Source organism: Pseudoalteromonas spongiae UST010723-006, from assembly GCF_000238255.3.
Lineage (GTDB): Bacteria > Pseudomonadota > Gammaproteobacteria > Enterobacterales > Alteromonadaceae > Pseudoalteromonas > Pseudoalteromonas spongiae.
In genome coordinates this window covers 3,059,796-3,154,175 of the sequence record NZ_CP011039.1, presented here as the reverse complement: position 1 = coordinate 3,154,175, position 94,380 = coordinate 3,059,796, and the positions used below count along the sequence as shown (strand labels likewise).

General features: G+C 40.9%; 96 protein-coding genes and 2 tRNA genes (1 of these 98 cut by a window edge). 55 read left to right on the top strand and 43 right to left on the bottom strand.

The window, feature by feature from the left end:
- Positions 1 to 377: 377 nt before the first annotated feature.
- The 5 genes from rpmH (at position 378) to mnmE (ending at position 4,386) form a co-directional block, all read left to right on the top strand.
- Positions 378 to 512: a 50S ribosomal protein L34 gene (gene rpmH, locus PSPO_RS14505; RefSeq protein WP_010376846.1), complete on the top strand. Its 135-nt coding sequence runs from the start codon at positions 378 to 380 to the stop codon at positions 510 to 512.
- Positions 513 to 516: 4 nt separating this feature from the next.
- Positions 517 to 945: a ribonuclease P protein component gene (gene rnpA, locus PSPO_RS14500; RefSeq protein ID WP_010561311.1), complete on the top strand. Its 429-nt coding sequence runs from the start codon at positions 517 to 519 to the stop codon at positions 943 to 945.
- Between the two features lie 79 nt (positions 946 to 1,024).
- A complete protein-coding gene (yidD, locus tag PSPO_RS14495) occupies positions 1,025 to 1,291 on the top strand; it encodes a membrane protein insertion efficiency factor YidD (RefSeq protein ID WP_010561312.1) in 267 nt (88 codons plus the stop codon).
- A gap of 8 nt (positions 1,292 to 1,299) precedes the next feature.
- Positions 1,300 to 2,928: a membrane protein insertase YidC gene (yidC, locus tag PSPO_RS14490; RefSeq protein WP_010561313.1), complete on the top strand. Its 1,629-nt coding sequence runs from the start codon at positions 1,300 to 1,302 to the stop codon at positions 2,926 to 2,928.
- A 93-nt stretch (positions 2,929 to 3,021) separates the two neighbouring features.
- On the top strand, positions 3,022 to 4,386 hold the full coding sequence (gene mnmE, locus PSPO_RS14485) for a tRNA uridine-5-carboxymethylaminomethyl(34) synthesis GTPase MnmE (RefSeq protein ID WP_010561314.1): 1,365 nt from the start codon (positions 3,022 to 3,024) through the stop codon (positions 4,384 to 4,386).
- 50 nt (positions 4,387 to 4,436) lie between these two features.
- On the opposite strand, the gene PSPO_RS14480 is transcribed toward mnmE, so the two are convergent.
- The 8 genes from PSPO_RS14480 to PSPO_RS14445 form a co-directional block, all read right to left on the bottom strand.
- Entirely contained in the window at positions 4,437 to 5,171 is a 735-nt protein-coding gene (locus tag PSPO_RS14480; protein WP_010561315.1) for a siderophore-interacting protein, read from the bottom strand.
- Between the two features lie 13 nt (positions 5,172 to 5,184).
- Entirely contained in the window at positions 5,185 to 6,489 is a 1,305-nt protein-coding gene (locus PSPO_RS14475; protein ID WP_010561316.1) for an NtaA/DmoA family FMN-dependent monooxygenase, read from the bottom strand.
- Positions 6,482 to 7,312 (bottom strand): ABC transporter ATP-binding protein, encoded by an 831-nt coding sequence (locus PSPO_RS14470; protein WP_010561317.1) that lies wholly within the window; start codon positions 7,310 to 7,312, stop codon positions 6,482 to 6,484. The genes PSPO_RS14475 and PSPO_RS14470 overlap by 8 nt, the downstream gene beginning before the upstream one ends.
- Positions 7,313 to 7,332: 20 nt before the next feature.
- Positions 7,333 to 8,373, bottom strand: coding sequence for a FecCD family ABC transporter permease (locus PSPO_RS14465; RefSeq protein ID WP_010561318.1), 1,041 nt, complete (start codon positions 8,371 to 8,373; stop codon positions 7,333 to 7,335).
- Complete coding sequence (locus PSPO_RS14460) at positions 8,370 to 9,362, bottom strand: FecCD family ABC transporter permease (RefSeq protein WP_010561319.1); 993 nt, start codon at positions 9,360 to 9,362, stop codon at positions 8,370 to 8,372. Before PSPO_RS14460 ends, PSPO_RS14465 begins: the two co-directional genes overlap by 4 nt.
- 13 nt (positions 9,363 to 9,375) lie before the next feature.
- Positions 9,376 to 10,332 (bottom strand): Fe2+-enterobactin ABC transporter substrate-binding protein, encoded by a 957-nt coding sequence (gene fepB, locus PSPO_RS14455; protein WP_010561320.1) that lies wholly within the window; start codon positions 10,330 to 10,332, stop codon positions 9,376 to 9,378.
- Between the two features lie 97 nt (positions 10,333 to 10,429).
- Positions 10,430 to 11,320, bottom strand: coding sequence for a helix-turn-helix transcriptional regulator (locus PSPO_RS14450; protein ID WP_010561321.1), 891 nt, complete (start codon positions 11,318 to 11,320; stop codon positions 10,430 to 10,432).
- A 3-nt stretch (positions 11,321 to 11,323) separates the two neighbouring features.
- Positions 11,324 to 11,581 carry a hypothetical protein gene (locus tag PSPO_RS14445; protein WP_010561322.1) on the bottom strand — a complete coding sequence of 86 codons (258 nt, stop codon included), beginning with the start codon at positions 11,579 to 11,581 and terminating at the stop codon, positions 11,324 to 11,326.
- A 449-nt stretch (positions 11,582 to 12,030) separates the two neighbouring features.
- On the opposite strand from PSPO_RS14445, the gene PSPO_RS14440 reads away from it, so the two are divergent.
- The 16 genes from PSPO_RS14440 to nadE all read left to right on the top strand — a co-directional run bounded on the left by PSPO_RS14440 (position 12,031) and on the right by nadE (position 25,889).
- On the top strand, positions 12,031 to 12,465 hold the full coding sequence (locus PSPO_RS14440) for a flavodoxin domain-containing protein (protein ID WP_010561323.1): 435 nt from the start codon (positions 12,031 to 12,033) through the stop codon (positions 12,463 to 12,465).
- A gap of 428 nt (positions 12,466 to 12,893) precedes the next feature.
- Positions 12,894 to 14,783: a tRNA uridine-5-carboxymethylaminomethyl(34) synthesis enzyme MnmG gene (gene mnmG, locus PSPO_RS14435; RefSeq protein ID WP_010561324.1), complete on the top strand. Its 1,890-nt coding sequence runs from the start codon at positions 12,894 to 12,896 to the stop codon at positions 14,781 to 14,783.
- 30 nt (positions 14,784 to 14,813) lie between these two features.
- Positions 14,814 to 15,434 (top strand): 16S rRNA (guanine(527)-N(7))-methyltransferase RsmG, encoded by a 621-nt coding sequence (gene rsmG / locus PSPO_RS14430; RefSeq protein WP_010561325.1) that lies wholly within the window; start codon positions 14,814 to 14,816, stop codon positions 15,432 to 15,434.
- 16 nt (positions 15,435 to 15,450) lie between these two features.
- On the top strand, positions 15,451 to 16,236 hold the full coding sequence (locus PSPO_RS14425; protein WP_010561326.1) for a ParA family protein: 786 nt from the start codon (positions 15,451 to 15,453) through the stop codon (positions 16,234 to 16,236).
- Positions 16,237 to 16,252: 16 nt separating this feature from the next.
- Entirely contained in the window at positions 16,253 to 17,161 is a 909-nt protein-coding gene (locus tag PSPO_RS14420; protein ID WP_010561327.1) for a ParB/RepB/Spo0J family partition protein, read from the top strand.
- A 218-nt stretch (positions 17,162 to 17,379) separates the two neighbouring features.
- Positions 17,380 to 17,757, top strand: coding sequence for an ATP synthase subunit I (locus tag PSPO_RS14415; protein ID WP_010561328.1), 378 nt, complete (start codon positions 17,380 to 17,382; stop codon positions 17,755 to 17,757).
- Between the two features lie 15 nt (positions 17,758 to 17,772).
- Entirely contained in the window at positions 17,773 to 18,627 is an 855-nt protein-coding gene (atpB, locus tag PSPO_RS14410; RefSeq protein ID WP_010561329.1) for a F0F1 ATP synthase subunit A, read from the top strand.
- A gap of 49 nt (positions 18,628 to 18,676) precedes the next feature.
- Positions 18,677 to 18,910, top strand: coding sequence for a F0F1 ATP synthase subunit C (gene atpE / locus PSPO_RS14405; protein ID WP_010561330.1), 234 nt, complete (start codon positions 18,677 to 18,679; stop codon positions 18,908 to 18,910).
- A gap of 44 nt (positions 18,911 to 18,954) precedes the next feature.
- On the top strand, positions 18,955 to 19,425 hold the full coding sequence (gene atpF / locus PSPO_RS14400; RefSeq protein WP_010561331.1) for a F0F1 ATP synthase subunit B: 471 nt from the start codon (positions 18,955 to 18,957) through the stop codon (positions 19,423 to 19,425).
- Positions 19,426 to 19,440: 15 nt separating this feature from the next.
- A complete protein-coding gene (gene atpH, locus PSPO_RS14395) occupies positions 19,441 to 19,974 on the top strand; it encodes a F0F1 ATP synthase subunit delta (RefSeq protein WP_010561332.1) in 534 nt (177 codons plus the stop codon).
- Positions 19,975 to 19,988: 14 nt separating this feature from the next.
- Positions 19,989 to 21,530, top strand: coding sequence for a F0F1 ATP synthase subunit alpha (atpA, locus tag PSPO_RS14390; protein ID WP_010561333.1), 1,542 nt, complete (start codon positions 19,989 to 19,991; stop codon positions 21,528 to 21,530).
- A 44-nt stretch (positions 21,531 to 21,574) separates the two neighbouring features.
- Positions 21,575 to 22,435 (top strand): F0F1 ATP synthase subunit gamma, encoded by an 861-nt coding sequence (gene atpG / locus PSPO_RS14385; protein ID WP_010561334.1) that lies wholly within the window; start codon positions 21,575 to 21,577, stop codon positions 22,433 to 22,435.
- A 30-nt stretch (positions 22,436 to 22,465) separates the two neighbouring features.
- Complete coding sequence (gene atpD, locus PSPO_RS14380) at positions 22,466 to 23,851, top strand: F0F1 ATP synthase subunit beta (RefSeq protein WP_010561335.1); 1,386 nt, start codon at positions 22,466 to 22,468, stop codon at positions 23,849 to 23,851.
- A gap of 13 nt (positions 23,852 to 23,864) precedes the next feature.
- Positions 23,865 to 24,284 (top strand): F0F1 ATP synthase subunit epsilon, encoded by a 420-nt coding sequence (locus PSPO_RS14375; protein ID WP_010561336.1) that lies wholly within the window; start codon positions 23,865 to 23,867, stop codon positions 24,282 to 24,284.
- 111 nt (positions 24,285 to 24,395) lie between these two features.
- Positions 24,396 to 25,043 (top strand): YceH family protein, encoded by a 648-nt coding sequence (locus PSPO_RS14370; protein ID WP_010561337.1) that lies wholly within the window; start codon positions 24,396 to 24,398, stop codon positions 25,041 to 25,043.
- Between the two features lie 15 nt (positions 25,044 to 25,058).
- On the top strand, positions 25,059 to 25,889 hold the full coding sequence (gene nadE / locus PSPO_RS14365) for an ammonia-dependent NAD(+) synthetase (RefSeq protein WP_010561338.1): 831 nt from the start codon (positions 25,059 to 25,061) through the stop codon (positions 25,887 to 25,889).
- 63 nt (positions 25,890 to 25,952) lie between these two features.
- On the opposite strand, the gene PSPO_RS14360 is transcribed toward nadE, so the two are convergent.
- Positions 25,953 to 28,472: a zinc-dependent metalloprotease gene (locus PSPO_RS14360; RefSeq protein ID WP_010561339.1), complete on the bottom strand. Its 2,520-nt coding sequence runs from the start codon at positions 28,470 to 28,472 to the stop codon at positions 25,953 to 25,955.
- A 171-nt stretch (positions 28,473 to 28,643) separates the two neighbouring features.
- Here PSPO_RS14360 and PSPO_RS14355 point away from each other — a divergent pair, with 171 nt between their 5' ends.
- The 4 genes from PSPO_RS14355 (at position 28,644) to PSPO_RS14340 (ending at position 33,957) form a co-directional block, all read left to right on the top strand.
- Positions 28,644 to 30,719, top strand: a complete 2,076-nt coding sequence (locus tag PSPO_RS14355; RefSeq protein WP_010561340.1) for a S9 family peptidase — start codon at positions 28,644 to 28,646, stop codon at positions 30,717 to 30,719.
- 1 nt (position 30,720) lies between these two features.
- The gene (locus PSPO_RS14350; RefSeq protein WP_010561341.1) at positions 30,721 to 31,311 is read left to right on the top strand and encodes a DUF938 domain-containing protein; all 591 of its coding nucleotides are present in this window, start codon (positions 30,721 to 30,723) and stop codon (positions 31,309 to 31,311) included.
- Positions 31,312 to 31,439: 128 nt separating this feature from the next.
- Positions 31,440 to 32,747 (top strand): alpha/beta hydrolase, encoded by a 1,308-nt coding sequence (locus PSPO_RS14345; RefSeq protein ID WP_010561342.1) that lies wholly within the window; start codon positions 31,440 to 31,442, stop codon positions 32,745 to 32,747.
- A gap of 124 nt (positions 32,748 to 32,871) precedes the next feature.
- Positions 32,872 to 33,957: a GGDEF domain-containing protein gene (locus PSPO_RS14340; RefSeq protein WP_010561343.1), complete on the top strand. Its 1,086-nt coding sequence runs from the start codon at positions 32,872 to 32,874 to the stop codon at positions 33,955 to 33,957.
- A gap of 29 nt (positions 33,958 to 33,986) precedes the next feature.
- On the opposite strand, the gene PSPO_RS14335 is transcribed toward PSPO_RS14340, so the two are convergent.
- The 6 genes from PSPO_RS14335 to PSPO_RS14310 all read right to left on the bottom strand — a co-directional run bounded on the left by PSPO_RS14335 (position 33,987) and on the right by PSPO_RS14310 (position 38,801).
- Positions 33,987 to 34,481 carry a YcxB family protein gene (locus tag PSPO_RS14335; protein WP_010561344.1) on the bottom strand — a complete coding sequence of 165 codons (495 nt, stop codon included), beginning with the start codon at positions 34,479 to 34,481 and terminating at the stop codon, positions 33,987 to 33,989.
- A gap of 6 nt (positions 34,482 to 34,487) precedes the next feature.
- Complete coding sequence (locus PSPO_RS14330; protein ID WP_010561345.1) at positions 34,488 to 35,387, bottom strand: prenyltransferase; 900 nt, start codon at positions 35,385 to 35,387, stop codon at positions 34,488 to 34,490.
- A gap of 10 nt (positions 35,388 to 35,397) precedes the next feature.
- A complete protein-coding gene (locus PSPO_RS14325) occupies positions 35,398 to 36,162 on the bottom strand; it encodes a substrate-binding periplasmic protein (protein WP_010561346.1) in 765 nt (254 codons plus the stop codon).
- 92 nt (positions 36,163 to 36,254) lie between these two features.
- Positions 36,255 to 37,526 carry a hypothetical protein gene (locus PSPO_RS14320; RefSeq protein WP_010561347.1) on the bottom strand — a complete coding sequence of 424 codons (1,272 nt, stop codon included), beginning with the start codon at positions 37,524 to 37,526 and terminating at the stop codon, positions 36,255 to 36,257.
- Positions 37,513 to 38,400, bottom strand: a complete 888-nt coding sequence (locus PSPO_RS14315) for an ABC transporter ATP-binding protein (protein WP_010561348.1) — start codon at positions 38,398 to 38,400, stop codon at positions 37,513 to 37,515. The genes PSPO_RS14320 and PSPO_RS14315 overlap by 14 nt, the downstream gene beginning before the upstream one ends.
- A gap of 2 nt (positions 38,401 to 38,402) precedes the next feature.
- Entirely contained in the window at positions 38,403 to 38,801 is a 399-nt protein-coding gene (locus tag PSPO_RS14310; RefSeq protein WP_010561349.1) for a GntR family transcriptional regulator, read from the bottom strand.
- 66 nt (positions 38,802 to 38,867) lie between these two features.
- On the opposite strand from PSPO_RS14310, the gene PSPO_RS14305 reads away from it, so the two are divergent.
- On the top strand, positions 38,868 to 39,185 hold the full coding sequence (locus tag PSPO_RS14305) for a DUF4144 family protein (RefSeq protein ID WP_010561350.1): 318 nt from the start codon (positions 38,868 to 38,870) through the stop codon (positions 39,183 to 39,185).
- Between the two features lie 61 nt (positions 39,186 to 39,246).
- On the opposite strand, the gene PSPO_RS14300 is transcribed toward PSPO_RS14305, so the two are convergent.
- Positions 39,247 to 40,413, bottom strand: a complete 1,167-nt coding sequence (locus PSPO_RS14300) for an EstA family serine hydrolase (RefSeq protein ID WP_010561351.1) — start codon at positions 40,411 to 40,413, stop codon at positions 39,247 to 39,249.
- Positions 40,413 to 42,479 (bottom strand): TonB-dependent receptor, encoded by a 2,067-nt coding sequence (locus tag PSPO_RS14295; RefSeq protein ID WP_010561352.1) that lies wholly within the window; start codon positions 42,477 to 42,479, stop codon positions 40,413 to 40,415. The genes PSPO_RS14300 and PSPO_RS14295 overlap by 1 nt, the downstream gene beginning before the upstream one ends.
- Before the next feature lie 126 nt (positions 42,480 to 42,605).
- Here PSPO_RS14295 and PSPO_RS14290 point away from each other — a divergent pair, with 126 nt between their 5' ends.
- Positions 42,606 to 43,592 carry a helix-turn-helix transcriptional regulator gene (locus PSPO_RS14290; protein WP_010561353.1) on the top strand — a complete coding sequence of 329 codons (987 nt, stop codon included), beginning with the start codon at positions 42,606 to 42,608 and terminating at the stop codon, positions 43,590 to 43,592.
- A gap of 170 nt (positions 43,593 to 43,762) precedes the next feature.
- Here PSPO_RS14290 and PSPO_RS14285 read toward each other — a convergent pair whose 3' ends face one another.
- A complete protein-coding gene (locus tag PSPO_RS14285) occupies positions 43,763 to 45,748 on the bottom strand; it encodes a winged helix-turn-helix domain-containing protein (RefSeq protein ID WP_010561354.1) in 1,986 nt (661 codons plus the stop codon).
- Between the two features lie 164 nt (positions 45,749 to 45,912).
- On the opposite strand from PSPO_RS14285, the gene PSPO_RS14280 reads away from it, so the two are divergent.
- Positions 45,913 to 48,147 (top strand): DUF5916 domain-containing protein, encoded by a 2,235-nt coding sequence (locus tag PSPO_RS14280; RefSeq protein ID WP_010561355.1) that lies wholly within the window; start codon positions 45,913 to 45,915, stop codon positions 48,145 to 48,147.
- Positions 48,148 to 48,175: 28 nt separating this feature from the next.
- On the opposite strand, the gene PSPO_RS21795 is transcribed toward PSPO_RS14280, so the two are convergent.
- From PSPO_RS21795 to PSPO_RS14265, 4 genes are all read right to left on the bottom strand, one after another.
- The gene (locus tag PSPO_RS21795) at positions 48,176 to 48,349 is read right to left on the bottom strand and encodes a hypothetical protein (RefSeq protein ID WP_010561356.1); all 174 of its coding nucleotides are present in this window, start codon (positions 48,347 to 48,349) and stop codon (positions 48,176 to 48,178) included.
- Positions 48,350 to 48,371: 22 nt separating this feature from the next.
- Complete coding sequence (locus tag PSPO_RS14275; RefSeq protein WP_010561357.1) at positions 48,372 to 48,635, bottom strand: hypothetical protein; 264 nt, start codon at positions 48,633 to 48,635, stop codon at positions 48,372 to 48,374.
- Positions 48,636 to 48,742: 107 nt separating this feature from the next.
- The gene (locus PSPO_RS14270; protein ID WP_010561358.1) at positions 48,743 to 50,623 is read right to left on the bottom strand and encodes an ATP-binding protein; all 1,881 of its coding nucleotides are present in this window, start codon (positions 50,621 to 50,623) and stop codon (positions 48,743 to 48,745) included.
- Positions 50,616 to 51,575, bottom strand: coding sequence for an ABC transporter substrate-binding protein (locus tag PSPO_RS14265; RefSeq protein WP_010561359.1), 960 nt, complete (start codon positions 51,573 to 51,575; stop codon positions 50,616 to 50,618). Before PSPO_RS14265 ends, PSPO_RS14270 begins: the two co-directional genes overlap by 8 nt.
- A 187-nt stretch (positions 51,576 to 51,762) precedes the next feature.
- Between PSPO_RS14265 and PSPO_RS14260 the strand changes: the two genes are divergently transcribed.
- On the top strand, positions 51,763 to 52,506 hold the full coding sequence (locus PSPO_RS14260; protein ID WP_010561360.1) for a helix-turn-helix domain-containing protein: 744 nt from the start codon (positions 51,763 to 51,765) through the stop codon (positions 52,504 to 52,506).
- A gap of 66 nt (positions 52,507 to 52,572) precedes the next feature.
- Here the strand turns inward: PSPO_RS14260 and PSPO_RS14255 are convergent, their stop codons facing one another.
- On the bottom strand, positions 52,573 to 52,986 hold the full coding sequence (locus tag PSPO_RS14255) for an MAPEG family protein (protein ID WP_010561361.1): 414 nt from the start codon (positions 52,984 to 52,986) through the stop codon (positions 52,573 to 52,575).
- A gap of 99 nt (positions 52,987 to 53,085) precedes the next feature.
- On the opposite strand from PSPO_RS14255, the gene PSPO_RS14250 reads away from it, so the two are divergent.
- Complete coding sequence (locus PSPO_RS14250; protein WP_010561362.1) at positions 53,086 to 54,078, top strand: GlxA family transcriptional regulator; 993 nt, start codon at positions 53,086 to 53,088, stop codon at positions 54,076 to 54,078.
- A 23-nt stretch (positions 54,079 to 54,101) separates the two neighbouring features.
- Here the strand turns inward: PSPO_RS14250 and PSPO_RS14245 are convergent, their stop codons facing one another.
- Positions 54,102 to 55,376, bottom strand: a complete 1,275-nt coding sequence (locus tag PSPO_RS14245; RefSeq protein ID WP_010561363.1) for a Xaa-Pro dipeptidase — start codon at positions 55,374 to 55,376, stop codon at positions 54,102 to 54,104.
- Positions 55,377 to 55,562: 186 nt separating this feature from the next.
- Between PSPO_RS14245 and PSPO_RS14240 the strand changes: the two genes are divergently transcribed.
- The 4 genes from PSPO_RS14240 (at position 55,563) to PSPO_RS14225 (ending at position 61,257) form a co-directional block, all read left to right on the top strand.
- The gene (locus PSPO_RS14240; RefSeq protein WP_010561364.1) at positions 55,563 to 56,711 is read left to right on the top strand and encodes an efflux RND transporter periplasmic adaptor subunit; all 1,149 of its coding nucleotides are present in this window, start codon (positions 55,563 to 55,565) and stop codon (positions 56,709 to 56,711) included.
- Between the two features lie 9 nt (positions 56,712 to 56,720).
- The gene (locus tag PSPO_RS14235; protein WP_010561365.1) at positions 56,721 to 59,849 is read left to right on the top strand and encodes an efflux RND transporter permease subunit; all 3,129 of its coding nucleotides are present in this window, start codon (positions 56,721 to 56,723) and stop codon (positions 59,847 to 59,849) included.
- A gap of 166 nt (positions 59,850 to 60,015) precedes the next feature.
- Positions 60,016 to 61,047 (top strand): GGDEF domain-containing protein, encoded by a 1,032-nt coding sequence (locus PSPO_RS14230; protein ID WP_010561366.1) that lies wholly within the window; start codon positions 60,016 to 60,018, stop codon positions 61,045 to 61,047.
- Positions 61,048 to 61,056: 9 nt separating this feature from the next.
- Positions 61,057 to 61,257 (top strand): hypothetical protein, encoded by a 201-nt coding sequence (locus tag PSPO_RS14225; RefSeq protein WP_010561367.1) that lies wholly within the window; start codon positions 61,057 to 61,059, stop codon positions 61,255 to 61,257.
- An 11-nt stretch (positions 61,258 to 61,268) separates the two neighbouring features.
- On the opposite strand, the gene PSPO_RS14220 is transcribed toward PSPO_RS14225, so the two are convergent.
- On the bottom strand, positions 61,269 to 62,051 hold the full coding sequence (locus tag PSPO_RS14220; protein ID WP_233430439.1) for a sulfite exporter TauE/SafE family protein: 783 nt from the start codon (positions 62,049 to 62,051) through the stop codon (positions 61,269 to 61,271).
- 453 nt (positions 62,052 to 62,504) lie between these two features.
- Here PSPO_RS14220 and folM point away from each other — a divergent pair, with 453 nt between their 5' ends.
- The 3 genes from folM to folX are packed head-to-tail and all read left to right on the top strand — an operon-like array spanning position 62,505 to position 64,141.
- Positions 62,505 to 63,212, top strand: coding sequence for a dihydromonapterin reductase (gene folM, locus PSPO_RS14215; RefSeq protein WP_010561369.1), 708 nt, complete (start codon positions 62,505 to 62,507; stop codon positions 63,210 to 63,212).
- A gap of 9 nt (positions 63,213 to 63,221) precedes the next feature.
- Complete coding sequence (gene folE / locus PSPO_RS14210; RefSeq protein WP_010561370.1) at positions 63,222 to 63,776, top strand: GTP cyclohydrolase I FolE; 555 nt, start codon at positions 63,222 to 63,224, stop codon at positions 63,774 to 63,776.
- Between the two features lie 2 nt (positions 63,777 to 63,778).
- Positions 63,779 to 64,141 (top strand): dihydroneopterin triphosphate 2'-epimerase, encoded by a 363-nt coding sequence (folX, locus tag PSPO_RS14205; protein WP_010561371.1) that lies wholly within the window; start codon positions 63,779 to 63,781, stop codon positions 64,139 to 64,141.
- Here the strand turns inward: folX and PSPO_RS14200 are convergent.
- Entirely contained in the window at positions 64,138 to 64,560 is a 423-nt protein-coding gene (locus PSPO_RS14200) for a YqaA family protein (RefSeq protein WP_010561372.1), read from the bottom strand. The two genes, folX and PSPO_RS14200, sit on opposite strands and share 4 nt — an antisense overlap.
- A gap of 91 nt (positions 64,561 to 64,651) precedes the next feature.
- On the opposite strand from PSPO_RS14200, the gene PSPO_RS14195 reads away from it, so the two are divergent.
- Both PSPO_RS14195 and PSPO_RS14190 read left to right on the top strand, forming a co-directional pair.
- Entirely contained in the window at positions 64,652 to 65,149 is a 498-nt protein-coding gene (locus PSPO_RS14195; RefSeq protein ID WP_010561373.1) for a TlpA family protein disulfide reductase, read from the top strand.
- 118 nt (positions 65,150 to 65,267) lie between these two features.
- Entirely contained in the window at positions 65,268 to 65,717 is a 450-nt protein-coding gene (locus PSPO_RS14190) for a c-type cytochrome (RefSeq protein WP_010561374.1), read from the top strand.
- Positions 65,718 to 65,787: 70 nt separating this feature from the next.
- Here PSPO_RS14190 and PSPO_RS14185 read toward each other — a convergent pair whose 3' ends face one another.
- Positions 65,788 to 66,441 (bottom strand): cytochrome b/b6 domain-containing protein, encoded by a 654-nt coding sequence (locus tag PSPO_RS14185; protein WP_010561375.1) that lies wholly within the window; start codon positions 66,439 to 66,441, stop codon positions 65,788 to 65,790.
- A 219-nt stretch (positions 66,442 to 66,660) separates the two neighbouring features.
- Here PSPO_RS14185 and PSPO_RS14180 point away from each other — a divergent pair, with 219 nt between their 5' ends.
- From PSPO_RS14180 to PSPO_RS14170, 3 genes are read left to right on the top strand one after another with little or no spacing between them, the layout of a single operon-like run.
- A complete protein-coding gene (locus tag PSPO_RS14180; protein ID WP_010561376.1) occupies positions 66,661 to 67,485 on the top strand; it encodes an AraC family transcriptional regulator in 825 nt (274 codons plus the stop codon).
- Between the two features lie 26 nt (positions 67,486 to 67,511).
- Entirely contained in the window at positions 67,512 to 68,198 is a 687-nt protein-coding gene (locus PSPO_RS14175; RefSeq protein ID WP_010561377.1) for an AzlC family ABC transporter permease, read from the top strand.
- Positions 68,192 to 68,494 (top strand): AzlD domain-containing protein, encoded by a 303-nt coding sequence (locus PSPO_RS14170; RefSeq protein WP_010561378.1) that lies wholly within the window; start codon positions 68,192 to 68,194, stop codon positions 68,492 to 68,494. Before PSPO_RS14175 ends, PSPO_RS14170 begins: the two co-directional genes overlap by 7 nt.
- Positions 68,495 to 68,529: 35 nt before the next feature.
- On the opposite strand, the gene PSPO_RS14165 is transcribed toward PSPO_RS14170, so the two are convergent.
- Positions 68,530 to 69,681 (bottom strand): iron-containing alcohol dehydrogenase, encoded by a 1,152-nt coding sequence (locus tag PSPO_RS14165; protein WP_010561379.1) that lies wholly within the window; start codon positions 69,679 to 69,681, stop codon positions 68,530 to 68,532.
- Positions 69,682 to 69,823: 142 nt separating this feature from the next.
- Here PSPO_RS14165 and PSPO_RS14160 point away from each other — a divergent pair, with 142 nt between their 5' ends.
- From PSPO_RS14160 to PSPO_RS14150, 3 genes are all read left to right on the top strand, one after another.
- Complete coding sequence (locus tag PSPO_RS14160) at positions 69,824 to 70,696, top strand: LysR family transcriptional regulator (protein ID WP_010561380.1); 873 nt, start codon at positions 69,824 to 69,826, stop codon at positions 70,694 to 70,696.
- An 83-nt stretch (positions 70,697 to 70,779) separates the two neighbouring features.
- Entirely contained in the window at positions 70,780 to 71,262 is a 483-nt protein-coding gene (locus tag PSPO_RS14155) for a glutathione peroxidase (RefSeq protein ID WP_010561381.1), read from the top strand.
- A gap of 1 nt (position 71,263) precedes the next feature.
- A complete protein-coding gene (locus tag PSPO_RS14150; protein WP_010561382.1) occupies positions 71,264 to 71,704 on the top strand; it encodes a MarR family winged helix-turn-helix transcriptional regulator in 441 nt (146 codons plus the stop codon).
- A gap of 289 nt (positions 71,705 to 71,993) precedes the next feature.
- Here PSPO_RS14150 and PSPO_RS14145 read toward each other — a convergent pair whose 3' ends face one another.
- Positions 71,994 to 72,173 carry a PA3496 family putative envelope integrity protein gene (locus PSPO_RS14145; protein ID WP_040641207.1) on the bottom strand — a complete coding sequence of 60 codons (180 nt, stop codon included), beginning with the start codon at positions 72,171 to 72,173 and terminating at the stop codon, positions 71,994 to 71,996.
- 278 nt (positions 72,174 to 72,451) lie between these two features.
- Between PSPO_RS14145 and PSPO_RS14140 the strand changes: the two genes are divergently transcribed.
- Positions 72,452 to 73,270, top strand: a complete 819-nt coding sequence (locus PSPO_RS14140; RefSeq protein WP_010561383.1) for a YggN family protein — start codon at positions 72,452 to 72,454, stop codon at positions 73,268 to 73,270.
- Between the two features lie 58 nt (positions 73,271 to 73,328).
- Here PSPO_RS14140 and PSPO_RS14135 read toward each other — a convergent pair whose 3' ends face one another.
- The gene (locus tag PSPO_RS14135) at positions 73,329 to 76,091 is read right to left on the bottom strand and encodes an HD domain-containing phosphohydrolase (protein ID WP_010561384.1); all 2,763 of its coding nucleotides are present in this window, start codon (positions 76,089 to 76,091) and stop codon (positions 73,329 to 73,331) included.
- 16 nt (positions 76,092 to 76,107) lie between these two features.
- Positions 76,108 to 76,971 carry a diacylglycerol/lipid kinase family protein gene (locus tag PSPO_RS14130; RefSeq protein WP_010561385.1) on the bottom strand — a complete coding sequence of 288 codons (864 nt, stop codon included), beginning with the start codon at positions 76,969 to 76,971 and terminating at the stop codon, positions 76,108 to 76,110.
- A gap of 221 nt (positions 76,972 to 77,192) precedes the next feature.
- On the opposite strand from PSPO_RS14130, the gene PSPO_RS21680 reads away from it, so the two are divergent.
- The 3 genes from PSPO_RS21680 (at position 77,193) to PSPO_RS14120 (ending at position 80,022) form a co-directional block, all read left to right on the top strand.
- Entirely contained in the window at positions 77,193 to 77,333 is a 141-nt protein-coding gene (locus PSPO_RS21680; protein ID WP_158523452.1) for a hypothetical protein, read from the top strand.
- 399 nt (positions 77,334 to 77,732) lie between these two features.
- A complete protein-coding gene (locus PSPO_RS14125; protein ID WP_010561386.1) occupies positions 77,733 to 79,361 on the top strand; it encodes a sensor histidine kinase in 1,629 nt (542 codons plus the stop codon).
- Complete coding sequence (locus tag PSPO_RS14120; protein ID WP_010561387.1) at positions 79,342 to 80,022, top strand: response regulator transcription factor; 681 nt, start codon at positions 79,342 to 79,344, stop codon at positions 80,020 to 80,022. The genes PSPO_RS14125 and PSPO_RS14120 overlap by 20 nt, the downstream gene beginning before the upstream one ends.
- Before the next feature lie 85 nt (positions 80,023 to 80,107).
- Here PSPO_RS14120 and PSPO_RS14115 read toward each other — a convergent pair whose 3' ends face one another.
- Together PSPO_RS14115 and PSPO_RS14110 are read right to left on the bottom strand one after the other, a co-directional pair.
- Positions 80,108 to 80,401 (bottom strand): DUF3718 domain-containing protein, encoded by a 294-nt coding sequence (locus PSPO_RS14115; protein WP_010561388.1) that lies wholly within the window; start codon positions 80,399 to 80,401, stop codon positions 80,108 to 80,110.
- Positions 80,402 to 80,693: 292 nt separating this feature from the next.
- Positions 80,694 to 80,987: a DUF3718 domain-containing protein gene (locus PSPO_RS14110; protein WP_096035297.1), complete on the bottom strand. Its 294-nt coding sequence runs from the start codon at positions 80,985 to 80,987 to the stop codon at positions 80,694 to 80,696.
- Between the two features lie 240 nt (positions 80,988 to 81,227).
- Here PSPO_RS14110 and PSPO_RS14105 point away from each other — a divergent pair.
- Positions 81,228 to 81,318 (top strand) — tRNA-Ser (locus PSPO_RS14105).
- Between the two features lie 19 nt (positions 81,319 to 81,337).
- Positions 81,338 to 81,430 (top strand) — tRNA-Ser (locus PSPO_RS14100).
- A gap of 487 nt (positions 81,431 to 81,917) precedes the next feature.
- On the opposite strand, the gene rraA is transcribed toward PSPO_RS14100, so the two are convergent.
- The 4 genes from rraA to PSPO_RS14080 all read right to left on the bottom strand — a co-directional run bounded on the left by rraA (position 81,918) and on the right by PSPO_RS14080 (position 84,628).
- Complete coding sequence (rraA, locus tag PSPO_RS14095; RefSeq protein WP_010561390.1) at positions 81,918 to 82,409, bottom strand: ribonuclease E activity regulator RraA; 492 nt, start codon at positions 82,407 to 82,409, stop codon at positions 81,918 to 81,920.
- Between the two features lie 102 nt (positions 82,410 to 82,511).
- Entirely contained in the window at positions 82,512 to 82,829 is a 318-nt protein-coding gene (locus tag PSPO_RS14090) for a YbjQ family protein (protein WP_010561391.1), read from the bottom strand.
- 144 nt (positions 82,830 to 82,973) lie between these two features.
- Positions 82,974 to 83,651, bottom strand: a complete 678-nt coding sequence (locus PSPO_RS14085) for a LipL32 family surface lipoprotein (RefSeq protein WP_010561392.1) — start codon at positions 83,649 to 83,651, stop codon at positions 82,974 to 82,976.
- Positions 83,652 to 83,749: 98 nt separating this feature from the next.
- A complete protein-coding gene (locus tag PSPO_RS14080) occupies positions 83,750 to 84,628 on the bottom strand; it encodes a helix-turn-helix domain-containing protein (protein WP_010561393.1) in 879 nt (292 codons plus the stop codon).
- Positions 84,629 to 84,795: 167 nt separating this feature from the next.
- Between PSPO_RS14080 and exaC the strand changes: the two genes are divergently transcribed.
- A complete protein-coding gene (gene exaC / locus PSPO_RS14075; protein WP_010561394.1) occupies positions 84,796 to 86,316 on the top strand; it encodes an acetaldehyde dehydrogenase ExaC in 1,521 nt (506 codons plus the stop codon).
- 211 nt (positions 86,317 to 86,527) lie between these two features.
- Positions 86,528 to 87,460 (top strand): tetratricopeptide repeat protein, encoded by a 933-nt coding sequence (locus PSPO_RS14070; RefSeq protein ID WP_010561395.1) that lies wholly within the window; start codon positions 86,528 to 86,530, stop codon positions 87,458 to 87,460.
- Between the two features lie 9 nt (positions 87,461 to 87,469).
- Here PSPO_RS14070 and PSPO_RS14065 read toward each other — a convergent pair whose 3' ends face one another.
- From PSPO_RS14065 to PSPO_RS14045, 5 genes are all read right to left on the bottom strand, one after another.
- A complete protein-coding gene (locus tag PSPO_RS14065) occupies positions 87,470 to 87,955 on the bottom strand; it encodes a hypothetical protein (protein ID WP_010561396.1) in 486 nt (161 codons plus the stop codon).
- 86 nt (positions 87,956 to 88,041) lie between these two features.
- Complete coding sequence (locus tag PSPO_RS14060) at positions 88,042 to 90,216, bottom strand: cation:dicarboxylate symporter family transporter (RefSeq protein ID WP_010561397.1); 2,175 nt, start codon at positions 90,214 to 90,216, stop codon at positions 88,042 to 88,044.
- A 58-nt stretch (positions 90,217 to 90,274) separates the two neighbouring features.
- Positions 90,275 to 91,012, bottom strand: a complete 738-nt coding sequence (gene deoD, locus PSPO_RS14055) for a purine-nucleoside phosphorylase (protein ID WP_010561398.1) — start codon at positions 91,010 to 91,012, stop codon at positions 90,275 to 90,277.
- Positions 91,012 to 91,791 (bottom strand): deoxyribose-phosphate aldolase, encoded by a 780-nt coding sequence (gene deoC, locus PSPO_RS14050; RefSeq protein WP_010561399.1) that lies wholly within the window; start codon positions 91,789 to 91,791, stop codon positions 91,012 to 91,014. Before deoC ends, deoD begins: the two co-directional genes overlap by 1 nt.
- A gap of 407 nt (positions 91,792 to 92,198) precedes the next feature.
- Entirely contained in the window at positions 92,199 to 93,107 is a 909-nt protein-coding gene (locus PSPO_RS14045; RefSeq protein ID WP_010561400.1) for a DUF808 domain-containing protein, read from the bottom strand.
- 107 nt (positions 93,108 to 93,214) lie between these two features.
- Here PSPO_RS14045 and PSPO_RS14040 point away from each other — a divergent pair, with 107 nt between their 5' ends.
- Positions 93,215 to 93,877, top strand: coding sequence for an MliC family protein (locus PSPO_RS14040; protein ID WP_010561401.1), 663 nt, complete (start codon positions 93,215 to 93,217; stop codon positions 93,875 to 93,877).
- Here the strand turns inward: PSPO_RS14040 and PSPO_RS14035 are convergent.
- Positions 93,874 to 94,221: a thiol-disulfide oxidoreductase DCC family protein gene (locus PSPO_RS14035; RefSeq protein ID WP_010561402.1), complete on the bottom strand. Its 348-nt coding sequence runs from the start codon at positions 94,219 to 94,221 to the stop codon at positions 93,874 to 93,876. The two genes, PSPO_RS14040 and PSPO_RS14035, sit on opposite strands and share 4 nt — an antisense overlap.
- A 105-nt stretch (positions 94,222 to 94,326) precedes the next feature.
- Between PSPO_RS14035 and PSPO_RS14030 the strand changes: the two genes are divergently transcribed.
- On the top strand, positions 94,327 to 94,380 hold the beginning of the coding sequence (locus tag PSPO_RS14030; protein ID WP_010561403.1) for a DUF6482 family protein. Its footprint extends 246 nt past the window's final position; 54 of the gene's 300 nt are visible here — the first part of the coding sequence; its start codon is at positions 94,327 to 94,329; its stop codon lies off the right edge, out of view.

The following is a 94,380-nucleotide window of genomic DNA, read 5'->3' as shown; positions in this document are numbered from 1 at the left end:
TTTAGTTAAAAAATAATGTGGATAAATTATTAATAAAAAGCTTGATCAAAATGATTAAAGTAGATCTATAAAAGTTTTCCAAAGAAAAGTCGCAATTTTTACACTATCATTGTGGAAAACTTTATTTTAAAATTGATCCTCACTGGATCAACAGAGAAATACAGTACGATCTCTCCTTATATAAAGGTAAATGTAACTACCTTGTTAAGATTAGAACGGCTTTTATTCAATGCTTATAATTAACGCGACTATTGTGTGTTTTTTATTGACTTTGTGTGTGCTTCTCTATAACATCTCGCGCTCGCAATGGCACCTGTGCCAGGATCGCGACCTGCATAGGATGTTTTAACTTTTAACCGATCGGATGGAATATAGTTATGAAAAGAACTTTTCAACCTAGCGTTCTTAAGCGTAAACGTACTCACGGTTTCCGTGCACGTATGGCGACTAAAAATGGTCGTAAAGTTTTAGCACGTCGTCGTGCTAAGGGCCGTAAGGTTCTTTCTGCTTAATATAGTGGAAGACTTTCGCTTTGGTAGGGAGTTACGTCTGTTAACTCCCTCACACTACTCCCGCATCTTCAATGAGCCTGCACGCGCAGCAAATCAACACTTTACTCTTTTAGCAAAACGAAATGATTTAGACCATCCACGTCTTGGTTTAACCATAGCTAAAAAACGCGTTAAAAAAGCAGTACAACGTAATCGCATTAAACGACTTGCCCGTGAAAATTTCCGCTTAAACCGCCATCAACTCGACAATATTGATATTGTTTTAATGGTTAAAACTGGCGTTGATGAATTATCTAACGAAGAGTTGCATAAGCAATTAACTAAGCTTTGGCGCAAAATTAATGAGCGTTGCCAACCTGGCTATAAGCCAAAACCACGCCCTAATCACTGGCAAAAAAACAAAAACGCAAAAAAACCGAATAACAAAGCCTAATAAACCTGTTGTTGCATAGCAAAACTAGGCAAATTTAGGTAAAGTTAGCTCACCTTTTAATCAGGCACTTTTTCATTAAATGCACTTTTTATTTGCTCTGCCGAGTAATCTGATGATCTTAATTATTAAGGTATATCAAAAACTACTCAGTCCACTGCTTGGCCAAAACTGTCGTTTTACCCCGACATGCTCAAGTTATGCGATAGATGCAATAAAAATACATGGATTTGTAAAAGGGAGTTGGTTCGCAGCGAAACGCATTATAAAATGTCACCCTTTGCATCCAGGTGGGGATGATCCCGTGCCTGATAAACAAAATTCACTTAAACAACACCGCGAGAAATAAGAGCTGTTATGGAATCACAACGCACGTTTTTATTTATCGGTTTTCTTTTGGTAAGTTTTCTTTTATTCCAACAATGGAATATGGATAACAACCCACAAGTAAATACCGAGACAAGTGCTACAACGCAAACATCTACAAACCAGTCTGCCAACAATGACTTTGTTCCACAGTCATCAACTGGCGACTTACCTGTAGCGAACGTCGCAAACTCACGTCAAATTATTGATGTAACAACCGATGTATTTTCTGTAAAACTTGATACCTTTGGTGGCGATATCATCGAAACCAAGCTATTAAATTTCAAAGAAAAAATCGATAGCGATAACCCATTTATGTTGCTTGGCGTGTTAGACGGCAATCAATATTTCTCACAAAGTGGCTTAATTGGTTTACACGGACCAGATGCATCATCTGACGGTCGTCCAACATACCAAGCAGCACAAACAAGTTACCAGCTAAAAGGTGATGAGCTACGTGTACCACTTACATTTGTTAAAGACGGTGTTAGCTATACCAAAACATATATTTTCACAGCGGGTCGTTACGATGTTGCCGTTGAATATCAAATTGCTAACAACACAGCTGAAACAAAGCAAGTTCAGTTATTTACGCAAATTAAGCGTTCGATCACCGAAAAAGGTGGCATGATTGACCAAACATATTTAGGTACAGCTTACGGTACAGCAGAAGAGCCTTACGAAAAGTACAGCTTTGATGACATTAAAGAGCGTGACCTAAATATTAACACTACAACGGGTTATATCAGTTTTATCCAGCACTACTTTGTAAGTGCATGGGTACCAAACCAAGAGCAACAAAACAACATTTACACTAAGGCTCGCAGCGATAATTCAGTTATTATCGGTTTAAAAGGCCCACTAGAAAACGTTGCAGCAAATAGCACGCATACAATTAGCTCTACGTATTATATGGGTCCTAAAGATTCTGCTACGCTTGAAGCGTTACAAACAGACTTAGACCTAACCGTAGACTACGGCTGGTTATGGTTTATTTCACAACCTCTACACTCATTACTAATGTGGTTATACGGCTTAATTGGTAGCCTAGGCTTAGCAATCATCGCGATTACCGTTATCGTGAAAATGGTGCTTTACCCACTTACTAAAGCCCAGTACACCTCAATGGCTAAAATGCGTAACCTTCAGCCAAAAATTATGGCGCTGAAAGATCGTTACGGCGATGACCGTCAGAAGATGGGTCAAGCAATGATGGAAATGTACCGCAAAGAAAAAGTTAACCCTATGGGTGGCTGTTTCCCACTATTGCTACAAATGCCAATCTTCCTAGGTTTATTCTATGTATTTATGGAATCAGTAGAAATTCGTCACACTGAATTCTTATACCTAAATGACTTAGCAGCGATGGACCCATACTTCATCTTACCAATTCTATTTGGTGCAAGTATGTTCCTTATGCAAAAGCTGCAGCCAATGACGGTTACAGATCCAATGCAGCAGAAAATGATGACTTGGATGCCGGTAATGTTCTCAGTATTCTTTATCTGGTTCCCATCAGGTCTTGTAATGTACTGGTTAGTATCTAACTTAATTTCAATTGCTCAGATGCTATACATCTACAAAGGCATGGAAAAGAAAGGTATCTCGGTTAAATCATAAACCGAACTAAATAAATGAAAGGCGACACAGTGTGTCGCCTTTTTTATGCGTGCCAGTTACAATATAAGTAACTAAAGCTATCAATTCATCTCTATGTTCAATCAAGATACCATCGTTGCTCAAGCAACGGCGCCCGGCAAAGGCGGTGTAGGCATTATTCGCGTTTCTGGCAAACTATCACAACAAGTTGCTGAAAAAGTCTTAGGCAAATGCCCAAAACCGCGCTATGCCGATTATCTATCATTTAATACCTTGCAAGGCGAACAACTCGATCAAGGTATTGCGCTGTACTTTAAAGGTCCTAATTCTTTTACTGGTGAAGACGTACTTGAGCTTCAAGGTCATGGTGGCCCAGTAATTATTGATATGCTGCTGCGCGAAATCACGCAAATTGACGGTGTGCGTTTAGCTAAACCCGGTGAATTTAGTGAGCGTGCATTTTTAAACGACAAGATGGATTTAACCCAAGCTGAGGCGATTGCTGATTTAATTAATGCAAACTCAGAGCAAGCAGCTAAAAGTGCCCTACACTCGCTGCAAGGTCAATTTTCTAAACATATCGACACGCTAGTAGAACAAGTTATTCACCTGCGTATGTATGTTGAAGCTGCCATTGATTTCCCCGATGAAGAAATCGACTTTTTATCTGACGGTAAAGTCGCGAACGATTTAAATGCGATTATTGAACAACTTGATAACGTAACCGCACAAGCCAAACAAGGTGCGATTATGCGTGAAGGTATGCGCGTAGTAATTGCTGGCCGCCCTAACGCGGGGAAATCAAGCCTGCTTAATGCCCTTGCTGGCCGTGAAGCAGCCATTGTTACAGATATTGCCGGTACTACCCGTGACGTACTACGTGAACACATCGATATTGACGGTATGCCATTGCATATTATCGACACCGCAGGTCTGCGTGAAAGCCCAGATGTAGTTGAACAAATTGGTATTGAGCGCGCTTGGCAAGAAATTAATCAAGCCGATCGCGTATTGTTTATGGTTGATAGCACCGAAACAAACGAAACCGATCCTGCAAAAATTTGGCCTGAATTTGCTGAGAAATTACCACAAGGTATGGGCATCAGCGTTATTCGAAATAAAGCCGATCTATCAGGTGAAAACATCAAAATTGATGACTCTGCTAACACACCTGTACTGAGCGTGAGCGCTAACAGTGGCGAAGGCGTTGAACTGGTTAAATCACACCTTAAACAAATCATGGGTTTCCAAGGCGCTACTGAAGGCAGCTTTATGGCACGCCGCCGTCACCTTGATGCATTAGAAAGTGCAGCGTATCACCTAGCAACAGGCAAAGATCAGTTAGAAATGCACATTGCCGGTGAAATATTAGCAGAAGAGCTGCGTTTAACCCAACAATATCTCAACGAGATCACCGGCGAATTTACCTCTGATGATTTGCTTGGCAAAATCTTCAGCTCATTCTGTATTGGTAAATAAATAGCGTCAAAATGTTAAAAGGCCAGCAATTGCTGGCCTTTTATATTGTTCTAACTAAGCTCTTGATGAGCTGCCACTTCACCTTTTTGCCAATAAACACTAAAACGCTGATCGTACTTATTAAATTGAGCATTTTGCTTAATACATTTACGCACAATTTTAATCATGCTTCCCTCACCTGCAACCCACACAAGCCCGTCTCGCATCATGGTTTGCTGTGCTTGCAATGCGATTACTAATTTATGTACTGAATCAAAGTTAAACACATCAACTTTTGCAGTTAAGTGGTTGTTTAAGTACTCGGTGCTGCCATTAAGCAAGTAAACATGTGTTTTAACAATGCTAGCGGACTCTTCTATTCGCCTTGCAATAGCGGGCAGTGCTGTATTATCACCTATCAATATTTGATGCGCGTAGCTGTTATCGGTGGTAATCGATGATCTGGGTCCTGCAACAATTAAGCTATCCCCCAACTTTGTATTGCAAGCCCAATTACTTGCAACACCGCCAGAATGCTTTTCAAAATCTATGGTTAACCGGTTAGTAATATGAGAGAAATAACGCGGCGTGTAATTTCGCATAATGGTTTCACCGTTAATCTCGTCAAAAACAAGCTTTACATGATCATCAAAATTAGGTGACACAAAATTACTTAGTGATTCTCCACTAAATACAATTCGTATAAATTGCTCACCAATATGCTGAATATCCTCTACAAAAACATCGCGAAAAAGCACATCAAGAAATACCCGCTCACCATTACTAACAACGTCTTCCAACTGCATTACTACTCCTTAGTTATTTTGCCCGTAGATGAGATAAAAAAGTGTCGCTGTCATAACTGTTATGAAAGACACCTCGATTAATAAGCTCTGGTACCAATTTATCGAGCGCTAAATTTAACGAACTGGTAGCGCCTCCGGGTAATAAAATAACGCCATCTATCGCGCCATCATTAAACCAATCCGCTATTTCGTCTGCTGCTTGTGATACGGTACCGATAATTTGCCAATGAGATGATGCAGCCACTTCAGGCGATTTAAGCAGTTCATCTACCGTGATCGGTTGCTGCTCTATTTTGTTACGTAATAACTGTGCATGTGTGCGACTGCGAGGTGCAACTGATACTGGCTGTAACATTGCTGCACATATCACGGCATCGCTCGCCAGTGTCGATACATCAATTCCTGTTGCTTGCTTAATAAAGCCAATACGTTTACTTAAGCTTTTGCTTGATTGTGTCTCGCTATAAAGCTGTTTAGCCTGAGCCTCAGATTCTGCTAAAAACAAACTTACTCCCGATAGCACACGAATATCTGACTCATCACGTCCAAGCTTGTTCGCTCTTTGCCTTAGCTCATTCCTGAGCGAAATAGCGACTTGTTTATTTGGTGTTGCGGCGAATATGGCATGAGCCACTGTTGCAGCAAATTCTTTACCTGTATCCGATGCGCCCGCTTGTACAATAGGCAAGGTTTCATCTTTAAATGCAGGTATTGAAAGCGGTCCCGCCACCTTAAAGTAATTACCATTGTGGTTTATCGGCTGAATTTGCGTACTGTTCGCGTACTGGCCTGTATCACGATTGAAACACAGTGAATGATTGGGAAAGCTTTGCCATAATGATTTTACAATCTCTGTGAATTCTGCCGCTTGTGTATACTTTTCGTCTGCTGGTGGCATCACCTCAAGACCAAAGTTTTGCTGACCATCCAATGCAGTAACAATATTCCACGCGATGCGCCCTTTGCTGATCCAATTTAAAGACTGTAGTTGACGAGCAACATGAAATGGCTGATTAAATGTAGTGGAAGCGGTCGTTATCAGACCAATGCGCTGCGTATGAGTCGCAACCGCGGTTAATAATAACGTCGGATCAAGGCCACTAAATCCCGGTGAGTTTTCTAGCTCAGCATAATCAACAAATAACGAATCTGGTCGAAACACAAAATCGAGTTTGAGTGCTTCTGCACGCTTTGCTAAATCAATGTAATAGTCGATATCGTAAAAGGCTTCGATTTGTGAATCGGATTGCCGCCAACTTGAACCAGAAACCCAAGTAGGCGCCAATGACAGCCCGATGATCATTGATTTATTAGTCATTTCCCAACTCCATACTAAGTTTTGATGTACTGTGTAACGGCACGATCAAAGGGGATTGTGTAGTTTCATCAAAATGCACATGAGCTTTAATGCCGAATACGTCTTGCAACAGCTCGCTTGTAATAACGTCTATTGGCGACCCAGTTACAACTATTTTTCCGGCTTTCATCACAATTAAATGATCAGCAAAGCGTGCAGCCTGATTTAAATCGTGCAGCACCATTACTATTGTATGCTTATGCATATGATTAAGGGTTTGGCACAGCGCTAACACATCTAGCTGATGTGAAATATCAAGAAAAGAGGTAGGCTCATCCATCAAAATAGTCGCCGCAGATTGCGCTAATACCATTGCAATCCATGCACGTTGGCGCTGACCACCAGAAACGCTATTGAGCTGTTTATCAGCAATATCGAGTAAATCGGTTTGCCGCAGCGCATGAGTAATAGCTAATTGGTCTTGCTCACTGTTGTTCTGAAACCAGTTTTGATAGGCATAACGCCCCCGGGATACAAGTTCTTTAATTGTTATACCCGACGGCGAATGCGGGTTTTGTGGTAAAAAAGCAAGTCGCTTCGCCCGTGTTTTAGGCTTCAATTGCGCCAAGTTTTCTTCTTCAAAAATCACCATGCCGTTATGCGGTGTGGTTACATTTGCCAGTAAGTTAAGTAATGTCGACTTACCACACCCATTTGGGCCAACAATCATAGTAACTTTGCTGGCGGGAATGGTGATATTTAAGTTTTTAATAATAGGTGTATTGCCGTAGTTAAACGACAAGTTAGCCGCTACAAATTTATCTGCTAAGTTAAAATCGATCATCTCGCTAACACTTCTCTTAATTAATGCTGTTTGCGCGTTAGCAACATTAGTAAGTACACCCCACCAAATACACCAACAACCCGACCAACAGGTAAAACATAAAAATCCGCTAGCAATAAGCCAATTAAATCGGATAACACAAGTAACAAAGCACCAATCAGTGCACTGGTAAAAATGGGTAGTGTGCGTTTAGCAAGCAACAGACGTTTTGCAATATGAGCAGAAGCTAAGGCAATAAATGCAATTGGCCCGACAGAGCCAGTCGCGAGAGCAGCTAAAATAATCGCGATCAGCAATAAACAGTTATTGGTAACACGTACGTTTACACCCAAACAATGAGCGGTTTGCATGCCCATTTCAATCAAGCTTGCTGCACGGGAAAAATACACCGCAATCGGAAGTAATATAAACACCGCGAACATCGGCATTAAAGCGTGAAACCAAGTACGTGCAGAGAGTGAGCCAGCTAACCAAATATTTGCATGAGCGGTATTGTCTAAATTCCCTTTAACCAATAACAAACCATTTATTGCGCTTAAGGTTGCACCAACGCCAATACCAATTAACACCAACTGATTGCGATCAAAACCATGATCTTTTTTTGCCAATAGAAAAACCAATAACGCAACGCTCAACCCACCCAAAACAGAAAACAAAGCAATACCAAGTAAGTTATGTTCAAAGAAAACAAAATGAGTAATCGCGCCAGTCGCTGCCCCAGTGGTGAACCCAATAATATCTGGTGAACCCAGTGGATTTTTTGATAACGATTGAAAAATAGCGCCCGAAATAGCGAGTGCGCCGCCGGCGAAACATGCCGTTAAAGCGCGGGGTAAGCGAATATCGAACACTATTTTCTCAACAAAGGGAGAATTAGATTGATTCAACAACACCTGCAAAAGAGTTGCAAAATCAAGTGTCATTTTACCTTGCATCAAATGCAGTAGCATGGCGCAACATAACAAAACGATTAAACCAAAACACAATAGCCAATCGCGTGGCACAATTAACCAAGACATGTTTGCTAACGTAAAAGTAAACTCTTTATTAATCGCAGTCATAGCTTGGCCAAAGTGCGATTGCGCACCAATAAAACGAAGAATGGGCCGCCAATTAGCGATAACATAATACCCACGCTTACTTCAGCAGGATAAACAAGCACACGTCCAAGAATATCGGCGAGCAACGTTAACAATGCCCCCAGTATTATTGTTACCAAAAGCAATTTATTAATATTGTTGCCGACAAAATATCGCGCTATATGAGGCGCACATAAACCAATAAACGACAAGGGCCCCGCGGCTGCCGTTGCAGAGCCGCTAAGTAATACAATCACTGCAAAAGTCGCTAACACGGTTTGTTTAACGTCAACACCATTGGCAACCGCTGTTTCATTTCCCAACATCAACATATCAATGTCTTTTGCAATGCGAAAAGCAATTACTAAACAGACTAACGTGAGTATTAAAGTAAGTACTAAGGTGCTGTAACCACGCCCAGCTAACGAACCAACGATCCAATGACGATACTGATCAAACACAGACAAATCGCTATTAACGGTGATGATTTGTGTTACTGAAAAAAACATCGCTGTGAGTGCTACACCAGCCAGAATCAATTTAAGTTTATCGCCATTAGTTTGCTGCCTGATGGCAAATATATACACTAGGTATGACGCAACGCCTGCACCTAGCATTGCCGCAATGTAACGAATAAAAATTGAGTGACTTTGTAACACCGCAATAACCAGTGCAACCGCTAAACTGGCACCAGCATTTATGCTTAGTAATCCAGGTTCTGCTAATGGATTACGCGTAAGTACCTGAATGAATAATCCGGCAACCGCAAGTCCTGCCCCTACCGTTAATGCCAGAAAAGTGCGTGGAATACGCAAGTGGAAAACCAATAAATGATCGGTATTTGATGCATCAAAGGCTAACAAGGTATTCACCATATTTGCGATCGTAACGGTCTGATTGCCAACACATAAGCTGATTACAACAAGCAACAAGGCAAACATCAGCCAAACAACTGATAACTTAATTTTCATAACCGTTTATTTATCAGAGAGGTTTAGTCGCAAAGTCGCGTTTAATTTGGTGTATAACTTCAAGTGCACTGTAATAGTCGATGCGAAAAGAGTTCGCACCTAATGCATATACTTGTTTGTTTTTGATTGAATTGAGGTTTTGTAATACAGGATCATTCAATACCCTTGATACCGCGGAAGAATCGACTCGTAGTAAAAAGGTGGTATCGCCCTTTAATTGACTCAATTTTTCATACTCTGCGCGAACAAAATCACCTGTGGCTTTTGTTCCTGAGTGCCAATCTGCATTAGGCTCTTCCAGTTTAAAACCAAGAGATGCTAAAAGCTGACCGTGTGCACTTTTTACCGTCGCAATGGGATTGGTAATACCCGGCCCATTGTAGCTAATGATATTGACCAGTCCTGATGGGATCGTTATTTCATTTTTTGCTTGAGTTAATACACGTTCAAACTGCTGTATTACAGCATCAGTTTGAGATTCTACCCCTAACCCTTGTGCTAATTGCTGCGCCAATTGTTGCCAAGTAAGCACGCCATAATCTACCGTTATTACTGGCGCAATCATTTTAAGTTCATCAATATGAGCGAGCGCTGAGTCAGCGCCATTTACGGATACAATAATTAAATCGGGTTGCTGTAAAAATGCTGCTTCTAAGTCAACTTGTCCTGCGGGCCAAAGTGGCGCTACTTTCTTTGCTTGAGCAACGTTTTGCCATTGCGCAAAGAAATTGGCCGTTGCAGTTTGAGCACTCGCAATCACTGGTGCATCCATCGCTAATAAAGTGCCGGTAACAGTAACCGAAGTGGATAAAATACGTTTTGGCTTTGCAACTATCTCAGTTGTTGAGCCATCCGCATTAACAAAATAGCGAGGAAATTCAGTTGCAAATACAATATTACAAAATTGACCAAAGACTAGAGAACCAATAAAAAGATAACGGAATAAACTTACACAACGACTGAGAAACATAGCATTTATTTTAAATGATAATTATTCTCATATTTTTACAAATAATTCTGCTTACAACATTCTTTTAAATGGCAAAAACATTCGTAAGTGTGCCAACTTATACTTTCTTTTTAACCGATTTAGGTGAAACACCAAAATAACGTTTAAACGCTGTTGAAAAGCTATTAGGTGTTGAATAACCCGCAACTTCTGAGGCTTTACTCACATTTCCTTGCCCATTTTTAAGCATTTCATAGGCCATTTCGAGTTTAGCCTGCACAACAAAGTCTGAAATTGTAACGCCAAAGGCTAACTTAAAATGTCTTTGCAAGGTTGTTTTAGATAAATGAAATTGCGCTGCGATAAGATCGTTAGTAAGTGGTGTTGCTAAGTTTTCAAATACCCAGCGCTTTACTTGTTGCATTTTAAGGTAGCTATCACTTGAAAGAGTACGATGCATCGCTTCATTATGATTATTACGCTTCAAGTAAGATAAGCCTTCTAATAGCAGCTCAATAGCGCGACTTTCTAAATAAAGCCCCGTTAGATCCGCGCTAATCGCTGGTGGGTCGATCATTTGATTCACTATGGCAATAGCATGATCGGATAACGGCCAATGACAATGAGCTAAATGCGGTAAATAGTCGTTTAATGCCAACCCTGAATGATCAAGCCATGCGGCACTAAAACCAATAGTTATACGCTTGGTGTAACAGTTTAAATGAGAATTCCGTGTAAATTGATCTGCTTGATTTAGATAAACAGCCGCAGCACACACTTTAGCGTTATCTCGATTATCAAGTTCTAGATGATGAGAACCAAAATGTAGCGACAAACGCCCTTCTAATACAATAAACAATCGCAATCCAGCATCAAGTGATGCAAACCAGGTGCAATCATGTTGCTCATGTTGTGCACCAAAATGAAAACTTAAACCAGGCCGTAAGTTATAGTTTTCATAAGGCCTCATAACCAATGGCTTTGCTGCGCTGGATTTAAAATGACCCATACTTTACTTATTATTCCGTACTTGAAAATTACTTTGACCTAGCTTTTTTAATAATAATGCAAGGCGATCTAAACGCCATGATCTGAGCTCATCTACCCTCGCTTGACGAATGGTATAGCCCTTTCCTGTTTGCGTATTAATCGCAAATAAGTGATACTTATTCGCCTCTAGGTTTGATTCTTGCGCTATAAAATCTGTCATAGAGCCAGTTTCAACCAAACGAACAAACTCACCTTCTTTGATCCGATAAAAATCAATCACTACATATCACCAATATAGATATTACATATTGCCATTTTGTCACAAAGCGATCGAAAAAACAGATCAAACTCCGTTTTGCCATGCTAAAAGACCGACATTTTTTAGAATATTTGGATCTTAAAACCAATTAGTTAGATCTAATAAAAAAGCCGATCTCGCGCCGCATTGAATAGATCTATCCACAACGTGATTAAACTTGATGTTTTAATCAATGCTAAATGAATTTATATAGCCTTTGCTAAGGAGTAATAAAGAGGTTAACAACGAGTTTTACACAGATTGATCGCAAATTTATCAAAACATTCTAAATAATAAAAAACATTAAATAACAACAACCTAAATAAAATACGCTGATTAAACAAACAAACTATTTATATCCACTGTGAATAAGATCTTTTAACTAAGCTATTTATACCTTAAGATCGAGAAAAATACCTGATCAACTCATCATGAAAAATCTAAGCATTATTGTTGGTAGCCAAATGGGTTCAGCGGAATATGTCGCTGAACAGATCCAAGAGGCGTTAGTAGAACATGACATTCATGCCACTGTGCACGAGCATCCTGTGCTTTCAGAGGTCAAAGATAATGCTTGGTTAATATGCACTTCAACTCATGGTGCAGGTGAGTTACCAGATAACATTCAAAGCTTTGCGTCTGATTTAGCTGAAGTAGAACAACTTACACATCTAACATATGCGGTGATAGGTTTAGGCGATTCTAGCTATGATCAGTTTAATCAGGCAGCAAAAGACCTAGATCAACACCTTGCTAGTAAAGGCGCTGTGAAGCTTGTTGATCGCTTAGAAGTTGACGCCCAATCGGAAGAATTGCCTGAAGATATTGCACTGGCTTGGCTTCCGCAGTTGTTAGCCAAGTTATAATCACTGCACTAGACTATTGATCATATAAAAAGGTTATTCACAATTTTTAATATATTTAGATCGAAATGTGGATAACCCTTGATCTAACCTTGTATTTATAGATGATTATGCATTGGATAGAATTTTCACTTAATCGAGATGTTGATAACTAGGTAAGTTGATCAGCGCTTTTAAAGTACTTGATCCGATCATATCAACACCAATTGATCTAACTTAACTTACTGAAAGTAAAGTTTTAGTTAGAGTTATCAACAGAAACAGGGCTACTATATAATAGAAATAACAAGATCTTTCTAAAGATCATTTATTTTATATTAGATCAGTTCTTTAGATCGTGTTCATTATTTAATCGTTTCACTTCTTAGAATTTCTAGGTAGAATACGCATCCTTTCAAAATCTAACTCGGATATTACGCAGGATCCTTTACATGCTATTTCATGAACAATTTGACGTTATTGTTGTTGGTGGTGGACATGCTGGTACAGAAGCAGCACTTGCTTCTTCACGCATGGGAATGAAAACATTACTGTTGACTCATAATATTGATACTTTAGGTCAAATGTCATGTAATCCTGCGATCGGTGGGATCGGTAAAGGCCATTTGGTTAAAGAAATCGATGCACTTGGTGGCGCTATGGCACAAGCGATCGATAAAGGTGGCATTCAATTTAGAACGCTTAATTCTTCTAAAGGCCCAGCGGTACGTGCTACACGAGCACAAGCTGATAGAAAGCTTTACAAAGAAGCGATTCAGCAAACCTTGCAAAACCAAGAAAACCTCACCATTTTCCAACAATCGTGTGATGATCTCATCGTTGATGGCGATACCGTAAAAGGTGTTGTGACACAAATGGGGCTTAAATTTGAAGCGCCAAGCGTGGTTTTAACTGTTGGCACTTTCTTAGGTGGTACAATTCACATTGGTATGGAAAACTTTAGCGGTGGTCGTGCTGGTGATCCACCTTCTATTGCCCTTGCTAAACGCTTACGTGAATTGCCATTCCGTGTTGATCGTTTAAAAACAGGTACGCCGCCACGTATTGATGCACGTACTGTTGATTTTTCGGTAATGCAGCCTCAACCTGGTGATACGCCAACACCTGTATTCTCATTTATGGGTAAACAATCGGATCACCCAACGCAGATCCCGTGCTATATCACTTACACTAATGAAAAAACGCATGACGTTATTCGCAATAACCTTGATCGTTCACCAATGTATGCTGGTGTAATTGAAGGCATCGGCCCACGTTATTGCCCATCGATTGAAGATAAGATCATGCGTTTTGCAGACAAAGACAAGCACCAGATCTTTGTTGAGCCTGAAGGCCTTACTACACACGAATTATATCCAAATGGTATTTCGACAAGTTTACCGTTTGATGTGCAAATGCAGATCGTAAGATCGATTAAAGGCTTTGAAAATGCCCATATTTGCCGCCCAGGTTATGCAATTGAATATGATTTCTTCGATCCACGTGATTTAAAGCAGTCTTTAGAAACTAAGTTTATCAACGGCTTATTCTTTGCTGGCCAAATTAACGGTACTACTGGTTATGAAGAAGCTGGTGCTCAGGGCTTAATTGCAGGTATGAATGCTGCGTTACAAGTACAAGGCAAAGATGCTTGGACACCACGCCGTGACGAAGCATACACAGGTGTACTGATTGATGACTTAGCAACGCTTGGTACAAAAGAACCGTACCGCATGTTCACAAGCCGTGCTGAATACCGTTTATTATTACGTGAAGATAATGCCGATCTACGTTTAACAGCGAAAGGCCGTGAACTTGGCTTAGTTGACGATGCTCGTTGGCAGGCATTCAACGAAAAGATCGAAGTGATGGAGCTTGAGTCTCAACGCTTAAAAGATACGTGGATCCATAAAGATCACCCAGCACTTGAAAATGTTAATGCCTTACTAAAAATGCCATTAACGCGTGAAGCAAGTCTTGCTGATCTGGTTAAGCGCCCTGAAGTAAATTACAACGATCTGGTTGCGATTGATGGCTTAGCACCTGAAACGAATAATGCACAAGCTCACGAACAAGTTGAGATTCAAATTAAGTACGCAGGTTATATTGCACGTCAGCAAGACGAAATTGATAAGCAATTGCGCCATGAGAATACCTTATTGCCAGCTGATTTTGATTACAGCAAGGTATCGGGTTTATCAAATGAGGTTGTTGCCAAGTTAACTGATGTACGACCAACCACTATCGGCCAAGCATCGCGAATTTCAGGTATAACACCTGCGGCAATTTCGCTATTATTAGTGTACTTAAAAAAACAAGGTTTATTACGCAAATCAGCTTAGTGCTGATTTGCTGCTTTCTGGGTTCATTACGTGATTCGCAATAAATTAGATGCCTTATTGGCAAAAACATCCATTTCATTATCTGAAACGCAAAAACAGCAATTGGTTAGTTATGTTGAGATGCTTGATAAGTGGAATAAAGCTTACAACTTAACTTCTGTTCGTGATCCACAAGAAATGGTGGTTAAACACATTCTTGATTCACTGGTTGTGGCACCGCATTTAGACGGCAATCACTATATTGATGTTGGTACGGGCCCTGGCTTACCGGGTGTGGTATTAGCAATTGCTCATCCTGATAAACAATTTGTGTTATTAGATAGCCTTGGCAAACGCATTCGTTTTTTAAATCAAGTTAAGCTAAATTTAAAGCTTAAAAATATCACTCCGGTGCAATCTCGCGTTGAAGAATATCAACCAGAACAACCATTTGATGGCGTTTTAAGTCGTGCCTTTGCATCTTTGCAAGATATGGTAGACTGGTGTCAGCACTTAGTGGATCACTCTGGTCGTTTTATTGCGCTAAAAGGGCAATTTCCTGAACAAGAAATTGACCAATTACCGGCCTCGATTGAATACCAAGATAAAGTAGTATTAACAGTGCCTGAGCTGGATGCCGAAAGGCATTTAATAATTCTAAAAAAGAACTAATTTGTTAGGGGACACCGTGGCTAGAATCATTGCAATTGCAAACCAAAAAGGTGGGGTTGGCAAAACCACCACTGCGGTAAATTTAGCAGCGTCAATGGCTGCTACTAAGCGTAAAGTGCTGTTAATCGACCTCGATCCACAAGGTAATGCGACTATGGGTAGCGGCGTCGACAAATACGATGAAATTGCCACTACTTACGATCTGCTTGTTGAAGAAAAGCCTTTCGATGAAGTTGTTATTAAAGAAACCTCTGGCGAATATCACTTAATCGCAGCAAACGGCGACGTAACTGCTGCTGAAGTGAAGCTAATGGAGATGTATGCGCGAGAAATTCGCTTGCGCAACGCGCTTGAAAAAATAGCCGACCAGTACGAGTTTATCTTTATTGACTGCCCTCCTTCGCTAAACATGTTAACGGTAAATGCAATGGCCGCAGCAGACTCGGTACTTGTGCCGATGCAATGCGAGTATTTTGCATTAGAAGGTTTAACTGCGCTGATGGATACCATTACGCAGCTTGCTAAACTAGTAAATCCAAAATTAGAAATTGAAGGCATCTTGCGAACCATGTACGATCCGCGTAATCGTCTAGCAAATGACGTGTCTGACCAATTAAAACAACATTTTGGTGAAAAAGTATACCGCACGGTAATCCCTCGTAATGTACGCTTAGCTGAAGCGCCAAGTTTTGGTGCACCGGCAATGTACTACGATCGCGCATCAAGTGGTGCTAAAGCATATCTTGCATTAGCCGGAGAAATGCTGCGTCGTAAAGAGAAAAAAAGTCAGGCCGTTGCTTAATTTCTGAGGAATATGAATGTCTCCTAAAAAACGTGGTTTAGGGCGCGGCTTGGATGCCCTGTTAACATCTGCAAAACCAAAAGCGCAAGATGTTCAAGGTCAATCAGTCGTGCAAACTGACGGTGTAAATGAATCTGCGAAAGCGACGCCGCCAAGTGAGCTACAAAAACTCCCGATTGAATTCTTACATCCAGGAAAATATCAACCGCGTAAAGACATGTCAGAAGAGGCGCTCGAAGAACTGGCCTCTTCAATCCGCGCACAAGGGGTGATTCAACCAATTGTGGTGCGTCCAATTGCACATAATAGCTACGAAATTATCGCCGGTGAACGTCGCTGGCGTGCGGCACAACTTGCTAAATTGGAAGTTGTTCCTTGCTTAATCAAAGAAGTGCCTGACGAAGCGGCTGTTGCCATTGCATTAATTGAAAATATTCAACGTGAAGACTTAAATGCGATGGAAGAAGCGGTTGCTCTTGACCGTTTATTGAACGAATTTGAGCTGACACATCAACAAGTTGCTGATGCTGTTGGTAAATCACGTACAACCGTGACTAATTTGCTGCGTTTAAATAATCTCAATGAAGATGTTAAACGTTTACTCGAGCACGGCGACATTGAAATGGGTCATGCCCGCTGTTTATTAGCACTTGACGGTGAAGACCAGTCGGCCACTGCGCGTATCGTAGTCGCAAAAGCACTTACTGTGCGTGAAACAGAAAAACTAGTGCGTTCAGTACTTGAACCAAAGTCTGAAGCGCAACCAAAAGAAAAAGATCCAGATGTATTGCAGTTAGAACAGCAGCTTGCTCAAAACTTAGGGGCTAAAGTTGAAATTAACTACAATCAGAAAGGAAAAGGTAAACTGGTTATTTCGTATACCTCTCTTGATGAACTTGACGGTATTTTAGAGAAAATTAATTAACGTTATATTAATTTTCGATATACATTTCATTAATATTAACTAATAGTCTAAAAATACCTTAAATTTTGCATAAAAATCACGGTTTAAAGCCTGTTTATGCACCTTCCAAAAGCCTATAAATAAACGGCTTTCAAGTTGCAAATCTGGCAAAAATAAGTATAATTTTGCCAGTTTTTTGTACCCTGTTTCATTGTGTATCGTGAAGGTTGATTATTTTTGTGGCAAATTCTTTAGCAAAACCTTTACGAACCAAAGCACTGAAGTTTATTTATTTGCAGGGCGTAGTAGCACTTGTGAGTGCGTTAGTAGTTTGGCTTGGTTGGGGAGTGTTAGCGGGTAAATCGGCGTTAATTGGCGGATTTGTCGCGTTGCTTCCCAATTTTGTATATACCCTTTATGCGTTTCGCTTTGCAGGGGCCAGACAAGTACAACAAGTATATTCCTCGATTAAACGAGGAGCTGGATTAAAGTATTTATTAACCATTTTGCTATTCGCATTGGTACTTAAGTCGTCAACAGTGGTGTTGTTACCATTTTTCTCGGTTTATGTGTTGGTGATGATTGTGAGCTGGTTTGCACCGATTTTTTTTCATTAACTTTTGGGATAAAACATGGCTGAAGAAGTAACTCTATCGAGTCACATTCAGCACCACTTAACAAATGCTAAGATGTGTTCGACCGATGCTGGTCTTGCCTTCAACAAAGCATGTGCTGACAGTGGTTTCTGGACGTGGCATATCGATACCCTTGCTTGGTCTATCGGATTAGGGATCTTATTTTTATGGATCTTCCGTAGTGCAGCAAACAAAGCAACTACCGGTGTACCGGGTAAATTTCAATGTTTCATTGAAATGATTGTTGAGTTTGTTGGTGACAACGTACGTGACACTTACCATGGTAAGAGCGCGTTAATTGCACCACTTGCATTGACCATCTTTGTTTGGGTTTTCTTAATGAACCTAATGGACTTAATTCCTGTTGACTTCTTACCTGCATTTGCTGGCTTTGTTGGCGAAACGGCATTTGGTATGGATTCACATGATGTCTACATGAAGATAGTACCAACCACAGATATTAATATGACTGCTGCATTAGCATTAGGCGTATTCTTCCTGATGATTGGCTACTCAATTAAAATTAAAGGCATCAAAGGTTTCATCGCTGAACTTACGCTTCACCCTTTCAGCACTAAGAACAAGATCGGTATGTTGTTCTTAATCCCGTGTAACCTTTTATTAGAAACAATCGCACTAATTGCTAAGCCGTTTTCACTAGCACTGCGTTTGTTCGGTAACCTGTATGCAGGTGAGCTTATCTTCATCCTAATCGGTGCAGTTGGCTTAATGCAGTTACCATTACACTTTATTTGGGCAGTTTTCCATATCTTAGTTATCGTTCTTCAAGCATTCGTATTTATGATGCTGACGATTGTTTACCTAAGCATGGCAAGCTCAGACAACCACTAATTTATACACTTTTTTAATTTAACTTTTAATTTACATTTTGGAGATAAAAATGGAACTAATGATTGGTCTTAAGTACATCGCTGTGGCTCTACTTATCGGTTTCGGTGCTATCGGTACTGCAATCGGCTTCGGTAACATGGGTGGTAAATTCCTAGAAGCATGTGCTCGTCAGCCTGAACTAGCGCCTTCACTACAAGTTAAAATGTTCATCCTAGCTGGTCTTATCGATGCGGTAGCAATGATCGGTGTAGGTATCGCAATGGTATTGTTGTTCGTACTTTAATTTTATTAATCGTTGAACAGCAAACTATTTAAGGAGGAGCGGTCGTGAACTTAACTGCCACTCTAATTGGTGAATTAATTGCGTTTACGGTTTTCGTACTTTTCTGTATGAAATATGTATGGCCACCGCTAAACGGCGCAATTGAAGCTCGCCAGAAAAAAATTGAAGAAGGTTTAGCTGCTACAGACAGAGCTGAAAAAGACTTAGAGCTTGCTCAGCAGAAAGCAGCTGACCAGCTTAAAGAAGCGAAAGCGCAAGCAGCTGACATTATTGAACAAGCTAAAAAGCGTGCGACACAAATCGTTGATGACGAGACATCTCGTGGTCAAGAGGAGCGTCAAGCTATCATTGCTCAAGGTCACTCAGAAGTAGAAGCTGAGCGTAACCGTGCTAAAGAAGAACTACGTAAACAAGTTGCTACTCTAGCAGTTGTTGGCGCAGAGAAAATTTTAGAGCGCGAGATCAATGAAGCGGCACATAGCGACATCGTTGAAAAACTTGTTGCGCAGCTTTAATAGGAGGGTATGAGCATGTCTGAATTGACTACCATCGCTCGCCCATACGCGAAAGCGGCTTTTGACCTAGCGGTTGAAAAAGGTGCTGTAGAAAGTTGGAATGAAATGTTGTTCTTCGCTGGCGCATTAGCTAGCGATGAGCAGGTTAAAGCCCTACTTTCAAGCATCCCATCTGCAAAAGAGCAAGCTGATGTAATCATCAAACTTGGTGCTGAGCAGATCAACGAACTGGGTCAGAATCTTATCAAGCTAATGGCCGAAAATGAGCGTTTAGCCGCTATTCCTGCTGTTGCTAAGTTATATGCTGAGTTTAAATCAGAATATGACAAAGAAATCGACGTTGATGTGGTTTCTGCAACTGAGCTTTCTGCAGAGCAGAAAGCTACTCTTAGCGCAGCATTGGAAAAACGCTTCGCACGCAAAGTTAAGCTGAATTGTAGTGTTGATGCTAACACTATGGGCGGTCTAGTGATTAAAGCTGGCGATACTGTGATTGATGGAACAGTACGCGGCAAGCTAAATCGTCTTTCAACAACACTACAATCGTAATTGGGAAGAAGAGCATGCAACTTAATTCCACTGAAATTTCAGAACTAATCAAAAAACGTATTGAGCAGTTCGAAGTTGTAAGTGAAGCACGTAACGAAGGTACGATTGTATCTGTTACTGACGGTATCATCCGCATTCACGGTCTAGCTGACTGTATGCAAGGTGAGATGATCGAGCTTCCAGGCAACCGTTATGCTATCGCACTAAACCTTGAGCGCGACTCAGTAGGTGCAGTAGTAATGGGTCCATACGCAGACCTTAAAGAAGGCGTAAAAGTACAAGCAACAGGTCGTATCCTTGAAGTACCAGTTGGCCCTAAACTACTTGGTCGTGTTGTAAACACACTAGGTGAGCCAATTGATGGTAAAGGCGCTGTTGAAGCTGCAGGTTTCGAACCTGTAGAAAAGATTGCACCAGGTGTAATCGAGCGTCAATCAGTAGACGAGCCAGTACAAACTGGTTATAAGTCTATCGATGCGATGATTCCAGTAGGTCGTGGTCAGCGTGAGCTAGTAATCGGTGACCGTCAGACTGGTAAAACTGCACTAGCAATCGATGCGATCATCAACCAAAAAGACACAGGCGTTAAGTGTGTGTACGTAGCGGTTGGTCAAAAAGCATCTACAATTGCTAACGTAGTACGTAAGTTAGAAGAGCACGGTGCACTTGAAAACACTATCGTTGTTGTTGCATCTGCTTCTGAATCAGCTGCGCTACAATTCCTAGCGCCATTTGCTGGTTGTACTATGGGTGAATACTTCCGCGACCGCGGTGAAGATGCATTAATCGTATATGATGACCTGTCTAAGCAAGCTGTTGCTTACCGTCAGATCTCACTACTACTTAAGCGTCCACCAGGCCGTGAAGCATACCCTGGTGACGTATTCTACCTTCACTCACGTCTTCTAGAGCGTGCATCACGTGTAAACGCTGATTATGTTGAGAAGTACACTAACGGTGAAGTGAAAGGTAAGACAGGTTCATTAACTGCACTTCCAATCATTGAGACTCAAGGTGGTGACGTATCTGCGTTCGTACCTACAAACGTTATCTCAATCACGGATGGTCAGATCTTCCTAGAAACTGACCTATTCAACGCAGGTATCCGTCCAGCGGTTAACGCTGGTATCTCGGTATCTCGTGTAGGTGGTGCAGCACAAACTAAGATCGTTAAGAAACTAGGTGGTGGTATCCGTCTAGCGCTAGCACAGTATCGTGAACTAGCAGCGTTCTCACAGTTTGCGTCAGACCTTGACGATGCAACTCGTGCTCAATTAGAGCATGGTGAGCGTGTTACTGAGCTAATGAAGCAAAAGCAGTACGCTCCAATGTCTGTTGCTGAAATGTCTCTGTCATTATTCGCTGCTGAAAAAGGTTATCTAAAAGACATCGAAATCAACAAAGTACTTGATTTCGAAGCTGCGTTAATCTCTTTCGCTAACAGTGAATATTCAGCGCTTATGACTGAAATCAACGAAACGGGTAACTACAACGCCGAGATCGAAGCTCAACTTAAAGAGCTTTTAGAAAAGTGTAAATCTACACAAACTTGGTAAGTTATTAATGGTGACTTCGGTCACCACTGATTCGGAGATAAGTCATGGCCGGCGGAAAAGAGATAAAATCACAGATCGGGAGTATTAAAAATACTCAGAAGATCACCAGCGCAATGGAGATGGTTGCCGCTTCTAAAATGAAGAAGGCACAAGATCGCGTGGCATCAAGCCGCCCATACGCTGAAAATATACGCAAAGTGATCGGTCGTGTTGCTCAGGCTAACTTAGACTTTAAACACCCGTTTTTAGAAGAACGTGATGTAAAGAAAGTTGGTTACATTATTGTTTCTACTGACCGCGGTCTATGTGGCGGCTTAAACTCAAACGAGTTTAAGAAAGTTGCACTAGACGTTAAAGCGTGGAAAGAAAAAGGCGTTGACGCTGAATTTGCTGCCCTAGGTAGCAAAGCAGCAGGCTTTTTCCAGCGTTTTGGCGGTGAGTTATTAGCAAGCAGAGCAGGGCTTGGTGATGCTCCTTCAATTCAGGACGTAATTGGTCCTGTAAAAGTGATGCTTGATGCATACTCAGAAGGAAAAATTGACCGCTTGTTTGTTGTTTACAACAACTTTGTAAACACGATGAAACAAGAGCCAGTGATCGATCAGTTATTACCTTTGCCTAAAGCTGACGAAGAAGTTTCTAGCCACTCTTGGGATTACTTATATGAGCCAAACCCAGAGGCAATTTTAGAAACTCTTATTAAACGCTTTATCGAGTCTCAGGTATATCAGAGTGTTGTTGAAAACGCTGCATCTGAACAAGCTGCACGTATGGTTGCGATGAAAGCTGCAACAGACAACGCAGGTGACTTAATTGATGAGTTACAACTGGTATACAACAAAGCACGACAAGCCGCGATTACACAAGAAATTAGTGAAATCGTGTCAGGTTCAGCAGCCGTTTAACGGTTGGCAAAGTTAACGAGAGGAATAGACATGAGTTTAGGTAAGGTCGTCCAAATTATCGGCGCCGTTGTGGACATCGAGTTTCCACAAGACAACGTGCCAGCCGTATATGACGCACTAAAAGTAACAAGCGGTGAGCTTGCTGGTTTGACTTTAGAAGTTCAACAGCAGCTTGGCGGCGGTGTGGTACGTGGTATCGCACTAGGTACTACTGACGGTTTACGTCGTGGTACTGAAGTAGACACAACTGGCGAGCCTATCAAGGTTCCAGTTGGTACAGCGACACTAGGTCGTATCATGAACGTACTTGGTGACCCAATTGATGAAGCGGGTCCAATCGGTGAAGAAGAGCGTTACTCTATCCACCGTGAAGCTCCAAGCTACGAAGATCAGAGCAGCTCAGTTGAGCTTTTAGAGACTGGTATCAAGGTAATCGACCTTGTATGTCCATTCGCTAAAGGTGGTAAAGTTGGTCTATTCGGTGGTGCGGGTGTTGGTAAAACAGTAAACATGATGGAACTTATCCGTAACATCGCAATCGAGCACAGCGGTTACTCAGTATTCGCAGGTGTTGGTGAGCGTACTCGTGAGGGTAATGACTTCTACCATGAAATGAACGAATCAAACGTACTTGATAAAGTATCGCTTGTTTACGGTCAGATGAACGAGCCACCAGGTAACCGTCTACGTGTTGCACTTACTGGTCTTACAATGGCTGAGAAGTTCCGTGACGAAGGTCGTGACGTACTTTTCTTCGTTGATAACATTTACCGTTATACACTAGCGGGTACAGAAGTATCAGCACTTCTAGGTCGTATGCCATCAGCGGTAGGTTACCAGCCTACACTAGCTGAAGAAATGGGTGTACTTCAGGAGCGTATCGCATCAACTAAGACTGGTTCAATCACGTCTATCCAAGCAGTATATGTACCTGCGGATGACTTAACGGATCCATCACCAGCGACTACGTTCGCTCACTTAGATGCGACAGTTGTACTTTCTCGTGATATCGCGTCACTAGGTATTTACCCAGCGATCGATCCACTTGATTCATCATCTCGTCAGCTTGACCCATTAGTAATCGGTCAAGAGCACTATGACGTTGCACGTGGTGTTCAAACAGTTCTTCAGCGTTATAAAGAACTTAAAGACATCATCGCAATCCTAGGTATGGACGAGCTATCTGATGAAGATAAGCAAGTTGTATCACGTGCTCGTAAGATCCAGCGTTTCCTATCTCAGCCATTCTTCGTAGCTGAGGTATTCACAGGTGCACCTGGTAAATACGTATCACTGAAAGATACTCTTGAGGGCTTCAAAGGCATCCTAGCTGGTGACTATGACGATCTTCCAGAGCAAGCGTTCTACATGGTTGGTTCAATCGACGAAGCGATCGAAAAAGCCAAAGACATGTAATTAGGGGGCTGTTATGGCAATGACTATACATCTTGACGTAGTAAGCGCAGAAGAGACAATTTTCTCTGGTCGCGTTGAATCACTTCAAGTAACAGGTAGTGAAGGTGAGCTAGGTATTTTACATGGCCACGCACCACTACTAACACCCCTAAAACCTGGTATGGTTAACTTTGTTAAGCAACACGGCGAAGAAGAAATGATTTACATCGCGGGTGGTACATTAGAAGTACAACCAGGCACTGTAACCGTTCTTGCTGATGTTGCAACACGTGCAGAAGACCTAGATGAAGCAACTGCATTAGAAGCGAAGCGTCAAGCTGAAGAGCACATGGCGAACGCATCTGCTGCAGACTTCAACTATGCTGAAGCTGCAATTGAGCTTTCAAAAGCGATTGCACAAATCAAAGTACTTCAGTCTATGCGCAAGAAGTAACCAAAACCTTACATGGTTTAGTAAAAAACCCGCCAATTGGCGGGTTTTTTGTTTTTTCATTTTCTAAATTGAGGTATATAAGAATCACAACTTGTTACTCAAGGAAGTAAGATGGAACTCAATTTAACGCCAGTTGAACAACGCATTATTGGCTGCTTACTAGAAAAACAACAAACCACGCCAGATCAGTACCCTCTTTCGCTCAATAGCCTGACTAACGCCTGCAATCAAAAATCAAATCGTGAGCCTGTAATGGCGTTGTCGGAATCTGACGTACAAGAAGGCTTAGATTCACTTGTTGCAAAACGCTTAGTGACAGTTGATGAAGGGTTGTCGGGTCGCGTGAGTAAATATGCCCATCGCTTTTGTAATACAGAGTTCGGTTCAATAAAGCTAACCGATCAGCAAAAGGCGATTGTTTGCTTAATGTTGGTACGCGGTGCACAAACGCCTGGCGAGCTTAGAACACGTTCTAACCGTTTAGCAGAGTTTAGCAATGTAACGGAAGTTGAAAGTGCCCTTAACGCATTAGCGGAGCAAGAATATGTTGTGAAGTTGGAACGCGAACCTGGTAAACGTGAATCACGTTTTATGCATTTATTTGGTGATGCCGATATTTCTGAACTAACAGCAGTGAATTCGAATGCGCAATCGACGGTTGTGGCTAGCCATCAAAGTGATGAAATGGCACAATTAAGATTAGAAGTCGCTCAATTACGCAGCGAACTTGCAGAGATAAAATCACATCTAGGTTTATAACATTGGAGATAAACAGTGCGCGCTGAAATCATGGCTGAAATGAAGGTACTCCCTTCAATCGATCCACAAGCAGAAATTACACGTCGAATTGCTTTTATTAAATCTAAGCTGGTGGAGTCAGGTACACGCAGTTTAGTGCTTGGTATCTCTGGTGGTGTTGACTCATCAACATGTGGCAAATTGTGTCAGTTGGCGATTGATGAATTAAACCAAGAAAACGCAACGGATAAATACCAGTTTATCGCCATGCGTTTACCTTATGGTGTGCAAGCAGATGAAGATGAAGCGCAACTGGCTGTGGATTTTATTCAACCATCAAAGCGCGTCACTGTAAATATTAAGCCTGCAACCGATGGTATGCATTCAGAGGCGCTAGCAGCGCTTGAGGCTGCAGCAATTGAGCCACCAGCACAAAGTGCAATTGATTTTACCAAAGGCAACGTAAAGGCACGTCAGCGCATGATAGCGCAATATGAAATTGGCGGGTTAACCCAAGGTTTAGTGGTTGGCACAGATCACAGTGCTGAAAACATCACTGGTTTTTATACTAAGTTTGGTGATGGTGCATGTGACTTAGCCCCGTTGTTTGGTCTGTCTAAGCGTCAAGTCCGCTTGTTAGCTAAAACACTTGGTGCGCCAGAATTACTGGTAACGAAAACGCCAACTGCTGATTTAGAGTGTGATCGCCCTGGCCTTGCTGATGAAGATGCACTTGGCGTGAGCTACGATCAGATTGATGACTTCTTAGAAGGTAAAGACGTATCAAAAGAAGTTGAAGAAAAGCTGATTGCGATTTATCAGCGTACTCAGCATAAGCGCAAGCCAATCCCAACAGTTTATGATTAATCTTTATAATTTATAAAGGAAAGGCGCTCAAAATGAGCGCCTTTTTGTTTTACCGAGAGAGCGTTACGCTTTTAATGCTTTCTCAATTAGCATATCAATATAGGCTTTTTGCGCTTTCGCAGCATCTGACGCGCCCCAAGATAGGCTTGCACCTTGAATATCTTGTAGTTGCTTAAATGCAGCTGCTTTTGCCAAGTTATCGTGCTTTGACGGTTTGTTGATACCCGCAATCTTAATTAACGACTGCACATACTCAGTTTGTACGTTGTGGCTTACTGATGACGCTGACTTTGCATCAACAAAAACGGCAGCGGTTAAGTCATTTAAGAAGCTGTTCACATCGTATTCGTTACCGTATTTTGTGGTATCCGAAATACGCGTCATTACATTTGGGTGTAATAGCTGAGCTAATACATTCTTTTGCATGCGAAGTACCATAGCGTGGTACTTAGGATCTTCGTTTTTACCATAATGACTAAAGCCGCGACGCTGGTGTTGCATCTTGTTAAGCAGAGGTTCCATTGCTGATAGTGTATCTGGTGCAAATACTAAATCAGTTAGTACGTTCATCGCTTCTTTTTGTTTAGCAAGTGGCACTGGCGTGTAAGGCTGTGTATTGCTACCTACATTGTCACGCTCTACGTAAACACCACCAATGTAACGCGATACAACGCCTGCTTGAGCGCGGTATTGACCAAATAGCATATTTGCTTTGATCAGCAGCTCTTGATACGACTCACCGTCATTTAGCGCTGTTTGCTCAAGTTTACCGAATGTTTGGTTTACTAATTCCATACGATCTTTAGCATACGCCACAGCGTTTGATGACATATCGCCAATCATTACGCGTGGGTCTATATGACGACCAGGTGCGCGCATATCGTCGGCATCATTACCAAATGCTAAACCGTGTTCGCTAGAACGTTTTAAAATTGATTCTAAACGCGCCGCTTCTGCCGCAGCATCAGTTAAACCTTGTGAGTAACCATATTCAATAGCCCAATCATCGTAAGGGCCTGGCTTATCTTGGAAGTAATCGCCTTGGCTCATGCCTTTTGGTGCAATGTTTGCTGGCGTATAGTCCATTACTGAACCGGTTAAAATACCTTGCGTTTTAGCTTTGTCGTGAACGTCTTTTTCATCCCACAAAATAGACGCTTTCATATTGTGGTTAAGACCCAGCGTATGACCAACTTCGTGAAGAATAAGCATCTTTAAGCCTTGCTCTAAAATTTCTTTCTTCTCGATATCGGTTGTTGCTAGCGAGTTAGCTAACATCATGCCCTGTTGTAATTCATGGCCCTGGCTGCAATGTAACCCTTCTTGGCTTGCGATCTCATGGTTGTGAGCGCTTGATGACGCCGCTTGACTGTATAAGCTGTCCATCATCCAACGGTTTTTCATAAACACGTATTCAAGCATGATATCAGAACCTAAAATCTGGCCTGTTAGCGGGTTAGCAAGTGATGGGCCGTAACCGCCAAATGGAGGACGTGGTGAAGAAGTCCAACGTAATACGTTGTAGTTAATGTCGCCTGCATCCCAATCAGCATCGTCCGGCTGTACTTTTACTTCAATAGCGTTTTTAAAACCCGCTTTTTCAAATGCTAAGTTCCATGCTAATACACCCTCTTTTACTGTTTCGCGCCATTCAACTGGTGTGGTGTTTTCAATCCACCACGTAATTGGTTCAACAGGCTCAGAAATCGCGGCATTAGGATCTTTTTTAACGAGATTCCAACGGTTAATGTAATCTTGATATGGCGCCCAGTCGCTAGTCGTCATATCGTCAAATTGCTGACCAAAATAGCCAACGCGTGAATCATCTTTACGTGGCTGATAATCGTTTTGTGGCAATTCAATAAATGAGTGCTGTACTTTAATTGATACCGTGCGCGGATCCGTTACTGACTGTGTACCGCGAACGCTTGGGTTAGCATTTTTAAATACATAATCAACAACAATATCTAAATTATTGGTGTAGTTGCGGTTACTAAGAATACGCGATTTTTTGTCGTCTAGCTTACCTGGGTTAAAACGCTTGCTAGCGTTTTTATCATTTGCGCGTTTCCAAGGTGATACCTTATGCAGTGCTTCGCTTTTAAATAACTTATCTACTTTAAGCGCAAACTTACCTTCTTCTTCTTTTTCAATTTTTAAGCTTGCTAATACAGCTTCACTGATATTTGCATCGCTTGCTTTAGCAATTGCATTATTAGGATCAAACTTATAGCGTGGTGTTTTGCTTATAATATCAATGCGGTTGAAGTGACGGCGGAACTCAATTAATTTGGTTTCGCGGTAAGAGCCACGTACATGGCCTGCATCAATTACACCGTCAACCGTATGTGCAAAGTAAACGTAAGGCTTGTTTAAGTTTGCCTCACTAATTACCATCATGGTTTCGCCAGTTTTCTTATCTTGGTAAAGATTAAATAACCCTTCAGAAGCGGTTTTTTTCTCAAGCATTTCAGCCAGTGTTTTATCTTTCTTTTCGTCTTTTTTCTTGTCGTCTTTTGCCATTGCTGCGCCGCTGGTGGCGAAGCTTAGTGCTACAGCAAGTGTAAGTAGCTTTAATTTCATTGTGTTTCCCTTGGTACCTTCAAAGTGAAATTTTTGTTTTTATCAATAAATGAGTCTACCCAAAGCAAAAATGGATTTAAAACGTAAAAAGTAACTTAATGTTAACGATGCTTAATTTTGCTAAACTGCGGCTATTACTAACGCTAATATTTTGGGTTTACTGCTCACTCCATGACAACTTTACGTTTAGACCGTACAGCTCGTGCACCAATTGCGACTAAAACAGCAACAACACTTCGTTCACACAATCAAGAACGCATAGACAACTATTACTGGATGCGCGATGACGCACGCGCTGACCAAGCCGTGCTTGATCACTTAATCGCTGAAAATAACTATTGCGATGCTGTATTAAAACCAAGTGAAACACTGCAAACCGAATTGTTTGAAGAGCTTAAAGGGCGCATTGAAAAAGATGACAGCACGGTACCAGTAAAAGATGGCAAGTATTGGTATCACAGCGAAGTAACGGGTGACGAAGAATATGCGCGTCATTACCGAGCGACCAGCGCGACTGGCGACAATAAAACCCTTTTATTAGATGTTAATGTGCTTGCTAGTGAACATGAGTTTTATGACTTAGGTGAAATTGGCATTAGCCCAAATGATGAATTACTCGCGTATTCAGAAGATACCGATAGCCGCCGCATTTACACTGTACGTTTTAAGCATATTGATTCAAATACCTATTTAGATGATGTACTTGAAAATACTGAAGGCCAAATTATTTGGGCTAATGATAATAAAACGGTATTTTATGTAAGGAAGGACTTACAAACTTTGCTGGGCTATCAAGTCTACCGTCATGTGTTGGGTACATCACAAAATGATGATGTGCTGGTTTATGAAGAAGGTGATCACAGTTTTTACATGGGGCTTGGCAAAAGCCGTGACGATAGCCTACTGATGATAGATCTTGCCGCTACCGAAACTACCGATTGCTTAGTGCTCGATGCCAACAACCCTTTTGGCGAGTTTAAACGCTTAATTCCCCGTGAAGAAAACCATATTTACGATATTGATAAATTGGGCGACGAATACGTTATTTATTCCAACTGGCAGGCGAAGAACTTTTGTATTTTTACTGCTACCGCGCAAACTATTCAAGACAAATCACTGTGGCAATCATTTGTTGCGCACCGTACTAATGTACTGGTGGAAGGTGTTGAATTATTTACTCAGTTTAAAGTCGTGACAGAGCGCGAATTGGGCCAAATTCGTTTTGTTATCTACCCAAATAACGGTGAGCACTTTGCCCTTGCCTTTGACGATCCATGCTTTTTTGCCGGTATTGGTGATAACCCAGAGCCAGATACCAACACTGCACGTATTTTCTATTCAAGTTTAACCACGCCAAGTAGCTTATTTGAGTTTGACCTAAACACAGGTGAAAAACGTTTGCTTAAGCAACAAAAAGTACAGGGTGATTTTGATGCAGCACATTATCAAGCTGAGCGCTTGATGGTCACTAGCCGCGATGGTGTCGATATTCCAGTATCCTTGGTTTACCGCAAAGATATGTTTAAACACGATGGCACAAATCCGCTGTACCAATATGGTTATGGCGCTTATGGCATTACCATCGACCCTAACTTTTCGGCGCATAATCTAAGCTTGCTCGATAGAGGGTTTGTTTATGCTATCTCGCATGTTCGAGGCTCTGAAATGCTTGGCCGCGAATGGTACGAGCAAGGTAAAATGCAACATAAGCAAAATAGTTTTAATGATTTTATCGATGTAACACGGGCGCTGGTTGAAAGTGGCTACGGTGCTAAAGATAAAGTATTTGCTTCGGGCGGCAGTGCTGGTGGTTTATTAATGGGCGCTGTGGTTAACCAAGCGCCGGAGCTTTATTTAGGTATTGATTGCACCGTTCCTTTCTTAGATGTGTTAACCACCATGTTAGATGAAAGTATTCCACTAACGACTAATGAGTATGATGAATGGGGCAATCCAAATGAACGCGATGCCTATGAATGGATTAAAGCGTATTCGCCATACGATAATATTAGCGCGCAAGACTACCCGAATATTTTAGTAACTACCGGTTTTCATGACTCGCAAGTTCAGTACTGGGAACCGATGAAATGGGTTGCTAAGTTACGTGAGTACAAAACAGATAATAACTTACTGTTATTTAAAACCGATATGGATAGTGGTCACGGTGGCGCATCTGGGCGTTTTAAAAGCTTAAAAGAGCGTGCGCTAGTACTTGCTTTCTTCCTTTCGTTACTTTCAGAGAAATAGTATGCAACCCTACTCTAAAGCCTGTGAGAATAATAAAGATCCGATTTTATCCATTCTTAAATCGGCATTTTCTAATGCAACCAGTGTTTTAGAGATAGGTTCAGGCAGTGGGCAACACGCGGTGTATTTTGCCCCTGCTCTTGCTCACCTTAGTTGGCAAACCAGCGATGTGTTAGCAAATCATCAAGGTATGATGGCATGGCTTGATGCCTTTCCATCACCTAACTTATTGCCGCCACTAGCACTCGATATTGCAGAGCCTTGGCAAATAGCACAATACGATGGCATATTTACCGCCAATACCCTGCATATTGTTAGCCCTCAACTTGTTGAAGCGTTTTTTGAAAAAGTTAATCGCTTTTTAGCGCAAAATGGCACGCTGTGTATTTATGGACCATTTAACTACCATGGTGAGTTTATATCACCGTCAAATGCAGAGTTTGACCAATGGTTAAAAGTGAAAGACAACACCCACGGTATTCGAGATTTTGAATGGATCTGCCAACTGGCAGCAAAAGCGGGTCTTGAATTGATTACCGATCACGAAATGCCAGCAAACAATCGTTTGCTAGAGTTTATTAAGCGTTATTAACGTTTCCCACAAAGCGTATTACCACGCATTGTTTACATTCGTATAAGTTATTAGATAATTTTAGATCAGCTTATGTTGTAAATTGAGGTAGTATTTTGTTATTCCAATAAAACCTAAAGGTTGGTTTGATGATTAACGTATTTAAAACATTAGGCATTTTACTATTTTTTATAAGTGCTAGTAGCTTTGCAAATTGCCTATCTCAAAGTGCAGACGTTAAGTTAATCAACCACTCAATTAGTGAGGGTAGCTATCGGTTTTTAGCTAAATCCGATGTTGCTAAAGTTCTTGATTTATCCGACCTTAATTTCGAAGATTATTTAGTGCAAACCGAGCAGCAAATAACAGCGCTCAACCCCCGTGCAAATGTACCTTGCCCTGTTAATAACTATGTTTTAGCCCAGCAAAATATTAGCTCACCAACCATTGCTGATTTAGTAAAACCGTATCAATTAACACACGCAAATAGCGATAAAGTGGTGCTGCTAATCCACGGTTTAACCGATTCGCCGTATAGTTTTCATGATTTATCCGCGTTTTACCACCAGCAAGGGTTCAATGTACGTACTGTATTGCTGCCAGGTCACGGCACTGCTGCGGAGCATTTACGTTATGTTGATTACAATGATTGGCGCGCACAGAGTGCATTTGCGATTGAGCAATCACTTAATGATTTTGAGCAGGTATATTTAGGCGGCTTCTCAACAGGAGCCGGTCTTATTTTAGATTATATGCTTACGCGAGAGTCTCTGAGCCCTAAATTATCTGGTGTAATGCTGTTTGCGCCAGCGACAAAGGCTAAAAATTCAATGTCGTGGCTTGCGCAGTACATTGATTATGTGCCTTTTTTAAATTGGCTCGATAAAGACGCAGATGTTGATTTTGCCAAGTATGAATCGTTTCCGATTAATGCTGGTGCACAAGTACATCATTTAATGAGTGATGTATATCCTCTGACAAAACGCCATATTACGCACAATGTACCTATGTTTGTTGCTGTGCCAGAGCATGATATGACAATTGATACTGCCGCAACACTTGATTTACTGGTCCAGTGGCAACGTAAAACCCCTACACCACTCACTTTGGTTTATTACGGCGAACGTGATAATGCAAATCAGCTGAGTGCATTTAAAAATGTAAAGTTAGTAACACCGCAATGCATGCCAAAGTGTGATGACCAACTACAAATGGCGCATACCGCAATTCCTAATGCGCCAAGCAATATCCATTATGGTGAGCATGCTGTATATCGAAACTGCGGCCATTATTTGGCGGACGCAGAAAAATACAATGCTTGCAAAGTAACGCCCAATATTCCAGCTTCGGAAAAAACACCGCTTGCTGGGGAAAAGCATGCGCTTTTTCAGCGTTTAAGTTACAACCCTTATTATTCTGAGTTAACTAACGAACTCGCACTGTTTTTAGCTAAATAGTGTTACGTGGCTTGGTATTGTGCGAGATTAGCTTTTTACCAAGTCTGCATTAAACTTAGTGCTAGTTGTTCGGTACTCGAATGAACTTAGTTAACTTCTACAACAATAAATACAAAAATTAAAAATGCAGCAAAATAACTCTCATACAACCGATCTATGGCGAAGCTTTATTGAAGTTGATGGCTTACACAGCGCCGAACTAAAACGCAGAGTTTTTTCATTTTTGGCAATGTCTGGTATCGCTTTGGTAGTGTTTTCAGGGTTGTTGTTAGCAAACTTTCAAACTTACCCGTGGCTTTTAAGCATTACTTTGTTGGGCGCTCTCATTGCCGTATTTATTAATGTGGTAATTTACTTTAGTACTCGACAACTTAAATATTGCAGTATTGGCATTGCACTTACTGTCTTGCTACTAAGTATTTTATTGGTTTACACCGGCGGAAAGGAAAACACTGCGCTTTATTGGATTATGTTTTATCCAGTTGTGGTATTTACTATGTTGGGTGTTCGGTCCGGATTATTGCTTACAGCACTTGCGTTAAGTGCCATTGTTTTTCAGTTATATGGACCAGATTTTGGTCAAGCAAATTATGGTCACGTTGAAAAGTCGCGATTTTTATCGGGCTTTTCGCTGGTGGTATTTTTTGCATTTATTAGTGAATATTTTCGCGATAAAAGTCATCAAGCTATTACCAATATTACCTACAATCAAAAACAAAAAGCCAATACCGATGCGTTAACAGGTTTGCCAAATCGTCGATTTATTGATGCTATTTTCTTAACAAAAATGGAAAAAAATACCGCGGAATTGCTGCCTATGGCGGTGATTATGTGTGATATCGACCGCTTTAAAGACGTAAATGATAACTATGGTCACGATATTGGTGATAAAGCATTGATGCACATAGCTAAATTAATGCAAAATCAATTGCGTTATTCGGATGTCGTAGCGCGCTACGGCGGTGAAGAGTTTATTATTTGCTTGCCCCACGCATCGATGCGTCAAGCGGTGCAAATCGCAGAAAAATTACGTAAGAATATTGAAGAGCATCCGGTTAATTTGGAAAGTGGCGAGAATTTAGCGCTAACTGCCAGTTTTGGTGTGGCAGAAGTCCATTCAGTGGTTGCCTTTTACAATGCAGTTAAACAAGCGGATGAGGCCTTGTATAGAGCCAAACGAAGTGGTCGCAATCGTGTCGCGACCCTTTAACACCAATGAATAACACAGCAAATGCTGTGTTATCGCGTTATTTTCACCTTATAAACGGCAATCTGCTTTTCAATATAGCTTTCGCTATCTTCTGGCATAAACGCTTTTGAAAGATAAGTTTGTTGGCCTTTGTAATTAACAAAAAGCATACCTTTTGGTGTGTGGATGATTTCTTTGATTTGATCCCATTCAAGCAGTGATTCGGTGTAGGGGTTTTTACTTTCTATGCCATCTTCATTTAGGGTAATGGTGACAGTCGAATTCGATGCCCTGCTCCACATCTGGCGAGTAAGCCACCAAGGACGGCGATAGTAGAAACTGATAAATTCTAAAATGCCTAAACCAACCATAATGTAAGGCGCTACGCCACCAATCTCGGTAAAGATAATAAGCCCCATTCCAATGCCAATAAAACTGCCTGCAAAGCCGTATTTTGGTGTTTGGTGAGGACTGTGTGGCAGTGATTCGTCAAAACACTCTTCAAGGTATGCTTTGTCGAGCGTGAATTGGTAACTAATGGTCATTGGTATTTAACTTTTACTCATAAATAAAGCGAGAGATAACATTAATGGCGTAAGGTTTGCCGCAGCAGCTATCATGCCCATCGCAGGTAAATGCTGTGCTATGTTATCGCCTAAACGGAACAAGTATACCAAGGAAAGCAAACAAAGTACGAGAGGCAGTAACGCGATTAACGCAAGCTTAGGCAGAAGACCAATCATTACTAAACACACTAAGCCAGCAAATGCCGAAATCAATGACAACGCAAATACCCAGCGAGCAACGTTAACGCCATAGTAAATAGCGATATGTTTGCGGCCAACGCTTTTGTCGGCGACTATGTCGGGTAGTTGGTTTATTAGCAGTAGGTTATTGGTGATTAAAAACGGCACTAAACTAATCGCGACTAATGAGTAACTAATGTTACCCGTTTGCACTAAATATGCGCCAACAGGCATTAGAATAGCAAAGCCGATACCCGGTGCAATAAAACATAGCCAAGGGTGTTTGTTAAGCACCTTGGTATAACTCACTACTATCAATAGGCCAAGTAAACCAATTGGTATAAGCGCAGCGCCAATGCGAAAAATAAAAAATACACCAATTAATATCACCGCAATTATAGAGCCAACAGCGTATCGCTTAACTATGGGAGCGAGAGTTGGGTTTTGCTTTAATAAACCGCTGCCTCCGCTAAAAGGTGTTGGCGTGGTATTTAAATCTAAACCACTTTGAAAATCTTGATATTCATTGATGGTATTCACGGCAATTGCAGCGAGTATTGCACCCAGCACGCTTAGTAGCGCATCAAACATATCAATAGTTATGCCTTGATAAGTACAGTATGCAAGTCCAACTAAACACGACAGCGGCGCTAACGTTAAAAATGGTGGGCGAATGGCGGGCAGCGCGGCTATGTATTTGTTCATGTGCTCACTCCTAGTTCAGCTTGTATTCTTCCTTAAGTGCCAAATGTTGGGTTTTTAGTTTATTTAAACTCGTTTGAAATGCCTGCACTATTTCATCAGGTGTGTCTTTACTAAAAGCAATGTAATCATCAACGACTTTCAATAGTAGAATACGTTGAAATAATTTGCTGCCAAGCTTTCTTTGTTTTATAGCAGCGTTCAACCCTGAGCGTGAAATCGCTAATAGGTCGACACGCTTTGCTTTAAACAAAGCTAGCGCATCAGCCATACTTTTAGCAGCAAGAATTTGTTGATGTGGAAAATCCGTTTCGTAGATAAGACTTTGCGTTACGTCATTTCGAATAACCGCAATAGATTTATCAAAGACTTGCGAAATATCGGTAATAAATAAACCGCTATTCGGTTGCGCAATAATGTAATACTCTGCTGTAAATAATGGCCCTACCCATTTAAATTTTGCTGCACGATCAGCTGTTTTAGACATGGCAAATAATGCCGTATTTGGTTTGTCTCTAATTTCTTTATAGCCACGTGCCCAAGGCACAACTAATATAGGTTGCTCGGTGATACCTTGGTCGTGCCAAATGAGCTTTAATAAATCGACCGATAAGCCGATTAATTGATCGTTGTAATAATAACTTGAAGGTGGGTAAAGCTCAGTGTAGTAAGTGATTGGATGCGTTTTTTCAGCAGCCGCAAGGGGTTGCGCTAAAAGCAAACAGCCTGCAACAAATGCTAAACTAATTTTTATATTTAAAAATCGAAAAAACTGCACTGTACTACATAATTACTACTTTTGTTTTACTCTAGCTTATTGAATTACATAGAACAATGCATTTTATTCAATCATCTTTGACCTAGTACAAGTTAATTGATAATTCTTTCAAGTGGTTGACGCATAGCCAATTGTTGCGTGAAATACCGCATTGGAATAGTAATTAAGGCAACCAAAATACAAATCAAATAAATACTAAGCTGCTCACTGGTGTAATGTACTAGTCCGAACACACCAACTTCTAACACACAAATCACTGCAAAAAGAGCGATATTCTTTAAATTTATACAGCCTGAAAAGTATACGATTAATAAAGGCGCAAACGCTAAAAACATTGTTGTTGCAAATACGGTTAAAAAGGCGATTTTCACAGCTGCTTGCGCATCTTGCCTAAATAAAGTGATGGCAACCATTGCAGCAAAAATAAACACTGTATTACGCAATACCACTTTATCAAATGTGTAAATAATGTGTTTGATCAACTGACTGGTGCTGTCAAAGCAGTGAGCGATTGCTTTTATTTGATGTTTAAGCTGGTTGAACTCTTGATAAACTGGAAATTGGCATCCGAGTACGAGCGATAACAACATAAAGTTTATAAGTACTTCGTTATCTGTGGTCGCAAATAAAAAGCCAAAAATCGCGGCAAAATAGCCACCTAAATAACCAATTTTTGTTTGTGGGTAACATACTGCCCAGGCGATATCTTTGTTAAATGACTTTTTAAATTTAGCGGTAAACGTAGCTAATTTTTGGTTCCACCAAATGACCGATTGGCGGTCAGTTGGTACCAGGGTTTTACTGAGTTTAGTTCTGCCAGTCGGTGACTGAAAGGCGCTATAGATTGCGTAGCAAGCTGTTACAAATATGATTATTTGGGTTATTTCATGCGTTGCTTCAAACATCATTAAAATTAATAGCGATGAGCTAAACACGTTACGCAAAATATTGTGTACAACTGAGCCACTCGAATTTACTAGTAGTCCAATAATTGCAAAGCTAACCGGTATTAAAATGTAATGCAGTGAAAGCTCACTGCTTAATGTAATAAACGAACTCATTAGTAATGAGCCTATCACCGCTAAAATTAGTGCGCTTTTTAATATTGAGAAACGGTAAAGCGTATTTACAGCCCATAGGTAATGCGTTTTTAGTTTTGCCAGCCCAATTCCCAGCAAAAAGCCAAAAAAGAGTGATGGCAAACAGGTTATTAGCAAATAGGTTTTTACATAGCGAAAGGTGCTTGGGTCGAGTGATTTTTGTAGCCATAACGCATTAAATACAACTGAAAGCACAAGCATAAATGGCAGTGTTACTGTGCCACTGCGCATTAAAATCCACGCGTTTGATTTAAACAAACTCATTTGCCACCTCCAAATACCAGTCTTCCAGGTTGATTGGCTGAATCGTGGCATCAATATCGTAAAAAGCACACCACTCGTCTATCGGCTTTTTCAATGGTGCAATAATGCAAGTGTTGGTTGTGTCACCAAATTGTTGAACTCTGCTAATCGACGTGTCTTTTTCCAGCAGGTTAACTTTTGATTTATTAGTAAAGCTAAGTTTGGCAATGCTTGCCTTGAGCGCATCAAGCTCGTAGTAGTGGCGGATCACACCAAATTGCAGTACCGCAACGCGATTGGCAATGCGTTCTAAGTCAGACACAATATGAGTTGAAAAAATCACCGTAGTACCGTGTTCACAGCACAAATCGATCACTTCTTTTAAAAAGGCGCGGCGCATATTGGGATCAAGGTGTGCAACAGGTTCGTCTAAGATCAGCAGTTCAGGGCGAATTGATAATGCCTGCACCACGTCTAGCATTTGTTTTTGGCCACCAGAAAGCTTGCCAATTACCTGATCATGGCTGATGCGCCAGCGCTTTAGCAAGGTTTCGCAATAGGCTTTATCCCACGATGGAAAAAACTGACTAATGTAATCAGTGTATTGCGCTACTTTCATCCATTCAAATGCAGAACTGGTTTGCGCTACATAGCCAATTTTTTGTTTTTTGCTTTGCGGTAATTCATGCCATTCATAACCCCATAGTTTAATTGTGCCTTGATCTAATTGGCGCAGGCCCATAATCGATTCTAATAGGGTGCTTTTACCGGCGGCATTTTTTCCAAGTAAGCCAACAATATCGCCTTCGTTAACTTGCCAATTCAGTTTATCGATTACGCGCAAGCTTTTGTATGATTTGATGGCCTTTTCAATGGTGATAATCGGTTGAGTCATAGTTACGTCCTGTTGCTTAGCGCAGAAAGTGCATCTTGTATTAGGGTTATAATCGCGTCGTCAGAAAGCTTTTGCTGCTTGGCTAACGTTACAAATTGATCGCGCTGAGTGAGCAGCGCGTCACTGTAATTACTAATGTTGTGTTGCTCGGCAACCAACATGCCAATGCCTTTTCGCTTTTCCAGCACGCCTTGTTGTTCTAATTGCGAGTATGCTTTAGAAATAGTCATTGGGTTTACTTGTAAGCTAGATGCCATTACACGTACCGAAGGCAGCTGTTGCCCCGGTTGTAACAATCCCGCACGAATGCCCTGCTTGGTTTGCTCCATCACCTGACGATAAAGCGCACTCGATGCTTGGGTGTTTATGGTGTAAATTGCATGAATTAAATCTATGCTCATAGTGTATTAGTAATTTATAGGTGTATTAATACACTAATACAGTTTGAAATTAAGTCAATAAATAAAATGAAATTAATAGCAACGCTTAACTACCCTGTAGTGATCCATTATTGCGGTGACGATGAATTGGAATATGTTGAAAGCCAGCATCAGATGCGGGATTTACTGGGTAGTTTAGTGATAAATGACGGTGTGATTGATAGTAGCGGAAATTACCATCGTGTTATCAGCAATAGCGAGCTTTTACAGATAAATTCGTTCAACTTAGAAGAATTTACGCTGTTACTGCAAAAGCATGCTTTTGCTTTAGCAAATTGCTGCATTACTAAAATGCACTTTGCCAGTTTTGCAGAGGGCTTCGCTTTTATAAAAGTGACGCGTTAGCAATTAAGCGACAGGCATAAGGTATATGCCTGCTCCTTTGTATTTACGCTAGGTACTTCCTTTAAATAGATTGATACATAGCGTTAATCAGTGACTCAGCGCGTTGTCCCATAAGCGTGTTATTGTGTTTGCTTGGTTCATGGTATTTTTCAGTGACATAAGCCATCGCTAAGCCGCTTTCTAAATCGGCGAAGCCAAATGAGCCTCCCATGCCAAAATGACCAAATGCATGTTTATTTGGCCCTATCGGGAAAATATCTGGCGCATTAAACATAAATCCATTTTGCATTGCCCAATAAACTTTGGAGATGAACTCAAGCCTCGCTGGTGGCACTTTAAATGTGGTGTCAAACCATTGTTGAGAAAATAACTCTTTGCCATTTAAGCTGCCCTTATTCGCAAGAATGGCATAAAGCTTAGCGAGCCCCTCTGCCGTACCTTGCCCTGTTACTGCGGGTATTTCACTGCTGCGCCAGAGGTCTGAGTTTGGCTGGTAGTGTTCGCTGCAAGGTTTAAAAAACTGCCATTTCCAATGCGGTATTTTACTTAGCCAGCGGCTCATTAGTTTGAGCACAAACGGGCTAAACTGTTTTGTTGGAATGATGTTTCGAGATATTTGATTATCGCTGTGTGCGAGTGCGTAATCGATGCCAAAAGGAGCTGCTATCTCTTGCTGGAAAAATGCGTTGGGCATGCGTCCATCCACTCGGCAGATGATTTCACCGAGCAAATGCCCGTAGGTTAAGGCGTGATATACCAAGGCTTCTCCTGCGGCAAATCGTGGTTTTGCTGCTGCCAGTGCCTGTGTCATTGTTTGCCAGTCAAATATATCACCGGGTTTAGTGTTAGCTATTGAGGCCAATCCCGCACTATGATTTAAAATATGCCTTGTGGTAATTGCGCCTTTGCCATTTTGAGCGAATTCAGGCCAGTACTCAGCGACAGGTGCATCTAAATTCAGCTTGCCACGTGATGCTAACAATAAAACACATAAGGCCAATGGCCCTTTGCTGCTAGACATAGTGCACACTCTATGGCTTTTATGCCACGCGCCATTAGGAGATTGGTTTGTGCCATACAAATGTGCAACCAACTTTTGATTTTGGTAAACAGCTACTGCTGCACCGGTTTCACCATGCTCAATAAATAACGCATTAAAAGCACGTTGCAGGCTTTCGAACTTAGGTTCAATAAAGCCCTCAATTTGCAGAGATTGTGAGACGCTCATTAGAAGCTTCTCGCGAATGTTACGCCCACTTGGCGAGGTGTGATGTAATTGGCAAGTGCACTGCCTGGCATCACTATTCTGAATTGTTGAACGCGCTGATCGGTTAAGTTATTGACCCATAGCGATGCTGTCCAAGCTTCTTGAAAATTAAGGCTTAGGTTGGCATTAAAGACATTACTAGCGCTTTGTTTTTGTGTTTCTTTAAAGTCGAAATAAAGATCACCTGAGTGTTGCCAGCTAATACTCGCGTCGAGCTGAATATCAGAAGAAATCTGGTTTGAGAACATTAAACTATTTGCGACACTGTATCGTGGTGTCATCGGTATTTTATCGTTTTTACTAGTATCTAAATTAGAGTGGCGTGTGTTTAAGGACTCAACGTGTGCGTTATTGTACCCTGCACTCATTTGCCACGTAACAGAATCAAGTATGCGACTGGTGAGGTTTAACTCTGCGCCTTGGCTTTTAACAGTATCAATATTGGTAACACGTGAAAAACCAAATACGGTGGCGTGAAAATGTTGGTAATCTTTAAGCTCAGTATTAAATATAGATAGCTCTAGGCTTGTGGCCAACTCATCAAAATCAGCTTTATAGCCAAGCTCGAAGTTGTTACTGAGTTCAGGTTTGTAGTCTAATCCCATGCCGTGACGGATTCCAATATCATCGGTATATTCCATTAACCAAGACGTACCTGCGCTTAAATAACCTTGGCCATAGCTGAAATAAAGGCGTTGATTATCAATGAACTGGTAATTGATAGCGGCTTTGGATAAAAACCGGTCGTCTGATTGCTGCGTTTTGGCCGAAGTTTCAATGCTCGGTACAGGGTAACCCATATTGGCATAATGAGTATCGGCGCTGACATCTTCATTGAAATAACGTGTTCCCACTTGTACTTGCAGTACATCATTTAATTGCCAATTTAAGTCAACATAGGCTAAGTGATTGGTGCGCTCTAACTTGGCGCGTGTTGTCATAGCAAACAGTGGATAGTTATTCGCATTATTTTGCTTATTTCGGTTGTAACTCGCGCCTAGAAGCCAATCAATATCCGAATTTGGACTTTGATATGTTGCTTTAAACTCTTGATATAGATCTTTTTCATGAATGCTTGAGTGGTAGCTACCGTATGGTTGATCTGAGTAGTCGGCGTCAAATACCGCTTTAGTGTCGATCTCTAAGTGGCTGGTAATAGAGCTTAACGTCCAGTGATTGATTTGCCAATCCAAAGATAGCGCGTAACCGATATTGGTTTGCTTGAACTCATTTTCGATATTTAGGCCAATTTCTAAATCGTCGCCATTATCTAGGGGTGGCTGCGCTACTACATAAGGAGCAAGGCCATTGTCTTTTTCATCATAATTGAGTGATAAACGAGCACTGAGGTTATCGGCTTCAAAATATAACTTGGCATAGGTTGCATACTCATTGATTGGGTCGACATCGCTATTAAGCAGGGTGTTGTTTACAGTGCCATCACGCTTTGTCCAATTACCGCCTAGATTAAGCCAAAGTTTGTCAGAAATAAGCGCACCAGAGACATTGCCTTTGATGCTGGTTTGTCCCAGCTCTGCAAATCCGACTTCAGCTAAGCCAGAGATATCATCCGTTGGCTTTTTGGTATTGATCACTATGATGCCGTCACGGGTATTGCGGCCAAATAAATTGCCTTGTGGGCCTTTAATAACTTCTACTGACGCTATGTTATTCATCGGCAAGTTTAAACCGTAGAGGCTAGAATAGGGCACACCATCAATAAACACGCTTAAGGTAGATTGCTCGTAGTTTCGCGGCAGTCCTCGCACTTGGATATAAGCATAATCTCCGGTAATGGCCTGCATATTAAAGTTTGGCACAAAGTTAAGTAGTTCATCGAGATTAGAAATATTAAGTGATCTTATTGTTTCTTCATCAAATACGGTGATGTTCGACGAAACATCAAGAGGCGTTTTATCAATACGTTGAGAGGTAATGGTAATGCGTTCAATATCATCAAGTAGTGCATCTGTTGCCATTGCACAAGGTGCGATCAGTACTAGCGGAATTAAAGAGTAAAGTTTCATAATACGAGCCAAAAGTTAATTCTGGCTGCCATTTAATATTAATGAGAAGTATTTTCATATATCATCGATAGCACCTCAGGGAGTCAAATTATCACGACAGGGAGTCTTTATTTAAGATGGTAAAAAATGAGTACCCACAGTATTGATATTCGTGATTTCGACGGATTTAAAACACACCATAAATTTTATGAAACAAAGCTTTCTGAACTCAGTGACCACCAGTTTACTTTGCCTCAAGAATTTGGTGGCGGGGTGAGTTATGGATTTGAATTTAGCAAAACCAGTATATTGCAGCTAAGCAGCATGTCGTTTGAAACAGAGACTGAATTTACCAATGGTGAAGGACCATTATGCGGCGCATTTATTGTACTCGAAGGCACACTAGAGCTAGAAATTGAGGGCTATGGCAGCCTCACCGCATCAAGTGATCAGGCCTGCTTATTTTTCTTAAATAAAGCCAAGTGCCACTGTCGTTATCGCGCGGGAAAAGTACGCTTGCTTAATTTTTCTATTGAGCAAGAGCTGATGGCTTCACTGGCACAAGATTACGATAACAGTCCTTTAGGTTATCAGGCCGATGAGCTGCATATTGATAACGCGTTATGGCTGCTTCCTGTGTCACCCGAACTGCAAGACAATATTCGTCAGATTTACCAGTGTGAGCTTCCGGCAGCCAGTGGCAAGCTGCTGATCCAAGCGAAAGTACTGGAAATTCTTACGCAACTTTTCGAGCTTAGGCAGCAGCGTGAAAACAAGTGGCCCGCAATAAAATCGCGAGATTTAGATGCCATCTACAATGCGGCAAATACTATAGAGCAATCAATGCAAAACCCACCAAACTTGATTGAATTAGCACATTTGGTTGGCATTAATGACAACAAATTAAAAGTGTTGTTTAGGAAGGTATTCGATTCTACCGTATTTGAATACTTGCACCTAAAACGAATGCAAAAAGCGCAAGGGTTACTAAAACACTCGGGTTTATCCATCGCAGAAATTGGATTTGAAATTGGCTTAAAACACGCTGGCAATTTTGCGCAAAAGTTTAAGCAGTTTTCGGGCTACTCCCCGAGAGAATTTAGATCAAAAGTTCAAACCCATGAACACAGTTGAGACTAAATTATACCAATTCTGTTACGTATGTGATCAGGGATAGTGCTGGATAAATGAAATGGTAACAAGGCGGAATTTTTCTTATGTAGTTGTTCTACATTGATAAGTTCTAACGCAGTTAGCATGATATTTAGCCCGCTAGGATGATCAGCTATTTAAGTGAATTGGTATTAGTTCAACTCTGGCGATAAGCGCTTAATATCACCTTCGATCGCTTCCATGCGTGCGATAGTGAGTTGCTCGTACGGATCAATATCAAAATGCCAAATTAAATTACCTTGTTTTACCAGTGTAATATCGCTTGGGTTAGTAAGGTCGAGACGCCAAATTTTATCTTGCTTTGACCATGATGATTGCCAATACAGAGCATTGTTTTTAATGCGAATATTGTGCAATAAATTCGTTTGCTCGCGGCTAAGTTTTGCGAGATTTTCGCCGCTTTCAGTTAAATCAGTTTTGCTAATTAATTGATTGTCTTGTAGCACTAACCAACGGCTATTACTGCTATCGAAATAGGCAAACTGTGCATTTAAATCAATACTTTTAAGCACTCTGCCTTGTAAATCATAGAGCTGTATTTTGGTGCCATCAAAGGCGTAAACCGTTTGCATATCATACCAGCCGGCATTTTTTATGGTGCTATTTAGCTCAGTGGTAAACTGCAAAATCAGGCTTTTGCGATCATATAGCGCTAAATCCATATCGCGGTTCGACAGCAGCATGCTTAAATCCGGCCGCCATTCTAAAAACTTAACGTATTCATAACCTTTGTGATTAGAAAGGCGCGTTACCTTGTTGTCAGCATGCAAATACACTTCGCAAACGCCGCTGCGGCGCGACATAAATGCGGTTTCACCTAAACTATTACTGACAGGTAAATAATCGATGCTTGAGGTTGAGAAAATCGGCAAGTTGTCTTTATCTCGAATATTCACTTGCCAGCTTTCAATTGCGGTGTAGATATCGCCATTTTTATCAATTGAAGCACTGGTGAAAAGACCTTGAGCGGTGTTGTAAATAGGATAGCTTTGGCCATCGCGGTGCGTTGCTATTAAATTATGGCGCTGACTTTCATCGTTACTGACAATGGCACCGTTATTTGGATTATAGGCCACAAGCCAAACTGGAAATGGCCAGCTAAGCGCTTCTTTGCCATCAAGTGACACCAGTTTGCTGGTGTGGTCAATATAATTAAATAGAAAATAAACGCGATTATCCCATGCTGAAATAGCCCCTTTGTATTCAGCTTGAGCAGGGCGTTCAAGTGGCATCGCAATAAGTTCTTCGGTACCAATGCGGTACAAGTAGGGCACTAATACACCTTGCTGTAAGATGCTTAAAATAAGCTCGTCATTTGATTTCCAAACAGGCGGTTTTGCCGATTCACACACGATGCCGTTAGCGCGATGGCTGGTGGCACCTTGCGGTGAAATAATTGAAAGTTCACATTTATCTTCAATAAATTGCCAATACGCTAATAGCTTTCCTTTGTGTTGCCAAGCGGGAAAACCAACACGATGCGCAAAAGTGCGATTGAATAACTGTTGGCCCTGCTTATCTGTAATGGTGAGGGTTTTAATATCTTTTATATATGCCATTAAATCGTGTTCGCGATGCACGCTTACATCAAATTCTAAGCCTAAATCGTAGCTCACATCATGAAGTTCATAATGCGGAATTTCAAACTCGCTTTCTTGGCTATTAAAAAATGCCCAAACGCTAAAGCACACGACTAAAATCGGCAGCACCGCCAATAGTGGGTGAAACTTTCGACTACTGCGTTCTATGGTTTTTACTTGCGCTTGCACATTGCTAACAAGCTCAACATCGGCAATAAAACAGTAACCCTTTTTCGGCACTGTTTTTATAAAGCGAGGATTGCGTGAGCTATCACTTAGTAGTTTTCGCAGTTTAGTTAACAGTTGATACAGGCTGTTTTGTTCAACTATGGTGTTTGGCCATAACGCGGTTTGAATGTGTTCTTTTGAAATAACTTGCTGCGCATTATTTATCAGCATGGCAAGCAACTGAGACACTTGAGGCTCAAGTTTTTCTATCTGACCTGTTTGCCACAGGCAAAGCTCATCTTTAGATGCATTAAACTCAAACTCTGCAAATCTAAATGTACCTTGTCTTGGGGTATGAGCGTTTTCCATAGCTGTTTAAACAGGCCTTTTATAGTTTTAATAACAAAAATACGGTTTTGCAGATTAAAGTCAATAAATATAAGACTTCTAGCAGCTTTATTAAGAAAAAAATCAGCTTTTTAAGCTGCTTTTTCTGCTGATATGTAATGCAAATAAACCGCATATGAGCCGTTATGAAAAATCCGTTAATTTACTCTTTTACACTTGTGAGCTTTGCCACACTGGCCGAGCAATCGGCAATCACATTAGATGGTCAGCTCGCTGAAAATATATGGCAGGATGCCACTCAATATCAAACCTTTTATCAGGTAGTGCCAGCCACCTTGTCAGAACATAAAAGCAAAGTGGAAGGGCGAGTCTACAGCGATGAAAAAGGCATGTATATCGGCATGATTAATTATCAGCCAAAGGAGCAGCGTAAAAAGCAATACAACTTGCAAGATGCGTTTATGCAAGCTGATTTTAATCGTTTTGTTATCGATTTCTCAGGCGATGGCAGTGGCGCGTATTTGTTTGCGGTAACGCTGGGTGGCGGTATTCAAGATGCGGTACTGACGCCGCAATTAGCAACCGACTATGATTGGGATGGCGCTTGGCAATCTGCATTTTATGAAGCTGATGATTTTTGGTCGATAGAAGCGTTTATTCCATGGCATGCAGTGTCGTTTCGTCATAAACAAGACGACAACGGCTACTCTCAAGTGGGTGTATCGCTTCAGCTTTATGATTTAGCGAAAAACTATATTTATGGCTCGCAGCCACAAACCACCAGCAATAGCGATTTTTACATTGAAATGCCAAAAGTCCAGGTGAAAATACCACAGACTCAGCAGTGGGCATTTGTGCCTTATGCCAGCTATTCAAACGATTTTGTGGCGAATGATGGCGATGCAAACTTAGGGTTTGATTTAGTCTATAAGCCGAATCACCACCAAAAGTTAAGTGTTGCGGTGAATCCTGATTTTGGTCAGGTCGATAGTGACGAGGTGGTGCTGAATTATTCTGCAGTGGAAACATTACGCACCGATAAGCGTCCGTTTTTTACTCAAGATATTAGTGTGTTTAGCATTCCGTCCGAGCGCAATACAAAGCTTATTCACACCCGTCGTATTGGTGCGGGCAGTGATGATTACAGTGAATTAATTACACCAATTGATGTGGCTGCGCGCTTTGTCCATCAAGGTGAAAACTTGCAGTTGGCGGGTTTTGCTGTAGCGGAAGATAATTTAGCCTCAGACGCGGGCAAAGACTTTTATGCAGGACGCATTAATTACACCCAGCAAACGGCGCAGCAAAATTGGCAAACCGGTGTGTTGGCAACTAAAACCAAGCGACCATGGTTAGATAGAGATGCCTACAGTTATGCTTGGGATAGTCAGTATCAAAGTGATACCTGGTCAGGTCAGGTTGCATTAATGCACACGGATATAAGCGAGCAGGGGGTAAATACACAAGGTACTGGTATATCGCTAAATGCAAAGTACCAATTTAATGTAAACACATCAATTTCAGCTAATTACCTAAGACTTGATGATAGTTTTGATAATAACGACTTAGGATACAGCGAACGTAATAATTGGCGTGCCAGTGAAATCAACTTTAGCCATGCTATCAACACTGACAATAAGTGGTTTAATCGCGTATTGCAAAAGGCCAGTATTAATTATCACACCGATGATTATGGCTTAAAGCTAACCAGTAATCCGCAATATTTAGTCAATCTAAATCTAGAAAATGGCGGCCAATTTGAAACCATAATTAATTACTACGCAGGAGCATGGCACGACAACTTAGGCTATGGCACGGACGCAGTTTATGTTGATGATAATTGGACTTCTCGCGTGATGTACATTAGCCCTTATATAGGTATGTTTAGCTGGGCAGCGAGTTACCAAAATGATCAAGAGGGGTTAAATGGCCGTGCTGATCAGTACGCTGTTGATTTAACGTTAATGCCTCACCCAAATTGGCGCATTGCATTTAACAATTACTTCCGTACGGGTGATGGCTGGTTGGTAGCAAATCAACAAAATGTGATTACCGAATACGACCGTGATTACTATGCAAACCATATTAAAATTTCAGGTTTAATTTTAGATAATCTTGAATTTAGTTCGACCTTTCAGTGGGCGAGTTTGAAGGCGCAAAGTAAGCAGGTTTATCGTGTTTCGCAAAATGGTTTGCAAGCCGACACTCGCGATACCAGCTTTGATGATTCGCGTTTCAACCTGCAACTAAAACTACGCTATAAAATGGGCGCATATTCAGATATTTATTTGGTTTATGGGCGTGGTGGTAACGAATTAATTGAACGCGATTTAACTAATAACCGCTTTGCAACATTAGAGCGCAATTGGCAGCAGCCCGATCAAGAGTTTGTTACATTTAAAGTACGCTATCTGTTTTAGCTAACACCAAAGCAAAAACCTAACTGCCCTAGGTTTTTGCTTTTTTCTTGCCTTTTACAAGCTTTATCCAAAACGCTAGCTCAAACAACACACCTAATATAATTACCAAAAAAGTACCGCTTTGAAACGAAACGGTATAAAAGAAAATGGCCGTGATAAGCAGTGCCGCTAAAATTAGGTAGTGAGTGACAGTTGAAAACATATCGATTCCTTAAGTTGTTTTCTTACGCGTTGGCTTTAAATAACAACTGATTTTGGCCTGCCGACTTTAAATAAAAGCGAATTTCTTGGCCTAATCGCGTTGTTACCTGGCTGATAATAAAATCACCCATTTTTTCAAGCTTAGCTAAGTAGTTAGTGCGATTTTTAAATGACTGCTTAATTAAGGTTTGCTTTTGTCCGTTGATATAAAGCTTTGCATCCTGCTGATCATTTTTTGTTAAGCGTATTTGCTGTCCAGCTAACACTAATTTATATGTTTTAAGCATAATGCCTCCTTAATTCGTTAAGGCTAGACTAAGCAAAAATTAAAAACGATGAGCTTAAAAGTGTTTAAAGGCGATATTCGGTGATTACTGGATTTATTTAACTTGGTTTATGGGCGATTCGCCCATTGATTGATCATATTGAGTAAGTCTTTTTCAACCAAAGGTTTAGATAAAAAGTCATTCATACCAGAGGCTAAGCATTTATCTTTGGTTTCACTCTGATTGCTGGCTGTTAACGCAATAATGGGGGTATTTGTATCAAATTGGCGTATTTGCTTAGTGGCATCAAAGCCATCTAATTCAGGCATTAAGCAGTCCATTAAAATAATATCAAATTGATGCTCTTTTGCTTTCGCAACGGCTTCAAGACCATTATTTGCTGTAGTGACAGTATGTTCAGCAAGCATCGCTTTTGCGATATGTTGGTTTAGCGGTACATCGTCTACTAGTAAAATAGCTGCATCGACGACTTTTTCAATATTGTGTGTGGCGTCTAGGTTTAGCTCTGGTTTTTCAACTTCATCGCACGGTAAGGTCACAACAAAACGTGATCCTTGACCAAGTTTACTGGCAACTTCAATTGCGCCATTCATTTGTTTTACTAGCGCATTACAAATGGCTAAACCGAGTCCAGTGCCGCCATATTTGCGGGTTGTACTGGCATCTGCTTGAACAAACTTAGTGAATAAGGAATCAATTTGCGCTTCGCTTAAACCTATGCCGGTATCAACAATCGTGATTGTGAGTAAATATTTGCCTTGTCCCGTTGCGGTTAATTCTACCGACACCGACACAGTGCCTTGCTCAGTGAATTTAATCGCATTACTAATTAAGTTGATTAATACCTGTTTTACGCGCACATCATCAAGTGCCACATAAGATGTTTGATTAGTATAATTTGCGATAATACTAACGTCTTTTTCCATCGCAGATGCATTAAACATATCGACAACGTTTTTTAGCATTTGGTTTATTTCACACGGCACGGGATGCAGTACAAGTTTGCCTGCTTCTATTTTTGAGATATCTAAAATATCATTAATGGTTGCGAGCAATTGCTGCCCCGAGCTGGTGATTACATCAAGTTGTTGCTGTTGTTGTTCGGTCATTGATGTTTTGGCAAGAAGTGTTGCTGTGCCGAGTACACCGTTTAGCGGCGTGCGAATTTCGTGACTCATTACGGCGAGGAAATCTGACTTAGCTTGCGCAGCCAATTGGCTCTTTTCGGTTTCTTTCTTTAATTCGGCCTGCTTGGTTAGCAAATTATCGAGCAAGTCGTTGTATGCATTGACTAGTTCGCCAATTTCATCGCTGCGTTGAACCGATACTTTTTTTGGTTTACGAGATTTAATGCCCGCGCGGATAGAGTTCAACAATTGATATAGCGGCACAATTGCTTGGGAACGAATTACATAAATACTTAGTGCCATAGTGATTGAAAAGCCAAGTAGGGCAGCGAAGAAAATATATTGGTTAGATAGCGCGATATAGTTGCCTAATTGTTTGGTGTTTATAACCAAAATAACAATGAGATCTTCAAGTGCGCGGCGGTCTTCCGATACCGCTTCAAAGCTGGCTAAATAAATAAGCTGGTTATCAAAATAAAAGTAATCGGGTGCTTGGTTAAAGTTTAGGTTATCGAGTAGTTGGCTAAAGCGAAAATGAGAAGAGGTAAACGATTCGCCAATTAATTCTGCTTGGTTGCTTGCTAAAATAACCCCTGAATCTGCTTTGGCAATAAGTACATGATCTACTGCATCGTTTGCACCGATTGCACTTGTAACGCGTTTAAAGTTTGCGCTGCTAATGCGATTGGCTGTGGCAACAACAATGCTTTCAATAATTAACTCGGCTTCATGCTTCATCATTGCTTTAGAAAGTTGGGTTGCATTGTGTTTATTAAACAATACTAGCCCCGCCAACACGGTGATATAGATAATGCTGAGCAGTAAAGTTATTCGCTTTCCGAGCGTTAAGCCTTCAGTCACTTAATTTCCCTATAGATAAAAACTGCGAGAGCGCGTTGCACTCAAAATTTATACTATTTGTTTCATTAAGCACAGTACACACTTGCTGCATGTTTTGCGATAAGCCTTTTGGCGAGAGTATCTCTCGTTGCTCATTTGCGGATAACACCTTTAAATCCTGAAAAGCTGCGGCAAATTCATCTGCACTAATACCTTCGCGTTTAGCCATAATATTGTTTGCTTCAATAGGGTTCTGCTTCGCGTAATCAAGAGCTGCTTGCCATGCGCTATGAAAGCGTTTTATCCACTCAGGGTTTTGTTCAACTAGCTCGCTTGAAACCGTTACCACATCTAAAATCGTTTTAGGTATTTCACGCGAATCAAACACCTTTTGTAACTCAAATTCATTTAATAGTAAGTTGGAATAGGGAGGGTAGGTTACGTAGGCGTCGATAATATCTTTATCAAATGCATCTGGCGCATCAAGCTGCTCAATGTTTAGCATTTCAATGTCATTAAGTGCCAAGTCGTGCTTCGCCAGAGCTTGATGCAAAAAGAATGAACCTAGCGAACCAAGCTCAACACCTACACGTTTACTTTTAATTTGGCTAAGTTCGCTAATGTCCGACTTTGCTAAAATCATATCACCGCCGTTTGAGTAATCCGTTACTAATACAATTGATATCGGCTTTTTATGCTGCGCAGCTAATGATACAGCTTCGATCATGGTACTGGTCATGGCATTTGCTTTGCCTTGTCGGAAAAAGCGTTTTACTTCAGCCAATGACGGTGCTTCAATGATTTCTATATCTAATCCCGCTTGTTTAAATAGACCTTTTTCATTCGCTAAATATAAAAACTCGTAACCTGGCCATGGATTGATTGCCAGTTTGATTTTTGGATTATGAGGCTGAGAGCATGAGCTTAATAGCAAGCTGGTAAAAATAACTAGTATTAGATGGATTGGTTTCATTATTTGTCTTCGCCTAACGCTTTTTTATTTAGTATAGAAAACCTTATGGTAAGTGGTATAAATCAAAGTAAAAATATGAAATTCTTCAATATTCTAAAATATTCAGCTGTTTATTTTCCAATGACTAGCCAAGAATAAGTGTGTTTGCTGGCCAGCGACGGACAATTAACGAATTAAGGAATATACAATGACATTAGGCGAAAAGTTAAAACAATTAAGACAAGAAAAAGGGTTAAGCCAACCCGAATTAGCAGCTGAAGCCGGTATTGAACAATCGTATTTATCAAAGTTAGAAAATGATAAATCGCTCCCATCGAATGACATTTTGCGGAAAATACTCGCTGCGTTTCAGGTGTCACTGAGTGACTTTGTAACAGACGAATTAGTGCAAAAAGACATGGCACGGCTAAAGCAAATACCCGACATAGAGCAGCTTATTGCGCAAAAATCACAAAATCAATTTACGCAAAGGCGCAACTTTTTATTGGCTGCTAGCATAAGCATCGTGTTGGCCTCGACCCTGTTTTTTATTGGTTACAGCAAACTTATTTTTAATGAGTATGTGTATCACTATGAATCGATTGGTGTGGTGAAAGACGATGAACCAGCGGATATATTTTCGCGTTGGGAAAGGTATTATTTAAATACAGGTGAGGAGTTGTCGGCATTACAAAGGCAGAAAAAACAAAAATCCTTAAGCTTAGAAATGGCAAAACGTCGCGTTACATTAGTGCAAATGACACCAGAGTATAAAGGCCCAAGCTTTACCGAGACTGTCGCAGGGGGCAGACGCATTTATAAGCTTGATAACTTAATGAGTAAAAAGATTCGCCGCCCAATTAATTCATGGTTGCAAGTGCTTGGCGTACTGCTATTTGCATCAGGCATTATGGGTTTTGTATTAGAAAGGCGATTATTTAAACTGAACTAGGGGTAATCAAGTAAGCCGATCATGTTAAAGCACTTAATGGCCAATTAAGTGCTTTAACGTTTTAGCTCAGAACAACTGAGTTAATAAAAACGTCATCCACATTGCCATAAGTAATAATGAGCTGATGCCAAATGCATATGTACGCCTTTTTAAATTGCGTGCAGAGATATGCTCAAATGCATGCCAAAACCGTAGCGCAACATAACTCCAAGCAGCAATCATCCAAATGAGCGTTTCAATAGAATGAAACGATAAAAAGCCTAATAGAATAATAAATAAAACTGGCTGTTGAAACTGATTGTCATAGCTGCGCCCTGCTAACAAAATATCTTGCGGCATTTCGCTGTAATTAATATTTTGTACTGTTTTATAATTGAGCTGTTTTTTACGCACTGCGATAATGCGCTTTGTTGCTGCACGGATCAGTAAATAAAAGGTCAGAACTAGCTGTGCCAAAATAGGGCCGTATATCCAAATCATGTGTCTTTTTCTCCTAAAGTAAACACGATAAGACCTAGTGTATTGCTAAAAAGCTTGTTATAACGTGTCTTAACTGACTAAAAAAGGTTAATTAAAGACATGCATAAAATTGGTATATTGGTTAATCAAGGAGTGATGGCAACCGCAGTTACAGGTGTAATTGATGTACTCAATGTGGCGAATGGTGTTTACAAAAAACGCACTGGCGCAAATGCAGATGCCTTTAGTTGGCAACTAATTGGCGTTGATAAAAAATACGTAGAATCGAGCCAAGGATTAGTGTTTAAAGCGGATGTATGGCTTGAAGAAACCAGTGAATTTGATGTGGTGATTTGGCCTGGCAGCCAATACCGCAGCGATCAGGATCTCTGGCAGCTATGCAAAAGCCTAAAGCCGTTTCATCCGCATATTGTTAAGCTCGCAGAAAATGCTGAATTGGTAATGTCTGGGTGCACTGCTGTTCCGCTGCTGGCGCACACAGGCTTACTGGCTGATAAAAAAATTACCGCTAGCTGGTGGCTAGATAGTTTTTTTCAGCGTCATATAAAGGGTTGTAAACTCGATACGAGTGAAATGTTGCGACTTGATGGTAAGTTTTTAACTTGTGGTGCAACTTCGAGTTTCTTGTTATTAACTTGGTATTTAGTGCGTCATTATTTAGGTAAAGATATTGCCGATACAGTTGCTCGATATTTATTGATAGACACGGAACAGGTAAAACAAAGCGCATTTTTTGCGTTAAATGATTTACCTGAACACCAAGATGCGGAAATGCGAAAGTTAGAGCAGTGGATCTGCGATCACTTGGATAGCAGTATCGATGTATCAACTATGGCGTATAAGCTTAATATTAGTGAGCGCACATTAACTCGTCGATTCAAAAAGCTGTTAGGCGTTGCGCCCATGCAGTATGTACAAATTGCACGCATTGAACGCGCGTGTGGTTTGTTAAAAACAACCAATAAAACGGCACAGCAAATTGCGTTGGGTTTAGGTTATCAAGATGATGCCGCGTTTCGTAAATTATTTATTAAACATAAAGGCGTTGGTATGGGCGAGTACCGCAGAAATAAAGAGTTTTTTGAATTGTAAAAAAAGGGGCAAGTGCCCCTTTTTTATTTCATTAAATTAACTTCAACTTTGCCGTCTTTTATAACAAGATCAACCTGTTCCATTGTACTGATGTTCTCAAGAGGGTTGCCTTTTACCGCGATCACATCGGCAAACTTCCCAGCATCTAATGAACCAAGAGAGTTTTGTTGTTTAAGTAACGTTGCGGCATTAATGGTTGCCGCCTGTAGCGCTTGTAACTCAGTCATGCCAAATTTCACCATGCGGCTAAATTGGTGACCGTTGTCACCGTGAGGATATACACCAGCGTCAGATGCAAACACCATATTCACCCCCGCTTTTACCGCTTTAGCGAAACTCGCACGCTGGCGCGACCCTACTTTACGTTCTTTATTCAAACTTTCTTCTAGAATGCCGGCTTTTTTGCCCTCGCTAAGAATATATTCAGTATTGTAGATATCCATCGAGAAGTAAGTGCCTTTTTCAAGCGCTAACTGGATTGCCTCATCATCCACAAAGCTGACATGCTCAACCGAGTTAACACCTGCTTTAATTGCCGATTTAATACCATCGGTACCATGGGCGTGCGCTGCTACCGTTAGGCCGCGTAAATGAGCTTCATCAACAATCGCTGTCATTTCTTCTTGTGAATACTGTTGTGCACCCACTTTGGTGCCTTTTGATAGCACGCCACCGGTAGCGCAAAATTTAATAACATCAGCGCCGTATTTGATGTTTTCACGCACTTTTGCTCGCACTGCCCAAGGGCCATCGGCAACACCTTGACTTGTCACTGCATGTTCATGGGTTAATAAATTATTGTCACAGTGCCCGCCAGTAACGCCTAGGCTTGGCCCAGCCGCAAAAATACGAGGACCGGGTACATCGCCATCTCTAATTGCATCTTTTAGCGCGATATCGGCGTAACCTGGTGCGCCTAAGTTACGTACCGATGTAAAACCGGCCTCTAATGTACGTTTTGCATTACGCACTCCGGTAATTGCAGAACGTTGCGTAGTGCGTTGCAGGCGTTTGTAACCGTGTACTTGGGCGTCACTTGTTAAATGCACATGCATATCAAAAAGCCCTGGCAATAATGTGTAGCCTTTTAGTTCCATTACTTTGGCATCAGGTGCGTAAGCTTTGCGATTGCTTTTGCTAAGGCTCACAATTTTATTATCTTCAATGACCAGTGTGGCTGGTTTAATTAATGTGCCTGTATTGATATCAAGTGCCGCATCGGCGTTTAATACAAGCTGCTCTGCCACAGCTGAAAAGCTACTGAGCGCTGCTAACGCAATAAGTGTACGTTTAAACATAATTACAAACTCCTGCTGATTTTTATTTGTTATCCCACAGCCGCTGGCATTAGTGAAGAAAAACTCGATAATTAACCAAGTTTAAAATCCACAGTGTAAAAAGAAACGTAACATCATAGATATAGGCTAAAATAAACGACAAAATTGGGTTATATTTAGCGTGCATAAAATCAACAGGAATAATAAATGAAAGCGTTACTCGTCAAAATTTTAGTACCAATCGGTATTTTTATTATCGGAGCTTTAGGTTTTAATTTGATCAAAGCAAGTGCCGCCGATGATGGCGAAAAGAAGCCTGTTGATACACGACCTACAGTGAGTGTTACGGCGTTAAAAGCAATAGAGCATCAAGTAGTACTAACCAGCTTTGGCGAGGTGAAGCCACTTGAAACAACACGCTTGGCGGCGCAGGTGTCAGGTGAAGTGATATCGTGGCATAAAAATTTTGTTGCGGGCGGCTTAGTGAAACGCGGTGAAGTGTTATTCACTATTGAAAAAGACAACTACCAAGCGGCATTACTGCAAGCGGAAGCGGCGCTTACGAGTGCACAAGCTGCATTAATCGAAGAGCAAGCTAAGGCACAAGTCGCTGAAGATGAAGCAAAACGTTTTCCTAACAAGCCTCGCACCGATTTATTCTTACGAAAACCACAAGTATTAAGTGCACAAGCCCAAGTAAAATCGGCACAGGCAGCATTAATGCGCGCGCAACGAGAACTTGCAGATTGTGAGGTGAAAGCACCCTATGATGCGTTAATTATTTCACGTGATATCGGCGTGGGGCAATTTGTTAATAAAGGGGCTCAAGTAGCCCTGTTAAATAACATTGAAGCCGCTGAAATCATAGTTCCGATCGCGGGCTTTGACAGCTTGTTTTTACCATCACCACTCGCTGAAACGCCGGTAAACATTGCTTACAAAGGTGTTAACGGGTTTGTTCGTCAAGGCAAGATCGTGCGCGATTTAGGCGTAATAGACAGCGCGACTCGAATGACTCACATCGTGGTTCAGGTTGATGATCCTTATAATCTTAAAAGCCGCGGAAGCCACTTAAAATTTGGTAAATATGTCGAAGTCTCATTTAGCGGTCAGCAATTATCACAAGTATTTAAATTGCCACAGGAGCTTGTTAATAACCGCACTGTATGGGTGGTTGATGAAGCGCAAAAATTAAAGGCCAAAGAAGTAAATGTGTTACGCAGCGAAGGTGCTTTCTTTTTGATTGATAAGGGCCTTACAAATAACGATAAGTTGGTGCTTACGCTCCCTGAGTATCCTCAAGAAGGCATGGCTGTAAAACTTGCGGCGAGTCAATCAAGCGAAGCGCTAAAGTAAGGACACACCATGAAAAATAACCAACAAACAGGGTTAATTGCTTTTTTTGCTAATAACTCCGTAGCCGCCAACTTAATGATGTTTTTCATTATTTTAATGGGTATTGTGAGCTACGCGACTATTCAGCGACAAATGTTTCCGAGCATCGAAATTAACTACATTACGGTTAGTGCTAACTACCCCGGTGCATCCCCGCAAGAAATAGAAGAAGGTATTTTAATAAAAATTGAAGAATCGATTAAAGACATTACTGAAATTGAAAAGAGTATTTCACGTGCGTTCCGTAATGGCGGTAGCGTAACGTTAGAAATCGATCCCGATAAAAATCTTGCGGAAGTACTCGATAAAGTAAAACTGCGAGTGGATGGTATTGCCACTTTTCCCGCGGGTATGGAGCCAGTGACTGTGTCACAAATCGAATTTCAGCAAGATGTTATTAATATGGCGTTAGTTGGGGATTTACCGCTCACTCAGTTAAAACCAATTGCACGTCAGGTAGAGACGGAATTGCTGCAATTAAAAAATGTCTCACTGGTTAACTTAAGCACGCCAGACGATGAAATAGCGGTTGAAATTCAACCCGATCAGCTGCGTAAATATAATCTCACCTTAAGCCAAGTAAGTGATGCGATTCGTCGCTATTCTGCCAACATTTCAGCAGGCCAACTGAAAACCGACTCGGGCATTATTTCTGTGCGTGTGGAAAATCAGTTTTATAAAGGCGATGAATTCCGTCAAATCCCCGTAAAGGTGGGCAACAATGGCGCAAAAGTATTGCTCGGTGATATTGCGGAAATTAAAGACCAATTTGTTGAAGGTGAACGCTATTTCCAAATGTCGGGTGCCAATGCGATTTCTTTGTCGGTAAAAGCAACGAAAGATCAGAATATGATTCCAGTTGCGGAATCGGTAAACCGCTATATTGAAGAGCGCAATAAAACACTGCCACCTGGCGTGCAGCTTGAAAGCATTGTTGATATGACATATTACCTCAATGCGCGTCTCGATATGATGCTGAAAAACCTATTTCAAGGTGCGATTTTAGTAGCCTTAATGCTAACTCTATTCTTACGCTTTAAATTGGCACTTTGGGTGATGGTGGGTCTGCCAGTGTGCTTCTTGGGTGCCATGATGATGATGCCGATGGTCGGCGTAAGCATTAATATTGTATCGCTTTTCGCCTTTATTATGGTGCTGGGTATTGTGGTTGATGATGCCATTGTAATTGGCGAAAGTGCCTACAGTGAAATTGAACGGTCCGGCCCCGGCGTAACAAGTGTGGTGCGTGGTGCGCAGCGGGTAGCGACACCAGCGACTTTTGGTGTACTAACCACCATTGCGGTGTTTGCGCCGTTTACGCTATCAAGTGGACCTGAAAGTGCATTTTTTGTTAGCATCGCTGCAGTTTCTATTTTGTGTTTAATCTTTAGCTTGATTGAATCTAAGCTAATTTTACCTGCCCACTTGGCGCACACTCATTTTAGTGAAGTAAAAACAGATGGCTTTAGAGCCAAGTTTAACAAGCGCTTTTTTGGCTTTGTAAATGGCCCTTATCAGCGTTTTGTTATTAAGTGTGTAGAATGGCGCTACGCTGTATTTGCCGTTTTTGTTGCGTTACTAATGATTAGTGTCGGTTTGCTAGCAGGCAACTATGTGCGCGTTGTACCAACGCCAAAAGTGCCACATGACTTCCCAACAATTCGTATTGAAATGAACGATAACGTTTCAGATATGCAAACGATTTCAGCGCTGCAAACAATTGAAGCTGTGATCACTCAAATAGATAAAGAAACCCAAGCAAATACCGGACAAACAATGATCCGCGATATGTTGGTGTTTAACCAAGGTCGTACCGAAGGCCAACTTGTTGTTCCTTTGGTTGATGAAGAATTAAGACCATATAACACCTTTGAACTGTCGCGTCGTTGGCGTGAAGCATTACCCGAAATTCCGGGACTTAAATCAATTAATATTCAAGATGATGTAAACGGTGGCGGTAATGATGGCGAATTTGGTTATCTGTTATTTGGCCCAGATATCGATACTTTAAATGCTGCAGGTCGTCAGTTTATTGCCATGTTGCAACAACAAAAAGGTCTGTTTGATATTAGCTCGACAATCGACCCTGCCAGTAAAGAAGTGCAAATCAGCTTAAAGCCTGTTGCGTACGATCTAGGGCTTAATCTTGCCAATATTGCTAATCAGGTAGGCGCAAGTTTTTATGGTGGCGAAGCGCAGCGAGTCATTCGTAATGGCGAAGAAGTGCGGGTAATGGTGCGTTATCCTAAATTAACACGCGAAGCGTACTCGTCACTTAAATATACCGTTATCACAACACCTAGCGGCAAAGAAGTTATGTTAGGTGATGTTGTGGATTTAGTTGAAAAGCCGGGCATTAGTTATATTCGCCGTGAAGGGGGTTATCGTAGTGTGTATATTTGGGGCGCGATTGATGAAGAAGTGGTTGAGCCCGATGCAGTTGTTAAATCGGTTAAAGATGAATTACTTCCACAACTTAAAGAGCAGTTCCCAACCGTAAAATCTGAGCTTGGCGGTTCCATTGAAGAGCAGCAAGCGCAGGCCAATGAGCAGAAACTGTTTTTCGTAGCTGGTATGTTTATTGTTTATATTTTGCTGGCAGTGCCACTGAAGAGTTATTTCCAGCCGTTAATTATTATGTCGGTGATTCCATTTAGTATGGTGGGAGCAATTTGGGGACATTTCTCGTTTGGTTTAGATATTTCATTGATGTCGACCTTTGGTCTTATTGCTGCAGCTGGGGTGGTTATTAATGACTCCCTAGTTATGACCGATTTTGTTAACCAAATGCGAGCGCAAGGCGCATCGATAAAAGAGGCGGTAACAAAAGCGGGGTGTGCACGTTTTCGCGCAATTACACTGACCTCAATCACCACGTTTGTTGGGGTATTGCCAATTATGTTTGAAACCAGCTTACAAGCGCGCTTTGTTATCCCAATGGCAGTTGCTCTTGGCTTCTCGGTGCTGTTTGCCACATTGGTAACACTAGTGCTAGTGCCATGTATGTACCTTATCTTACAAGATCTTGGCAATGGGTTTATTTGGTTATGGAATAAAATCACCAGCCTTTTCGGAAGGAAAACCAGCTTGCAAAATTAACAGAAAAAGCCCTATTTATTAGGGCTTTTTTAATTGCTTTAAATCCCTATAAATCTGAATAGTTTTTAGCAATTCAATTTTCCTCGACTACACTTTTTAAGAACACTTATATTGCGGCTAAAAATCGTACACGAATGATAGCTACGGAACGCATAAGGATTATAAAGTGGAGTTTCGTTTGAAAAATACCTTATCTCACTCAGCGGAGTGTTTACGCAAAGCTGTGCCGTTAATGGTTAAGTACAATATTGCGGTTACCCCAGCAAATTATGCGCTATGGTATAGCTATGTATCTGGTAACCATCCCAAGTTAAATCAAAAGCTCGATTCTGCGTTAAGAACCTTTGGTACTTGCCCGCCTGCATTGTCACGGGATTTATTTGAAGAGTTTTTATCAGACAAAGATCTTGAGCTGTTTGATTCAGTTGCTGAAGACATTAATGCAGTTGTTGCTGAGGTTGAAAAGAACGTTGGGCAAACCTTAAATTCAGCCAGTGATTTTAGTGAAATTTTGAATTCATGTAATCAAGAACTGAGCGACTTTTCAAAAGAAGACGCATCAGAACGGGATATTTTAGAGTTAGTTAATAAGCTGTCGGAAGAATCAAAAAGCATGCAGCATACAACCGAGCGTTTTCAGCAGCAATTACGTGCTGCATATCAAGAGATTTCCAAACTGCGCAGTGAGCTCAATGAATCGAAAAAAGCGGCATCGAAAGATGGTTTAACTGGCCTTAATAATCGTAAGTCATTCGATGAAGATCTCGACTTATTGTGTAACAGTCACCACAGTGTTTTAAAGCTCTATTTAACCATTGTGGATATCGATAATTTTAAACAATTTAACGATGATTTCGGTCATCAAAAAGGCGACCTCGTACTAAAAGTGGTTGCTGAAAGATTAAAAAAACACGCCGATGAACTTAATGCTGCGTATCGCTATGGTGGTGAAGAGTTTTGTATTTTGAGCCAGTTTAAAGACAAGCGCTCAGCGGTTAATTATTTAGAAAAAATTCGTGTCGATATTGAACGTTTGGCGTTAAAAGACAATAAAACAGGCAAATCATTACGCAGTATTTCAGCCAGTTTTGGTGTAGCCGAGTTTGATGGTGAATCGTGTGAAATGCTTCTCGAACGTGCAGATAAAGCACTGTATAAAGCGAAAGAATCAGGTAGAAACTGCATTATTGTTGCTTAAGGAACAACGATGACAACGTTAATTGAAATGTTAGCAATGCAAAGAGCGCAAAGCGAAGGACGTCTTAAAGTGACGGCTGATGATATTATGTGGGCGCAAGCCAACATAGATTGTTTTGAAGCGTTGCGCGATTGTATGGGATTAGATGTTGCCGATAATGACGTACTATTTGACGACCAAATACACAGCTCTGAACGTTTACCTGAGTAACCTGAAGAGTTTTATAAATTGCCAATTATTTCATACAAGGTAAAGGCAACTTCAAGACCAATGAGCAGTAGCAAAAAGCTTAATAACACGGATTTAGGTACTTTTGCGCAGCAGTATGCGCCAAGAGGTGCGCCTACCACAACAACCGGAATCGCCGCCAATACATATTGAGATATTGGCGCGGTTATCGCGTTTAAATATAAGAAATTTATAACGCTAGCAAATACTGATGTTACCGCCATAATGATGACTGACGTGGCAGTCGCGACCTTTAAATCAGCTTTAAAATGCAGCATTAGCAAGGCAAAAATAGCGATATCTGCCCCTGAGCCAATTAAGCCGCTGACGATACCTCCTAACAACGCCACAAATACCACTAACGCATTTTTCTTTTTACAGCCGAAGTCTATATCTAACTGCTGTTTACCTTTCCAATGAGCACGAAGCAGGGTGACGGCAAAGACTAATAAAAAAACGCTAAACAGTGATTTTGTGATCAATCTAGGCAGAAGGTCAGCAATAAACAACAAGCTGATAGCGACGCCGGGTAATGCGCCAAAAAGCGCAAGCAATACAACCGAACGGTAATATTTGATGCCGCTAAATATAATGGTGAGACTGGCAGCTGTCATCCCAAAGCTCTGAATAGCGAGTGAAAATACTTTCGCAGTAGCAGGTTCAATGGCCAGCACTTTTGTCATGACTGGAAAAGCCACAGCACCGCCGCCAAGCGCTGTACCGCCAGCAACAAATGACCCGAATGCCATAGTAATCGCAATACTAATTTGCGACATAAAATTAGCCAATGCACTGTTAATTCCCTGCATGAATAGCCAGCAAATATAAGTACTAGCTAAAAATAAAAGGGGAATGTATTGACGGTAGCTTCGGTTTTTAAAATTCATGGACAGCGCTGTCATTTCTAATTGTTTACAAAATAGCAAAGTATTTGATACAAAGACAAGGTAAATAATTACAGCGTTACCTTTGCGTGTGCTATAGGCTGACTTACATAGAATATGGCACGCAGCTTTTGCTTTTTATAAAACCCTATCAAGCTGCTACAAAAATGAATTTACTGAAGCAAGCAACCAATAAAAGGCACATTACAGATCTAAGCGTCGTGAAAAACAGTATAAATCTCGGTGTAATTTAGTTTAATTTGCTTAACCACTTAATAAATCAAGAAGTTAGGTTTATAGTTAAATTAGAAACATAAAACCTCAACGATAATTTATTAAAACTATATGGCAACAATATTAATTACCGGCGCAGCGCAGCGTATTGGCCTTGATTTAGCAAAGCATTTTTTAAATAAAGGCGACAAACTGATTATTACTTATCGCACTAAACATGCGTCAGTAAATGAGTTGTTGGAGCTTGGCGCTATTTGTTTAGCATGTGACTTTGAGCAAAGTGATGCCGTAGAAAAGTTGGTAGAACAAGTTAAAAGCTACACTAACGAACTCAGTGCGATTATTCATAATGCATCAAGTTGGGATTGCGAAAGCAAGAACCCAGACTTTAATAGTTTATTTGATAACATGATGAATATTCATGCAAAAGTGCCTTATTTATTAAACTTAGCACTTATGCCTTTATTACAAAATAGCTGCGACGAACACAGTGATATTATCCATATTACTGATTACGTTGTTGAAAAAGGTAGCCCAAAGCATATTGCTTATGCCGCGAGTAAAGCGGCACTTGATAATTTAACGCGTTCATTTTCTGCCAAGCTAGCGCCAAAAGTGAAAGTAAATTCGATTGCGCCGTCATTAATTATTTTTAATGACCATGATGACGATGCTTACCGTGCAAAAACCCTGAAAAAATCGATTATGGCGTTAGAACCCGGCACGGCAGAAGTTATTAATGGTATCGAAATGATTCTAAACAGCAATTATATGACAGGACGCACATTGCAACTCGATGGTGGTCGCCACCTAAAATAGGACAGAACAATGGAAAAGAAACTAGCTGAAAACTACCGACAAATTATTGAAGCGGTTGGCGAAAATCCTGAGCGCGAAGGCCTGCTTGATACGCCAAAACGAGCTGCCAAGGCAATGGAGTACCTAACAAAAGGTTATCGCCAAACGCTTGACGAAATTACCAACAATGCAGTGTTTACCTCAGATGCCGACGACATGGTGTTGATACAAGATATTGAGCTGTATTCTATGTGTGAGCATCATTTATTACCTTTTGTTGGTCGTTGTCATATTGCCTATATTCCCGATGGTAAAGTACTTGGTTTATCAAAGTTTGCGCGTATTGTTGATATGTTTGCACGCCGCTTTCAAATTCAAGAACAGCTTACACATCAAATTGCTGAAGCGGTGCAACAAGTTACCAACGCGAAAGGTGTGGGTGTTATTGTTGAGGCCAAACACATGTGCATGATGATGCGCGGTGTAGAGAAACAAAACTCCAAAATGCGTACGTCTGTGATGTTGGGTAACTTCCGTGAAGATCCAAAAACACGCAATGAATTCTTGCAGTTAGTTAAGGGGTAACTATGCTCAATGCGATTATAAATATAACGAATTTACGCCTGCGCACTTACATTGGCTTTAACCCTGAAGAGCGTGAAAAAAAGCAAGATGTAGTGATTAATATTGAAGTGCATTATCCGGCCGATATGGCCTGTGTTACCGATCAAGTAGACCAAGCGGTAAACTATAAAGACATCACCAAAGCAGTGATTGAGCTGGTGGAAAACGGCCACTTTTTGCTGCTTGAAAAATTGGTAGCTGATGTACTGGAAGAGTGTCATCGCCATTCAAGTGTGACATTTGCCAAAGTGTCTATCGATAAGCCACATGCATTGCGCTTTGCAGATTCGGTATCGCTTACGCTTGCATGGCAAAAGCCAAGCTAAAAAAACTGTAGCGCCATAGCGATAACTATGGCGTATCGCAGTGCTTTTCCAATAGCTACAAGCAATACGAAAATAGAAAACGGCACCCGCATAATGCCAGCAACAAAGGTTAGTGGATCGCCCACAATGGGCAGCCAAGCTAATAATAAACTGGCTCTGCCGTAACGATTAAAGCTTTGCTGTGCTTTTTCTAGTTGTTGCTCAGATACTGCAAACCACTTTCTATCTTTAAAGCGATTGAGCTCCTTTCCTAACCACCAATTAACGCAGCTACCTAAAGTGTTGCCCAATGTTGCACTAAACCACAGCAAAGCAATGTTGTATTGTTGCTGGGTGAGATAAGCAAGCATGCCTTCAGAGGCTGTGGGAAGTAGTGTTGCAGCAATAAATGCGGTAAAAAATAGTGATAGGTAGCTCAAACAAGGACTTAAATATTACTCAGTGATAGCTTGACGCATGATGCTAAATTTTTAACACTGAGTCCAGCGTAAATAATTATATGGAATATAAATGAAATACCTATTACCTCTGATGTTGCTAGGAACGCTAGCAGGTTGTGCGCAAACGCCAAAAAATCAAACCACCTACCAGAAACCGAATTACGAAACCTATATTACTCAAGGGGAATCTTTTCCTATCTCACAATTTAACGATATGAAAGGTGAGACGGTTGAATTAGCCGAAGACAAGCGCAAGTTAGTGTTACTTTTCGCCACTTGGTGCAGTGATTCGCAGCGGTTTGTTAAACAGTTAATGGCATCGCCACTTATCGCAGACCCTGATCTGCAGATTATTGCGATTGGTCGAGAAGAAGATACGCAAAGCTTAGTGAACTTTTCAGAAAAGTTTGCAACTAACTTCACCATGGTGGCTGATCCAGAACGTAAAATTTATAGTCAATTTGCCAACGCGGGTGTGCCACGTATTATTTTGTTAGATAAGCAAAATCGCGTGGTTTCGACCTTGATTGGTGAAGCGCCAAACACCATTGAAAAAGTGCTTTGGTAACAAAAGAATACACCATTTAAATCTTATAACGCGTAAATTCGCGGATTGGTCGTTTCCAGTTGCAGCATTGAATGGGATGCTGTAATAATTGGTAAGTTAATAATATTAGGGGCAAACTATGAAATTAAGAACATTAGTTCTTGCAGCTGCAATTGCTGCACCAGCACTTGCAAACGCTAACCCTGCATTCAAAGAAGCAGAGGATGCTATCGAATACCGTCAACAAGCGTTTCAGTTAATTCGTACGCAAATCGCAAATATGGGCGATATGTTGAAAGGTAAAGTTGAATTTAACGCGGAAACTTTCCAAATGCGTGCTAACAATGCTGCAGCATTATCAAAAATGCCTTGGGAAGCGTTTTACGCGGGCACAGATAAAGGCGATACGTCTGCATTAGCAGCTGTATGGTCAGACAATGAAACGTTTATGCAAAAAGCAAATGCGTTTGCTGATTATGCAGATAAACTAGCAGTTGCTGCACAGTCAGGTGACCCAAAAGTAATTAAGCCAGCATTTGGCGCTTGGGCAAAAGGCTGTAAAGATTGTCACAAGTCTTTCAAAGATTAATTGCTTAAGTTAATCGCAAAAAAAGGTCAGCATATGCTGACCTTTTTTAATGTGGTTACTTGTTGTTAGTTTAGCCTATCAATGTACTAATTGACTCAGCGCCCCAAACGTAGAGAATAGCCGTGGCAAGCACTGCAAAAATCGCAAAACCTAGCCATCCACTCTTCATTTTGACACTTTGTTCATAACTTTCTGCTGTTTTGCCTGTAATCATAGGCGGCACAAGTGCTTTTCCTTTTAGTTTATAAATAACAATAGCTGCAATATGCAGTGTGATAGCAATCAAGATTAAGTCAAAAATTTTGTGGTGTAAGCTGCCAGCAAGCGAAGAAAGATCACTGCTTACCATAGCCACTAACGGGCCATCATACATTATATCGTCTGTGGTCATTAAACCCGTAACGGCTTGCGAAATAAGTAATATAAGAAACGCGATCACCATATAACTACCAGCTGCGTTGTGCCCTGGTTTAGGTTGTTGTTGCCCTTTGAACGCTGCAATAGTGCTTTTGGGTGAATGCAGTAATGCCGATAACTTTGCAGTATCACTGCCGATAATGCCCCAAATAATACGTGTTGCTAATAGTGCTAATAGTGTGAAGCCTGCGACAAAGTGCACTTCCATAAGGCTGTTTTCAGCCGAATAGTAAAGTGTTGCAACCAATGCGACCATGCTCCAATGGAAAAAACGGATAAATCCATCCCATACTTGTGTTTTTTGCATTTTGGCCCCTAAAGCGTGTTATAAAAATAAATCAATATGTAAGGTCGTTAGACCCAAATTGAAGTATTACTATGTTGCCATAAATCAGATAAATACGGTAAGCAAATACGTTAAACATCATAAAAAATGCTATTGAGCAATTTTGTACAATTTTAAATAAACCGCTTGGCTATACTGATCGTGTAAATATTTTGCTCCCTTTATTTTTGAGAAGCGTTCATGGAAAAAACAGTCTTTCAATATCATCAGGATTTAAATGGACTCGAAGTACTTAAAGCGCAGTATAAGCAGCAGAATTTCGCACGCCATAGCCATGAAGGCTATACCATAGGGCTAATTGAAAATGGTGCACAGCGGTTTTTTCGCAGTGGTGAAAATCATGTTGCGCCAGCAAGCAGTATTATCTTAGTTAATGCAGACCAAGTGCATAATGGCCAAACTGCGACTGAGCATGGCTGGGGTTACCGTGCTATGTATCCAACCCCAGAGTTATTTGAAGGGCTAACGGATGATATTGGTAAAGCAAAACTAGGCGCGCCCTATTTTGAACAAGCGGTAGTGTTCGACCCCGTGTTAGCACAGCAAATGGCGTTAACCTTCGATTTATTAGCGACTGAGAAAAGTGTATTGGCAAAGCAGTCAGCATTGTATCAATTATTAATTAATTTAATTGCTCGCCATAATAAAAGTGCTTTTAATTTAAAAGGGCTATCACGCAAACCACAACTAAACACTGCGCTTGATTATTTGCGCGATTATTATTTCGATAATATAAGTTTGACCGAACTTGCCGCGATTGCTCATATGAGTCCGTTTCACTTTATTCGACAGTTTAAGGCTGAAACAGGTATGACACCGCATGTTTATCAAACGCAATTTCGTATAAATCGTGCCAAGCAAATGCTACGCTCGGGGCTTGCGATTAATGAAGTGGCATTATCTGTTGGTTTTTATGACCAAAGTCACTTTCATCGATATTTTAAGAAGAATATGGGGTTAACCCCTAAACAGTACAGCAAGGCAGTACTTTACCAAGCCTCATAAATTACTGGTCAATCAACGAGAATTAAATGAAAACAGCAATTGCTAAAGGGTTTTGGGATATGCTCCCACTCAATCTAGCGGTGATCCCATGGGGTATTTTATGCGGCTCACTGGCAGTGCAATCGGGTTTTAGTCCGCTTGAGGCACAGCTAATGTCACTATTGGTTTTTGCCGGTTCTGCGCAACTGGTTGCAATAGAATTAATTGCTGGTAACGCCTCACTTATCACCATTTTAGTCACTACTTTTATTATAAGCGCTCGCCACTTTTTGTATGGCTTAAGTGTGCGCCATCGTTTAATTGATAAGCCGCTTAAATGGCGTTTAGGCTTGGGTTTTTTACTAACGGATGAGCTTTTTGCTTTTTCACATCACCATAGGGCATATCAAGGTAAAGTAAGGTTAGTTTACGCCTTAGTTGCGGGCAGCAGCTTTTATATCGCTTGGAATATTTGGACGCTCATAGGTGTTGTAGCAGGGGCATTACTGCCGGACCTTACTCAACTTGGGTTAGACTTTGCGATCGCCTCAATTTTTATCGCTTTGGTGATCCCAAGCATCAACAATTGGCCAGTTTTAATAGCGTGTTTAACCTCGGCTGTCAGTATTGTTATTTTTAAACTGTGGCAATTTGAACTTGGACTTATTTTCGCGGCGCTGCTGGGCATGAGTGTGGGTTATGTGCTTGAAAGCAGACGAGGTGCAAAATGCTAGAGATTATTTTTTTGATGGCATGCGTCACGTTCACAACGCGTTTTTTATTTTTATCTAAGCGTTTACCCTTTAGCATTGGGCCTAAAATGCAGCGTTTTTTAAGTTTTAGCGCGCCCTGTGTACTTACCGCGATTTGGGTACCGATTGTATTTGTGCAAAAGGGGGAGTTGGCTATTTCGCTCGATAATCCGTATTTAATAGCAGCAGGTGTTGCCGTTTTACTGGCATATCGCTTTAAGAATTTATATGTCACTACCGTGGTGAGTTTAGTGGTGTTCTTTTTACTGAAACTCTAACTGCTTTACAGCAGTTAGAGTTTATAGGTGGGCGCTTAAACCGACGCCTTTAATACTGCGCGGCTTATATCAAGTGTTACTTGTTGGCTTTCACCCAGCTCAGTCATACCGTGACGTTCAAGTTGTTCAACGACGGCATCAGCTACTTTTTCATCTAACTGGTAATCGCTTAAACGTGTTGGCATGTTTACCGAGTGGAAAAACGCCTCGGTTTTTTCAATCGCTTGGTCAATGGCTAAGTTTTTATCTTGCTCTGTAATACCCCAAATACGTTCAGCATACTGCAATAATTTCGCTTCTTTTTGTTGGCGCATAGCGTTCATCATACGTGGCAGCACAATGGCGAGAGTTTGCGCGTGATCTAAGCCGTATAATGCAGTTACCTCATGACCAAGCATATGTGTAGACCAGTCTTGTGGTACACCTGCACCAATTAGCCCGTTTAGTGCCATAGTTGCCGACCACATTAGGTTTTCACGAACCATCATATTATCTGGTTCTGCGAACACACGTGGGCCATCTTCAATTAGCGTATGCAATAAGCCTTCAGCAAAGCGATCTTGCACTTTGGCGCCATGGTCAAATGTTAAGTATTGCTCCATAACGTGCACAAATGCGTCAACGACACCGTTCGCTAATTGTCTTTCTGGTAGTGTTTTTGTTACTTGTGCATCAAGTACAGCGAACTTTGGTTGTACTTTTTCACTTGCAAACGGCAGCTTGTCGTTGGTGTCGAGCTTAGACACAACTGAGTAGCTATTTGATTCCGAGCCTGTCGCAGGTAAGGTAAGTACAACACCAATTGGCAGGGCGTCTGTTACTTCTGCTGCTTTTGCTAAAATATCCCATGGTTCACCATCGAACTTGGCCGCAGCAGCAATAAACTTCGTACCATCAATAACGGAGCCACCGCCTACCGCAAGTAAATAATCGATGTTGTGCTCTTTGATTTGCGCAACGGCACGCATTGCGGTTTCATAACTCGGATTTGGCTCAATACCCGAAAACTCAAAAACTTGGTGTCCACTTAGGGCATCGGTTACCTGCTGGTAAATACCATTTTGTTTAATACTGCCACCGCCATAAATAACCAGTACTTTTGCTGACTGTGGGATCTCGTGTTGAACACTTGCGATTTGGCCTTGGCCAAAAATAATTTTAGTTGGATTTACAAAACTAAATTCCATTGTATTGCCTCAATTAGGTACGGTAATTAAAGCCAGTCTAACGTTTTTCTGAGTTGGGATAATCCCCACTGTTGACAAATCACTTTTGCATGTATGCAATAATAAGTGTGTTCTAATTTCTATTTTTGCATAGGTGCTTAGTATGAACTGGCAAGGGATCAACGAATTTTTGGCTGTAGTAGACAGTGGTAGCTTTACTCAAGCTGCTAAAGTGCTTGATGTGTCAACATCACATATTAGCCGTAGCGTCTCGCAATTAGAGTCGAGATTGGGTGTTGCGCTGTTAAAACGAACAACGCGTTCGCTTAATTTAACTGAAGCTGGGCAGCAATATGCGGCCTCATTACACTCGATTCAATCAGCAATGGAAGAGGCTAACCTAGCGCTGCAAGGTGAACAACAAGAGCCGAAGGGCAAGATTAAAATCTCGTGTGCTGGCGATTTTGCCTCAAAGCAAATTGCGCCTAAGCTTGCGCAGTTTTGTCAGCGTTATTCACAAGTGTCGATTACCATGGATTTTAATAACCGCAATGTAGATTTGATTGCCGAAGGCGTTGATTTAGCAATTCGATTTGGCCGAATGGCTGACTCTAATTTAATTGCGCGGCCACTTTCAACACGTGTTATGACTTTAGTTGCATCGCCTGAGTACTTAGCAAGGTTTCCTGCACCAAGCCACCCAGAGCAATTGATAGAGCATAATTGTTTAATCGCGGTGACTAACCGTTGGCGCTTTAATATGGGCGACAATATTAAAGAGTTTAAGGTGGCTGGACGTTGGCGCAGCAATAATGGAGAAGCGCTGCTGCAAGCGTGTTTATCGGGCTTAGGCATTGCTCATCTAGCGTATGATATTGTTGGGGACTATATTGAAAGTGGCAAATTAGTAAGCTTATTAGACTCATATCAAGTTGCAGATAACGCTTCTTGGCTGGTTTACCCCAACCGTGATCTAATGCCCTTAAGAGTACGTTTATTAATAGATTTTTTAATTGAAGAGTTTAAATCGAGATGACCGCGATTTATTTCAATTTTTGAACTATTATTGTGCGATTATGTCGTGCGCGATATATTTGGCTGCAATAGAGGAGAAAGCTAATGACACCATTTTATCAATTTAGTATTAACAGTTTGCAAGGTCAGAATATCGACTTTGCAGATTTTGCAGGCAAAGTCGTATTAGTGGTAAATACAGCGAGTAAGTGTGGATTAACACCACAATATGAAGGTCTTCAAGCGTTACACAAAAAGTATAGCGACCAAGGTTTAGTTATTATTGGTTGCCCGTGTAACCAGTTTGGCCAACAAGAACCAGGCTCGCCGGAACAAATTCAGGGTGAATGTTTAATTAACTATGGCGTTGATTTCACTATGACAGAGAAAATCGATGTAAATGGTGAAAATAGCCACCCACTTTATAAGTATTTACGCACTGAATTGTCGGGTATTTTAGGCAATAAAATTAAGTGGAACTTTACTAAGTTTTTAATTGGCCGAGATGGAAAACCAGTTAAGCGTTTTGCGCCAACAACAAAACCTGACGCACTTGCTAGCTATATCGAAAAAGCGCTGGCGCAATAGTATGGCAAGTAAGCCCGAGCAACTGTTAGAAAATCAACTTTGCTTTCCAATTTATGCGGCGTCACGTCTAGTGACGCGGCTTTACCAGCCTGAGTTAGACAAATACAAACTAACTTATCCGCAGTACGTTATTTTACTGATTTTATGGCAGCAAGATGGCGTTACTGTGGGGGAGATTGGGCAGCAGGCAATTTTAAACAATAATACATTAACGCCTATTTTAAAGCGTATGGCCGACAACAATTTAATTGAGCGCAGGCGTGATGATTGGGATGAGCGAAAAGTACGTATTTATTTAACTGATTACGGTAACTCGCTACAGCAATCGCTTTCGTGCCTACCTTCACAACTGGTAGATAAAGTAGGGTTAGATCTTGATAAAGCGTCCCAACTAAAAGCATTGCTCGGTGATTTAATGTTGCAGTTAAACGAACACAGTTAACCTAAATTTAGGTGAATTCGTTCAGATTAACTAAAGCGTTTTGTTCTTTGTTGTTGCTTATTGATTTAGTCCGCTGGCCTACAAGACAACGCCGCGATCAAAAAGCTTTGAATTTGAACAGAATTTAGACCACAAAGGTCAACACGTTCTACTTCTATGGATTAATGTGTATTGGCTGATTTTTATTATTTTTGTGTGACTAAGTTTGGAATTAGGGGTGTGAAATACCCGCCACATAAAACATCAACAGTGGCTAATTATTGTTTTTAAACAATGGCGCGAAATGCTGTTATAGCTCATCCCAGTAATTGTGGGTGTCATCCATGCCAATCGATTTTCGTAATCGCTTTCTTTCTAAAATATCTTCTAAACGTTTTTTAACTTCGCGTTTATGTTCGTTTTCTTGGTTGTTTTCTAAATCGCTATTTAGCGGCTCTTGATTGTTTATGTTTTGGTAATTGTCTTTCATGATCACCCTCAACATTAAATGTGTAAGCACTCATAAACAGTAATAACCATTATTGTATTTTGCGCAAGTAAATATATTTCAAATAACTTAGTCAAATACACAATTCATATGGTTAAATTTACTATTTTTTAGTTTTTACATGTTTTTTAGAAGCTCTTAAAGTTACGAGAAAATAGTTATCTATATGTATTTTAAGTGTTTTTTAAATTTGGCACTGACCTTGATATAGCTATATCAACGAGAGAAAAAATTAAAACGCAAAAGATACGGGAATCACTATGAAACAATTACTTTTAACAACAGCAGTGGCAGCGTGTATTGGCTTATCAACAAGTGCAGTAGCACATCAAGATGGTCACGATAGCAATATGAGCTTTTCGTCGGATAGCTGCAATTTAGAATTTAACAACACCCTATCAATTACACCTGATACGGTTAATATCAAAGCCGCTTCAGGTGAAGTAGTTATTGACCAAGATGGTAACTTGCAGATTAATGGCGAAGCTCAGTCACTCTCTGCAGCGGATCAAACATTACTTGCCCGTTACTCTAGCGATGTGCGCGGTCAGGTTCCACAAGTGGCTGAGATAGCGATGGAAGGTGTCGCGTTAGCAGGTGTTGCGCTAAGCGAAGTGGGCAATGCATTTGGCTTAAAAAATATGGCTACAATGGAACAAATGATGTCAGAGATTGGCGATGAAATTCACGCTGCATTTTATGACGGTGGCACATTCATTATGGATCAAGGCCGTTTCGATAACATTGGCGACACATTCGATAGTAAGTTCGACCAGCAGATGGAACAAGCAATGGAAGAAATGATTATGGAATCCATTGGCAGCTTACTGATTACGCTAGGTAGCGAAATGTTAAGTTCTGGCGGCGATATGAGTGAGTTTGAGCAACGCATGGAACGTATGGGCGAGCAAATTGAAGAAAAAGTTGAGCTACAAGCGAAGAATATTGAGCAAAGAGCAGACCAAATGTGTTTTGACTTTAAAGACCTAGCAATGCAAGAGGATGAGTTACAAGCGCGTATTCCGGCACTTGCAAATTACGATGTATTTAAAGTGGAAACTAAAAAGTCATCTATCTAATGTAAGTAAACATTAGTTACAGCGTCAGTCATCATTTTAGGGAGCATTAGCTCCCTTTTTAATTGAGTTGTTCAGCTTTTAAATGAACTTCCCCATAGTGTTCCGGGATCTTTTCAGCAATGAAAAAGTTGAGTAAATCTTGGTCTAGCTCGCCTTTACTTGCGAGTTGTTGCATTATGCCAAGGGCTTGTGACAGGGTCTTAGCTGTTTTATAAGGCCGATCCGAGGCGGTGAGTGCTTCAAAAATATCAGCAATTGCTAGAATGCGCGCTTCAAAACTAATTTGCTCACCAAACAGCCCTTTGGGGTAACCTTTACCATTAAGTTTTTCATGATGTGCGCCTGCGATCTCTGGCACTCTGCTTAAATGTTTTGGAAATGGTAGCTTCTCAAGAATTTCAATTGTTTGAATGATGTGATGGTTGATCGCATAGCGCTCTTCAGAATTAATAGTACCGGCACTCACACTTAGATTATAGAGTTCACCAAGGTTATTTCTTAACTCGGGTTGTTGTAAATTATACTTAGTGCTATCGCAGCGTAAGTTTTGATTATAAAGCAAGTGACTTGGCTTATCGGTCAAAATACTAAGCTCAGAAACCTCCGGGTAATCAGTGTATTGCGTTAACTCTTCTTGTGATAACCCTAGACGCTCATTAAAGTATGGTTGCCAATTCAGTTGTGCGATTTCATGGAGTTTGTTTTTGTCACTGTCTGATACAAACTCAGCGCTATTGCAATAAGCTACATGCGCAAAGTCACTTTCTAACTGCTTTATTTGTTTCATTAATTTAGCATTGACTGCGCTTTTATCCGCACCGGCTAGGATTTCTTTTAGCGCGTCAATTTCTAAATCACGTTTTACTACTTCAAAACGCGTTCTAATTTCATGAATGCGGTTGTAAATGGTTTCTAATCGGGTGGCTTTGTCCACTATGTATTCTGGCGTTGTGACTTTGCCACAGTCATGTAACCAAGCCGCGATGGAAAGTTGGCGCCTCGCACTTTCATCAAAATGAAAATTAGGAAACTGCGTGGATTGACTCGCTGCTTCAGCAATTTGTGTGGCAAGCTCAGGCACTCGTTGACAGTGTTTACCCGTATAGTGAGATTTAGTATCAATCGCACCCGCAATGACTTGAATAAAGGAATCGAGCAACTTCTCTTGTCTATTGACCAGCTTTCGCCCTTCAATTGCGACACCAAAAAACGCGGCAACTTGCTCAGCAAGCTTAAGACTAATGTGCTCTTGCGGCATACTTACAGGATAAAAATATATTTGTAAGCCAATAACCTGTTGTTCGCGATTTTTTAGCGGCACAAGCACTTGGTAGCACTCTGAATCGGCTTGTGAAAACAGGGTTTGTAACGTTTCAGGTAATTGATTTATCTTTGTTGTATCACAAGTAGTGTATAACGCGTGCCAGTCGATATTGGGCAGATTATCGAGCGTGAATTTTTGCTTATGATACTGTAAGAATTCCGCTACTAATGTTTGGTTTTTCGTAAGAAGAATCAAACACCCTTCGGCATGCATCATTTGCATCGATTTTATGGCTATTTTATCGATTAAATGTTGTAAGTTTTGTTCTTTTGAAAGGGTTTCAAGCAGGCTGAAAAACTCCACTAAGTTACTGTGAAGAAGTTCTAAACTATGAGCTAGTTCTTCAATTTCAGTTACCAGGGCATAGCGAGTTGATTTTTTAGGTGCTTCGAAATTGGCTAACAGTGACGCATATTCGTTTACTTGACGAATGGGACGCGTCATAAGGTGAGCAACAAAATAACTCAAGGGTAATACTAATAAACATAATCCAATAGAGATAAACAACCATTGATACAGCTGTGCATATATCGGTGCGAGAATATCCTCTGCTTCGGTGGCAGCAACTAACATGATGTTGCTACCTTCTTCATTATTTATTTCTGATGCACTGATATACCATGACTGATTTTTAGTTTGTATTTTCGTGAGTGAATGACTATCCGATGATCTTACCTTTGCTGCGGAGTGGGCTAACCACGTTTGCCAAGGGGCAATTCGTTGGTTATTTAATTGAATATTCTGACCATCTTGTAACGCTAAAAGCTTATTTTGACTGTTCATTAAAAACAGCCAAGTGTTAAATTTGAGTGCGTCATGGCGCATGCTTTCGGACAGTGCTTGTGAATTAAGGTCTAGGTTTACCGTGAGTTGATTAACTTGTTTCACCATCGAAAACACTTTTTCGTTGCGAAAGTTGTCAAGATAAGGCTCAACCACGGTAACCTTGTGAGCGGTTTTGGCTTGTTGGTACCATGGACGCTCTTCGATATTAAGTGTGGCGGGAAGTGCTTGTTTTTCGATTAGTGTTAGCGCTTGATCATAAAAAGAACGAACTTCTTTATTATCGTTTATCTTTTGCAGTAAAAAATAAGCGTTGTGTGGTGCGCCAAATAAGCCTTTTGTTTCGGCAGATTTAATTTGGTGCAGTGCCCAAAGGGTATTATCTGCTGTAACGATCATTATGGCATCGGCATGTTCGTCACTGTGTAAAAACATACTGAGTTCGCGTAACAGCAACGGGGGAAACTCTTTAAGGAGCGCTTGCTTTGCTTGATAACGGTAAATAAGGCTATTGATGACTTTGTGTTCGTTACTGTAATCAGAACGAATACGTGTTAGCACATCTTTGAGCGCTTGTTGATGATTATTGAGCGCTTGAGTTGTGGCATACTCCAAGCGATTTTGATAATTCAGATAAATAAATGTGCTACTAATGAGTAACGACGACATCAAAACAGCAATAGTCGAAAATGTGATAATGCTCAGTTTTGGCATGATTAACTCACTGCAATTAAATGATTTTTATCGTTAACGCGCTTTTAGCTACTTCAATCACCACAGGTGTGTAGCCTGCAGATTCTCCATCTGCTTGCACAGGCAAGTTTGGGGTTAGGACTTCAAGTTGTGTAAATGCGTGTTCCTTCACTTCTGGTAGCGAAATATGTTTACCGTAATAGAGCTTAGGTAAAGCCCAGAGCTTTTTGGCTAAATGCGTTTTTTCCACGCTGTAACGCATTAAATGCGACGAGTTTAGCTCTGCGTTGGGCGCAATTTTCATACCGCCGCCAAAGTATTTGCCATTAGCAAACACCGTAAGAAAGTTTTTATAATGCGTTTCTTTACCTTGCTGCTGTAATGATAAGAGTGATTCCTTAAAGAATACAAGACAAGCAAGGGTATGATATAAATAGCTGAAACGCGCTAACCAGCCTTTATTTCCTTTGGTACGCTCTACGATTTCAGCGTCAAAGCCTACGCCGGCACTGTTAATAAAATAACGCGCATTAACTCTTCCTAAATCAATCGTGATTACGCGATCGCTTTGTACTAACTGCTTTAGTTGTTGTTTGCTATAGGCAAAATTGCGCATAAAGTCGTTACCTGTACCGCACGGCAAAACGGTAATTGGTTTGTTGCTGTAAGCCATACAATTGGCTAGCAAGTGCAGCGTGCCATCACCACCCAGCATGATCACTTCAGTGTACTCTGCCAAATGTTGTTTAAAGAAAAGTTGGTTATCCGCTAATACTGCTGAGGTCGTAAAAATATAGTAGCTATGTTGTTGCTGCTTTAAGGTGGTAACGAGCCAATTTAACCAATATTTTTTTTGTTTATTTGGTAGTGGGTTTAAAACAATTAGATAATGTTTATTCATGAAATGGTGATTAATAAAACGCTAAGCACAAGCTTGCCCGTTTAAGGCTTTTAGGTCAAATAGATAGGATTGGGTTTTGCACATTTATGCAGTTTATATGCAACTATAGTTACTTTAATTTCGCATTAGAAAAACTCATGTCAAAATGGTAATTTTATTGATTGGATTTTAACCATTTTTGAACGCAAAATAGCACCTAGTTAAACAACAGGAGCAATCACATGACTAAACAAACGTTAAATCAAGGTGGCCAATCTCAAGGTCAATTAACTCGTTCTAATAACGGTAAAAAAAGCTTATTGGCTAAGTTAAACCGCTATGGCAAAAAACTCGCATTAGCAGGCGCAGTTGCATATAAATAAATGATGATTTATTTGCGACCGTTCGCACCTGTTTAAATGGCTGTAATTTTATAAATTACAGCCTTTTTTATTTAATAATCTAATGCTTTTTAAAGTCAGTTATGTTGTTTAACTAATTTTTAAATATGACTTAGGAAAGTTTAATTAATTCAACAGGCTTAATTTAGCTGTTGTCATTACTATATGTCTCGCGTTCCTGTATTACCGTCGGCTTTAATTGACGCAAGAATATTTAAGTCGATGGTATTTTCAGGGGACAGGAACGCAATCCCAATATTGTTGTTGTGAGAGTTAATAGGTAGGTGAATTATTAACTCTTTTTACTTCTTACAATATAGTAAACTCGCAAATTTACGGCTAACTTAGTATTTATGCACTAGTTAGTTGGTAACCCATTGAATGGAAAAGCAGTTGAATCACCTTCCTTATCAAATCCAAAGTCGCCTTACTCATAAATTACTTATCGCGTTAGTGATTATTTCACTGTTCAGCTCAGCGATGGCAGGTCTTTACTTTGATAGTTCAAACCGCTTTAAAGACAATGCACAAAAATCAGAACTTGTTCATAAAATTCTTAACCAGTATTCAAATATTGCCCTTTACACTTTCGAAAAGCTTGTTGCGATCGGTGAAATGTCGCGCAATGGCATCGTGCTTGCGCCTGAGTTACGCGAAGAAAATGAGCAAAAGTTGCGTACAGCAATTGTTGAAGTACGTAATTCCCTGTTAAAAAAAGTAGCTTTGGCACCTGAGGTCAGCACGCAAAATGAACTCGCGTTGTTAGACCGAGTAACACAAAAAGTTGAGCGCATTATTACGACTTCGCAAGAAATCAGGTCGCTTATTACACGTGGTGAATTATCTGAAGCGCAAAGCCTGTATCGTTTATTGCAGCAACAGGGCGTGCATGCTGAATTTAATGCCTTAATAAGTGAGGCCGTAAAGCAAGAAAATTTACAGGCTGAAGCGATCCGTGATAACAGTAAAATTATGTCTGAGCGCAATAACCGCTACTTGGCAATTGCACTCGGGCTATTAAGTTTGTTTATGATGCTGACCATTTGGTTTTTTTGGCAGCGTATTTCAAAGGCAACAAAACAACTTCAGTTTGCAGCTAGCCAGTTTACAGCCGGCAAACTAGAACACCGTATTCCAAAACTAAAAGACACCGAATTTGCCAAGCTTGCAGATGCCTTAAACTTTATGGCAAGTGAGCTAAAAACCAAACAAACAGAATTGGGTGAGGCTAAACTTCAGCTGGAAGAAAAAGTACAAGAGCGGACAAAAGCCTTGGCTTTGAGTAACGAAAAATTGGCGTATGTTGATAAGCAGCGTCGCCAATTTTTAGCTGATATTTCTCATGAATTACGCACGCCTCTTACAATAATTCGCGGTGAATCAGAGATCTTGTTACGCAGTCATTCAGAGAATGTCGATGATTACCTTGAAACCCTTGTTGCAGTTGTTGATCAAGTAAGTCACACCACTGCATTGATCGATGATTTGATGCTAGTTGCGCGGTCGAGCGCAGGTGAGTTAAGGCTTTCTTGTAGTGAAGTGAATCTATCAAAATTGATTCAGGATTTGTGTTATGTGTACCGTCGTAAAGCGCAAGAGCGTAAACAAGATATAGTATTTGATATTAGCGAAGAGATCAGTCTTGAGCTTGATGAACGTAGAATCCGCCAAGTACTAATGATTTTGTTAGAAAATGCACTTAGCTACTCGACTGAACATGCGATTACAGAAGTAAAAGTATTGTGTCGTCAGCAAGTGGTTATTATTAAAATAATTGACGCAGGTCAGGGTGTTACTAAGCAAGAGTTGGAAAATATTTTTGAACGCTTTTATCGTAGCAACCGTTCAAACACACCGGGTTCGGGGTTAGGTCTGCCTGTTGCAAAAGCGATAGTTGATGCGCATGGCGGTCATATTAGTTTAAAATCAAATGCTTCAGGTGTAGGCTCTGTGGCGACTATACTATTACCATTAAATGGTGAGGAACGTAATGAGAATTTTATTAGTTGAAGACGATGACCGCGTAGCGAGTTTTTTAGAGCGCGGATTACGTGCTGAAGGGTACTTTGTGGTGCGCGCCAGCGACGGTAAAGAGGGATTAGATCTAGCGCTTGAAGGCGACTTTAATCTGATTTTGCTCGATATAATGCTTCCGGGTTTAAACGGCTTAGAAGTGTGTCAGGCATTACGCATTAAAAACTTTGAGATTCCAATCATTATGCTGACCGCCATGGATGCTTCTCAGGATATTGTGCACGGCTTACGTTTAGGTGCAGATGATTACGTAACTAAGCCTTTTGCCTATGAAGAACTTTTGGCGCGAATTGAAGCGGTTACGCGTCGCAAGCCATCGCAAAAAGCACGTTCGAATACACTAACGTTTGAAGAGTTGAGATTTGATCGTGACAGCTACATTGTAACCTTGGCAGATAAAGAAATTTCGCTAACGGTTAAAGAGATGGCGATACTTGAACTGCTAATGACAAACCCTGGCAAGTACCTTAGCCGCGAGCGCATTTTAAGCAATGTTTGGGGTATGGAAATGGATCCAATGACCAATGTTGTTGATGTTTATATTGGTAAGTTACGTAAAAAGCTAATGCTGTCAGATCAAGACGAGAGCATGATAGAAACTAAGCGAGGCATAGGCTACCGATTGGTTTGTGCATAATTGCCAAGGTCGCAGGGCTTTAAAAATCAAAAAGGGCGAGTTTACTTGAGTAAACTCGCCCTTTTAACTTCAGGTAATTGGTTTATTAGCGCTTAGCAATGAAGTCTGTGTTATCGCTAAATTGTTTCGCTACTTTTGCGTTTTTGATGTCTTGCGCAAACGCGTCAAGTGATTTGCCGTTACATAAAATATTTTCAGCAGCCTTACGTACGTTTTTGTTTTCCTGCTTAAGTAAGCGACGTAATTTACCATCTTGCTCATTTGCCGCTGCGGCGCAGATTTTTGACGATAGGCTATTATCTGATGGTGTTACTTTAGCGGCTGCGCTGAAAGATAAAATGCTTGCTGCTGCGATAGTTGCTGTAATTAGTTTATTCATGTCTCATTCCTCATGGCGGTGAAGTTAAATCGTTTTGTTGGGTTCTATATTACGAATTTTTAAAAGGTTGAGTTCGGCAAAATGATTAGCGGTAATGTTTGGTGATTGATGGTAAATATGCGTGATAAGTGAGATTTGGCAAAAAGCTATCGTTGAAAGTCAGTTTTAGTAGATAAAAATTTCATCTATTTTTTGGTGTATCGAAAGTAGAAAATCCTAACAGTGTTTAAACACAGAAAAGGGCGAGTTTACTTGAGTAAACTCGCCCTTTTGACTTCAGGTAATTGGTTTATTAGCGCTTAGCAATGAAGTCTGTGTTATCGCTAAATTGTTTCGCTACTTTCGCGTTTTTGATGTCTTGCGCAAACGCTTCAAGTGATTTGCCGTTACATAAAATATTTTCAGCAGCCTTACGTACGTTTTTGTTTTCCTGCTTAAGTAAGCGACGTAATTTACCATCTTGCTCATTTGCCGCTGCGGCGCAGATTTTTGACGATAGGCTATTATCTGATGGTGTTACTTTAGCGGCTGCGTTGAAAGATAAAATGCTTGCTGCTGCGATAGTTGCTGTAATTAGTTTATTCATGTCTCATTCCCTATGGCGGTGAAGTTAAATCGTTTTGTTGGGTTCTATATTACGAATATTTAAAAGGTTGAGTTCGGCAAGATGATTAGCGGTAATGTTTGGGGATTGATGGTAAATATTGATGATAAAGGTGTGAAAATTGCTTTTTTTAATAAAAATGTTAATTTTTTGATGTTTATTTGAGCAAACAAACTTTTTGCTATTTACAGTTTAAGGTTGGCTGAGTATTATTTTGCGCATGGAGAGATGGCTGAGTGGTTGAAAGCACCGGTCTTGAAAACCGGCATAGGTTAATAGCCTATCTAGGGTTCAAATCCCTATCTCTCCGCCATTTTAAATGTATTTGCGCTGGAGAGGTGGCCGAGTGGCCGAAGGCGCTCCCCTGCTAAGGGAGTATAGGGTTTGTAGCCCTATCGAGGGTTCGAATCCCTCCTTCTCCGCCATGTATAAAGCAAAAAACCCTGCAACTTGTTGCGGGGTTTTTTGCTTTATGGCTTGTGAAGCGAGGCTTTGGTTCGAACCCTGAGTTCGAAGTTCTTTATTTTAAGAATAGTCAGGAACAATTTGAGCCGCGGACGCGCCACGTAGTGGGCGAGTGCAGGATGCACGAGCGTTAATCCCGACTACCTTCCATTGCACAAAACAAATTAAAGCCTCACATAAATAGTTTGCGGGGTTTTTTGCTTTATGGCTTGTGAAGCGAGGCTTTGGTTCGAACCCTGAGTTCGAAGTTCTTTATTTTAAGAATAGTCAGGAACAATTTGAGCCGCGAACGCGCCACGTAGTGGGCGAGTGCAGGATTCACGAGCGTTAATCCCGACTACCTTCCATTGCACAACACAAATTAAAACCTCATATAAATAGTTTGCGGGTTTTTTGCTTTATGGCTTGTGAAGCGAGGCTTTGGTTCGGATTCTTAGTTCGAAGCGATTATCCCAATTCAATCAGTTGTGATTTACTTACTAATAATCCATTGCGATCGCCATAAATCCAATCGCCATTATGAATAGTGACATCTAGAAAGCTGACGGCTCTTACTTGTTCGCCTAAACCTTGTTTTTGCGTCTTCCGTGGTACACAGCCTCTAGCCATAATTGCTAAAGACATCTGTTCTAAAATTTCAACATCACGCACACAGCCGTTTACAATAATGCCTTGCCAATTATTTTCGATGGCGAACTTGGCAAGATTATCGCCTAAAAAAGCGAATTGTTGAGCGTTATTGGCGTCGACGACTAATACCTTACCGTCACCGTTGCTTTTGAGTAACTCACCTACCTTGGAGTTATCATTTGGACATTGGATGGTGATTGCTTGGCCTGCGAACGTAGAAACATTACCAAAGTGAAGTAACCCTGCGCTAGCTACTTGAAGTTGGTCAGAATATTCGTCGTATAGGTCGGGAGTGGTGAAGTGTGTCATAAGCAGTGCCATTTATTTTGTAGTAAATAAATTAAAGCACTGCTTGGAATGTGTAAAAAATTTATCTCGTCAATAACTGACATTTCTAGCTGAAATAACTCATTATCTAGAGATTTTGACAGCTGTGCCGTAAGCGAGGATCTCCGACATGCCCGCGGCAACAGCGCTTGTGGTAAAGCGTACATTAATCACGGCGTCTGCACCTAAGCGCTGGGCTTCTTCTGTCATTCGTGCTTGAGCGACTGAGCGGGCATCTGTCATCATTTCCGTGTAGCCTCTAATCTCGCCACCAACGATAGTTTTAAGACTTGCCATAATGTCACGGCCTACGTGTTTAGAGCGTACAACATTACCTGTTACTAAGCCTAGAGATTGCGTAATTTGATAGTTAGCGACTTGTTCGGTATTGGTAATAATCATTTTCTTACTCCTGTTTTGCTTGTGGCTAGAGTAAGGGGAATACGGAATTAAGAAATAGGAAGAATGATAGAAGGGTAACAAACAGGATAAAAGGAAAGTGAGCTCGACTTATACCGATTGGTATAGGGTCGAGCTCGAAACTAATTAACCTTCGTTTACTAGGTTATGTAGTTCATCTAAAGAAGCTGCAATTTTAACGCCTGGTACGTTTGTACCAACAGTAGCTTCAAAAGAACCTTCAATCGCTGAGCGGAATGAAGTGAAAGAGATGCGATATACACCACGAACAAGTGCTTTTGTTGGGTTGTTGATATCTGAAGTTTGACGCAGTAGAGAGTTGTAGCTTTGACCACCTGGATTTTGAGGTAGTTCGCTGCTGTCGTCATTGTAAGTCAGAGTTTGTAGTGACTTACCGCCGTTTTTGATTTTCGCTGGGTCAATAATGTCCATGCGATCTAACACAATGTAAGTATCGAAATATGTTTTAGAATCATTTTCGAAGTTATTTGTGTAGTTTACGTTTACGAAGTCGCTATCAGAAGGCGTTGATGTTGCTGGTGAAACCATAGATACACCAATTTCATCTACTGCCGCTGGTACCCAAGCGTATAGGTAGTAAGCGTCTTTGTTTTTGTATTTACCTTCTGGTTTTACAGATGCGTCAACATAACCAAAGTAGTTCGTGTAGTTAGCATATGGTAGACGTGCTTCAACACCCGCAACACCTTGTGTTACAGAGCTTTTAAGAGCAGGACCAGTACCAGACATACATGCAGTTAGAGCTAGAGCTGAAGAAGCAGCAAGAAGTGCTTTTTTTAACATTGAAATTTCCTTTTCATTCCGTGTTATAAAATCGCGGGCTATAATACAGAGCTGCGGTGTTTTTTCAATCTATTTAAGTAATTAATAGATGAAAAAATTTAAACTGTTTGGTTTTGGTAGGTTCTTGGGCTGCAGCCAAATGTTTTTTTAAATCGGCGGCTAAAGTAGCTTAATTCGCTAAATCCGTAGTCGTAGCATACCTGAGTAACAGCAGTTCCTTGTTTAAGTTTTGCTGCAGCCGCTGTTAGCTTTTGTTCAACAATAAAAGCTTGTGGTGTGCAGCCTAATTGGCGCTTAAATTCTAAAAATAACTTACTGCGTCCCATACCTGCACTTTTACATAACATTTCAATTGAGATTGGCTTAGTTAAATTTTGTTTTATAAAGCTAATGGCCGATTGCAATCCGTTATGGCCAATTTTGTGATTGCAATGCTGCAACACCAATTCGCGCGATCGATCTTGCAGCATGCGTACGAGCAACTCACTAATACCAAGATCGATCAGCACCTCTCGGTCTTGCTGGTTTTCGCTAAAGGTGTCAACTAATCGTTGATAAAGCTGTTGAGTAAACGGGTTATTGCTCAACTGCAGTGTAGCGCTTTGCTCATTGTAATAGGCTTGCTCTAATCGCATTCTCTCTGCTACTTCCTGCACTTTTTTACTGTCAACTTCAATGGTTAGACATGATGTCGGAGCGCTTAAATGTGCCTCAGGAAAGTCAATTTCAACGTGTTCACCTCCGGCAATAATAAAGCTTTGTCCCGGTAAAAATTCTTGTCCTCGTTGCAGGCTGTTATGATGCATTACTTTTTTACCGGTATGCATAGCACAAAACATTAATTGTTCAGCATGAAATGGAATGCGCTCACAAGCTTGATAGGTATCGTAAACACACAGTTGTACATGGTCGCTATTAAATGCAGCTCGATTATCAATTAAGGTGCTAACTTTACTGCGTTTTTCCTGTAACAACATACCTGCTCCTCCAAACTTGTAGAGATTCATAATGGCTAAATTGTGCACTCTCAGTCAAGTTATTTGGATGCAGAGTCAAGCAACAATTATTTTGAAGTACTAGTCTGAGGAAGCACTTATTCAAGTTGAAGAAAGCTTCTAATAACAACACACATAAAGGAAACAAAATGATTTACGCAAATCCAGGGCATGCAGATGCCAAAGTACAGTTTAATGAGCAGTATGAAAACTATATTGGTGGTGAGTGGGTTGCTCCTGTTGACGGCAAGTATTTCGACAATACAACACCGGTAACAGGAGAAGTCATTTGTCGTATACCTCGCTCTAACGGTAAAGATATTGAATTAGCCCTCGACGCAGCGCATAAGGCAAAAGATGCATGGGCACAAACATCGGTAACAGAACGTAGTAACTTGCTATTAAAAATAGCCGACCGTATTGAGCAGAATCTTGAAATGTTGGCAGTTGCAGAAACATGGGATAATGGTAAAGCAGTGCGCGAAACACTTGCTGCTGACCTACCACTGTGTGTTGATCACTTCCGCTACTATGCTGGCTGTATTCGCGCACAAGAAGGCTCAATTGGTGAAATAGATAATGGTACGGTGGCGTATCACTTTCATGAGCCTTTAGGCGTTGTTGGCCAAATTATCCCATGGAACTTTCCATTATTAATGGCGGCTTGGAAATTAGCGCCAGCACTTGTGGCTGGTAATTGCGTTATCTTAAAACCAGCGGAGCAAACTCCTGTATCAATTCTTAAGCTGATGGAAGTCATCGGTGATTTATTGCCAGCAGGTGTATTGAATGTGGTTAATGGTTTTGGCGCCGAAGCTGGACAAGCACTTGCAACCAGTACACGTATTGCAAAAATTGCGTTTACGGGATCGACGCCAGTTGGTGCGCATATTTTAAAATGCGCCGCAGAAAACATTATTCCATCCACCGTTGAACTTGGCGGTAAGTCACCGAATATATATTTTTCAGACATTATGCAGCAAGATGAAGAATATATTAGCAAGTGTGTTGAAGGGGCTGTGTTGGCGTTTTTCAACCAAGGTGAAGTGTGTACATGCCCATCTCGTCTCTTGGTGCAGGAAGACATTTATGATGAGTTTATTGCGCGTGTTATTGATCGCACTAAACAAATTAAGCGCGGTAATCCGCTTGATACAGATACTATGGTTGGTGCGCAAGCATCGCAAGAACAGTTTGATAAAATACTTAGTTACCTAGCGATTGGTAAAGACGAAGGCGCAGAGCTCTTAACGGGTGGTGGTGTTGAGCAAGTATCTGAAGAGCTAGGCGGCGGTTATTATATTCAACCAACCTTGTTTAAAGGTAACAACCAAATGCGCATTTTCCGCGATGAGATTTTTGGTCCTGTTGTCAGTGTTGCAACCTTTAAAGACGAAGCTGAGGCGCTAGCAATTGCTAACGACACTGAGTTTGGTTTAGGTGCAGGACTTTGGACTAAAAATATGAATCTTGCGTATCGCATGGGGCGTGGAATTGAAGCAGGACGTGTTTGGACTAATTGTTATCATCATTACCCAGCGCATGCGGCATTTGGTGGTTACAAAAAATCAGGTGTAGGTCGTGAAACTCATAAAATGATGCTTGAACACTATCAAAATACTAAAAACTTGTTGGTAAGCTATAGCGATAGTCCTTTAGGTTTCTTTTAATTCCCCTTTTTAATTATTCCTAAGCAATTAGGGCTCTCATTTGAGAGCCTTTTTATTTTATTAGCCAAAGAGAATTAAGTATCGCTGTTAAGATTTTGTAAACACATGTTCTTTATACAGTTGTTAGTTGTAAGAAAATATTTTAGTGGTTGTTTTGTTTGCCTAGTTACAGTAAAAAAGAACGTAAATTAACCAAAACAACGGACTGTACATGCTATTTTTTAATATAAAAAACCAAGCATTTGAACACCCGCAATATATTCAATGTAGTCAATGTCACCAAGTCGCGGTTACAGCACATACACAATTAAAGTTTGTTCGTTTTGGTTTAATTCCGTTATTTCCATTTGCGTTAGAGCGCGCTTCATATTGCGCCAATTGTAGCGCTAAAAATGTGCCTGAAAATAGTCAATATTCGAAAGTGCCGATATTTCACGTGTTAACCAAATTTATTGGTACTGTATTAATCATTTTGATGCTGAATTGGCTTTGGCAGCAGCATACTAAAGCACAGAATATTGAAATAAACATCGTTAACCAGCCGCAGATAAATGATTTCTTTTTTATTGATTACAGTAAGTTTTTAAAAGAGGAATATTATCAAAAGCGAGTTGTCGCGGCTAAAGTGGTTGCAACTGAAAATAATATGGTCACCTTAAAACTCGGTCGCTATAACTACAGTCGTGAGCGCGACCTTAAACTGTCGGCGCGCAGTGACAATTTTGTGCAAAAGGGCTATTTTTTTAGTGAAAGTCAGACTTTTAGCCAGCAGCAAATAAAAGATTTTTACGACGATAACACCATCTATGCAGCTTACCGACCTAAAGATCTAAAACTGTTCGGTGGTTTTGTTGTTATGCCGAGCAATCCAAAGCCCTTATATGCAGGCTTTAAATTGAATAAAGCAAATCAAGAAGGCATTGCCGCCTATCAGGAAAAGGATTTTTCGACAGCGTTTGAATATTTTAGTGAAGCAGCAGATCAAGGCGATAGTTGGGGACAGTATAATCTGGCAAAAATGTATTTAGCCGGTGAAGGAACAGATAAAAACAGGGTACAAGCTGGGCACTGGTTAACGTTGTCGGCTAAGCAAGGACATAGCAAAGCGCAGCAGCTGTGTGATGAGCAAGGTTTGTGTCAATAATCGCGTAGATTAGCTAGCGCGCTCTAAATCTTCAATACATACTTTACACAAATCGAGATAGCTGTGGATATTGTTTTTTGTCCAAAGCTGTCTGACCTGTGTGTCTTGTTGCAAAATAAAGCTATTAAACTCTTCAAAAGCAACAGGGGTGTAATTGGCTACATAATGTTTGAAGGCTTGTTGCACCGATTTATGGCCTAATGCTGAATCGCTAATCACACTTTCAGATGCTTCGACAAGTAATCCACTAAAGCGTAACAGTTCAACTTTAGGTGAGCCTAAACGCTGTACTTTAATAAAGCGTTCGCGCAGTAGTTTTTGTTCTTCTTTCGCCAGCTCAATAACGATTTCACTTAGGTATTTTGTTTCGCGGTTAGCCCCATCAAGTGAACTGGATAGCTGCCTCGCTTGGCGCTTAAAGTTCTCACCCCGCACATAGAGAAAAATCATGGCGAATACTGCAAGGGCGATGCTACCCATAATGGTAATATTCATGGCTGTCCTAAACGCGTTTTATTGTTGTTATACCAATTTTACTTATTATGCGATTGTTCATAAAATCAGTGCAATTAATATATAAACTAGTCTTTAATATCTGATTTCTCAAGAATTATATCATCAATAACAGACCAGCGACGCACGTAGGGTTTACTGCCTTTACCTAAAATCCAGTAGTCGTAGACCTCTTGCACTCTGCCACTAGCACGGCGAATATCGAGCCACGAGTTAAGGTAATTTGCCAAGTCATCGTGACGTTTAGCAACCGCAAATCCTGTAGGGTATTTCGCTTTTGAACCCTCGGGAACGACAACGCCAAAGTCTGGATAAAACATGGTCCAAGCAAAGCCTGCTTCAGCGCTAATTAACAAGGCATCGTACTTATCTGGGTTGGCAAAAAAATCACGATAGCTAGCAATATTGGTAAGCGTGTAATGTTTGTTGCGTTCAAATTCTTTACCGAGTAACGCTTGGTATTCTATGGTGGCAAAGTTAAGGGATTCATGGGCTTGCAGCGCTTCTAAGGTTTGAAACTCTTTACTGCGATGGTCAAGGGTCACTAAGGCAAGCTTGAGCTCAAGCACCGGATCGGTAAACAAGACCTTTTCGATATCATCTAGGTTAATTTCCAGCCCCGACATGGCAATATCAAAGTACCCTTTATTGAGGTATTCCACCAGTTGTGGCTTTTTAAATGGAATAAACTCCACCTGTACGCCCAAGTCTTCGGCAAGTTTATGTGCCAAGCTAATATCAAAGCCAACGAGCTCATTGTTGTGATTAAAATAGCTAAACGGTACGTTGTCGGCAATGTAACCAACGCGCAATAAATTACGTTTTTTAATTACACTTATATTGGTAAGCGATAACTTGCCATCTTCATATGCCTTTGGCACATGATTTAGTACATGCTCAGGCACTTTGTCACTTACCACCATGTTGGCAATAATATCATCCGCGGCATGTGAGCTTTTCAATAGTTGTGAGTTAACTGTGTAGGCCGCGAGCATGCAGGCGGGTAATAACCCCCCAATTAATGAAAAATATAAAATGCTTTTTGCACGCTTATAACTCAGTTGCTTGCGCACATAGAAAATACTTAAAAAAGTGACAGCTACGATATAGACCACAGTAGTTGGAGATACAAATTTGGCGCTGATCACTGACATTGCCAAATACAGCTGATAGGTATCAGCTGGCACGCGCACGGTTTCCAGCATGTATGGAATTGCGATATGTACATTGGCAAAGTAGCTGAACAATGCGCTGATGGTGATATTTGGTACATCAGCAAGGGTTGCTTCATGGCCTGTAAGCCATGCTGCAAATAATACAAAAATGAGCGTGGTAAGCTTACCTAAGCTCGGGAACGTAAAGGCAATTGGTACCAGCACTTCGGCAATGTGATCTGAATTGGCATCGGCAATATTGTTTTTATGCATATAGCTTTTAATGCCTTCGGTGATCACGGGTAAGGTAATAAATACATTACCTGTGGTAAATGCAGCGATTAACGCATTGCGTGCAACATCAATTAGCTCATGATATTTCACCGGTGTAAGCGCCGCGACCAGCATAGGTAGCAAAACAAACATCAGAAACAGGCCAAGTAAAATTACCAACACAAGATACACTTGCAACGTACTAAGCTGGTCAACACTCATAGTGCCTGCTGAACTTGCGGTAATAGCGAAAATACCAATTGGAAAAATCTTAACGATTTTCTTTGAAATAACAGAAAGCCCTTCACCAACAACATCTAATATATTGAGTAAACTGCTTTTACGCACATTGCCCATTAACGCCATGCCCAGAGCAATACAAAAAATTACTAACGCGGGCACATTGCCTTCAGCCATTGATGCAAAAGGGTTAGAGGGGATATAACGAGCTACAAAATCGATTTCTTGCTTGGCGGAAATTAGCGCGGTAGAAAAGAAAGTACCGGCATCGTGTTTAGGTAATGTAAAAGCAAAACACCAAATAACAAATAAGCCAATCCCCCATAACGACAGCATGACGGTTGCCGCTTTAAGTAAAATAGAGCGTACTTGATCGGGTTCGAACTTACCAAGACCAACAACCAGCGAAACCACAATATACGGGAAAATTGTAATTTGCATTAGCTTAATAAAGCCATTGCCAACTGGCTGTAAAAACGCCAACCGTTCACCAAAAATAAGACCGAAAATGACACCGCCAATTAGTGCCCACAGCATGAGGTTTTTAGTCGCAAAAAAGTCGATAAGTTTCTTCATTGATCCACAAATAAGTAAGGGCTGAGGGTCATTTGACCCTTGTAAGCCCTGTATTTAATCATAAATTGGCGGTTGTTTGTAACGCCAAGGTAATCATTTCAGCAAAGGAAGTTTGTCTTTCTTCACTACTTAGGTGAGTATCGTGCGTAATATGATCCGAAACCGTTAAAATGGTTAACGCATTTGCACCGAACTCTGCGGCAACACCGTAAAGGCCCGCGGCTTCCATTTCGACACCTAAAATGCCCATTTTATCCATTAGCTCGAACATTTCTGGTTGCGGTGTATAGAATAGGTCAGATGAAAACACATTGCCTACTTTAACTGGTAACTGTGTTTTACTCGCTTGTGCTAAACAAACGTTCAGCAAGTTAAAATCAGCAATTGCGGCAAAGTCGTGGCCTTTAAAGCGCATGCGATTAACTTTTGAGTCAGTACAGGCACCCATGGCAATAACGATGTCTCGTAGTGCTACTTGATTTGATACCGCGCCACAACTGCCTACGCGGATCAGGTTTTTTACACCATATTCTGTGATTAGTTCTTTTGCATAAATTGAGCAACTTGGGATGCCCATGCCAGAGCCCATAACCGAAATTCGCTTACCTTGAAAATAGCCTGTATAGCCGAGCATATTACGTACATCGTTGACTAACACAGCATCATCAAGAAAATGCTCGGCAATATATTTGGCACGCAGTGGATCGCCCGGTAGTAAAATGGTTTCGGCAAAGTCATTTTGTTTTGCATTGAGGTGCGGCGTAGCTGCAAATTCAATTTGATCAAATGAGACCATTAATAGTCTCCTTGTGTTGAATCTGTTGCGGTATTGATTTGCAATACGGTTTTTACATCACCTAATAAGCCTGATGCACCAAAACGGAAGTTTGCAGGGTTAACCCAATCAAGGTCAAAAATACTGGCGGCAAGTTCAATGTATTGTTTGGCATCCGTCACTGTGCGTACACCGCCAGCGGCTTTAAAGCCAACTTGTTTGCCACTTTCTTTAATTGTTTCTAACATGATTTTTGCCGCATTTAATGTGGCATTTACGGGCACTTTACCCGTACTTGTTTTAATAAAATCGGCGCCTGCATCAATAGCAATGCGTGATGCACTCGCAATAAGCTCGTCGCTTTTTAGCTCGCCAGATTCAATGATCACTTTTAATAAAACAGTGTCACCACAGACAACTTTGCATTGTTTTACAAGTTCAAATCCAAGCGTTTCGTCGCCGTCAATAAGTGTGCGGTAAGGAAATACAACATCCACTTCATCGGCACCTAAGCTTACAGCTTGCTTGGTCTCTGACACGGCTTTATCAATGTTTTTTTCGCCATGTGGAAAGTTGGTTACTGTTGCAATTTTCACATCTGAATTGAGCTGTGTTTTAGCAAATTCAATGTATTGTGGGTAAATGCAAATAGCTGCGGTATGGCCTGCGCTATTGTTTGCTTGCTGACAAAGGGCACTTATTTCGTCATTGCTTTCCGAGCCAGTTAAGCTGGTTAAGTCCATGCATTGTAGGGTAATTTTTGCCGCGGCTGTTAAATCTAATTGGGTGTTTAAGGTCATACTTTTCTCCAAATATAATACCAATTCCGTTAAGTATGTGATCAGGGGTAGCGCTGGATAAATGAAATGGTAACAAGGCGGAAAATTTCTTATGTAGTTGTTCTACATTGATAAATTCTAACGCAGTTAGCATGATATTTAGTTCGCTAGGATGTTCATCTACTTAAGTGAATAGGTATAAAAGTAATCCCAGAACAATTGAGGAGGGAGAGTTACACTCTCGATCAATAAGCTCACTCATATGCTCTAAGAACATGAGTGGACTTGGTTCCTTGAAGACTTATGGTTGTAACGATCTCCTGATCTTAGCACCATAATTTAAATCCATTTATACCAAGCGCTATTGTCAGCTATTTTGTTGCTAACAGCTAGCGCTAATTAAGTGTTAAATGATCTAGTTCATCTTTTTATGCGCTGCGAAGTTGCTTCTTCGCTTTACTAATCAAAAGTGTAGCGGCCACTACAATTGTTCCGGCGACAAAACCAATAATGGCATTAAATAATGTAGGTAATAAAAAGCTTAGGTCGGTATTAAGCAACTGATTGATTGCTAAAGTGAGATCATCTACAAGATGGTGTAAAAAGTCACTGCCATGAACAAGAATACCGCCACCAACTAAAAACATTGCAAGCGTGCCGACAATTGCCAGTAATTTCATTAAATACGGGGCGAAAGAAAGCAGCCCGCGGCCAATGGTCTGTTGCCAAACATGAGGTTGTTCTATTAATAGCAGTCCTGCGTCGTCAATTTTCACAATTAACGCTACTAAACCATACACACCTATGGTCATGAGTATTGCGATAACGCTCAATACAGATAGCTGTGAGGTAAAGCTTTCGCTTGCAACTGTGCCTAATGAAATAACAATAATTTCGGCAGAGAGAATAAAATCGGTGCGAATTGCGCCTTTGATTTTTTGTTGCTCGTAATGTTTGTTGTGAATATCTATCTGCTGCTCTTTTTGCTCGGCATGTTTACCATGAAGCCAAGGAGCAAGTACTTTTTCACAGCCTTCATAACACAAAAATAAGCCGCCAAGCATTAATAGTGGCGTTATTAAAAACGGTGCAAAAGCTGAGATAAGTAACGCTAATGGCACTAATATTAACTTATTTACAAAGGAACCTTTGGCGACCGCCCACACAACGGGTAACTCGCGATCGGCTTTTACGCCAGAAACTTGTTGTGCATTTAAGGCAAGGTCGTCACCTAATACACCTGCGGTTTTTTTTGCTGCTACCTTGCTCATTACCGCAATATCGTCGAGCAAAGTCGCGATATCATCTATGAGGGTGAGTAAGCTTGCTCCTGCCATTTTTTATTCCTTCAATTATAATTCACGCAGAGTTAATCCAACTTCTGTTAAATAGTTTGGTATAACTTTTTACAACTATAGTGTTTTTCTCTGTAAAAGGAATCAAGATGTTAAGACATGTTTTGTTGCTTTTGAGCCTAGTGATGATCTGTGCATGTAATTCAGTTGGGTCTGTGTCAAAGAGTGAAAGTGCACAAACGGAAACATCAACAAAGGCTGTTACCATGATGTTTGAATGCGAAAATGATTTGAGCTTTGTCGCACGATTAGAAGGGCAAACTTTATGGGCGTTTTTGCCTCAGCAAACGCTCGCACTTGAGCCAACCAGAACGGCATCGGGTGCGAAATACCAAAAAGCAGCGGATTACGTTTGGTTAAAGGGTGACAATGCGATGGTGAATTACCAGCAAACACTTTATAAAAACTGTGTTAACAACCGCCAAGAAGCTATTTGGCAAGACGCAAAGTTTCGTGGTGTTAGTTTTCGCGCAGTTGGCAATGAGCCGGGTTGGTTAATTGAAATAACACCAAATGTTCACGTTAAATATTTTACTAACTACGGCCAGTTTGAGACTGTCTTACCTTATAAAAAACCGATTGAAACCGAACAAAGCAGCATGTTTGAACTAACTAAAAACCAAAACACGCTATTATTTGAGATTATTAATAAACCATGTACCGATACTATGTCTGGTCAAAAGTTTGCATCCAGCGTACGCGGTCAGTTTAACGGCAAAGCGTTCTCAGGTTGCGGTCGGGCGCTGTTTTAAAGTTGGCACTGTTCACAGCCATAACGTTTTTCATAACGACGTTCAGCCCAAACATTATAAAAATGATTCACCAGCCAATAAATACCGGGAATTGAAAAACAGTAACTGACCCAGCCAATCGGGTGTGAGCGCCACAGTTTAAAGTTTGCGTTCAACCCGATATGCCATGAGCCTTTTTCGTCTCGTAAGTGTAATACCTTCAGCATATTGGTTCGTTGTTGCCGAGCAAAGTTTTGCGAATGGACATCTTTAAATTCAAACCGCTCGCCAGATAGCTTGCGCCAAAGTGCAATTTCTTTGCTGCAAAGCGGGCATTGTGCATCGTAGTAAACAGTGTTCTTCATATTTTTAACTCCTTCATTAGTAATACGTAATGGCTTCAAAAAAGTTTGAACGAATATTGCAGTTTTCCCGTATTGCTTAAAAAGTCACCCAACAAGGTAATTGTTATGCGTAAAGATGAGTTTAAAAATCAAATAGAAAGACATTTACTTACCCCAACC

What these genes read in the sequence shown, in the direction of transcription:
- PSPO_RS14035 (WP_010561402.1), bottom strand. Translation starts at nt 94,221, where the DNA reads ATGAAGAACACTGTTTACTACGATGCACAATGCCCGCTTTGCAGCAAA.
- PSPO_RS14170 (WP_010561378.1), top strand. Translation starts at nt 68,192, where the DNA reads ATGCTAGAGATTATTTTTTTGATGGCATGCGTCACGTTCACAACGCGT.
- PSPO_RS14240 (WP_010561364.1), top strand. Translation starts at nt 55,563, where the DNA reads ATGAAAGCGTTACTCGTCAAAATTTTAGTACCAATCGGTATTTTTATT.
- mnmG (WP_010561324.1), top strand. Translation starts at nt 12,894, where the DNA reads ATGCTATTTCATGAACAATTTGACGTTATTGTTGTTGGTGGTGGACAT.
- PSPO_RS14305 (WP_010561350.1), top strand. Translation starts at nt 38,868, where the DNA reads ATGAAATTAATAGCAACGCTTAACTACCCTGTAGTGATCCATTATTGC.
- PSPO_RS14295 (WP_010561352.1), bottom strand. Translation starts at nt 42,479, where the DNA reads ATGAAACTTTACTCTTTAATTCCGCTAGTACTGATCGCACCTTGTGCA.
- PSPO_RS14255 (WP_010561361.1), bottom strand. Translation starts at nt 52,986, where the DNA reads ATGATTTGGATATACGGCCCTATTTTGGCACAGCTAGTTCTGACCTTT.
- PSPO_RS14120 (WP_010561387.1), top strand. Translation starts at nt 79,342, where the DNA reads ATGAGAATTTTATTAGTTGAAGACGATGACCGCGTAGCGAGTTTTTTA.
- mnmE (WP_010561314.1), top strand. Translation starts at nt 3,022, where the DNA reads ATGTTCAATCAAGATACCATCGTTGCTCAAGCAACGGCGCCCGGCAAA.
- PSPO_RS14420 (WP_010561327.1), top strand. Translation starts at nt 16,253, where the DNA reads ATGTCTCCTAAAAAACGTGGTTTAGGGCGCGGCTTGGATGCCCTGTTA.
- PSPO_RS14235 (WP_010561365.1), top strand. Translation starts at nt 56,721, where the DNA reads ATGAAAAATAACCAACAAACAGGGTTAATTGCTTTTTTTGCTAATAAC.
- PSPO_RS14225 (WP_010561367.1), top strand. Translation starts at nt 61,057, where the DNA reads ATGACAACGTTAATTGAAATGTTAGCAATGCAAAGAGCGCAAAGCGAA.
- PSPO_RS14280 (WP_010561355.1), top strand. Translation starts at nt 45,913, where the DNA reads ATGAAAAATCCGTTAATTTACTCTTTTACACTTGTGAGCTTTGCCACA.
- PSPO_RS14340 (WP_010561343.1), top strand. Translation starts at nt 32,872, where the DNA reads ATGCAGCAAAATAACTCTCATACAACCGATCTATGGCGAAGCTTTATT.
- PSPO_RS14155 (WP_010561381.1), top strand. Translation starts at nt 70,780, where the DNA reads ATGACACCATTTTATCAATTTAGTATTAACAGTTTGCAAGGTCAGAAT.
- PSPO_RS14190 (WP_010561374.1), top strand. Translation starts at nt 65,268, where the DNA reads ATGAAATTAAGAACATTAGTTCTTGCAGCTGCAATTGCTGCACCAGCA.
- PSPO_RS14350 (WP_010561341.1), top strand. Translation starts at nt 30,721, where the DNA reads ATGCAACCCTACTCTAAAGCCTGTGAGAATAATAAAGATCCGATTTTA.
- rraA (WP_010561390.1), bottom strand. Translation starts at nt 82,409, where the DNA reads ATGACACACTTCACCACTCCCGACCTATACGACGAATATTCTGACCAA.
- PSPO_RS14475 (WP_010561316.1), bottom strand. Translation starts at nt 6,489, where the DNA reads ATGACTAATAAATCAATGATCATCGGGCTGTCATTGGCGCCTACTTGG.
- PSPO_RS14140 (WP_010561383.1), top strand. Translation starts at nt 72,452, where the DNA reads ATGAAACAATTACTTTTAACAACAGCAGTGGCAGCGTGTATTGGCTTA.
- PSPO_RS14330 (WP_010561345.1), bottom strand. Translation starts at nt 35,387, where the DNA reads ATGAACAAATACATAGCCGCGCTGCCCGCCATTCGCCCACCATTTTTA.
- PSPO_RS14060 (WP_010561397.1), bottom strand. Translation starts at nt 90,216, where the DNA reads ATGAAGAAACTTATCGACTTTTTTGCGACTAAAAACCTCATGCTGTGG.
- PSPO_RS14070 (WP_010561395.1), top strand. Translation starts at nt 86,528, where the DNA reads ATGCTATTTTTTAATATAAAAAACCAAGCATTTGAACACCCGCAATAT.
- PSPO_RS14125 (WP_010561386.1), top strand. Translation starts at nt 77,733, where the DNA reads ATGGAAAAGCAGTTGAATCACCTTCCTTATCAAATCCAAAGTCGCCTT.
- PSPO_RS14320 (WP_010561347.1), bottom strand. Translation starts at nt 37,526, where the DNA reads ATGAGTTTGTTTAAATCAAACGCGTGGATTTTAATGCGCAGTGGCACA.
- folE (WP_010561370.1), top strand. Translation starts at nt 63,222, where the DNA reads ATGGAAAAGAAACTAGCTGAAAACTACCGACAAATTATTGAAGCGGTT.
- PSPO_RS14345 (WP_010561342.1), top strand. Translation starts at nt 31,440, where the DNA reads ATGATTAACGTATTTAAAACATTAGGCATTTTACTATTTTTTATAAGT.
- PSPO_RS14185 (WP_010561375.1), bottom strand. Translation starts at nt 66,441, where the DNA reads ATGCAAAAAACACAAGTATGGGATGGATTTATCCGTTTTTTCCATTGG.
- PSPO_RS14085 (WP_010561392.1), bottom strand. Translation starts at nt 83,651, where the DNA reads ATGTTAAAAAAAGCACTTCTTGCTGCTTCTTCAGCTCTAGCTCTAACT.
- PSPO_RS14290 (WP_010561353.1), top strand. Translation starts at nt 42,606, where the DNA reads ATGAGTACCCACAGTATTGATATTCGTGATTTCGACGGATTTAAAACA.
- PSPO_RS14065 (WP_010561396.1), bottom strand. Translation starts at nt 87,955, where the DNA reads ATGAATATTACCATTATGGGTAGCATCGCCCTTGCAGTATTCGCCATG.
- folM (WP_010561369.1), top strand. Translation starts at nt 62,505, where the DNA reads ATGGCAACAATATTAATTACCGGCGCAGCGCAGCGTATTGGCCTTGAT.
- PSPO_RS14360 (WP_010561339.1), bottom strand. Translation starts at nt 28,472, where the DNA reads ATGAAATTAAAGCTACTTACACTTGCTGTAGCACTAAGCTTCGCCACC.
- PSPO_RS14315 (WP_010561348.1), bottom strand. Translation starts at nt 38,400, where the DNA reads ATGACTCAACCGATTATCACCATTGAAAAGGCCATCAAATCATACAAA.
- PSPO_RS14310 (WP_010561349.1), bottom strand. Translation starts at nt 38,801, where the DNA reads ATGAGCATAGATTTAATTCATGCAATTTACACCATAAACACCCAAGCA.
- PSPO_RS14135 (WP_010561384.1), bottom strand. Translation starts at nt 76,091, where the DNA reads ATGCCAAAACTGAGCATTATCACATTTTCGACTATTGCTGTTTTGATG.
- PSPO_RS14460 (WP_010561319.1), bottom strand. Translation starts at nt 9,362, where the DNA reads ATGAAAATTAAGTTATCAGTTGTTTGGCTGATGTTTGCCTTGTTGCTT.
- deoC (WP_010561399.1), bottom strand. Translation starts at nt 91,791, where the DNA reads ATGACCTTAAACACCCAATTAGATTTAACAGCCGCGGCAAAAATTACC.
- PSPO_RS14265 (WP_010561359.1), bottom strand. Translation starts at nt 51,575, where the DNA reads ATGAAACCAATCCATCTAATACTAGTTATTTTTACCAGCTTGCTATTA.
- PSPO_RS14440 (WP_010561323.1), top strand. Translation starts at nt 12,031, where the DNA reads ATGAAAAATCTAAGCATTATTGTTGGTAGCCAAATGGGTTCAGCGGAA.
- PSPO_RS14180 (WP_010561376.1), top strand. Translation starts at nt 66,661, where the DNA reads ATGGAAAAAACAGTCTTTCAATATCATCAGGATTTAAATGGACTCGAA.
- PSPO_RS14160 (WP_010561380.1), top strand. Translation starts at nt 69,824, where the DNA reads ATGAACTGGCAAGGGATCAACGAATTTTTGGCTGTAGTAGACAGTGGT.
- atpE (WP_010561330.1), top strand. Translation starts at nt 18,677, where the DNA reads ATGGAACTAATGATTGGTCTTAAGTACATCGCTGTGGCTCTACTTATC.
- PSPO_RS14465 (WP_010561318.1), bottom strand. Translation starts at nt 8,373, where the DNA reads ATGACTGCGATTAATAAAGAGTTTACTTTTACGTTAGCAAACATGTCT.
- exaC (WP_010561394.1), top strand. Translation starts at nt 84,796, where the DNA reads ATGATTTACGCAAATCCAGGGCATGCAGATGCCAAAGTACAGTTTAAT.
- PSPO_RS14045 (WP_010561400.1), bottom strand. Translation starts at nt 93,107, where the DNA reads ATGGCAGGAGCAAGCTTACTCACCCTCATAGATGATATCGCGACTTTG.
- PSPO_RS21795 (WP_010561356.1), bottom strand. Translation starts at nt 48,349, where the DNA reads ATGTTTTCAACTGTCACTCACTACCTAATTTTAGCGGCACTGCTTATC.
- PSPO_RS14480 (WP_010561315.1), bottom strand. Translation starts at nt 5,171, where the DNA reads ATGCAGTTGGAAGACGTTGTTAGTAATGGTGAGCGGGTATTTCTTGAT.
- atpG (WP_010561334.1), top strand. Translation starts at nt 21,575, where the DNA reads ATGGCCGGCGGAAAAGAGATAAAATCACAGATCGGGAGTATTAAAAAT.
- atpA (WP_010561333.1), top strand. Translation starts at nt 19,989, where the DNA reads ATGCAACTTAATTCCACTGAAATTTCAGAACTAATCAAAAAACGTATT.
- PSPO_RS14175 (WP_010561377.1), top strand. Translation starts at nt 67,512, where the DNA reads ATGAAAACAGCAATTGCTAAAGGGTTTTGGGATATGCTCCCACTCAAT.
- PSPO_RS14040 (WP_010561401.1), top strand. Translation starts at nt 93,215, where the DNA reads ATGTTAAGACATGTTTTGTTGCTTTTGAGCCTAGTGATGATCTGTGCA.
- PSPO_RS14370 (WP_010561337.1), top strand. Translation starts at nt 24,396, where the DNA reads ATGGAACTCAATTTAACGCCAGTTGAACAACGCATTATTGGCTGCTTA.
- PSPO_RS14130 (WP_010561385.1), bottom strand. Translation starts at nt 76,971, where the DNA reads ATGAATAAACATTATCTAATTGTTTTAAACCCACTACCAAATAAACAA.
- PSPO_RS14300 (WP_010561351.1), bottom strand. Translation starts at nt 40,413, where the DNA reads ATGAGCGTCTCACAATCTCTGCAAATTGAGGGCTTTATTGAACCTAAG.
- PSPO_RS14195 (WP_010561373.1), top strand. Translation starts at nt 64,652, where the DNA reads ATGAAATACCTATTACCTCTGATGTTGCTAGGAACGCTAGCAGGTTGT.
- PSPO_RS14165 (WP_010561379.1), bottom strand. Translation starts at nt 69,681, where the DNA reads ATGGAATTTAGTTTTGTAAATCCAACTAAAATTATTTTTGGCCAAGGC.
- folX (WP_010561371.1), top strand. Translation starts at nt 63,779, where the DNA reads ATGCTCAATGCGATTATAAATATAACGAATTTACGCCTGCGCACTTAC.
- PSPO_RS14275 (WP_010561357.1), bottom strand. Translation starts at nt 48,635, where the DNA reads ATGCTTAAAACATATAAATTAGTGTTAGCTGGACAGCAAATACGCTTA.
- yidC (WP_010561313.1), top strand. Translation starts at nt 1,300, where the DNA reads ATGGAATCACAACGCACGTTTTTATTTATCGGTTTTCTTTTGGTAAGT.
- deoD (WP_010561398.1), bottom strand. Translation starts at nt 91,012, where the DNA reads ATGGTCTCATTTGATCAAATTGAATTTGCAGCTACGCCGCACCTCAAT.
- atpH (WP_010561332.1), top strand. Translation starts at nt 19,441, where the DNA reads ATGTCTGAATTGACTACCATCGCTCGCCCATACGCGAAAGCGGCTTTT.
- atpD (WP_010561335.1), top strand. Translation starts at nt 22,466, where the DNA reads ATGAGTTTAGGTAAGGTCGTCCAAATTATCGGCGCCGTTGTGGACATC.
- yidD (WP_010561312.1), top strand. Translation starts at nt 1,025, where the DNA reads ATGCACTTTTTATTTGCTCTGCCGAGTAATCTGATGATCTTAATTATT.
- PSPO_RS14080 (WP_010561393.1), bottom strand. Translation starts at nt 84,628, where the DNA reads ATGTTGTTACAGGAAAAACGCAGTAAAGTTAGCACCTTAATTGATAAT.
- atpB (WP_010561329.1), top strand. Translation starts at nt 17,773, where the DNA reads ATGGCTGAAGAAGTAACTCTATCGAGTCACATTCAGCACCACTTAACA.
- PSPO_RS14145 (WP_040641207.1), bottom strand. Translation starts at nt 72,173, where the DNA reads ATGAAAGACAATTACCAAAACATAAACAATCAAGAGCCGCTAAATAGC.
- PSPO_RS14220 (WP_233430439.1), bottom strand. Translation starts at nt 62,051, where the DNA reads ATGTCGCAAATTAGTATTGCGATTACTATGGCATTCGGGTCATTTGTT.
- PSPO_RS14355 (WP_010561340.1), top strand. Translation starts at nt 28,644, where the DNA reads ATGACAACTTTACGTTTAGACCGTACAGCTCGTGCACCAATTGCGACT.
- PSPO_RS14115 (WP_010561388.1), bottom strand. Translation starts at nt 80,401, where the DNA reads ATGAATAAACTAATTACAGCAACTATCGCAGCAGCAAGCATTTTATCT.
- PSPO_RS14470 (WP_010561317.1), bottom strand. Translation starts at nt 7,312, where the DNA reads ATGATCGATTTTAACTTAGCAGATAAATTTGTAGCGGCTAACTTGTCG.
- PSPO_RS14335 (WP_010561344.1), bottom strand. Translation starts at nt 34,481, where the DNA reads ATGACCATTAGTTACCAATTCACGCTCGACAAAGCATACCTTGAAGAG.
- rpmH (WP_010376846.1), top strand. Translation starts at nt 378, where the DNA reads ATGAAAAGAACTTTTCAACCTAGCGTTCTTAAGCGTAAACGTACTCAC.
- PSPO_RS14450 (WP_010561321.1), bottom strand. Translation starts at nt 11,320, where the DNA reads ATGGGTCATTTTAAATCCAGCGCAGCAAAGCCATTGGTTATGAGGCCT.
- PSPO_RS14090 (WP_010561391.1), bottom strand. Translation starts at nt 82,829, where the DNA reads ATGATTATTACCAATACCGAACAAGTCGCTAACTATCAAATTACGCAA.
- PSPO_RS14250 (WP_010561362.1), top strand. Translation starts at nt 53,086, where the DNA reads ATGCATAAAATTGGTATATTGGTTAATCAAGGAGTGATGGCAACCGCA.
- PSPO_RS14260 (WP_010561360.1), top strand. Translation starts at nt 51,763, where the DNA reads ATGACATTAGGCGAAAAGTTAAAACAATTAAGACAAGAAAAAGGGTTA.
- PSPO_RS14285 (WP_010561354.1), bottom strand. Translation starts at nt 45,748, where the DNA reads ATGGAAAACGCTCATACCCCAAGACAAGGTACATTTAGATTTGCAGAG.
- PSPO_RS21680 (WP_158523452.1), top strand. Translation starts at nt 77,193, where the DNA reads ATGACTAAACAAACGTTAAATCAAGGTGGCCAATCTCAAGGTCAATTA.
- PSPO_RS14110 (WP_096035297.1), bottom strand. Translation starts at nt 80,987, where the DNA reads ATGAATAAACTAATTACAGCAACTATCGCAGCAGCAAGCATTTTATCT.
- PSPO_RS14375 (WP_010561336.1), top strand. Translation starts at nt 23,865, where the DNA reads ATGGCAATGACTATACATCTTGACGTAGTAAGCGCAGAAGAGACAATT.
- PSPO_RS14245 (WP_010561363.1), bottom strand. Translation starts at nt 55,376, where the DNA reads ATGTTTAAACGTACACTTATTGCGTTAGCAGCGCTCAGTAGCTTTTCA.
- PSPO_RS14150 (WP_010561382.1), top strand. Translation starts at nt 71,264, where the DNA reads ATGGCAAGTAAGCCCGAGCAACTGTTAGAAAATCAACTTTGCTTTCCA.
- fepB (WP_010561320.1), bottom strand. Translation starts at nt 10,332, where the DNA reads ATGTTTCTCAGTCGTTGTGTAAGTTTATTCCGTTATCTTTTTATTGGT.